Raw genomic sequence first — 108,139 nt, 5'->3', positions numbered from 1 at the left:
AGCAGGTTGCGCAGGATGTCCCACAGAGAAAAATCGACCATGGTGCAAGGGCCTCGCGTTCAGCGGCCGAAGAGGAAGCGCGGCCCCGCCCACTGGAGCAGGCGGCGCAGCGCCACGGCCAGCGCCAGGTAGATGAGCGTGGCGACGATGAAGGATTCGAAGGCGCGGAAGTTGCGACTCTGGATCAGGTTGGCCGCATAGCTCAGCTCCTCGGTCGAGATCTGCCCGCACACCGCCGAGCCCAGCATCACGATGACGATCTGGCTCACCATCGCGGGCCACACCTTCTTGAGCGCCGGCGGCAGCACCACGCGCAGGAACACTTGCGCCTTGCTGAGCGCCAGGCTCACGGCGGCTTCGATCTGCCCCTTGGGCGTGGCCTCGATGCCAGCGCGGATGATCTCGGTGGAATACGCGCCCAGGTTCATCACCATCGCGATCACCGACGCCACCTCGGGCGAGAGCTTCACGCCCGCGGCCGGCAGTCCGAAGAAGATGAAGAACAGCTGCACGATGAAGGGCGTGTTGCGGATCAGCTCCACGTACGCGCCCACGAGCGCGCGCAGCCACGCCGGCCCGCCCGAGCGGGCCCACGCGCACAGCGTGCCCACGGCCAGCCCGAGCACGGTGCCCACGGCCGTGAGGCCCAGCGTCCATGCCACGCCGCGCAGCAGCAGCGGCCATTCGGCGAGCACCGCGCCGAAGTCGAATTCAATGCCCATGGCCGCGCCCTTCGCTCAGACCGGCAGGTCGCCGGCGGCCTTGCCGAGCCACTTCTTGGACATCGCGTCGAGCGTGCCGTCCTTCTTGGCGGCGGCAATGATCTCGTTGACCCGGGTCTTCAATGCGGTCTCGCCCTTGGCGATGCCGATGAAGCAGGGGCTGTCTTTCAGCAGCAGCTTGTACTCGGCACTCACCTTCGGGTTCTTCGCGAGCATGTCGCCGGCCACCGCCGCGCTGGTGGCGAGGGTCTGCGTCTGGCCGGCCACGAAGGCGGCGATCGTCGCGTTGTTGTCCTCGAAGCGGCGGTAGTCGACGTTCGGCGGCGCCACCTTGTTCAGTTCCTGGTCTTCCATGGCGCCGCGCGTCACGGCGACGGTCTTGCCGGCCATGTCGGCGAAGCTGGTGAGCTTCATGCTCTTGGCCGCATACACGGCCTGGAAGAAGGGCGCGTAGGCCGCGCTGAAGTCGATCACCTTCTCGCGCTCGACGTTCTTGCCGAGCGTGGAGATCACGAGGTCGGCCTTGCGCGTCTGCAGGTAGGGGATGCGGTTGGCGCTGGTCACCGGCACCAGCTCGACCTTCACGCCGAGCTTGGCGGCGACGAGCTGCGCCATCTCGACGTCCAGGCCCTGCGGCTGCATGTTGCGGTCGACCGAGCCGTAGGGCGGGTAGTCGGTGGGCACGGCGATCTTGATGGTCTTGGCCTTGAGCACGTTGTCGAGCGCGTTCTGCGCCTGGGCGGCGCCGGTGGCGGCCAGCAGGGCGACGCTGGCCAGCGCGAGGGCAAAACGGCGGGAGGCGAAAGAGGTCATAGCAGGGCTCCTAGGTAGGTCGATGAATCGGTGGTGGCGTCGTCGGCGGGCGCGGCCTTGCGGCGGCGTTTCGGCGTGGGCGTGGGGGTGTTGTTCAGCGGTGCCAGCGCATCGCGCAGCTGCGCGAGCGGGTCGGCGGGGGCCTGCACGCGCAGCGCCGACTGCACCGTGCCGATGTGTTCGGCCATCAGCGCCTCGGCGGCGGCGTGGTCGCCGCGCTCCAGCGCCGCGACGATCTGCACGTGGTCTTCGCACGACTGCACCGCGTCGTGCGTGCTCTGGTAGAGCATGGCGATCAGCGTGGTGCGCGCGGTGAAGTCGCGCAGCGTGTCGGCCAGCAGCGTGTTGCCCAGGCACTCGGCCAGGCACACATGGAAGTCGCCCAACAGGAAGCTGCGGTGGCCGACGTCGCTCTCTTTCAGTGCGGCTTTTTCACGCTGCAGGTGCGCCTTCAGCTGGCGCAGGGCGGCCTTGTCGATCTTGTCGGTACTGCGGATGAGCCCGAGCTCGATCACGCGCCGCGCCTCGAAGGCCTCGCGCGCCTCGTCCTGCGAGGGCTCGATGACGAACCAGCCGCGCCGCGCGCTCACCGTGACGATGCCGCGCGCGGCCAGCCGTGTGAGCGCCTCGCGCACGATGGTGCGGCTGCAGTCGAACAGCATCGCCAGCGGCTGCTCGCCCAGGCGCGCGCCGGGCGCGAGCTTCTGCGCCATCACCGCTTCGACGATGCGTGCACTGATTTCGGATGCGGAGATGGCCATAGGCCTGCATATCAGCAGCTTCCGTGCCAACTGGTATGCAAGCCGTGTGCACCGAAATGGGCCGGCCGCGGTGCGCCGGCGGTGCGCGCTAGCGCTGGCCGAGTGCGCTGCGGGGCAGGGCCAGCAGCATGAGCAGCGCCGACAGCACCAGCGCGCCGCTCAGTACATACAGGCTGGCCGTGAAACCGCCCGTGAGCGTCTTGAGCGCGCCCACCATCATCGGCGCCACCAGCCCCGCGCTGCCGCCGATGGTGCTGATGAGCGCAATGCCCGCCGCCGCGGCGCTCCTGGACATGAAGCTGCCGGGAATCGCCCACAGCACGGTGAAAGCGCTCGAGATGCCCATCGACGCCAGCGCCAGGCACAGCACGGCGGCCACGGGGCTGTGCATGAAGAGCGTGGTCAGCGCCAGGCCGGCCGCGCCCGCGAGCGCGCCCAGCGCGAAGTGCCAGCGGCGCTCCTGGTGCCGGTCGGAGTGGCGCCCCACGACGATGTTGGCCGCGATGCCGGCGACGGCCGGAATCACCGAATAGAAGCCGATCTGCAGCACGCTGAGCCCCATCGACTTCAGGATCGTCGGCTGCCAGAACGACAGCGCATAGATGCCCAGGATGATCAGGAAGGACATGAAGCCGATCAGCCACACGCGTCCGTCGCGCATCGCCGCGCCGAAAGTGTGGCGCCCGGCGGCGCCGTGCGCGGCCTGGTCCTCGGCCAGCAGGTGCGCCACGCGCTGCTTCTCGGCCGCCGAGAGCCACGGCGCCTGCGCCGGGCTGTTCGACAGCGTGCGAAAGGCGATCACGCCCAGCAGCACGCTCGGCAGCCCTTCGAGCAGGAACAGCCACTGCCAGCCGCGCAGCGCCAGCACGCCGTCCAGGTAGGTCATCGTGAGCCCGGCGATCGGCCCCGCGACGATGGGCGCCGCGCCGAAGGCCATGAAGAAGAGCGCGGTCGCCTGCGCGCGGCGGCGCGAGGGGAACCACAGCGTCAGGTAGAACAGCACGCCGGGCGCGAAGCCGGCCTCGAACACGCCGATGAGGAAGCGCAGCACGTAGAACTGCGTGGGCGTGGTGGCGAACATCATCGCCGCCGAGGCCAGGCCCCACAGGCCCATGATGCGCAGCAGCGTGGCGCGCACGCCGATCTTCGCGAGCATCAGGTTGCTCGGGATCTCGAACACCGCATAGCCCAGAAAGAAGATGCCGGCGCCCAGGCCGAACACCGCGTCGCTGAAGCCCAGCTGGTCCTTCATCTGCAGCTGCGCGTAGCCGACGTTGGTGCGGTCCAGGTAGTTCAGCACGTAGCAGGCGCACAGCAGCGGCATCAGCCGCCAGGTGATCTTGCGAAAGAGCGCGGCGTCGTCGCGCGCATCGGCCGAGGCCGGTGTGTGCGCGCCGGCGGCGGCGTCGAGGGTGGCGGTGTTCATCGGTGTGTCTCCTTCTCTTTTTTGTGCGCGTGTTGGCAGGTCAGGCCTGCACGAGCGCGCCGAAGCTGGTTTCGCCCCACAGGTGGCTGGTGGGCGCGCCGGGAAACAGCCAGTGCGGCGAGCACTCGGCCGACGGCACGACGTTGCTGAAGCCATGCAGCGCCGAGGTGCCCGCGAGCGTCTTCTCGAGCACCATCGACAGGTACTGGTCGTTGCTGCTCTCCTGCGTGTTGCCGTTGAGGATCACCTCGGCGCCCGTGGCCTGCGCATAGCGGCGGATGCCGTTGTGGCGCGACTGCAGCGGCGCCCAGCTGTCGGCCGAAACGCCGTTCTCGCTGCTCACGCGCAGGCCGTCGCCCGTGCGGTACACCAGCGAGTGGTTGCCTTCGGTGTGCCCCGGCGTGTGCACCAGCGCGACGCCGGGGCCGAGCTGCAGGCTGCCGTCGAAGGCGGCGATGCGTTCGGCTGGCACCCCGTCCAGGCCGTGCGGGCAGTACCACTCGGCCTGCACCGGCAGCAGGCCCTGCACGTTCGCGAGTTCCTGGCGGTGCGCCAGCAGCTTCGCGTTCGGCAGCAGGCCAGGCGCGTTGGTGCTGCCGAGCCAGCGGCGCACGTCCTGCGTGTGCAGGTGGTCGTAGGTGATGTGGTCGATCTGTTCGGGCGCCACGCCGCAGCCGGCGAGCGCCTGCAGCACGGTCTGGTAGACCGGCGCGATCGCCTTGTGCAGGAACTTGGGCGTCTGGTCGCTCAGGCGCTTGAAGTAGGGCGTTGCGTTGCCGGCTTCGAAGTCGGCCGGCGTGAAGAGCAGCGTGCGCAGCCGGCCTTCGAAGTCGTCGTACTGGACGAGCACGGTGCGCGCCAGCAGGTGCACCATGTGCGGCTTGAGCAGCTGCTGCGAGTACACGCCGGTGAAGGCGAACCACGCGGGGTACGGAATGCGCAGCAGGTTGAAGCTGCGCGCGAAGTGCACGGGCGGCGCATCGAGCAGCCGCTCGCGCAGGGCTTCGGTGCCGCGGCGGATGGCGCGCAGGCGGTCTTGCGGCATGGCAGCGTGGCGCGTGCCGTCGAGCTCGGTGATCTGCGCGAAGCCGGTGGGGTCGGGGTCTCGGGTCATGGGGGTCTCCTGTGTCTGGATGCGTGGGCTGCCTGGTTCGTCGCTCAGTACATCGAGCGCCCTCCGGAGATATCGAACACCGCCCCGGTGCTGAACGAGCACTCGTCCGACGCCAGCCACGCCGCCATCGCCGCCACCTCGTCGACGTCGACAAAGCGCCCCATCGGCACGCGCGAGAGCAGGGCGGTGCGCAGTTGTTCGCGGTGCTCGGCGGGCACGTCCGCGAAGACGGCGGTGTCGGCCGCCGACGGCGTGATGCAGTTCACCAGCACGCCCGACGAGGCCAGTTCCTTGCCGAGCGACTTGGTCAGCGCGATGAGCCCGGCCTTCGAGGCCGAGTAGGCGGCGTTGAAGCCATTGCCTTCCTTGCCCGCGACCGAGGCGATGTTGACGATGCGCCCGCGCCGCTGCGCCAGCATCAGCGGCGCGACGGCGCGGCAGCACAGCCAGGCGCCCGTGAGGTTGATGTCGAGCACGTGACGCCATTGCGCAGGCGTGTGCTCCCACGCGGGCACCGTCGGCCCCAGCACGCCCGCGTTGTTGACGAGCACGTCGACGCGGCCGAAACGCTCCTGCGACTGCGAAGCCGCACGGGCGATCTGGTCTTCGTCGCGCACATCCACCCGTGCAGTGACCACGGTGCCCAGCGGCGCCAGTTGCTGTTCCGCCTCCGCCAGCGTCGCGGCCTCGACATCCCACAGCGCGACGCTCGCGCCGTTCGCGAGGCAGCGCCGCGCGATGGCCAGACCGATGCCGCGCGCACCGCCGGTCACGATCGCATGGCGCCCTTCGAGTGGCCGGGCGGGCGTGTCGGTCATGCCGTGGCGGCCTCGGCTCGCGGGGCGGTTTGGCCGAGCAGGCCGGCAACCAGCCCGCCCACCATCTCCGGGGGCACGCCCACGAGCAGCTGGCGCAGCATCGTCAGCGTGTCGAAGTACACGCGCTCGCACACCAGCCGGTCGCCCTCGAAGATGAAGAAGGCGTTCATGCGGCAGCGAAAGCTGTTGCCCGTCGGCGGCAGGCCCTTGAGCGGGCCGCGGTGCGTGCCGAGCAGCCAGAACTCCACGATCACCGAATCGTCGGCATGGCGCAGCTGGATGATCTCGTGGCGCTGGTCGGGGAAGGCGCGGCGCGTGTCGGTGTAGTACTGGCGCACGTCGGCGATGCCGTCGTGCACCTCGCCGCTGGGAATCAGCTCGTAGTGCGGATGCGGGAAGGTGCCGAGCACCGCGTCGAAGTCCTGGCGGGTCTCGTCGGCGAAATGGTCGAGCACGAGGCGCTCGCGGCGGGCTTGCAGGTCGGTCAGTGTGGTCATCGGGGTGTGCTCCATGCGACAGGGGTGACAGGGGACATCGGGTTGCCGCGAATGCGTCGACCCGGGTGGCCTGCGTACTATCGACAGCCCCTCGAACCCAGACTGTCCGGTGTTGGCAATCGAGGCCCCGGACAAACCCGCGATGCCACGCTCTTCCTCTTCTTCCAGCGCCAGCCCCGCCGCGCCGGACGCGCAGCCTTCGCCCGTGCACAACAGCGACATGCGGCTGGCCGACGACGTGCAGCAGCGCCTGCTCGCGGTGGCGCACCGGCGCACGCTGGTGCGCGGCGAATCGCTGTTCCACAAGGGCTCGTCGCCCGACGCGCTGTTCGGCGTGGTCAGCGGTTCGTTGCGCGTGAGCGTGGTCGCGCCGGGCGGGCGCGAGGCGGTGATCGCGATGCTCGAGCCGGGCCACTGGTTCGGCGAGGTCTCGCTGCTGGTGGGGCGCGAGCGCGTCTACGACACCTGCGCCGTCGACACCACCGAGATGGCCGTGGTCGCCGCGGCCGACTTCCACCGGCTGGTGGCCGACCATCCCGACGTGCACATGGCCTTCACCCGGCTCGTGTGCCTGCGGCTGCGCCAGGCGCTGGCCTGGATCGACGACGTGATCCTGATGCCGCTGCCCGTGCGGCTGGCGCACCGGCTGCTCACGCTGGACGCGCGCGCGGTGGCGCCTGCGGAGGACGGCGGCGGCACGCTGCTGGGCGTTTCGCAGGAAGACCTGTCGTTCATGCTCGGCGTGTCGCGCCAGAGCGTGAACCGCCAGCTCAAGCTGTGGGAAGAAGACGGCACGCTGCGCGTGCGCTACCGCAGCATCGAACTGCTCGACCGCGCGCAGCTGGAGCGGCACGCGGCCACGCCGCGCTGAACGCCGCCGGTGCTCAGTCCATCCGCGCGCCCGAGGCCTTCACCGCCTTGTCCCAGCGCGGCGTTTCCGTCGCGAGGAAGCGTGCGAAGTCCTCGCTGCCCAGGTAGGCCGGGTCCGCGCCCTGGCTCACCATGCGCTCGCGCACTTCGGGGCTGGTCAGCACCTGCCTGAACGCATCGCTGAGCTTGGCGACCACGTCCTTGGGCGTGTCCTTCGGCGCCAGGAAACCGTAGAAGCCCACCACCTCGAAGCCCTTGACGCCCGACTCGATGACGGTCGGCACGTCGGGCAGCGCGGGGTTGCGCTCGCGGCTGGTCACGGCCAGCGCGCGCACCTTGCCCTGCTTGTGATAGTTGGCGGCCTGCGGAATCGATTCGGCCATGAACTGCACCTGCCCGCCCATCAGGTCGGTGAAGGCCGGCGCGCTGCCGCGGTAGGGGATGTGCACCATGAAGAGGCCGGTCGCGGTCTTGAACATCTCGGGCACGAGGTGGCTGATGCCGCCGTTGCCCGCCGAGCCGTAGTTGACCTGGCCCGGCCGTGCCTTGGCGTAGTCGATGAACTGCTTGATGTTCTGCACCGGCAGCTTGGGCGTGACCAGCAGCGCGAGCGGCTGCATCGCGGTGCGCGCGATCGGCACGAAGTCGCGCTGCGTGTTGTAGGGCAGCTTGCTGTAGAGCGCGCCGTTGATCACCGCCACGCCGGTGTTGGCCAGCACGAGCGTGTAGCCGTCGGCCGGGCTCTTGGAGACGAAATCGGCACCGACCGAGCCGCCCGCGCCGGGCTTGTAGTCGACGATCAGCGGCTGGCCGAGCACGGCCTGCAGCTTGTCGGTCAAAAGGCGCGCGTGCTGGTCGAGCGGGCCGCCGGCCGGAAAGCCGATGACGACCTTGATCGGCTTGTCGGGGTAGGCGGCCAGGGCCGCCGTGGTGCCGAATGCGCCGAACGCGCCGAGGGCGAAAGAAAGGACCGCCGATGCGGTCCGGGTGGGCTTGCTCATGATCCGTCTCCTTTTTTGTGGAGACGATCATAAGCAGCGCGGTCAGCTCGCCAGCGTGGCCTTCAGCGTGATCTCGGGCACGCTCGCCAGCGCCTTCGACAGCGGGCAGCCGGCCTTCGCGGCGGCAGCGATTTCCTGGAACTTCGCTTCGTCGAGGTTCGGCACGGCCGCGTCCAGTTCGAGCTGGATGCGGTCGATCTTGAAACCGGCGCCGTCCTTGGCCAGCCGCACGGCGGCCTTGGTGTCGATGCGCGTCGCGGTCAGGCCCGCCGCCTCCAGCGCAAAAGCAAAGGCCATCGTCAGGCAGGCCGCATGGGCCGCGCCGACGATTTCCTCGGGGTTGGTGCCGCGCCGGTCGTCTTCGAAGCGGCTGGCGAAGCCGTAGGGGTAGTCTTTCAGGGCGCCGGTCTCGGTGCTGACCAGGCCCTTGCCGGTCTTGCCGGCGCCTTCCCAGTGAACGCTTGCGTGCTTGTCTGCTGCCATGGCTATTCCTTCAGTCGGGGTAGGGGTTGCTCGGAGGGAGAACCGCAGGTATCGCTCCGAAATCCGCGCCTGTCTGTAGTCGCAGAGCGCATCGCATCGGGGGCCGACGTCAGCCGCCGTGCACGCCCCAGGTGCTGCGCTTGAGCTGGCCCCGGACCTCGCCGCCCGGCCAGGCCTGGGTCGACACGCTGACATACCAGAGGCCGGCCATCAGGTCAGCCATCTGCGCGGGCGTCAGCCGGCTCGTGCCGGTCCGCTCGTAGCCGGCGCCGGCGCCGTCGTTGCGCGGCTCCCCCTCGCTGGGCAGCGGCAGCTGGATCGCCAGCGGGCCATTGCTGCCCGTGGCGGCGGGGCCGTAGAAGCCGACGACCGTCGCTGGCCCGCTCAGGCGCGCGGCGTTCACGCGCCATTCGAACACCCCGGTGGCCAGCGTCAGCGTGCCGGCCGCCGAGCCGCCGGCCTTGCCCTTGTGCGGCGGGACCACGTCCTCGGTCCCGAGCCAGCAGTCGGCCACGAACCATGTCGGTGGTTCCTTGGACGGCTGCTCCGTCGCCGGGGCCGACATGCCGAACCGGGGGACCCGCGAGCAGCCCGCCGCGGCCAGGGCGGCCAGTGCGGCACCGAAGAGGGCGATGCGTCGGCGCAAGGTGGGGCGGGCGGGATCGGGCATGGCAGGCAGGCACAGGTGAAGCGGAGCCCGCACGATAGCCGATGCGCTGTGCCTACCCGACGTACGACAAATGGGCGTCGCCAAGGTGACGCCCCGGGGGCTTCCCCGATGGGAGCGGCGGCCGGTGCGGCTTAGGCTGGCGCATTGCGCCTTTGTCGCACCGCTTTCCTTCCCCTCTCCTTCCTCCTTCGCCTGTTCACAGACCATGCAACCACGCCCGCATTACAAGTTCTGGCCCAAGCGCCTCCCCCATTCGATCACCGTCCCCGCGACCTCGCTGTGGCACAACCTGGCCACCTCGGCGGCGCGCTACCCCGACAAGGCCGCGCTGGTCTTCTTCGGCCGTGTGCTGAGCTACCGCGACGTGGCCGACCAGGTCGAGCGGCTGGCCGGCACGCTGCATGCGCTGGGCGTGCAGCGCGGCGACCGCGTGGTGCTGAACATGCAGAACTGTCCGCAGCTGGTGATCGCGCATTTCGCGATCCTGCGCGCCAACGCGGTCGTGGTGCCGGTCAACCCGATGAACCGGGCCGAAGAGCTCAAGCACTACATCGTCGACCCCGACGCCAAGGTGGCGATCACCACCGGTGACCTCGCGGCCGAGCTGGCCAAGGCCAGCGATGCACTGCCGCCCGAGCAGCGGCTGTCGCACCTCATCGTGAGCCAGTTCACCGACGCCTTCGATGCGAACGTGACCGGCGACGACGCCCCCGCGCCGGCCTGGGCCGACTGGCTCGGCACGCGCCACCCGCTGCCCGCGCTGGCCGACGGCCAGGTCATGGCGTGGACCGACGCGCTCGCGGCCGGCCACCCGGCGCCCGCGCACGTGGTGGGCGCCAACGACATGGCGCTGCTGCCCTACACCAGCGGCACCACCGGGCTGCCCAAGGGCTGCGTGCACCACCATTCGAGCCTCATGCACAACGCGATGGCCGGCCAGCTCTGGGGCCAGGCCACGTCGGAGGCGGTGGTGCTGGCCGTGGTGCCGATGTTCCACATCACCGGCGTGGTGAGCATGATGCACACCTCGATCCTCGCGGCGGCCACGCTGGTCATCATGCCGCGCTGGGACCGCGACGTGGCGGGCCGGCTCATCTCGCGCTGGAAGGTCACGAGCTGGACCAACATCCCCACCATGGTCATCGACCTCATGGCCAGCCCCAACTTCGCGAGCTACGACCTCACGAGCATGACCCACATCGGCGGCGGCGGCGCCGCCATGCCGCAGGCCGTGGCGCAGCGCCTGTTCGAGCAGTACGGCCTGAAGTACCAGGAAGGCTACGGCCTCACCGAGACCGCCGCGCCCTCGCACACCAACCCCTCTGACCACCCCAAGCAGCAGTGCCTGGGCATTCCGTTCATGAGCACCGACGCGCGCGTGGTCGACCCCGACACGCTGCAGGAAATGCCCATCGGCGAATCGGGCGAGATCATCATCCACGGCCCCGAGGTGTTCCAGGGCTACTGGAAGCGCCCCGACGCCACCAAGTCCGCTTTTGTCGAGTTCGAGGGCAAGCGCTTCTTCCGCTCGGGCGACATGGGCCGCATGGACGAGGAGGGCTACTTCTTCATCACCGACCGCCTCAAACGCATGATCAACGCGAGCGGCTTCAAGGTGTGGCCGGCTGAGGTCGAGCTGCTGATGTTCCGCCACCCCGCGATCCAGGAGGCCTGCGTCATCTCGACCAAGGACGACTACCGCGGCGAATCGGTCAAGGCCGTGGTGGTGCTGCGCGCCACGCACAAGGACACGACCGAGCAGCAGATCATCGACTGGTGCCGCGAGAACATGGCGGTCTACAAGATTCCGCGCAAGGTGGAGTTCGTCGATGCGCTGCCCAAGAGCGGCAGCGGCAAGGTGATGTGGCGCCTGCTGCAGGAGAAGGAAGGCACGGCGGCCTGATCGCCGCCTTTGTCTTTGCTAGGGCTGGCGCGCGTAGCGCCCCGGCGCCTGGCCCACATGGCGGCTGAACGCCGTGCTGAAGGTGCTGGCCGAGCTGTAGCCGACGCGCGCGGCCACCTCAGCCGGCGCGCAGCCGCCGCGGCGCAGCAGGTCCTTGGCGAGCGCCATGCGCCACGCCAGCAGGTATTCCATCGGCGGCAGGCCCACGGCGCGCGAGAAGCGCTCGAAGAAGGCCGAGCGCGAGAGCGCGGCCTTGCCGGCGAGCTCTTGCACCGTCCATGAACGCGCGGGGTCCGCGTGCATGTGCCGCACGGCGGCGGCCAGCCGGCTGTCCGCCAGCGCGCGCAGCAGCCCCGGCGGCGCGCCTTCGCCGGGCGCCGAGCGCAGCGCCTCGATCAGCAGCACCTCGACCAGCCGCCCGAGCACGAGGTCGCGCCCCGGCCGCTGCGCCATCGACTCTTCGCGCACGAGCTGCACCAGCAGCGACAGCCGCGCGACGCCGCGCATGTGCAGCACCGAAGGCAGCAGCGACACCATCAGGGCCGCGTCGGGCGAATCGAAGGCGAAGTAACCGCCGAGCATGCGCACCTCGGGCGGGCCGTTCCGGTCGCCGTGGCGGACTTCGTTGTGTGCGTCCTCGCGCGCCGCCTGTTCATGCGAATCGAGAAACACCGGCGGCGCCGGCGTGCGCCCCGACAGCGTGAAGCCGGGCGTGGCCGGCATGAGCAGGAAGTCGCCGGCGGCCAGCGCCAGCGGCGGCTGCCCGTCGACCGCCAGGATGCACTCGCCCTCGAGCATGGTGCAGAAGCTGGGCTGGCCGAAGGCCGTGTAGCGCACGGCCCAGGCGCCGGCGCCCGCGATCACCTTGGAATACACGGCGCGCGGGCGAAGCAGCGCGATGACCTCGGCCAGGGGATCGGCCATGGCTGGACTCCTGCAAAAGAAATGGCGACGTTCGATGGTAGCAAGTCCGGTCGGTCGTCCCTATCGTTGGGGCTCTTCATCACCCACCACCAAGGAACCCCATTGAAAACCGCACTCATCACCGGCTGCTCCTCCGGCTACGGCCTGGCCATCGCGCGCCACTTCCACGCCCAGGGCTGGCGCGTCGTCGCCACCATGCGCACGCCGCGCGACGACCTCTTTCCCGATGCGCCGAACCTGCGCGTGCTGCCGCTCGACGTGACGCAGCCCGACAGCATCGCCACCGCCATCGAGAACGCGGGCCCGATCGACGTGCTCGTGAACAACGCCGGCGTCGGTCTCTTCGGCGCCTTCGAGGCCACGCCCATGGCCACCGTGCGCGAGGTGTTCGAGACCAACACCTTCGGCATGATGGCCATGGCGCAGGCCGTGCTGCCGCAGTTCCGGGCGCGGCGCTCGGGGGTGCTGGTCAACGTCACGTCGACTGTGACGCTCGCGCCGATGCCGCTGGTGGCCGCGTACACCGCGAGCAAGACGGCGATCGAGGGCTTCACCGCCTCGCTCGCGTTCGAGCTGGCGGCGTTCGACGTGCGCGTGAAGCTGGTCGAGCCGGGCTACGGGCCCGGCACGCGTTTCACCGAGAACGGGGCGCAGCGCATGCAGGGCCTGATCCCGCCGGACTACGCACCGCTCGCGCAGGGCGTCTTCGCGGCGCTGGGCAACCCCACGGCCGTGACCACGGCGGCCGACGTGGCCGAGGCCGTCTGGCGCGCCGCGAACGACACGGGGGCAACGCTGCGCTATCCGGCGGGCGCGGACGCGGTGGCGCTCGCGGCGGCCCGGCCGGCCTGAGCCACGCTGTCCGCAGTGCGGACAGGACGGGCAGGGCGGCACTGCGGCCTTTTTGCTTAAAATGAGAATAATTCTTATTTGTAGGCGGAGCTCCCCGCCGCCGTGCCGCCCGCCATGTCCGCTGCCGAAGCCGCCTTCCAGCAAGTCCACACCCTCTACAGCGACCACCACGGCTGGCTGCAGTCGTGGCTGCGCAAGAAGCTCGGCAATTCGTGCGACGCGGCCGACCTGGCGCAGGACACCTTCGCGCGGCTGCTGACGGCGCGCAACCCCGAGGTCATCGTGCAGCCGCGCGCCTACCTCACGAGCGTGGCCAAGAACATCCTCGTGAACTGGTACCAGCGCCAGGCGCTGGAGCGGGCCTACCTGGAGGCGCTGGCCGTGATGCCCGAGCCCGAGGCGCCGTCGCCCGAGCAGCGGCTGGTGATCCTGCAGACGCTGCACGAGATCGACGCCATGCTCGACGCCCTCAAGCCGCTCGCGCGCCGGGCCTTCCTGCTGTCGCAGCTCGACGGCATGAAGTACGAGGACATCGCACGCGAGCTGGGCGTGTCGCTGGTCACGGTCAAGCGCTACATGCAGCAGGGCTTCCGGGGCTGCCTGGCGGTGATGGCATGAGCGCCGCGCCGGGCCGCCCCAAGCAAGCGCGCGCCGAAGTGCGAAGCACGAAGGCATTCTGATGAGCGCGATGAATTTCGAAACGTCAGCACTTGCGCCTCGCGTGCTCGACGAGGCCGCCGAATGGCTGATGCGGCTGCACGACAGCGCCGTCACCGACGAAGACCGCCGCGCCTGCGAGCGCTGGCGCCAGAGCCACCCCGACCACGCCCGCGCCTGGGCACGCGCCGAGCAGCTGATGAACAAGCTCGGCGGCCTGCCGCCGGCGCTGGCGATGTCTTCGCTCGCGCGGCCCGCGCGCGGCAACGCGAACAACCGCCGCGCCACCCTCGGCCGGCTGGCCGCGCTGCTGGCGGCCGTGCCCGCCGGCTGGCTCGGCTGGCAGGCGGTCGAGATGGCGGACGAACGCGGCTGGATGGCCGGGCACCGCACCGCCACCGGCGAGCGCCGCGAACTGCGGCTGGCCGACGGCAGCCGCCTCACGCTCAACACCGCCAGCGCGGTCGATGTGCACTTCGACGGCACGCAGCGCCGCGTGGTGCTGCAGGCGGGCGAGGTCTTCATCGCCACCGCGCCCGACCCCGCCGCCGCGCACCGCCCGTTCCGCGTGGCCAGCGCCGGCGGCACGCTGGAGGCCCTGGGCACGCGCTTCAGCGTGCGCAAGGAGGCCGGCGGCGCCACCCACATCGCCGTGCTCGAAGGCGCGGTGCGCATCACGCCCGAGCGCGCCGCCGCGCGCGTGCTGCCGGCGGGGCAGCAGGCCCGCTTCACGGCCGACGGCATCGACGACTTCCGCCCGGCGGACGCCTCGGTGCTGGCGTGGACCCAAGGCATGCTGCTCGCCGACGGCATGCGGCTGGCCGACTTCGCCGCCGAGCTGTCGCGCTACCGCCCCGGCCTGCTGCAGTGCGACGCGGCGGTGGCCGAGCTGCGTGTCTCGGGCGCCTTTCCGCTGGCCGACACCGACGGCGTGCTGCGCATGCTGGTGTCGACGTATCCGGTGGACGCGGCCACGCGCCTGCGCGGCTACTGGGTCACGCTGGTGCCGCGTGCGGCATCTGAAGAAGGCGCGGCGGGCACTTCGAAAAATATTTCGATCCGGGGGTGAGACTTTTTTTCGTTTCGGCTGGCAAGGAGGGTGAAGAACCCACCGTTGCCCAACCGAAAGGCCCGTTTCCATGTCTGCACCCCGCCCGTCCGCCTTGCGCCCGTTCGCAGAGCGCCGCCTGAACACCGTCCTTCGCCATGCTCTGGTAGCGCTTGCCCTCGGCGGCCTGGCCGCCGCGGGAGGGCCCGCCTTCGCGCAGGCGTCGTCGTCCTCGCTCGACGCCGCCGCGTCCCGTGCCTACGACATTCCCGCCGGCCCGCTGGGCCGCACGCTCGCCGCCTTCGCGGCCGGCAACGGCATCGCGCTGTCGTTCGACCCCGCGCTGACGCAGGGTCGCAGCAGCCCTGCGGTGGCCGGCCGCTACACCGCGCGCGAAGCGATCGAGCGCCTGCTCGCGGGCAGCGGCCTGCAGGTGGTGGCGCGCACCGACGGCAGCTACACGCTGCACCGTCGCGAGGCCGGCGCACCTGTTGCGGGGCAGGGCGGCATCGACACGCTCGCGCCCGTCACCGTCACGGCCGAGGCCGACCGCAGCGGCACCACCGAAGGCACCGGCGCCTACACCACGCGCGCCACGGCGGCGGCCACCGGGCTGGCGCTGTCGCCGCGCGAGACGCCGCAGTCGGTCACCGTCATCACGCGCCAGCAGATCGACGACCAGAACCTGCTGTCGCTCGGCCAGGCCATGCAGAGCGTGCCCGGCGTGTTCTCGGTGAGCTCCGACAGCGACCGCACCGACCTGTACGCGCGCGGCTTCTACATCGACAACTACCAGTACGACGGCGTGCCGACCACGGTCACCACCGACTTCTTCGGCGCCTCCACCAACGACCCGGTGCTGTACGACCGCATCGAGGTCGTGCGCGGCTCGACGGGGCTGCTCACCGGCGCGGGCAACCCCTCGGCCTCTGTGAACCTGGTGCGCAAGCACGCCGACAGCAAGGTGTTCGCCGGCAACGCATCGCTCGCGCTGGGCTCGTGGAACCTGCGCCGCGGCACCGTCGACCTGCAGACGCCGGTGACGAAAGACGGCCGCGTGCGCGCCCGCCTCATCGGCATGACGGAAGACCGCGACTACTTCATCGACATGTACCACGGCCGCAAGCACGTGCTGTACGGCGTGGTCGATGCCGACCTCACGCCCAGCACCACGCTGAGCGTGGGCATCGAGTCGCAGGCCACGCGGCCCACCTCGTCGACCTGGGGCGGGCTGCCGCTGACCTTCAGCGACGGCACAGCCACGCGCTGGGACCGCTCCAAGACCGTCGGCACGCCGTGGACCCACTGGGACACGACCACCACCACCGCCTTCGCGAACCTCACGCACCAGTTCGACAACGGCTGGAAGCTCAAGGCCAACGGCTCGCACCGGCAGAGCAAGCAGAACGCCAAGCTGCTGTACCTGTACGGCGACCTCGACCGCCTCACCGGCACCGGCCTGGGCTCGCTGCCCGGCTACTTCGAGCACCAGTTCCGCCAGAACAGCCTCGACCTGCAGGCCACCGGGCCCTTCACGCTGCTGGGGCGCACGCACGAACTCGTGGTGGGCGTCAGCAACAGCCAGTCGCGCTACGTGGAGGCGAGCCATCCGCGCACCAGCCCCTTGCCCGACACCGGCAACTTCTACGACTGGAACGCCGCGTCGTACCCCGAGCCGGGCTGGGACCCGCTGAAGGTCTCGGCCATCACCAAGACGCGCCAGACCGGCACCTACGGCGCCGCGCGCCTGTCGCTGGCCGATTCGCTCAAGCTCATCGTGGGCGGGCGCCAGAACAGCTGGCGCTCCACGCGCCTGACCGCCGACGCCCCGGCCACGCGCAAGCACGAGGTGTTCACGCCCTACGCGGGCCTGGTGTACGACCTGAGCGAGAACTACTCGGTGTACGCGAGCTACACCGACATCTTCCAGCCGCAGAACTACCGCGACGCCAGCGGCGCGTACCTCGACCCGGTGACCGGCAAGAGCTACGAAATCGGCCTCAAGGGCGAGCACCTGAACGGCAAGCTCAACACCTCCATCGCCGTCTTCCGCGCCGAGCAGGAGAACGTGGCGCAGCGCGACGGCACCAAGCTCGTGCCCAACTCGAGCGAAGGCGCCTATTACGGCGCGCGTGGCGTGACCAGCAAGGGCATCGAGCTGCAGGTGTCGGGCGAACTGGCCCCCGGCTGGCAGCTGAACGCGGGCATTGCGCGCACGCTGGGCCGCGAGGGCAACGGCAACCGCATCAACACCGCCATGCCGACCACGCAGGCCACGCTGTTCACCACCTACCGGCTGCCCGGCGCGTGGCACCGGCTCACGCTGGGCGGCGGCGTCAACTGGCAGAACCGCACCTACTACGCGTACAGCGTGGGCGATGTCGACCTGCGCTACCAGCAGGGCTCGCGCGCGGTCGTGAGCCTGATGGCGCGCTACGCCTTCACGCCCAAGCTGGCGCTGCAGCTGAACATCGAGAACCTGTTCGACAAGAAGTACTACAGCAACATCGACGGGCAGGCCTACTTCGGCACGCCGCGCAACGCGGTGGCGACGCTGAGCTACGCGTTCTGAACGGGAAAGAGCGGGGGGCATGACCCTTTTTTCGTTCTCGTTTGTCATGTAGGGGAGGGGCGCATGTCCGCGCCCCGTTTTCCGGTCCCCGATGAACACCCGCACCTCCTCCTTTTCTCCCGCCCTGCGGCTGCTGTCCCGCGTCGCGGCCGCCGTGTTCGGCGGCTACGCGCTGGCCTCGGCCGCCGCCGTCTTCCTGGCCGCCGTGCTGCCGGCCGGCCCCGCCGAGGCCGCGCTCGGGGGCATGCAGTTCAGCTTCGCGGTCTACACCGTCGCCGTGATCTGGGCCTTTGCGCCCGTGTCGCTGCCGCGCGCCTGGGCCGGCCTGCTGCTGCCCGCCGTGGTGCTGGCCGGGCTCGGCCTGGCCTTGCGCGGCGCGGGAGGCGGCGCATGAGCACGAAGAAAGCCAAGGCGCCGTCGCAAGGGGGCTTTCGCCAGGCCCAGGCCTGGCTGCACACCTGGTGCGGCCTGTGGTTCTCGTGGCTGCTGTTCGCGGTGTTCCTCACCGGCACGCTGGCGGTGTTCGACGAGCCCATCACCCACTGGATGACGCCGGAGCACCACGCCGAGGAAGCCGCCGCCGCAGCCAAGAAGGAGAAGGGCGAGCCCACGGCCGACCGCGCGCAGCGCCTGGCCTGGGGCATGGCCTACATGGCCGAGCACCACCCGGGCGCCTCGATGTGGGAACTGTGGCCTTCGGATGCGCAAGGCGGCGGCGAGCTGCGCGTGTTCTGGTTCGACGCCAACCGCCAGTACGCGGGCGTTGCGCTCGACCCCGCCACCGGCAAGCCGTTGAAGGAAGACGGCGGCCACGCGGCGCGCGCCACGCTGGGTGGGCACCACTTCGTCGACTTTCACTACGAGCTGCACGCCGGCACCGTCGGCCTGTGGATCGTCGGCATCGCCGCGATGGCGATGCTGGTGGCGCTGGTGTCGGGCGTCATCACGCACAAGCGCATCTTCAAGGACTTCTTCACCTTCCGCCCCAAGAAAGGCCAGCGCAGCTGGCTCGACGCGCACAACGCCGTGGCGGTGCTGACCTTGCCCTTCCAGTTCATGATCGCCTACACCGGCCTCGTGATCTCGGGCACCAGCTTCATGCCGGCCCCCAAGGTCTTGCACTACGGCACCGGCCCGCAGGCGCAGGTGCGTTTCGTCTCCGAGCTGGGCGACAGCGACAAGCCCGCCGCCACCGGCCGCGCGATGCCCGTGCCCGTGCTCGAACCCTTCGCGGCACGTGGCCAGGAGCGCATGGGCCAGCCGGTGCGCGCGGTCGTCATCGACCACCCGGGCGACGCGGCTGCGCGCATCGGCGTGTACGGATGGAACGGCGACGACGAATCCGCGCGCCGGCTCAGCGCCACCACCGGCATGGTGCAGTTCTCGGCCGCCAGCGGCGAGGTGCAGCGTGTGCGCCTGCCGGGCGCCGCGGACGGAGGGGCCGCCATGCTCGCGCAGTCGGCCATGGGCGGGCTGCACATGGTCACCTTCGGCGGCTGGCCGATGAAGTGGCTCTACTTCCTGTGCGGGCTCGCGGGCACCGCGATGATGGGTTCGGGCGCCGTGCTGTTCATCGTCAAGCGCCGGCAGAAGCATCTGGGCGAGTTCGGCGGCGCGACGGCGCGGGTCTACCGGCTGGTCGAAGCACTGAACGTCGCGGCCATCGCCGGGCTGGCCATCGCCTGCGTGGGCTACCTGTGGGCCAACCGGCTGGTGCCGGTCGGCATCGGGCACCGCGCGGACCGCGAACTGCAGGTCTTCTTCGCGCTGTGGGCGCTGGCGCTGGTGCATGCCTTCGTGCGCCAGCCGGCGCGCGCGTGGCGCGAGCAGCTCGGTGCGCTGGCTGCGCTGTGCCTGCTGCTGCCGGTGCTCAACTTCGTGACCACGGGCGATCACTTGTTGGCGCAGCTGTCGCGCAGTGATTGGGAAAGCCTCGGCGTCGAACTGGGCGTGGTGGCCTTCGGCCTTGCAGCGCTGGGCGCGTTGCGCCATCTGCTGCGGAAGGCGGCGCGATGACGACGGCATGGGCTTCGTTGCTTGGCCTTGCGCTGGCGTATGCGGGCATGGCGTGCCTGAGCTTTGCCATGGACCGGCACCATGAGCAGCTGACGCGCGGACGCGAAGTGCCCGCGCGCCGGCGCACGGGCTTGCGCGTGATCGGCATGGTGCTGTTGGCCGCGGCCATCGTGCCCTGCGTGATGGCGTGGGGCCCCACGGTCGGGACGGTCGCGTGGCTGGGCTTCCTGTCGGCGGGTGCGTTGCCGGTGGCCTTGCTGTTGCCGTACCGCCCGCGCGCCGTGGCGTGGGGCGCCGGTGCTGCCGCCGTGGCCGGTGGTGCGGGGCTTGCGCCGGTGCTGGCGGCGCTGCTGCGCTGAGGTCAGTCCACCTTGATGGCCGCGGCCTTGACCACCTGCTGCGCCTTCGCGGTCTCGTCGGCAATGAACTTGTTGAACTGCGCGGAGGGCATGGTGAAGGGCTCGGCGCCGAGCTTCTCCAGCCGCTCCTTCAGTTCCGGCGACACCATGATCTTCGCGACCTCGGCCTGCAGCCGCTCCACCACGGGCTGCGGCGTTTTGGCGGGCGCGAACAGGCCGACCCAGAACAGGTAGGCCGAGCCCGGCACGCCCGCCTCCACGGTGGTGGGCGCGTCGGGCAGGGCGGACGAGCGGCCGGCGGTGCCCACGGCCAGTGCCTTGAGCTTGCCGCTCTTGATCAGCGGCAGTGCCGACACCATCGGCGCGAAGAACCAGTCGACGCGCCCGGCCATCACCTCGGTCATGGCTTCGGGCGTGCCGCGAAAGGGCACGTGCTGCGCGTCGACGCCGGCCGCGAGGCGGAACACCTCGGCATTCATGTGCGTGGCCGAGCCGTTGCCCGCGGAGCCGTAGTTCAGCCCGCCGGGCTTGGCCTTCGCCTTGGCCACGAGGTCTTTCACGTCGGTGAAGTGCGAAGGCGAGGTCACCAGCACGTTGGGCAGGCTGGCCATCGGCGTCACGCCCGTGAAGTCCTTCAGCGTGTCGTACGACAGGCCCTTGTAGATCCACGGGTTCACGAGGTGGCCGGCCGAATGCACCAGCAGCGTGTAGCCGTCGGCCGGCGCCTTGGCGGCGATGGCCGCACCCAGCGTGCCGCCCGCGCCGGGGCGGTTGTCCACGATCACGCTGGTGCCCAGCGCAGGCCCCAGCTTTTCGGCGACCAGACGCGCGACGATGTCGGTGCCGCTGCCTGCCGTGAAGGGCACGACCAGCTTGATGGGCTGCGTGCCCGGCCACGCGCCTTGTGCATGGGCGCCGCCGAGCGTGCAGGCCGCGAGTGCCGCAGCGATCGTGAGTGCCTGTCGGCGGCTCCAGGGGAATGTCTTCTTCATGCGTCTTGTCTCCGTTGATTTGTTGGTGCGAGCGATGAATGACTGACTGGGGAAGGGGCGCGTCAGGCGGGCGGTGCGTTCGCCATCACCAGCGCCACCAGCACCGGGCGGTTGCTGCGGTTCTCGAGCTGGCGCTTCTCGCCGGGCGCGAAGCGGCAGCTGTCGTAGGGCAGGAGCACGTCTTCCTGGTGCGCGCCGTCGAGTTCGCCGACGACGTGCAGCTCGCCCTCGAGCACGAGGTAGAGCTTCTCCATCGGCGAGCCGTCCAGCCCGGTGCGACCGCCGGGCAGGATCTGGCTCATGCCCATCCACATCTGCGTCGAGGGGCCGGCCTCCTTGCCCTGCAGGCGCAGGCAGCGCATGTCGAAGTGGTTGGGCGCCTCGTAGTGCGGCGCCTCGCTGAAACGGGTCACATGCATGGTGGGTGTCCTCGGGGGGTCAGGGGCGCAGCACGACGCGGTCGGTGCTGCCCGACAGCACCAGCCGGTAGGCGTCGATCGCTTCGTCGAGCGCGAAGTGGCGTGCCACGGGAAAGGGCTTCAGCGTGCCGCGCTCGAAGCCCTCGCGCATCGCGTCGAGTTGCGCGGTGGAGGCCACGCAGTCCATCGCCAGCGAGTCGATGCCCACGTAGGTGTGCATGCCTCGGTAGAACGCGAAGATGTCGAAGGGCACCGCGCGGTCGTGCGTGGCGATGAAGATCTGCGTGGCCCCCTTGGCCATCGCCTTGTTGGCGGCCTCGAAGTAGGCGCTGCCCACGGTGTTGTAGACGATGTGCGCGCCGCGTCCGTCGGTGAGCTCGCGCACCTGCGCGCCCACGTCGGCGTGGTGGCGCGCATCGACCACGTCGACCGGCGCGCTCGCGAACCCCGCGAAGGGCCCGGGCCCGCGCTGCACCGCGATCACGCGCGCGCCGGCCTGCGCGGCCAGCTGCACCGCCGCCTGCCCGACCTTGCCGTTGGCGCCTAGCACCAGCACCGTCTGGCCCGCCTGCGGCATGCCGCTGCGCCGAAAGCCCTCGTAGGCCGTGACGAAGGGCACGCCCACCGCGCCGGCCTCGTCCATCGAGATGCCCTGGGGCTTGGCGCGCAGGGCCGCTTCGGGCAGCACGAGGTAGCGCGCATGCGAGCCGTCGCGCGTGATGCCGACGTCGCCGCCCGAGCCGTAGACCTCGCGGCCGATCCATGCGGCCGGGCCGCTCACCACGGTGCCCGCGAAGTCGCGCCCCGGCGTGCGCGGCCAGGCGGCCTGCGGCATGAGGCCCAGCGCGGCCTTCACGTCGCTCGGGTTCACGGCGGCGGCGGCCACGCGCACCACGGCATGGCCGGGCGGCGCCACGGGCTCGGGCTGCGGCGCGGCCTCCAGGTGCAGCGCCTCGAGGTTGGCGGCCTTGCCGTTCACGCGCAGGGCGCGGGGCTCTTGAGTGACGGCGCTCATCGTGCGGCTCCCTGAACGGCGCGGGCGTCGGCCAGCCCCAGCATCGCGCGGGCCTCGCGCGGGTTGGCGACGTCGCCGCCCAGGCTGCGCAGGATGTCGCGCGCCTTCGCCACGAGCTGCGCGTTGCTCTGCGCCAGCACGCCTTTCTCGAGGTAGATGTTGTCTTCCATGCCCACGCGCACGTGGCCGCCCAGCAGCCACGACTGCGCGACGATCGGGAACTCCGTGCGGCCGATGCCGAAGGCGCTCCAGAAGGCGCCGCGCGGCAGCAGGTTGCGCGCATAGAGCAGCGTCTCGGGCGTGGGCGCGAAGCCGTACTTCACGCCGAGCACGAAGGTCCACATGGCGGGCCCGTCGAGCGTGCCGTCGGCGATGAGGTCCAACGCCAGGTGGATGTCGCCCGAGTCGAAGATCTCCAGCTCGGGCTTCACGCCGGCCTCGCGCATCACCTTAGCCATGCGGCGCACGTTCCTCGGCGTGTTGATCACCACGTCGGGGCCGGAGTTCATGGTGTTGAGGTCGAGCGAGCACACGTCGGGCCGGATCAGCGCGATGTGTTCCACGCGCTTCTCGGGCGGCAGCAGCGTGGTGCCGGGCGCGGCGATCTTCGGGTCGTCCTCGCTCGGAATGAAGCGCCCGCCGGGCCCGGTCGTGAGGTTCACGATCAGCTCGCGGTTCTCGCGGCGGATGCGGTCGACCACCTCGCGGTACAGCTCGACTTCCATCGAGGGCTTGCCCGTCTCGGGGTGGCGCACGTGGATGTGCACCTGCGCCGCGCCGGCTTCGGCGGCGGCCAGGCATTCGTCGGCGATCTGCACCGGCGTGATCGGCAGGTGCGGCGTCTGCTCGGGCTTCACGAGGTTGCCCGTGACGGCGCAGGTGATGAGCGTCTTCGCGTTGTTCACAGGTGGCGCCCTCCGTCGACCACGATGCGCGTGCCGGTGACGAAGCGCAGCGTGGTGGCCAGCGCCTCGACGGTGGCCGCCACGTCGTCGGGCTTGCCGATGCGTCCCAGCGGCGTGGTGCTGGCCATCTTGTCGGCGAACTCGGCGCCGCGCCCGGGCACGAACCCCGACTCGACCGCGCCCGGCGACACCGACACCACGCGCACCGCCGGCGCCAGCGCCTTGGCGAGCGCGTCGCCCACCACGTCGAGCCCGGCCTTGGCCGCGACGTACGCGAGGTTGCTGCCCACGCCCGTGAAGCCGGCGATGGACGAGATGTTGACCACCAGCCCGTCGCCGGTGGCCTTGAGCATCGGCGCGAAGGCGCGGATGGTGGCGAACACGCCGCGGAAGTTGGCGCGCAGCAGGTCGTCGATGAGTTCGTCGGTCAGCGCGTCGAGGTCGCCGGCCGGCACGGGCTGCGTGTGGCCCGCGCTGTTGACCAGGATGTCGCAGCGCCCGTGCGCGGCCTTCACCTCGGCGGCGGCGGCCTGCAGGCTCGGCGTGTCGACGATGTCGGCGCGGATCGCGCCGTGGCGCTGGCCGCTGTCCGAGGGCAGGGCGGCGGCGCGCGCGGCGGCGTTGTTGTTGTTGTCGCCACCGCGGTGCAGCAGCACGCAGGTGGCGCCCAGCGCGGCCAGCCGCGTGGCCGTGGCGTAGCCGATGGCGCCGAGGCCGCCGGTGATGACGGCGATCTTGCCGTGGAGTCGGGATTGGGGATCGAAGCTCATGGGATGAAGGGAAGTTGCGGAATCAGGGGATCGGTGGGCGGGGGAACTTCATCTCGCCGGGTTCGAGCTGGAAGTCGTACTGCAGCGTGGCGCTGCGGCCGTCGGGCGCGAGCGCGAAGCGGCCGATGAGTTGCCGCGTCACGCCGAAGGTCGGGTCGCTCTCCAGGTTCTCGTCGTCGTCGGCGAACACCTGCGTGACCAGCACCTTGTGGCCCGGCTTGCTCAGCATGAAGTGCAGGTGCGCGGGCCGGTTCGGGTGGCGCTGCTGCGCGCGCAGCAGCACGCCGCACGGCCCGTCGGTGGGCACCGGGTAGCCGGCGGGGCGCACGCTGCGGAAATGAAAGCGGCCTTGCGCGTCGGTGGTGAAGCACCCGCGCAGGTTCATGTCGTCCTGTTCCGGGTCCTGGTTCTCGTAGAGCCCGACCGGCGAGGCTTGCCACACGTCGACCGTGACGCCGGCCATCGGCTTCCCGCTCACATCGCGCACCGTGCCCGTCACCGCCAGCGGCGTGCCCGGCGTGCCCGAGCGCGCAATGCTCTCGCCCGCCGCGCAGGCCGGCGAGTTGGCGCGCCAGAAGGGGCCCAGCAAGGCGGCCGGCGATTCGCCGTGCGGGTCCTGGTTGTTCTGCAGCGCCACCACCGTGGACACGCCCAGGATGTCGGCCGCCAGCACCACCTCGTTCTTGGTCTCGCCCGTGGCATGGCCGATGGCGACGATGAATTCGAGCGCCTGCTCGAACTCTTCCTCGGTCAGCTTCACCTCCTGGACGAAGGCATGCAGGTGGCGCGTGAGCGCGTCCATCACGGTGCGCAGGCGCGGATCGGGGGTGCGTTGCATGGCGTCGAGCGCAAAGCCGAGCACCGAATCGGGGGAGGTGGCGATGTTCATCTGCAATCCTTGCAATCGTTTGCATTATCTTAAGGCAGATTCCGGAAAAGTAAAATGGTGGGTATCCGAGATGCCAGAATGGGAATTCGCCAACCATGGCGCACCGGATGACCAACAATCGTTTGCATCAATGAGCACCCATCCCCCCTCCAGCCCCGTCACCATCCGCGACGTCGCCCGTGCCGCCGGGGTGCATGTGTCGACCGTGTCGCGCGCGCTCAGCCCCGAGAAGCGCTCGCTGATCAGCGACGAGGTGCTGCGCGTGGTCGAGGAGGCCGCGCAGCGCCTGGGCTACCGGCCCAACCGCGCGGCCTCGGCGCTGCGCACGGGCCGCACCCACACCATCGGCGTGCTGGTGCCCGACATCACCAACGCGGTGTTCCCGCCGATCCTGCAGGGCATCGAGGCCAGCGCGGCCGCGCGCGGCTACTTCGTGTTCGTCACCAACGTGGTCGATCCGGCGCTCGCACGGCCGGTGCTCGAGCGCATGCTGGCGCAGCGCGTGGACGGCGTGATCCTGGCCACCGCCACGCGCGACGACCCGCTGGTCGACTTCGTCGCCAAGGCCGGCATGACCGCAGTGCTGGTCAACCGCGCCGACGAGACCGGCCGCCTGCCCGCCGTGGTGAGCGATGACCGGCTGGCGATGAAGCTCGCGGTCGATCACCTCGTGGGCCTGGGCCACAAGCGCATCGCGCACCTCGCGGGGCCGCAGACCATCCCCACCGGCGTGGGCCGCCTGCTGGGCGTGGAGCAGGCGCTGCGCGACCACCGCATGAAGCCGGCGCGCATCGTCGAGTGCGCGAGCTACAGCCGCGAGGCGGGCGCGGCCGCGATGAAGCAGATGCTCGCGGCCGGCGCCGCGCCGCAGGCCGTGGTGTGTTGCAACGACCTCGTGGCGCTGGGCGCCTACGACGCACTGCGCGAGGCCGGCCTGCGCGTGCCGAAAGACATCTCCATCACCGGCCACAACGACATGCCGCTGGTCGACATGGTCGATCCGCCGCTCACCACCATCCGGCTGCCGCACCGCGAACTCGGCTGGCGCGCGGCCGAGATGCTGTTCGAGGAGATCGACGGGCAGGCGCTCTCGGCCTCCACCGTGGTGCTGCGCCCGGAGCTGGTGGTGCGCAAGTCGACGGGCGCGCCGGCCGCGCGCTGAGCGAAGACGAAAACAAATGCATCCGCAGGGCGGAGCGCGCACTTCGCGCCGAGAATCGTCGGCCATTCCCGGCCCCGTGTTCCGCTTCCTTCTTGCATGCGCTTTCGTCCCGTCTTCCTGCTTCTTTCCCTCCCGCTGCTGACCCACGCCGCGTCGCCGCGCACCTGCCTCGTCGTCGGCGTGAGCGACGGCGACACGCTCACCGCGCGCTGCGGCCGCAGCGGTGCCTATGAACAGGTCAAGGTGCGCATTGCCGCCATCGACGCACCCGAGAAAGCGCAGCCCTACGGCCAGCGCAGCCGCCAGGCGCTGAGCCGCCTGTGCTACGCCGAGAAGGCCGTCATCACCGAACGCGACACCGACCGCTACGGCCGCACTGTGGCCGACGTGCGCTGCAACGGCGAAGACGCCGGCCGCCGCCTGGTGGCCGAAGGCTGGGCCTGGGTGTACGACTACCACGGCATCGCGAAAAAGCGCGGCGGCGACCTGTTCCGCCTCGAGGCCGCGGCGCGTGCGCAGCACCTGGGCCTGTGGGCCGACACCGCGCCGACGCCGCCCTGGGACTGGCGCCGCGAACGCCGGGAGCAGCCACGCGGCAACAACAACCACGGCGGCTCGCAGCCCTGGGGCGACGTGCGCTTCGAACCCCTGTCATGACGGCTTCATGGGCGCGCGGGAGCATCGCAGGCTCCCACGATTCCCACGGACCCCCAGGACATGGCCAAAGACTTCGCGCGCATGGAGGACTCGAACCCCTCCGGCAACCCCACCATCCACGACGTGTCCGATCCGCAGCGGCGGGTCTTCGTGCGCGGCGGCCTGGCGGCGGCCGTGGCGGGCCTGTTCGGGCCGCTGGCCGGCTGTGCCAGCACGGGCAGCGGCAGTAGCAGCAGCGCCGTGAGCGGCCTGGGCCGCGCCATCGGTTTCAAGAGCGTGCCCATGGCGGCGGTCGACCAGGTCGTCGTGCCCGAGGGCTACCGCACGCAGGTGCTGTACCGCTGGGGCGACCCCACGGGCATCGCGGGCCGCATGCCCGCCTTCAAGACCGACGCTTCCGACACCGCCGGCGACCAGGCGCTGCAGGCCGGCATGCACCACGACGGCATGGCCTTCTTCCCGCTCGATGGATCGAACCGCGGCCTGCTGGTGCTGAACCACGAGTACGTGGACGACGGCCTGCTGCACACCGACGGCATGAAGACCTGGAGCGCCGCGAAGGTGCGCAAGTCGATGCACGCGCACGGCGTGTCGGTGATCGAGCTGCAGCGCGACGGCGCGGCCTGGCAGCAGGTGCTGCCTTCGCGTTTCGCGCGCCGCATCACCGCGCTCACGCCGATGACGCCCACCGGCCCCGCGGCCGGCCACCCGATGCTGCGCACCGCGGGCGACCCCTCGGGCACGCAGGTGCTCGGCACCTTCAACAACTGCGCCAACGGCCAGACGCCGTGGGGCACCTACCTGACCTGCGAGGAAAACTTCGCCGACTACTTCGAGGGCACCGCCACGCCCGACGCGCACCAGAAGCGCTGGGGCCTCAAGAAGGGCAACGGCGCCAAGTACCGCTGGCACGAGCACGAAGAGCGCTTCGACGTGGCCAAGCACCCGAACGAATCGAACCGCTACGGCTGGGTGGTCGAGATCGATCCGCAAGACCCGACTTCCACGCCGCGCAAGCGCACCGCACTGGGCCGCGCCGCGCACGAAGGCGCCGCCGTGGCGCTCACCGACGACGGCCGCGCCGTGGTCTACATGGGCGAAGACTCGCGCTTCGAGTACATCTACAAGTTCGTGAGCCGCGACAAGGTGCGCCCCGGCGGCGCCGCCGCCAACCGCGACCTGCTCGACCACGGCACGCTCTACGTGGGCCGCTTCGACGTCGACGGCACGGGCGAATGGCTGCCGCTGGTGCAGGGCAAGAACGGGCTGGTGGCCGACAAGGGCTTCGCCACGCAGGGCGACGTGCTCATCAAGTCGCGCCAGGCCAGCGACATCCTCGGCGCCACCAAGATGGACCGCCCCGAGTGGACCACCGTCGATCCGCTGACGAAGGAGGTCTACTGCACGCTCACCAACAACAGCAACCGCGGCGCCCCGGGCCAGCCCTTCATGGACGCGGCCAACCCGCGTTCGAACAACACGATGGGCCAGATCATCCGCTGGAAGGAAAGCGGCGACCTCGACGCCACGAAGTTCGCGTGGAACCACCTGGTTCTCGCGGGCGACCCGAAGCAGACGCGCTACGAGGCGCAGGGCAACGTCAAGGGCGACGCCTTCGGCAGCCCCGACGGCCTGATGGTCGATGCGCGCGGCGTGCTGTGGATCCAGACCGACGTGTCGACCTCCACGCTCGGCAAGGGCGACTACACGAACCTGCCCAACAACCAGATGCTGGCCTGCGACCCGACCAAGGGCGAGATCCGCCGCTTTCTGCTCGGCCCGGCCGGCTGCGAGATCACCGGCCTCACGGCCACGCCCGACCTGCGCACGCTGTTCATCAACATCCAGCACCCGGGCGAGCCGGCCAACGAGCGCAGCGACCCCGAGCGCCCGCTCGCGGTGTCGAAGTGGCCCGACGGCGCAGGCCGGCCGCGCTCGGCGACCGTGGTCATCACGAAGATCGACGGCGGGGTGATCGGTACCTGACGCGGCCAGGGGGCGCCTCGCGGGGGCGCCCTCGGGGCTTCAGCAGTGGCCCGAGTACCAGCAGCGCATCTCGGGCATGAGCAGGCCCCAGACGAAGCTGATCGCGCACACGACCAGCATCAGCAGCGCGAACATGCGCAGGCCTTCGGCGCCCCAGCGTGGCGCGAAGATGCTCACGAGAAAGCCCGAGAGGAATGTGCCTTCGAGCCAGGCCGCGCCGCCCCAGCGCAGGATCCAGAGCCAGAACAGCGCATCGAGCGCATGAAAGACGACCCACCAGAGTAACGTCATCGCGCGGCGTGGGGCGTGCCTACGACTCGCTGCGGCCCTGCACGTCGGCCACCACGCGCGCGTTGCGCTGGAAGCTCCAGTAGGCGCTGGCCCAGTCCCACATCACGACGACGCGGTTGCGGAAACCGATGAGGAAGTACGCGTGCGCGAACAGCCAGAACAGCCACGCGGGCCGGCCGCTGAAGCGCAGCGGGCCGAAGGGCGTGCCCAGGTCGACGACGGCCGAGTTGCGCCCGATGGTGGCCAGGTTGCCGTAGTCGGCGTAGCGGAACGGCACCGTGGGCTGGCCCGCCAGGCGGCGCAGGATGTTCGCCGCCGCCGCGCGGCCCGCCTGCTTGGCGCCGGGCGACACGCCGGGCACCGGCTTGGGCGGTTTGCCGGGCGCGTGGCTCATGGCGGCGGCCAGGTCGCCCACCACGCTGATCTCGGGGTGGCCCGCCAGGCTCAGGTCGGGCTCGACCTTGATGCGGCCCGCGCGGTCGCACTCGACGCCCGTGGCGCTGCCGAGCAGCCGGCCCAGCGGCGAGGCCGCGACACCGGCCGCCCACACCACGCAGCTGCTGGGAATGCGGTAGCTCTGCAGCGGCGTGCCGTCGGGGCCGCCGCCGGTCTGCACTTCGAGGCCGGCGTTGTCGATGGCGGTGACGCGCGCGTTCAGCCGCACTTCCACGCCGAGCCGTTCCAGTTGTTCGAGCGCCTTCTGGCTCAGGCTTTCGGGCATGGCCTGCAGCACGCGCGGGCCGCCCTCGACCAGCAGCACCTGCGCGCTGCCGGGGTCGATGCGGCGGAACTCGCCCGCGAGCGTGTGCTTGGCGATCTCGGCCAGCGTGCCGGCCATCTCGACGCCGGTCGGCCCGGCGCCGATCACCACGAAGGTGAGCAGCGCGCGGCGGCGCTCGGGGTCGGCGGTGGTCTCGGCCGTCTCGAAGGACATCAGCACGCGGCGGCGGATCTCGAAGGCATCGGCCAGCGTCTTCAGGCCCGGCGCGGCGGGCGCCCACTCGTCGTGCCCGAAATAGCTGTGCGTGGCACCGGCCGCCACGATCAGGTGGTCGTAGGCCACCTGGCTGCCATCGGCCAGCTGCACCGTGCGCGCGGCCGGGTCGATGCCCGTCACCTCGGCCAGCAGCGTGGTCACGTTGGCCTGCTTGCGGAACAGGGCGCGCACCGGCGCCGCGATCGACGGCGCCGCGAGCCCGGCGGTCGCCACCTGGTACAGCAGGGGCTGGAACAGGTGGTGGTTGGTCTTGTCGATCACCGTCACATCGACGTCGGCCCGCTGCAGCTTGCGCGCTGCCTCGAGTCCGCCGAAACCGCAGCCGATGATGACAACGTGGGGCCTGGCCGAAGGAGAGGGGGTTTGCATCGCCCGGATCATACGCAGCGGGCCGAGGCGTTCCGGGGCCGCTTGCGCGCAGGACGGGCTCCCGCGGCGGCGCGGCGGCGGCGTCTTGTCCTACGTGCTTTTGTCGCCGGTATGGGCTAAAACTTCTGGCTCACCCGACTGGAGACACCATGACGTTTTCCCGGCCGATCGCCCCCGTGGCGAGCGCCTTGCGCGAGCAATTCCGCACGGTGCGCGCCGCCAGCGTGGCGCTGTCCGCGCCGCTGTCCGCCGAGGACCAGTGCATCCAGTCGATGCCCGACGCCAGTCCGACCAAGTGGCACCTGGCGCACACGACGTGGTTCTTCGAGACCGTGCTGCTGCAGCCGCATGCGGCGGGGTACCGACCCTTCGATGCGCGTTTTCATTACCTCTTCAACTCCTACTACGAAGCGCTTGGCCCGCGCCACCCGCGGCCGCAGCGCGGGCTGCTCACGCGGCCCTCGCTCGACGAAGTGCACGCCTACCGCCGCCATGTCGACGAGGCGGTGCTCGCGCTGCTGGCGGCGCCGGAGGCGCTCGACTGGGCGGCCATCGAGGCCATCGTCGCGCTCGGGCTGAACCACGAGCAGCAGCACCAGGAGCTGCTGCTCACCGACATCCTGCATGCGCTGTCGTGCAACCCGCTGCTGCCGGCGTACAAGCCCGCGAGCGGCCCCGCGCGGCGCCTGGCCGCCGTGCCGGCCGAGGTGCGCTGGCTGGAACAGCCGGGCGGCACGGTCGAGGTCGGGCATGCGGGCGAAGGCTTTTGCTTCGACAACGAGACGCCGCGCCACACCGCCTTGCTGCGCCCCTACGCCATCGCCGACCGGCTGGTGAACTGCGGCGACTACGCGCAGTTCATCGCCGACGGCGGCTACCGCCGGCCCGAGCTGTGGCTGTCCGACGGCTGGGCCACGGTGCAGGCGCAGGGTTGGCGCCACCCGGCCTACTGGCTCGAAGCCGACGACCCGCGCATCGCCACGCTCGGCGCGGGCGGCGGTCCTGCCGCGCCCGCCGGCTGGCAGGTGTTCGGCTTGCACGGCGTGCGGCCGATGGAGGCCGACGCACCCGTGTCCCAGCTGAGCTTCTACGAGGCCGCCGCGTATGCCGAATGGGCCGGCGCGCGGCTGCCCACCGAATTCGAATGGGAGGCCGCCTTCGACGCGCCCGGCATCGCGCAGATGAGCGGCCATGTCTGGCAATGGACGCGCTCCTCGTACGACCCGTACCCGGGCTTTCGTCCGCTGCCCGGCATCGCGGCCGAATACAACGGCAAGTTCATGGTGGGCCAGCTGGTGCTGCGCGGCGGCAGCGTGGCCACGCCGGCCGGCCACACGCGGCCAAGCTACCGCAATTTCTTTCCGCCGGCGGCACGCTGGCAGTTCTCGGGGCTGCGGCTCGCGAAAGACCTTTGACCGACACCTCGATGGAGCCGAGCACCATGCGCAATCCGACCGCCCCGTTCGCCCTCGCCAGCCACCTGCAGCGACAGGAAGCAGCGACCCCGCCCGACACCGCCCCGTGGTCCGAGTTCGGCCGCGCCATGCAGGCCGGCCTGGCGCGCACGCCGCGCCACATCTCGCCCAAGTTCTTCTACGACGTGGCCGGCTCGCAGCTGTTCGACCGCATCTGCGAGTTGCCCGAGTACTACCCCACGCGCACCGAGCTGGGCATCCTGGGGGCCTGCGCTGGCGAGATCGCCGCGCAGATCGGGCCGAACGCCGAGATCGTCGAGTTCGGCGCGGGCTCGCTCACCAAGGTGCGGCTGCTGCTCGACGCGCTCGAATCACCCAAGCGCTACCTGCCGATCGACATCTCGGGCGAGCACCTCGAAGCCGCGGCGGCGCGCCTGAAGGCCGACTACCCGGCGCTCGCGGTGCAGCCCATTGCGGCCGACTACACCATGCCGCTCGTGCTGCCCGCGCCCCTGGCCGGGGCGGGCCGGCGCGTGGGCTTCTTCCCCGGCTCGACCATCGGCAACTTCGAGCCCGACGAGGCGCTGGCGTTCCTGCAGCTCGCGGCGCGCATGCTGCGCGGCGGCGGCCTGCTCATCGGCGTCGACCTGGTGAAAGACCCCGGCCGGCTGCACGCGGCCTACAACGACGCGCAGGGCGTGACGGCGGCGTTCAACCTCAACCTGCTGCGGCGCGCGAACGCGGAGCTGTCGGCCGACTTCGACCTCGACGGCTTCTCGCATGCGGCCTTCTACAACGCGCCGATGCGCCGCATCGAGATGCACCTCGTGAGCCGGCGCGCGCAGAGCGTGCAGCTGCGCGGCGAGCGCTTCTCGTTCGAGGAAGGCGAGACCCTGCACACCGAGTACTCGCACAAGTTCACCGTCGAGGGCCTGCAGGCCCTGGCGGTGCGCGCGGGCTTCCGCGTCGGGGCGGTGTGGACCGACCCCGAGCGGCTGTTCAGCGTGCACTGGCTCCTAAGCTGAGCCTCAGGACAGGTCCGCGCCGTTCACGAGCCGGACCGGCACGCTGGCCAGGTCCACGCCTTCAAGACAGCGCGCATTGATGGCCCATCCCGTGAACGGCAGCTTGCCTTCGGCTGCCTCCTGCGCGGTCGGCGCGCTGGGAATCCGGAACGGCATGATTCCGCAGGTGGGGCAGAAGTAGTCGCGTGCGGTCCGTGAGTGCCACTGATAGACCGTGAGGTCTTCCAGCGGCGTGAGCAGGCGAAGCGCCGATGCGGGCACGCGGTGAATCAGCGCGCCGCGGCGCCGGCACACGGAGCAGTTGCAGCTGCGGACATGGTCGAGGTCGGTGTCGACTTCGAAGCGGCACGCGCCGCAGTGGCAGGCGCCTTGATACGTTGTCACGGGCAGCGCGTTCCTAGCTGTCCAGCCCCGCCAGGCACACGTACTTCACTTCGAGGAAGTCGTCGAGCCCGTACTTCGAGCCTTCGCGCCCCAGCCCCGATTGCTTGACGCCGCCGAACGGCGCCTCGGCCGTCGACACCAGCCCGGTGTTCACGCCCACGATGCCCGATTCAAGTGCCTCGGCCACGCGCATGATGCGGCCGATGTCGCGGCTGTAGAAGTACGCGGCCAGGCCGAACTCGGTGTCGTTGGCCGCGGCGATGGCTTCGGCCTCGGTGTCGAACGCGAAGATCGGCGCCAGCGGGCCGAAGGTTTCCTCGCGCGCGAACAGCATGTCGGGCGTGGCGCCGCCGATCACGGTCGGTTCGTAGAACAGGCCCCCCAGCGCGTGGCGCTTGCCGCCCGCGAGCACGGTGCCGCCCTTGGCGACGGCGTCGGCCACGTGTTCCTCGATCTTCTCGACCGCCTTGGCGTCGATCAACGGACCCTGGTTCACGCCGGCCTCGGTGCCGTTGCCGACCTTCAGCGCGTTGACCTTGGCCACCAGCTTCTGCGTGAAGGCCTCGAGCACGCCGCGCTGCACGTAGAGGCGGTTCGCGCACACGCAGGTCTGGCCGGTGTTGCGGTACTTGGAGACCATCGCGCCTTCGGCGGCGGCATCCACATCGGCATCGTCGAACACGATGAAGGGCGCGTTGCCGCCGAGTTCGAGCGACAGCTTCTTGATCGTGTCGGCCGACTGCTTCATGAGCGTGCGGCCCACCTCGGTCGAGCCGGTGAAGGTGAGCTTGCGCACGATGGGGCTGCGCGTCATCTCGCCGCCGATCTGGCTGGCCGAGCCGGTGAGCACCGACAGCAGGCCCTTGGGCACGCCCGCGCGTTCGGCCAGCACGGCAAAGGCCAGCGCCGAGAACGGCGTCTGCGTGGCCGGCTTCACGACCATGGCGCAACCGGCTGCGAGCGCGGGCCCGGCCTTGCGCGTGAGCATGGCGGTGGGGAAGTTCCAGGGCGTGATGGCGGCGGTGACGCCCACGGGCTGCTTGAGCGCCAGGATGCGGCGGTCGGCCTGCGGCGCGGGAATGGTGTCGCCGTACACGCGGCGCGCTTCCTCGGCGAACCACTCGATGAACGAGGCGGCGTAGGCGATCTCGCCGCGGCTCTCGGCCAGGGGCTTGCCCTGCTCGGTGGTCATGATCAGCGCGAGGTCGTCCACGTTCGCGAGCATCAGGTCGTTGAGCTTGCGCAGGATGGCCGAGCGTTCCTTGGCGGGCACCTTGGCCCAGGCCTTCTGCGCCTTTTCGGCGGCGGCGATGGCGCGCACGGTTTCCTCGGTGCCGCACATGGGCACGGTGCCGATGTGCTCGCCGGTGGCGGGGTTGGTGACGGCGACGGTGGTGCCGTTGTCGGCATTCACCCAGGCGCCGGCGATGCAGGCCTGCTGGCGCAGCAGGGTCGGGTCTTGGAGTTTCAGTGGCATGGGTGGTTTGTCTCAGGCTTGCAATGCAGCGGCGAGGATGTCGAGGCCTTCGCCGAGCACCGCGTCTTCGATGGTCAGGGGGAACAGGAAGCGGACCACATTGGCGTGCACGCCGCAAGTCAGCAGCAGCAAACCCGCGTCGCGCGCTCGGGTTTGCACCTGCTTCGTGAACTCGGGGTCGGGCGCGCCGTCGGCGCCGGCGAACTCGACCGCCACCATCGCGCCCAGGCCGCGCACGTCCGCGATCTGCGGCACCTTCGCGCGCAGCCCTTCGAGGCGCGCCTTGAGCCGGTCGCCCAGTATTTGCGCGCGCTCGCACAGCCGTTCGTCCTCGATCACGTCGAGCACCGCATGCGCCGCCGCGATGGCCAGCGCGTTCGCGGCGTAGGTGCCGCCGAGGCCGCCGGGCGCGGGCGCGTCCATGATCTCGGCGCGACCGCACACGGCCGACAGCGGCGTGCCGCCGGCCAGGCTCTTGGCCATCGTCATGAGGTCGGGCACCACGTCGTGATGGTCCATGGCGAACCACTTGCCGGTGCGCGCGAAGCCGGTCTGGATCTCGTCGGCGATCAGCAGGATGCCGTGGCGGTCGCAGATCTCGCGCAGCGCGCGCATGAAGGCCGGCGGTGCGGCGTAGAAACCGCCTTCGCCCTGCACGGGCTCGAGGATGATGGCTGCCACCTGCTCGGGCTCGATGTCGGCCTTGAACAGCTTGTCGATGGCGCGCAGCGAATCGTCCACCGACACGCCGTGCAGCGCGATCGGCGCGGGCACGTGGAAGATGCTGCCGGGAAAGGGCCCGAAGCCGGTCTTGTACGGCACCACCTTGCCCGTGAGTGCCATGCCCATGAAGGTGCGGCCATGAAAGCCGCCGCCCAGCGCGATCACGCCGGGCCGGCGCGTGGCGGCGCGCGCGATCTTGATGGCGTTCTCGACCGCCTCGGCGCCCGTCGTGAAGAAGGCGGTCTTCTTGGCGTGCGTGCCGGGCGTGAGGCGGTTCAGGCGCTCGGCCAGCGACACCACGCTTTCGTACGGCACCACCTGGTAGGCCGTGTGGGTGAAGCGCTCGAGCTGCGAGCGAATGGCCTCCACCACGCGCGGGTGCCGGTGGCCGGTGTTGAGCACCGCGATGCCCGAGCCGAAGTCGATGTAGCGCCGGCCTTCGACGTCCCACAGCTCGGCGTTGAGCGCGCGCTCTGCGTAGATGGGAAAGCCGATGCCGACGCCGCGCGGCGTGGCGGCGATGCGGCGCGCGTCGATGGCGGCGTTGGTCTTGGTTGTCATGAGAGATTCCTTTGTTGCTTGTATTGGGGGGCGCTCAATGGCTGCCCGGTGCCACCATGCGATGGCGGATCTGGTCGGCGACCACGGCCACGATCAGCAGCGCGCCCAGCACCACCATCTGCAGGTACGAGCCCACGCTGGCCAGGTTCATGCCGTTCTGCACCAGGCCGATGAAGATCGCGCCCATCACCACGTTGGGCACGCGGCCGATGCCGCCGCGCAGGCTCACGCCGGCGATCACGCAGGCGGCAATCGATTCGAGCGCTACGGTGCCGCCGAGGTTGGCCTCGCCGGTTTCCACGCGCGCCGTGAGCAGCAGGCCGCTCACCGCCGCCAGGCCCGCGCACAGCAGGTAGGCCATGAGCAGCACGCGACGCGTGTCGATGCCCGACAGCGCCGCAGCCTTGGCGTTGCCGCCCACCGCGAGCAGGTGCGTGCCGGTCGGCAGGCGGCCCATGAGCAGGCCCATGCCGGCCACGCACACGGCCGTCACCAGGATCGGCACCGGCACGCCGAGCACGGTGCCGAAACCGAACAGCTCGCTGAACTGCGCCGGCATGCCCGACACCGGCACGCCGCCCGTGAGGAACAGCGCGAAGCCGAAGCCGATCGACTGCACGCCCAGCGTCACGATGAAGGGCGACACGCCGATCACCGCTACGCCGAAGCCGTTGACCAGGCCCACCACCAGCCCGGCGAGCATCCCGCAGGCGCAGCCCACGAGCACCACCATCCAGGCCGCGTCGGGAAAGGCCGCACCCAGCGCCTGCATGGCGAGTGCGGAGACCACCGAGGTGATCGCCATCACCGTGCCCACCGACAGGTCGAAGCCGCCGGTGACCAGCGCCAGCATCTGGCCCAGCGACACGAGGATCAGGTAGACCGACTGGCGCAGCAGGTTCACCAGGTTCTGCACCGTGAGGAACTGGTCGGACAGCGTGGCGAACACCACGCAGGCGATCACCAGCATGAAGGGCAGCACGCCCAGGCGCAAAAAGAGGCTGCGCAGCAGGCCGAGGGCGCGACCGGCCAGGCCGGGCGTGGGGGCCGCCGGGGCGGCGGTGAGGGAAGGCGAAGTCATGAGGAGGGGTTCTCGCTGGGGCCGAAAAACAGGTTGAGCACGGCGGTTTCCTGGATGGCGTCACCGTGCAGCTCGCCGGCGATCTCGCCGCGGCACATCACGTACACGCGGTGGCTCAGGTGCAGCACCTCGGGCAGGTCGGACGAGATCACGACCACCGCCGCGCCGCCTTCGCAGAGCTTGCGGATCACCTCGTACAGCGCGCTGCGGGTGCCGACGTCGACGCCGACCGTGGGCTCGTCGAACACGTAGAGCGCGGCGTCGCGCGTCATGCCCTTGCCGAACAGCACCTTCTGCTGGTTGCCGCCCGAGAGCAGGCCCACGGGCCGTTCGAGGTTGCGCGGCGCGAGCTCGACGCGCTCGGCGGCCGTCGTCGAAAGCCGGCGCCCGAGGCGCTTGCGCAGCCAGCCGCCGCGCCCGCGCAGCGGCCCGTGCACGAGGGGCAGGGTGATGTTGGCGCGCGAGGTGAAGCCGAGCACCAGCCCTTCGCCCTTGCGGTCGGGCGGCAGGTAGAACAGGCCCTCATCGAGCAGCTGGCGCACCGTCGCGCCGGTGCGCGGGCGGCCCTTGAACAGCACGCGGCCTTCGCTCACGGGGTCGAGCCCGTAGATCGCGCGGAACAGCTCCGACTTGCCGCAGCCCACGAGGCCCGCGAGCCCGACCACTTCGCCGCGCCGCACCGTGAGGCTGGCGTGGCGCACGCCGTTGGGCGAGGCCAGCCCCTCGACCTGCAGCACCACCTCGCCGGGACTGGCCGTGATGCGCGGGTAGATGTTGTCGATGGCGCGCCCGCTCATCAGCTCGATGAGCCGGTCGGCGCTGGTCGCATGCGCGTCCACCGTCGTGACCTTGCGGCCGTCGCGCAGCACCGTGATGCGGTCGGCGATCTGCGCGATCTCCTGCATGCGGTGCGAGATGTAGACGATGCCCACGCCGCGCGCCTTCAGCCGCGCCACCAGTTCGAACAGGCGCTGCGTCTCGGTGTCGGTGAGCGAGGCGGTGGGCTCGTCGAGGATCAGCACCGACACCTCGCCGCGCAGGCCCTTGGCGATTTCCACCATCTGCTGCTGCGCGCGCGTGAGACCCGCCACGGGCGCGTCGACGTCGATCTCGAAGCCCAGGTCGGCCAGCATCGTGCGGGCGCGTTCGCGCACCGCCGCGCGGTCGAGCAGGCCGCGCTGGCACGGCTCTTCGCCCAGGCTCAGGTTCTGCGCCACCGACAGCGTGGGGATCAGCGAGAACTCCTGGAACACCGCGCTGATGCCGTGGTGCCGCGCGTCGTGCACGTTGGCGAACTTCACCGGCGCGCCGTGCATGCGGATCTCGCCCGCCGTCGGCACGTTGGCGCCGGCCAGCAGCGAGATCAGCGTCGACTTGCCGGCGCCGTTCTCGCCGAACAGCACGTGCACCTCGCCGGCGCGCAGCTCGAAGTCCATTGCATCGAGCGCGAGCACGCCAGGGTAGCGTTTGCCCAGGCCGAGGGTCTGCAGCAGCACGGAAGCCATGGCCGGCTTACTTGACCTCGAACACCGGCTTGAAGCCGGTCGGCGGCAGGATGTCGGCCTGCTTCACGGTCTTGATGTTGCCGCTGTCGACCACGAAGATCTTCGGGCCGACGTGCTTCACCACGTCCTTGTTCTCGAGCAGGCGCACGGCCTGGTCGACCGCGATGCGGCCCTGGATCACCATCGAGTCGGCGGGTGCGGCCACGATGCGGCCCTTCTGGATGCCTTCGTACACGCCCGGCGTCATGTAGAACGAGAGCACCTGCACCTTCTTGTCGAGGTTGCGCGCGCGCAGGATGCCGGTGGCGGCCTCGGCGGTCACTGCCGTGCCGGCCACGTAGGCGAGGTCGGGGTTGCCCTGCAGCACGTCCTCGACCAGCTTGGCCTGCGCCTCCTTGCCGGTGTCGCCGTACTTGGGGTCGAGCACCGTCACGGCGCTGCTCTTGATCGCCTCCATGAAGCCCTTGTGCGCGGCCTCGACCCAGCCCGCGCCGGCCGGGCCCGGGAACCAGCCGACCTTCACCGGCGGCGAACCGGCCGGATGCTTCTTGGCGAGGTACTCGCCGGTCGACTGGCCCATCGTGTAGAACGACACCAGCGACTTGGCCGACAGGTCGGGCGAGCTGATGCCGTTCACGAGGTCGATCACCGGCACCTTCTTGGCGGCCGTGGCCTTGATGACGTTGTTGAGGCCGTCGCCCGAGATCGCGCCGATGACCACGGCGTTGGCGCCGCGCGCCACGCAGTCCTCGATCTGCGAGACCTGCTTGCTCAGGTTGGTGTAGCCGCCCGCGTCGACCACCTGCAGCTTCACGCCCAGGCGGCGGGCCTCTTCGATCACGCCGTAGTCCACGCCAAGCCAGTAGGCGTCCTTCATGTGCGGGAACGACACGCAGATGTCCCACTTCTTCGATGCCTTGGCCAGCGGCGTGTAGTCGATGGATTTCTTCGTGCCCTCGGCCGAGAAGGCGGGTTCGGTGGCCTCGGCCTTGTAGGGAAACCAGTCGGCGGCCGAGGCCGGGGCGTGCCACGCCAGGGCGGTGGCGAGCGAAGCGGCGATCAATGAAACGCGCAGGGGCGAGCTGTTCATGAAGAACTCCTTGGGTGACAGCGGTGAAGAAAAAGGGAGAGGGCGCGCGTCAGGCCGCGAGCGCGGCCCGCAGGCGGTCGAGCCGTCGTCGGCGTTCGGCGCGGGCTTCGAGCGCCTGCGCCATGTCGACCTCGACGAAGCGCGCCTTGTGGTTGGGCTGCATCTGGGCGATGAGGTCCATGTCGGCGCTGATGACGGTGCCGACCATGGCGTAGCCGCCGCCCGACACCGCATCGCGGTGCAGGATGATCGGCTCGCGTCCGCCCGGCACCTGGATGGAGCCGTAGGGGTAGCCCGCATCGACGATGTTCGACGGGTCGTCGCCCGCGCCGAAGGGCGGCGTGCGGTCCTGGAACTTCAGCGGCGTGCCGTGCTTGTAGCGGTAGCCGATGCGGTCGGCCTCGGAGCCGACGGTCCAGGTGTCGGCGAAGAAGCTTTGCACCGACACCTCCTGCAGGCGGTGGAAGTAGATGCCCGGCAGCACGCGCAGGGCCACTTCCTTCTCGAGCACCGGCAGCAGCGCCGCATCGACCGTGCGGCCCGCGCGGGCGCTGGCCGAAGGCGTGCCCACGGGGAGCTTGTCGCCGGCCAGCAGCTTGCGGCCGTTGAAGCCGCCGAACGCGCCCAGGCCGTAGGTCGAGCGGCTGCCCAGCACCACCGGCACGTCGATGCCGCCGGCCACGGCGATGCACATGCGCGCGCCGAGTTTCATGAAATCGAAGCTCAGCTTGTCGCCGGCCTGCACCGTGAAGGATTCATTGCGCGGCGCTTCGTTGCCGTTGAGCTTGACCTTCGCGTCGGCGCCGGTCACGGCCACCAGCGCGGGCGCGTCGAACTGCAGCTCGGGCCCGAGCAGCGTGCTTTCGATGACGGCCGCGCCTTCGTCGTTGCCCACCAGCAGGTTCGCGAGCACCAGGCTTTGCTGGTCGAGCGCGCCCGACAGCGGAATGCCCAGGTGGTAGTAGCCGGGGCGGCCGGCGTCCTGCACGCTGGTCGCGAGGCCGGGCTTGAGCACGTCAATCGCCATGGAGCACCTTCAGCAGTTGTTGGTTGTAGCCGTCGGGGTCGGCCAGGAAATCGTTGAGCGAGAACGACACGGGCGCGATGCGCAGCGCGTAGGTGCCGGCCTCGACCTGCGCGACCTGGCGGTCGTACTCGGCGCGGTCGATGGGTTTCCACTTGACGATGTCGCCGGGCTGGAAGAACACCATCAGGTCCTTGAGGTACGACAGCCGCTGGGCGGGGTCGAAGATCGGCGCGGGCGTGACGCCGAACATCTGGTAGCCGCCGGCGCCGCGCACCGAGTAGATGCAGCTGAAGCAGCCGCCGTGGCCCAGCGTGAGCTTGGGCGTGTCGGTGCGCGGGCTCAGGTACTTGGGCACCTGGATCTGGCGCTGGCGCTCGACCATCTGGAACAGGAAGGGCAGGCCGGCCACGAAGCCGACCATCGACACGAACCACGGCGCCGACGAGTGCGCCTCGATGAAGGCCTCGACCGAGGCGTGGCCGTTGATGCGCGCCGCGTACTCGATGTCGGTGCTCGACGGGTCCTGGTGGCGCTCGCGAAAACGCATCAGCGTCTCGTGCGTCCACGGGTCGTTGTAGAGCACCGGAATCTCGACGATGCGTGTCTGCATCTGCAGGTCGGCATCGCCCAGGCCCGCCTCGATCTCCTTCAGCGTGGCGAGCAGTGCGTCGGGTGCGATCGTGTCGGGGTCGAAGCGCACGAGGTAGGCGGCGTTGGCCGGGCAGATCTCGGTCACGCCGGGCAGCGCGCGACGGCGCAGCTCGTTGCAGATCGCCATGCCCTTGAAGAAGGCGGGCAGCGACATCTCTTCGCTGATCTCGACGAACAGGTGCTCGTCGCCGCCGAAGCTGTAGCGGGCTTGCGGGGGGAGGGTGCTTGCAGCGGTCATGCGGCCACCTTCAACAAGGGAGGCGCATCGGCGAGTGGATTCGCCGCGAGCCAGGTTTCGAGAAAGCCGGTATGGAACTCGGCCTTGGCGACATCCGCGTCCTCGCACAGCGCGCGGTGCAGTGGGATCGTCGTATGGATGCCGTCCACCTGCAACTCGTCGAGCGCACGGCGCATGCGGGCCAGCGCACTGGCGCGGTCGGTGTCGTGCACGATGAGCTTGCCGAGCAGCGAGTCGTAGTAGGCCGGCACGGTGTAGCCAGGGAACAGGAAGGTGTCGAAGCGCACGCCGGGGCCGCCGGGCACCACGAGCTGCGACACGAGGCCGGGGCTCGGCATGAAGTTCTTCGCCGCGTTCTCGGCGTTGATGCGCACCTCGATGGCCGCGCCGTTCAGGCGGATGTCGTCCTGCTGCAGGCGCAGCGGCTGGCCGAGCGCGATGCGCAGCATTTCCTTCACGAGGTCGACGCCGGTGACCATCTCGGTGATCGGGTGCTCGACCTGGATGCGCGTGTTCATCTCGATGAAGAAGAACTCGCGCGTGTCGTCGTCGTACAGGTATTCGAGCGTGCCCGCGCCGCGGTAGGCCACGGCGCTTGCGAGCCGCAGTGCCGATTCGCACAGCGCGGCGCGCGTGGCCTCGCTGATGGCGGCCGAGGGCGCTTCTTCCCAGACCTTCTGGCGGCGCCGCTGCAGCGAGCATTCGCGCTCGAAGCAGTGCACCACGCGCTGGCCGTCGCCCAGGATCTGCACTTCGATGTGGCGCGCCTGGCGGATGAAGCGTTCGAGGTACACCTCGCCGTTGCCGAAGGCGGCCTGCGCTTCGGCGGTGGCGGTGGCGAACTGCTGGCGCAGCTCGGCTTCGTCGTGCGCTACGCGGATGCCGCGCCCGCCGCCGCCGGCCGAGGCCTTGATCATGATCGGGTAGCCGATGTCTTTCGCCACTTCGACGGCGGTGTCGGGGTCGGTCACCACGCCCGCGCTGCCGGGCACGGTGGGCACGCCGGCGCGCAGGGCGGCGGCACGTGCCGCGGCCTTGTCGCCCATGGTGCGGATCGCGTGCGGCGTCGGGCCCACGAACACCAGGCCCGCGGCCTCGACGCGCTCGGCGAAGGCCGCGTTCTCCGAAAGAAAACCGTAGCCCGGATGCACCGCGCCGGCACCACTGTCGGCGGCGGCCTGCAGGATCGCGTCGATGCTCAGGTAGCTCTTGGTGGCGTGCGCCGGGCCGATGCGCACGGCCTGGTCAGCCATGCGCACGGCCAGGCTCTGCGCGTCGGCGTCGCTGTAGACGGCGACGGTCTTGAGCCCCAGCTCCTTGGCGGCGCGGATGATGCGCACCGCGATCTCGCCCCGGTTGGCGACCAGCAGTGTGTCGAATGCGGCGGTCATGGGCAGCTGCCTCAGTCCGTTTCGATGACGGCCAGCAGCTGGCCCGGATCGACCGGCTCGCCGTTCTCGACGGCGAAGCGCGCCAGGCGCCCGGCCGCGTCGGCCGTGACTTCGCTGAACTGCTTCATCACCTCGACGAGGCCGAGCACGTCGCCCACGGCCACGGTGTCGCCTTCGGCCTTGAACGGCGGCGCGTCGGGCGCCGAGCGGCGGTAGAAGGTGCCCGGCAGCGGGCTCAGGACTTCATGGGTAGCGGGCATCGATGCACTCCTGGAACAAGATCGAGAAAACGAGAAAAAACTCAGACGGGCTTGGCAAGGCCTGCAACTTCGATGCCGTTGTCGGCAAGGGCGCGGCGCGTGGCCTGCACCAGCGCGAGCGCGCCGGGCGTGTCGCTGTGGATGCAGACCGAGTCGAAGCCGATCGCAATGTCTTCTCCTTCGACCGTGCGCACCACGCCCTCGGTGCAGGCGCGCAGCACCTTGGCGGCCACGGCCTCGGGGTCGAGCGCGCCGACGCGGCGCGTGAAGACGATGGAGCCGCTCAGGTCGTAGTCGCGGTCGGCATAGAACTCGCGCACCACCGGCTGGCCCAGCTCGCGCGCCACCTGGAAGGTGACGGACGATTCCATGCAGAACAGGCGCAGCGTGGGTTCGATCTGCTGCAGCGCGGTGACGAGGGCGCGCGACAGCGCCTCGTCGCGCGCCGCATGCATGTAGAGCGCGCCGTGCGGCTTGATGTGCTGCAGCGTCATGCCGGCCAGGCGCGCGAACTCGCGCAGCGCGCCGAGCTGGTAGACCATGTCGTTCACCAGCTCGTCGGCCGGCGCCGTGATGTGGCGGCGCCCGAAGCCCACGAGGTCGCGAAAGCCCGGGTGCGCGCCGATGCCCACGCCGTGTTCGCGGGCCAGCAGCACCATCCTGCGCATGATGTTCGGGTCGCCGGCATGAAAGCCGGTCGCGATGTTGGCCGAGCTGATCAGCGGCATGAGCTGCTCGTCCACGCCGTCGCCGATGGTCCAGGGGCCGAAGCCTTCGCCCATGTCGGAATTCAGATCGATCCGCGTTGTCTTCGTCACGTCGTCCCGCCTTTGTGTGGTGCGCATCGCCAAGGGGGCGGTGCAGGTTGGCGCGAAGGTTAGCCAGCAGTCGAAAGGCCGAAAAGCATTGTTTTCAGGCGGCCCGATATCTGAAAAACAGATGCTGCAAGCCGCCGGATTGGGCGCTACGCTGGAGGGAAGCGATCGCGCGGTATCGGGTTTTCGCCCGAGGCGGGCAGCGCGTATCCGTAAATACCCTAGGAAGACGGCGCCATGTCCCTGACCCTTCGCCAGCTCAAGTACTTCTCTGCGGTGGCCGAGGTGGGGCGCATCTCGCACGCGGCTCTGCAGCTGAACATCTCGCAGTCGGCCGTCACCACCGCCATCCGCGAGCTCGAGGAGCTGATGGGGCAGCAGCTCTTCGAGCGGCACCCGCATGGCGTGGAACTCACCAAGGCCGGGCGCCGCTTTCTCAGCCACGCCTACGCGGTGCTGTCGGCGGCCGACGAGGCGGTGCGCATGCCGCACGAGGGCGAGAACGTCGAGGGCTCGCTCACCATCGCGGCCAGCTACACGGTGCTGGGCTACTTCCTGCCGCACCACCTGCAGCGCTTCGAGCAGCTGCACCCGCAGGTGACGGTGAAGGTGCACGAGGTGGCGCGCGAGGCCATCGAAGAAGGCCTGATCACGCAGCGCTACGACATCGGCGTGGTGCTCACCTCGAACGTGGTGCTGCGCGAGCTGTCGCTCGAAACCTTCTTCGGCTCGCAGCGCCGGCTGTGGGTGCCGGCCAAGCACCCGTTGCTGGACAAGGCCGAGGTGACGCTGGCCGACGTGGCGGCCGAGCCCTACATCATGCTCACGGTGGACGAGGCCGCGGCCACCGCGCTCAAGTACTGGAGCAAGACGCCGCACCAGCCGCAGATCCGGCTGCGCACGAGTTCGGTGGAGGCGGTGCGCAGCACGGTGGCCAACGGGCTGGGCGTGACGGTGCTGTCGGACATGGTCTACCGCCCGTGGTCGCTGGAGGGCAAGCGCATCGAGACCATCAACCTGCGCGACGCGGTGCCGACCATGAACATCGGGCTGGGGTGGAAACAGGGCGTCGAGTTTTCGCCGGCGATGACCGCGTTCCGCAACTATTTCCGGCAGCTGTTTCTCGAGCCGGCATCGGGGCGCACGGGGCGCGGCCGCGGCTGACGCTGCAGGGGAAACCCTGCCGGCATCGGGCCGGGATGACCCGGCGCAAGGAAAGCACGTCGCGCCAGCGTCACAATAGCCGCTGTCCCGAGCGCGCAATGCGGCATCGGCACCTTGCACCTCCCCGGAGATCGATCCCATGAAAGCAACCTGGAACGGCGTCACCATCGCCGAAAGCGACGACACCGTGCTCGTCGAAGGCAACCACTACTTCCCGATGAGTTCGCTCAACCGCGACGTGGTCACCTTCAGCAACCACAAGACCACCTGCCCGTGGAAGGGCTCGGCGAACTACTACTCGCTGCTGGTCAACGGCGAGCTGCATGCCGACGCCGCCTGGTACTACCCCGACCCGAAGCCCGAAGCCGAGGAAATCCGTGACCGCGTCGCGTTCTGGAAGGACGTGAAGGTCAGCGCCCAGTGAGCACCGCCGCCTTCGCTCCCCCGTTCACGCCGCCGGCCGAACTGGCCGGGGCACTGCGCGAACACGGCTACGCGGTGCTCAGCCCGCAGGGTGTGTGCGACTGGCTCGGCGTGCCGCTGGCGCAGCTCGAGGCGCTGCACGCCGACTGGAACGACCTGCCGCCCGACGAGTACCTGAAGGACGGCGGGCGCTACCGCACGCGCCGCCACGCCTGCTTCACGGTCGAGGCCGACGCCACGCTGGCGCCGGTGCCGCACCGCGCGCACTGGCAGCCGGTTGAATACAACGCGCTGCACGGCGGCATGCAGCGCTGGTTCGCGCCGATGCTCGAGGCCACGGTGGCGCAGCCCGTGTGGCAGCGGCTGATGCAGCAGCTGGGCCAGGTGAGTAGCGACATGCGCGGCGCACCGCAGCGCTGGTTCGTGGAAGCGCACCAGTTCCGCATCGACACCGCCGGCGGCATCGGCCGCCCGACGCCCGAAGGCGCGCACCGCGACGGTGTCGACCTGGTGGCGGTGGTGCTGATCGGGCGCCAGGGCATCAAGGGCGGCGAGACGCGCGTGTTCGAGGCCAACGGCCGGCGCGGCGAGCGCTTCACCATGACCGAACCGTGGACGCTGCTGCTGCTGGACGACGCGCGCGTGATCCACGAATCGACGCCGATCCAGCCGCTGGAAGAGGGCGGCGATGGCTGGCGCGACACGCTCGTCGTCACCTGCCGGTCCGAGGGTTTCCAGGGGGATTGAGACGCCTGCGGGCTTCGCTGGTCGGAGTCCTACAGGGCGGGTTCTGCATAGCGGTTAAATTCGGGGCCCGACCCGGTGCGAACCGGGTCCGTCAGTCTGTCTGTCTGCGAACGCTAAGCGAGGTCCCGCCATGTTCAATCACATCCTGGTCCCCATCGACGGCTCCGAAACTTCCATGCTCGCGGTCAGCAAGGCCAGCGGTCTCGCCCTGGCCTTCGGCAGCCGCATCACGCTGATCCACGTGATCGACAACTACCCCTTCATCGGCGTGGGCGCGGACTATGCGCTCGGCCAGAACGAATACCTCGCGGCGGCCACCGCCAGCGCCAACGCGGCGCTCGCACGCGGCGTGGCCGCCCTGGCGGCCGAAGGCCTGCACAGCGACCAGCGCGTGATCGACGGCCACGTGGTGCACGAAGGCATCGTGGACACCGCCATCGCCATCGCGGCCGACCTGATCGTGATGGGCTCGCACGGGCGCAGCGGCATCGAGAAACTGCTGCTGGGCAGCGTGACGCAGCGCGTGCTGCAGGACGCCACCATGCCGGTGCTCGTCGTCAAGGGCCGCTGAGCACGAACCCCGCCGCACGTTCGAAGTGCAACGGCTCCCGCGTCGCGGGATGCACGAACCCCAACTCCCTGGCATGCAGCAGCAGGCGCGGCGCGCGTGCCTGCAGCGCGGCATCGCCGTACAGCGCATCGCCCAGGATCGGGTGCCCGATGGACAGCAGGTGAACGCGCAGCTGGTGTGAGCGGCCGGTGAGCGGCTCCAGCAGCACGTGCGTGGCCGCAGGGCCGCCGGGCGGCGACACGCTGCTCAGCGCGCGCCAGCGCGTGAGGCTGGGCTTGCCGGCTGGGTCGATCTTCTGCAGCGGCCGGCGCGGCCAGTCGGCCATCAGCGGCGCGTCGATGAGCGACCAGTCATCGCGCTGCGGCATCACGCCGTCGACCACGGCTTCGTAGCGCTTGTGCACCTCGCGGTCGGCGAAGGCCGCGCTCAGGGCGCGCTGCATCTCCAGGCCGCGCGCCATCACCACGAGGCCGCTGGTGCCCATGTCGAGCCGGTGCACGATGAGCGCGTCGGGCCACTGGCGCTGGGCGCGCGCGCTCAGGCAGTCCTGCTTGTCCTCGCCGCGCCCGGGCACGCACAGCAGGCCGGCAGGCTTGTCGAGCACCAGCAGGTGGGCGTCTTCGTGAACGGGGAGCAGGTCGGGCGGCGAAGCGGTCATGGGGACAGCGAGTGTAGAGAGGCTCAGAAAGCCGGAAGAAGGCTGGGCTATCCTCGACCGATATGCCCGGCGCTGCTCCTCCCTTGTCTCCCACGTTCACCGACCTGAGGCGCGAGCGCCCCTTCATGCAGCTGTGGGTGGCACGCCTGTTCGGCACTGCCGCCTCGCAGATGATGCTCGTGGCCATCGGCTGGCACATGTACGAGCTGACGGGCAGCGCGTGGGACCTGGGCTTGGTCGGGCTGTACCAGTTCGTGCCGGCGCTGCTGCTGGCGCTGCTGGCCGGCCATGTGGTGGACCGGCATCACCGCGCCCGCATCGTGGCGGTGTGCTTCGCGGTGCAGGGCACCGTGGCGCTGGCGCTGCTGTTCGCGGTGCTGCACAAGAACGACACGCGCGGGCTGCTGCTCGGGCTGTCGCTGGTGCTGGGTGCGGTGCGCGCCTTCCAGATGCCGGCGCAACAGGCGCTCACGCCGCTGCTGGTGCCGCCGCTGCTGCTGTCGCGCGCGATGGCGTTCAGCTCGGCCGGCATGCAGGGCGCGATCATCGGCGGCCCCGCGCTCGGCGGGCTGCTGTTCGTGGCGGGCATGGCGGTGGTGTACGGCGCGAGCGTGCTGTGCTTCGCGGTGGCCTGCGTGCTGGTGCTGCGGCTGCGCTACGACCACGCGCCTGCCGCGCGCGAGCCGGTCACCTTGGCCACGGTGTTCGCGGGCGTCAATTTCATCTGGCAGCGCAAGCCGGTGCTGGGCGCGGTGTCGCTCGACCTGTTCGCGGTGCTGCTGGGCGGCGCGGTGGCGCTGCTGCCGATCTATGCCAAGGACATCCTGCACACCGGCCCCTGGGGCCTGGGCCTGCTCCGCAGCGCACCGGCGGTGGGCGCGCTGGTGATGTCGATCGCGCTCACACGCCGGCCGGTCGAGCGCAACGTGGGACGCACGCTGCTGCTGGCCGTGGGGGCGTTCGGGCTGTGCATGGTGGTGTTCGGGCTGTCGAAGAGCTTTCTCGTCTCGCTCATCGCGCTCGCGGTGTCGGGCGGGGCCGACATGGTCAACGTCGTGATCCGACAGACGCTGGTGCAGCTGGAAACGCCCGACGCCATGCGCGGGCGGGTGAGCGCGGTCAACTCGATCTTCATCGGTGCGAGCAACCAGCTCGGCGAGTTCGAGTCGGGCGCCACGGCGGCGCTGCTGGGGCCGGTCGGCTCGGTGGTGCTCGGCGGCGTGGGGACGATGCTGGTGGCGCTGACGTGGTTCCGCCTGTTCCCGTCGCTGGCGCAGCGCGACCGGCTGGTGGTGGCTGCACCGGCGTCGGCGCGGTCCTGATCGTCAGTCGAAGAGGGCGCGCGCCTGCGGCACGTCGAGCGTGAGGTCGCTCAGCGCCACGGCCACGCAGGGAAGAATCCAGCCGTCGATCTTTTCGTCGAAGCTCAGGCCCGGCCATTCGATGAGGTGGCGGCTCTCGCCCGAGAGCCGCTGGCAGATGCAGGTGCGGCAGGTGCCGTTGCGGCACGAACTGGGCAGCTCGATGCCGGCCGCCTCCGCTGCGTGCAGCAGCGTGACGCCCGCCTCGGCCTCGAATTCGAGGCCCGACGGTTCGAGGCGGACCTTCATCGCGCGGGAGGTTCTTGCTGTTGCTGCTGTTCGCGGCGTTGCTCGCGCAGCATGAAGAGGTACAGGCTCTCGACCTTGTCGCGCGCCCAGGGCGTCTTGCGCAGGAACTTGAGGCTGGAACCCACGCTGGGCTCGCTGATGAAGCAGCGGATCGGCACCAGGTGCCCCAGCTGCTCCCAGCCGTAGTAATCGGCCAGCGCGGTCACGATGGCCTCCAGCGTGAGGCCGTGCAACGGGTTGCGCGGCTGCGCCGGCTTGGGGGCGGGCGCGGGGACGTCGGTCACTCGGTCACTTGTTCTTGAGCTTGCCGCGCGGAATCACCGCCGTGGTGACGGTGCGCACGGGCTCGATGCCGCCGGTGGGGGCCTTCGGCGGCGAGGTGTCCTTCTTCGGTTTCTTCGCTTCCTTGTTGGTGCGTTGCTGACCCTTGGCCATGTGCTTTCTCCAGTTGATACGTGCGGATGCCGGAGGAGTTTAGCGGTGCGGCGACAATAGCCGGTTCCACACGTTTTTCCGCTTTCATGTCCGATTACGAAGTTCGCCCCGCCACGATGCGCGACGCCAAGGCCGTCGCCGAAGTCCATGCCCTCTCTGCCAAGGCTGCCTACGAAGGCATCCTGTCCGAAGACGACCTGCGCGTGCTGGCCCCCGCCTCGCGCGAGGCCAAGTGGCGCGAGGCCATCGAATTCAGCGAACCCCAGGTCCATGTGGTGACGCACGGCAGCGAGATCGTCGGCTTCGTGGGCTTCGACCGCTCGCGCGACCCCAAGACGCCGCCCACCACGGGCGAGATCTGGGCCATCTACGTCAAGCCCGAGCACTGGGGCAAGGGCGCCGGCGTGGCCCTGTGGGACGCCGCCCGCGAAGGCCTGGCCGAAGAAGGCTGCACCACGGTCACCATCTGGGTGCCGCTGCGCAACGACCGCGCCATGCGCTTCCACGAACTCGCCGGCTTCAAGCGCGAGATGAAGACCGCCAAGACCACCGCCCTGGGCACGGTCCGCGTCGAAGAAATCCGCCTGAAGCGGGCGGTGGACTGATCCACCCCCGGATGCCGCGTACGGTCTTCACCGGCGCGGCCATCGGCTGCGGATAAGCTCGCCGCTTCTTCCACAGCCTGACTTTCGCCCATGGCCACCAGCCTGCTCCTGCTGCTCGACGACATCGCCACCGTGCTCGATGACGTCTCTGTCCTCACCAAAGTTGCTGCCAAGAAGACCGCCGGGGTGCTCGGCGACGACCTTGCGCTGAACGCGCAGCAGGTCACCGGCGTGCGCACCGAGCGCGAGCTGCCGGTGGTGTGGGCCGTGTGCAAGGGCTCCCTCGTCAACAAGGCCATCCTGGTGCCGGCCGCACTGGCCATCGGCACCTGGCTGCCCTGGCTGGTGACGCCGCTGCTCATGGTGGGCGGCGCGTTCCTGTGCTTCGAGGGCGCCGAGAAGCTGGTCCACAAGTTCCTGCACAAAAAGGAGCACGAGGCCGACACCGCGCGCCACCAGAAGGCCGTGGCCGACACCACGGTCGACGTGGTCGCGGTCGAGAAGGACAAGATCAAGGGCGCGGTGCGCACCGACTTCATCCTCTCGGCCGAAATCATCGCCATCACGCTGGGCACCGTGCAGGGCCAGCCGTTCACGACGCAGCTCAGCGTGCTGGTCGGCATCGCGCTGATCATGACGGTGGGCGTCTACGGCCTCGTGGCCGGCATCGTGAAGCTGGACGACGCGGGCCTGTACCTGAGCCAGCGCAGCAGCGCGGCGGCGCGCGCCCTGGGCCGCGGCATCCTGGCGGCGGCGCCCTGGCTCATGAAAGGCCTGTCGGTGGCCGGCACGGCCGCCATGTTCCTCGTGGGCGGCGGCATCCTGGTGCACGGCGTGCCGGCGTTCGGCCATGCGGTCGAAGACTGGGCCAAGGCCACGGGTGGCGTGTTCGGCACGCTGGGCTCGATGGGCGTCAACGCCGTCGTCGGCATCGTGGCCGGCGCCATCGTGCTGGCCGTGGTGGAACTCGTCGGCAAGCTGCGCGGCAAGAAGGCGGCGGCGCACTGAGCGCCTGTTGACCTTGCGGCCGGGCCTCAGCGGTCCGGCTTGCCGCGCTGGAACAGGCCGACGCCGACCAGCGCCACCCCCAGCGCGAGCGCGAACCAGCCGACGAGGTACGCGCCGGCCACCATCTCGAACCAGCGCGTGCCCTGCAGGAAGCGCGGCCCCAGCAGCACGGCGACGCCGATCAGGAGGCAGAGGATGCCGCGCTCGATGGTGCGCAGCTGTCGTTGGGGGCGTCGGGCCATGGGGGTCTTTGCAAGGGAAAACGGAAGCGGCCATTGTCCCGCGCCGCGCGGGCGGGCCGGTGGCCACCGCAAAACGTCGCGTGCGCGCATCGCTCGGTGCGCAAAAATGCTTCCAAACGTTGCAGAATCGCAGGCCATGCCATACCGCCACCTGCCCACCGGTTCCGCCTTCTTCCTTCCCTTGCGACGCGCCTGCGTGGGCGCCTCGCTGGCCCTGGTGGCCGCCACGGCCTTCGCGCAGCCGCAGCCCGACCCCGCCGGTTTTCCGATGGACTCGGTCGGCTACCTCAACGAGGAGCTGCCGCGCATGGAAGCGGCCATTGCCGCGAAGGACCGCAGCTTCTTCCTCGGCGCGATGACGCGCATGGTGCAGTTCTCCGAGCGCTGGGGCTTCAAGGCCAAGGCCAACCCCGAGCTGGCCGCCTACCCGATGTGCACGGCGGCCGTCATGGACTATGCGGTGGTCGGCATGTGCAGGCTGAACCCCGCCGACGACGCCTGCGAGCCGGGCCTGGCGCCGCGTTTCGATGCGAACGTGAAGCGCTGCCGCGAGCTGGCCGCGCAAAAATAGGCCTCCGGCCTTTCGTCTTTTCCTCTCACCGAACGAAGTCCCCGCGCCATGGCCGTGCGTGCGGGGCGGAGACACACGCATGGACTACTCCCGCTACCAGACCCTCGCCCTCACGCGCCGCGGCGCGAACGGCGCGGTGCTCGACATCCAGATGCGCGCCACCAACGGCAAGCTGCCCACGGCCGGCCATGACGGCCACCGCGAGCTGGCCGAGATCTGGCGCGACGTGGCGGCCGACGACACGGTGCGCTGCGCCGTGCTGCGCGGCGAGGGCATGGGCTTCTCGGGCGGCGGCGACCTGGGCATGGTGCAGGACATGACCACCGACGACACCGTGCGCCAGCGCGTGTGGAAGGAAGCGCGCGACCTGGTCTACAACCTTATCAATTGCGACAAGCCCATCGTGAGCGCCATGCACGGCCCGGCCGTGGGCGCGGGGCTGGTGGCGGGGCTGCTGGCCGACATTTCCATTGCGAGCAAGAACGCGAAGATCGTCGATGGTCACACCCGCCTGGGCGTGGCGGCGGGCGACCATGCGGCCATCGTGTGGCCGCTGTTGTGCGGCATGGCCAAGGCCAAGTACCACCTGCTGCTGTGCGAGCCGGTGAGCGGCGAGGAGGCCGAGCGCATCGGCCTGGTATCGCTGGCGGTGGACGAGGCCGACCTGCTGCCGCGCGCCTACGAGATCGCCGACCGCCTCGCGGCCGGCAGCCAGAGCGCGATCCGCTTCACCAAGTACGCGCTGAACAACTGGCTGCGCCAGGCGGGGCCGACCTTCGACGCCTCGTTGGCACTCGAGTTCATGGGCTTCGCGGGCGCCGACGTGCGCGAGGGCGTGGCCTCGCTGCGCGAGAAGCGCGCGCCGAACTTCGGCTGAGCTGACCTCTGCCGGATCAGGCCTTGCTCAGCCCTTGCAAGGTTTGCAGGAGCACGACGCGGGTCTGCCCCAGCACCATGCCCTTCCACTCGTCGTTGTCGCAGTAGAACGCGTCGCGCAGGCGGCGGCGGATCTCGCGCTTCTGCGATTCGGGCGCCTCGGGATGGCGGCGCAGCCAGGTGTCGGCGCGCAGGCGGTCGAGCACTTCCAGGTCGGGCAGCGTGCCGAACTCCAGGCCCATGGGCGCGACGCGCGCATTCGGGCATTCGTCGTAGGCCGTCGAGATCACCGGGCCCGACACGTCGGCCGAGGCCGAGTCGCCCGCGAAGGGCGCGAACACGTCGGCGCCCCACCAGGCATGGGCCAGCGCGAGGTCTTCGGGCGTGTTGCGGCCCGGGTAGATCTTTTCGCCGTGGCCGTAGGGGCCCAGGCCCGTGTGCACGTCGATCCAGCCCAGGTGCGTGGCCGAGGCCGCATAGCCGCGCAGGATGGCGCGGATGGTGCGGTTGCTCCACGACGGCGCGGTGCCGCCGTAGAAGAGGCCGTCGGGCGAGGTGTATTGCCCGCGCGTGACGGCCGCGCGGAAGGCGGTCATGCCGTGCGTGGCGATGTAGGCGGCCACGGCCGCGTCGTCGGCCGGCGTCGGCGGCCAGCTGGCGGGCAGCACCAGCGGCTCCACGTCGGCGTACTCGGCGTTCACCGGCAGCGGCGCGCTGAAGTCGATGTGGTTGCGGTTCAGGTCGATGTTGTCTTCGTTGGTGCGGTGCAGGTGCGAGAAGCCGTGCGGGTTCACCGCATGCACCAGCAGCAGCGCGACGCCCGCGCGTTCGAGGCGCGCGAGCAGGTCGGCGTCGTTCAGCGTGGCCACCTGCGCGCCCGAGCCGCAGAAGCCCTCGGGGCCGTGCGTGCCCGAGGTGACGAGCAGCACCTTCTTGGCGTCAGCCGCGCCGAGCAGCGCGACGTCGGTGGCGAGTTCTTCGCCGAGCGCGCCGCGGTGCGTGGGGTGCACGAACGACTCGAGGGTGGCGCCGCGCGCCGCGGCGGCCTCGAGGAACTTGGCGCGGGCTTCGACGTACGTGCCCGAGAAATGGCGGGTGGCGGCGGTGGCAGGCTGGGACATGGCGGGAAGATTCCTGTGCATGAAGGCGGGAAGGAGGAAGACGGTATCAGGCCGGCGCGTGGGCGTGGGCCGCATCGATGTCGCGGCCCGTGTGGTCGCGCAGCCAGAGCAGGCCCAGCAGCGACACCAGCGTCATCGCCACGAGGTACCAGGCCGGCGCGAGCTTGCTGCCGGTGGTGTTCACCAGCCAGGTGCTGATGAAGGGCGCGAAGCCGCCGAACAGCGCCACGCCGACGCTGTAGACCAGCGACATGCCGCTGGCGCGCACGCGCTTGGGAAACATCTCCGGCAGCATCGTGATGCCCGGCACCGTCTGCACCACCAGGCCGATGCTCAGCACGCCGAGCACGGTGAACAGCACCACGGGCGTGGGCGAGGCGTTGAGCCAAAGAAAACCCGGGTAGATCAGGATCGCCATCACGATGCGGCTCCACAGGATGAGCGTCTTGCGGCCCACGATGTCCGACCACTTGCCCACGAAGGGCGCGAGCGCGAACGACAGCAGGCCCGTGAGCGCCGCGCCGAACAGCGCCACCGAGGGCGTGAGGCCGAGTTCGCGCACGGCGTAGGTCGGCATGTAGAAGGTGACCACGTAGGCCGCCGTGGTGCCGCCCACCAGCGCGAGGATGGCGGCCAGCACCGTCCTGCCGTGCTGCGTGCAGACGATCTTCAGGCTGCTCTCGCGCGGCGCCTTCGCGTCTTCGGGCGCGATGTGCAGCGATTCCTCGAGGTGGCGGCGGATGTACATGCCCACCGGCGCGATCAGCATGCCGAGCACGAAGGGCACGCGCCAGCCCCAGCTCTGCATCGCCTCGGGCGTGAGCGAGAAGGTGAGCGCGCCCACCACCACGGCGCCGAGCATCACGCCCAGGCCCTGGCTCGCGAACTGCCAGCTCGCCATGTAGCCGCGGTTGGCCGGCGTGGCGTGCTCCACCAGCAGCGTGGTGGATGCGCCCACCTCGCCGCCGGCCGAGAAGCCCTGGATCAGGCGCGCCAGCACGATCACGATCGGCGCCGCGACGCCGATGCTCGCGTAGGTCGGCGTGAAGGCGATCAGCGCGCAGCCCAGCGCCATCAAAAAGATCGTGAGCGTCATGGCCTTCTTGCGGCCCGCGCGGTCGGCGTACGCGCCGATCACGATGCCGCCCAGCGGCCGCATGATGAAACCGACGCCGAAGCTCGCCACCGTCAGCAGCAGCTGGCCGTAGGAGCTGAAGGTGGGGAAGAACAGCTTGCCGATCACCAGCGCGAGAAAGCCGTAGACCGTGAAGTCGAAGAATTCCAGTCCGTTGCCGATGGTGGTGGCCACGATGGTCTGGCGCCGGCGGGCCGGCGAGGAAGGCGAGGGCTGGGAAGCGGGGGTGTTCATGTGTCTCCTGTGTGTATCGGGGGCGCAGGCCGCGTGGGCCCGAACCGCGGCGGATGCTAGAGACTCGCCGCTGTCATGAAAAGACAATAATTGGGCGTCAACGATAACTTTTGGTTGTCACTCCAAAGATGAAACCCAATCAGTTGCATGCCTTCGTGGCCGTGGTCGAGCAGCTCAGCATCCGCGCTGCCGCGCGCGTGCTCGGCATTTCGCAGCCGGCCGTGACCAAGATCGTGCGCGAGCTGGAGCGCGAGGTCGGCGCGCCGCTGGTGGAGCGCAGTGTGAAAGGCGTGCGGCTCACGCAGTTCGGCCTGGCCTTCGCGCCGCGCGCGCGGCTGCTGCTGGCCGACATGGAACGCGCCCGCGACGAAATTGCGCAGATCCGCGACGGCGCCACCGGCTCCGTCTCGCTGGCCGTGAGCGCCTCGTTCGCGCTCACCGTGCTGCCTGCTGCCTTCAAGGACTTCCACACCCGCCTGCCGGCGGTCGACGTGCAGTTCAGCGAGGCCGTGCTGCCGTGGATGCTCGCGCGGCTGCGCGACGGGTATCTCGACTTCGCGGTGGCGCACATCGTGCCCGGCACGCTCGATCCGCAGTTCGAGGCGCTGGAGCTGTTCCCGGTGCAGCTGGTGGTCGGCCTGCGCGAGCGCCATCCGCTGCGCAATGCGCGCTCGCTGAACGACCTTCATGCCGCCGAATGGGTCCTGCCGGGCGACGACCACGGCGGAACCAACGCCGTGGCGCCGCTGTTCACCCCGCTCGGGCTGTCGCCGCCCACGCGCGTGCTGCAGGGCCACTCGGTCACCGTGGCGCTCGCGCTGGTGGGCCACATGGATTTGATCGGCCTCTTCGTCGAGCCGCTGGCCGGGCTCAGCTTCAAGCGCCACGGCATCCGCCGCGTCGACGTGCGCGAGACGCTGCCGATGCTGAACGTGTGCGTGGTGCGCCGGCGCGGGCAGCCGTCGACGCCGGCGGCGCAGCACTTCATCGAGTGCATTCAGCGGGCGTCGGCGGCGGCGATGAAGGGGTAGCGGAGACGGGGCGGCTCAAAGCCCGAACAGCAGTACCACAAGGGCAACGGTGGCGCCGAGGACCACGTAGCCGATGCCGGCCAGCAGCAGCGCGAAGCCGACGAGATAGATCACGCGCCGTCCCCAGTTCGGCGCGCTCGGTACGCAGCGCCAATAGACCAGCGCGGCCGCGAGGATCAGCATGCCCTCGATTGCATGGGCGATGATGCGCGTGGCCCCGGCAGAGTGAAAGACCGACCGGTCCAGCCACATGCCGATAACTCCCGCGAGCGGGATCAAGGCGGCCCAGGCGAGCACGCCGAACGCGAGCCGCCCCGCCGCCTTCATCGGATGGCCTCGCCCTTGAAGAAGTGAAGAGGCATCGGGCTTTCCCAGCCGGGCGCCTGATAACCGGACACCCCGAGATCGGGGACAGAGCCCATCACGCTGCGCAGCAGTGCGGCGAGGTACGAACTGCTGTTGTATTCGCCGGGGTTCATCCTGTCGCCTCGCAGGCGCGCGGGGAAGCTGTAGGGGGACACGTAGCTTGAAAAATCCGTGGCGCGCCTCATCAGCGTGCGCGCGAACGCCTCGGGGCTCATGCCACCGGGCGGCGCCAGCGGAATCTTGACGACGACTTCGGTGGGCAGCGTGTTGGCATAGATGTTGGTTCGGATCCGCAACACGTTGTGTAATCCCGCTTCGCCCATCGTCGGTTGACCATCGATCACCGTGAGGCCCGAATAGGCGTCATCGATGACCAGCGAGATGTGCAGGCTGGGATAAGGGGTCCCCACAAGCCCGGCAGGACCGGCCGCCACCCGGCCGTACAGCGTGAACGTCGGTGTCGAGTGCTGCGCACGCCCCACCGAGTTTTCATTGGTGTTCATGAATTTCCTCCCTGATTGGCGTTTCGAAATGGAACGCTCTGGAGGCGATGCTAGGGGCGCGAGCGCCAAAACACTGTTGTCAAATGAGGCTTCCGCTCATCCGGGATCCCTGCCGCTTCCGCGCACCGTAAGTGCCACCGGGCCAAGTCTCCATGGCCCCAGCTCAAGGCCAAAACAACACCAGCGCCACGAAAAGCAGTTTGACGCCGAAGGCCACGAGGGCGCTGGCGACCACCATCAGCACCACGAAGGCGACGAAGTAGGCCAGGCGTCGGCCCCAGTGCGGCGCGCTCGGCACGGCATACCAGTAGAGCAGCGCGGCCGCGCCGAGGTTGATGGCCTGGACCGCATACATGGTGACGCGCGAGGCTTCGGGCGAGTCAAGGATCGACGGGCCCAGCCACATGCACAGAAGTCCCAGCATCGGGACCACGGTGACCCAGGCGAGCACGCCGAGCGCCAGGCGTCCGGCCGTCTTCATCGCAGGGCGTCCCGTCTGGTCGATGTTTCACCGGCAGTCATGAATTCCTCCTTGATGGCGTTTCGACATGGAACGCTCTGGCGTCCGATCCTATCGGCAGGGTCCGGCAACTGTTGTCAAATGAGAACTCCTCTCATCCATAATCCCTCCCGCTTCCGACGCCGGAAGCGTCACCAGGCCGCCGGGAGGCGCGCCGCCAGAACATCCAAGGGATCTGAATGAAGAGAGTTTGTGTGGGCCTCGCGCTCGCCGCCGTACAGGCAGCGCTGGCGCAATCCGTGCCTGCGTCCGCTGCCCCCGAATCGCGGGCAAGCGAGCTGAGCACCGTCAACGTCGAGGCCTCGCGCGCCAACGGCTTCCTGGCCGAGACGGTCGAGGCGGGCACGTTCCGGGGCGCGTCCGTGATGGACGTGCCGGCCACGGTCAACACCGTGACGCGCGAGGTGATCGAGCTGCAGGGCGCCACGGGCGTGTACGACGTGCTGCGCAACACGGCCGGCGTGACGCGCCAGCAGAACGGCGGCGACACCTTCGACCAGCTCGTCATCCGCGGCATCGCCGTGGAGAACCGCACCAACTACCGCCTCAACGGCGCGCTCGCGATCCCCAACGTGTCGGAAATTCCGATGGAGAACAAGGAGCGCGTCGAGGTGCTCAAGGGCGCGTCGGCGCTGTACTACGGCTTCACCACGCCGGCCGGGGTGATCAACTTCGTCACCAAGCGCGCGGGGCGCACGCCCGTCACCTCGCTCGGGATGAGCGTCGACAACCAGGGCGGGCTGCAGGGGCAGGTCGACATCGGCCGCCAGTTCGGCGAGAGCGACCAGTTCGGGCTGCGGCTGAACGCGGCGGGCGGCCAGTTGGGCTCGACCATCGACGGCGTGGATGGTGACCGCAAGTTCATCTCGGCCGCGCTCGACTGGCGCGTGAACCGGCGGCTCACGCTGAAGGCCGACATCGAGCACTACCGCAAGCGCATCACCGAGCAGGCCGGCATCGCGCGGCTCGCGGCCGTCAACGGCGTCATCGCGCTGCCGGCGCTGCCCGATCCGCACAAGCTGATCGCGCCGCCCTGGGCCGTGTTCGAGGCCGAGGTCACCAACACGCAACTGCGCGCCGACTACGCCTTGAGCGACAACTGGGCGCTCAGCGTGGAAGCCGGCCATTCCGAGGCCGAGCGCGACCGGCGCCTGGCGCAGTTCGGCACCTACAACGTGCACACCGGCTTGGGCCGCCTCACGGGCAACGTGCAGCACCTCGAGCAACGCTCCGACCTGCTGCGCGCCGAGCTGTTCGGCGCCTTCGCCACCGGCGCGCTGCAGCACGAGCTGACGCTCGGCGCGGCGCGCAGCGACAAGACGCAGGCGCCCGTGTTCCAGCGCAACTACGGCGGTGCGACCACGCTGCAGAACCTCTACAACCCGGTGCCCATTGGCGCGCTGGCGCTGAGCGCGATGCCGTCGCGGCCCACCTCGGGCGCGCAGGACAGCGAGGAACTGGGGCTGTACGCGCTCGACCGCATCACCTTCTCGCCGCAGTGGCAGCTGGTGGCCGGCCTGCGCCACACGCGCTACCAGAGCTGGCAGGGCGCGAGCGCCACGCTGCCGGCCCTCGACTACAGCGTGCGCAAGACCACGCCGCTGGCGGCGCTGAGCTACAAGTTCACGCCCGAGCTCATGGGCTATGTGTCGTATTCGCAGGGCGTGGAAGAGGGCGAGGTCGCGCCGGCCGGCACCGCCAACCAGAACACGCGCATGCCGCCGGGCGTGAGCCGGCAGAAGGAAATCGGCCTGCGCTGGCTGACCGGCGGCGGCACGCTGCTGTCGGGCGCGCTGTTCGACATCGAACGGCCCGGCGCCTACACCGACAGCGCCAACACCTTCGTGGCCAGCGGGCGCCAGCGCTACCGCGGCCTCGAGGTGTCGGCGCAGGGGCGGCTCACGCCCGCGCTGGCGTGGCAGCTCTCGGGCCAATGGCTGGACGCCGAGTTCCGCCGCATCAACGCGCAGTACGACGGCAAGCGGCCCGAGAACACGGCGCGCACCACGGCGAGCGCCTTCCTCTCGTACGACATCGCGGCGGTGCCGGGGCTGTCGGTCAACGGTGGGGCGTACTTCACGGGGCGCCGTCCTGTCGACGACCTGAACCAGGGCTTCATCGGCGGCACCACCGTCTTCGGCCTGGGCGCGCGCTACGTGGCGCAGCTCATGGGCAGGCGCACCACCTTCCAGCTGAACGTCGACAACGTGGGCGACAAGCGCTACTGGTCGGCGGCCGGCACGCGGCTGGCGGTCGGCACGCCGCGTACGATCAAGGCCCTGGTCAAGATCGATCTTTGAACCCGCGCGCCCCGCCTTGGCGGGGCTTCCTGTTTCCCGTTTTCTTCTGTTTTTCATGGCTTTGCTGCGTCGCGTCTGGTTCCAGATCCATTGGTTCATCGGCATCACGGCGGGCAGCGTGCTGGTCGTCATCGGCCTGAGCGGGGCGACGCTGTCGTTCCGCGCCGAGATCACCGACCTGCTGAACCCGATCCCCGCGGCCTCGGCCGCACCCGCATTGGCACCGCCCGCGCTCGTCGCGCGCGTGCAGGCCGAGATGCCCGGGCGGCGCATCGCCACTGTCGCCGTCTCCACCGAGCCCGGGCGCGCCGCGCGCGTCGGGTTCGCGCCGCCACCCGGTGAGCGGCGCGGCGAGACGCGCTTCGCCGATCCCGCCACCGGCGCGCTGCTGCCCGATCCGGTGGGCGAGCACTTCTTCGAGTTCGTCGAGGAGCTGCACCGCTGGCTGCTGCTGCCGCGCGACGACGGCAAGCCCATCACCGGCTCGCTGGCCGGCCTGTTGCTGGTGCTCGCGCTGTCGGGCCTGTACCTGCGCTGGCCGCGCCGGCCCTTCGCGTGGCGCCAGTGGCTGCGCATCGACTTCGCGCTGCGCGGTCGCGCCTTCCTGTGGAACCTGCACGCGGTGGTCGGCACCGTCGCGCTGCTGGCCTACGTGGTGTCGACCACCACCGGCATGTACTGGGCCTTCGACAGCTTGCGCAAGGCGGTCGACGGCGCGGTCGGCGAAGGCCGCGTGGTGCGCGCCGAACGCGCGCCGGCCGATGCCCCGGTGACGCTCGACCTGGCGCGCGTCTGGCAGGCCTTCGTCGACACCACGGGGGGCGACTGGTCCCTGGTCACGCTGCGGCTGCCGGCGCGCAACGGGGCGCAGGTCGAGGCCAACTACCTGCGCACGCACCCCGAGCACGAGCGCGCGCGCAACCGCCTGTACCTGCACGCCGCGACCGGCGAGACGCTGCGCCACGAACGCTATGCCGACAAGCCGCTCGCGGGCCGCCTCGTGAACAGCATCTACCCGCTGCACATGGGCACCTACTGGGGCCTGCCGGGGCGCATCGTGATGATGCTCACGAGCCTGGGGCTCGCGCTCTTCGCGATCAGCGGCTGGATGATGTACCTCGGCCGCCGCCGCACCGCGAAGGCCGTGCGCGCCGAGCGTGCGCGGCTCGATGCGGTCGCCGTGCCCGCCACGGCGGGCGATGCGGGCCAGGTGCTGGTCGCCTTCGCGAGCCAGACCGGCCATGCCGAGCGCCTCGCGCTGCAGACGGCCGGCGCGTTGCAGGCCGCCGGTGTCGCGGCGGTGGTGCGGCCTGTGTCGGCACTGAGCGCCGATGCGCTGCTGCATTTCCGGCAGGTGCTGTGGGTGGCGAGCAGCTTCGGCGAGGGCGAACCGCCCGACAGCGCGCGTGCCTTCGCCCGTGCGTTCGCGCGGCAGGGCGGTCCGGGCTTGCGCCACCTGCGCTACGGCCTGCTCGCGCTGGGCGACCGCCACTACGCGACCTTCTGCGGCTTCGGCCGCAAGCTCGACCACGACCTGCACAACCAGGGCGCGCAGCCGCTGTTCCCCATGATCGAGGTGGACGGCGAAGACCCGGCAGCGCTCGCGCGTTGGCACGATGCGCTGCGCGAGACCTTCGGGGTGCGCGATGCCGCGTGGCCTGTGTCGGCTGCAACGCCCGCACCGGCCTTCGAGGCCTGGCGGCTCGATGGCCGGCGCCTGCTCAATGCGGGCAGCCAGGGCGATCCGCTGTTCGAGATCGAGCTGCGACGCGTCAGTGGCGGCGCGATGGACTGGACACCCGGCGCACTGGTCGAGATCGTGCCGCGCCAGATGCACGACGACGGCGCCCCGGCGCCCGCGCCGCGCAGCTACTCGGTCGCGTCGATTCCTTCTGATGGCGCCGTCCAGCTGCTGGTGCGGCAGGCACGGCACGACAACGGCCTGGGCGTGGCCTCGGGCTGGCTCACGGTCGGCGCGCCCATGGGCACGGAACTCGCGCTGCGCCTCGTCGCCAACCCGGGCTTCGCACTGCCCGACGATGCGCGGCCCTGCATCTTCATCGGCAACGGTTCGGGCTTTGCGGGCTTGCGTGCGTTGCTGCGCGAGCGTGCACGCCGCGGGCACGGGCGCAACTGGCTGGTGTTCGGCGAGCGGCAGGCGGCGCACGACGGCTTCGGTGCGGACGAGGTCGCGGCATGGCAGGCCGGTGGTCTGGTCGCGCGCGCCGACTTCGTCTACTCGCGCGACCAGGCGCAGCGCGTGTACGTGCAGGACCGCCTGCGCGAGGCTGGCGAGGTGCTGAAGCAGTGGGTGGACGAAGAGGGCGCGATCGTCTTCGTGTGCGGCAGCCTCGAAGGCATGGCGCCGGGCGTGGACGCGGCGCTCACCGAGGTGCTGGGCGAGAGCGGCATGGACGCGCTCATCGCCGAAGGGCGCTACCGCCGCGACGTGTACTGATCAGGCGGGCGGAAAGCTCACGCCCGGTTCGCCGGCCTGCCAGGGCGCGTACTTGGTCATGATGCGCGCGAACATGTCCGACGCGGTCCAGTCCGACAGCCAGGCCTGCAGGCGCGGCCACGGCTGCGTGTCGAACCAGGCCGCGTCGACCATCGCGAACTGGCGAACGAAAGGCATCAGCGCCGCGTCGGCCAGCGTGGCGTGCGCGCCGGCCAGCTGCGCCGACATTGCGAGCCGGTCTTCGAGCCCTTGCAGGAAGCGCGCGCCCTCGTCGCGCGCCGAGCCTTCCGACGCGGGATAACGCGCCGGGTATTTGTAGCGGTCGAGCAGCGGCTTGAAATCGTTGTCGCAGGCCGCCACCAGCGCGAGCAACTCGTCGAGCGTGCCGCGCTCCGGAGCCAGCCAGCGCAGCGGATCGTGGCGGCGCAGCGCCCACAGCATCACGTCCAGGCTCTGTTCCAGCACCGCCGCGCCGCCGTCGAGCACCAGCACGGGCACCGTGCCCTTGGGCGAGGCCGCGAGCATCTCGGCGGGCTTGCGCTTCAGCTCGACCTCGCGCAGTTCGCAGCGCTGCTCGCTCGCCAGCAGCGCGAGCCGGGCCCGCATCGCATAGGGGCAACGGCGGAACGAATAGAGCACGGGGGGGGCGGAATCGGGCATGCGAACCAAAGGTGGACAGCGGGAGCTGGCCGATTGTCGGCCCGTGCCCGCCGGGTCGCGCGGCGGCGGGTTTTTCCTCACAATCGACCGCCATGGGCGAACGCCTCTTCCTCCGGCTCCACGACGACCTGCTGCACGGGCCGGAGTCGGGCGTGCCCGACGGCACGCTGCAGGTGCTGCCGATCGCACCGGCGCTGCGGTCGCATGTCTCGCACCTGCTGATGTACCGCGAGACCTTCGCGCCCGGCCACGAGGTGCGCGAGCGCGTGCTGCCCGACGGCGCGATCCGGCTGGTCTTCAACTTCGGCGATGCGCCCTCGGCCGACGATGCGCCGGGGCAGGCGGTCGAAGCCATCGGCGCCTTCGCCGCGCCCGCTGTGGTGCGGATGCGTGACACGGTGGAAGGCCTGTCGGTGGCGCTGCGCCCCGGCGCGGCGGCGGCGCTGCTGGGCGTGCCGGCCGGTGAGATCGCGGGCCGCGCGGTGCACCTGGACGAACTCTGGGGCGGCGAGGGCACGACGCTGCTCGCACGCATGGCCGAAGCGCGCGGCGATGTCGCACGCGCGCAACTGCTGCAGCAGGCCCTGATGAAGCGCCTGCAGAAAGCCGGCGACGGCACGCCGCCGGCCGCCGCGATGCACGCCGCGCGGCTCATCGCCGCCGCCGACGGGCGCCAGGCGTTGCGCGAGGTGGCGCAGGCCGTCGGCGTGGGCGAGCGCCGGTTGCAGCAGCTCTTTCATGCGCACGTCGGGCTGTCGCCGCGCGCCTGGGGCCGGCTCGCGCGGCTGCATGCCTGCCTGCGCGCGCTGCGCCTGCACAGCGCGCCAGCCTGGGCCGACATGGCGCTGGACCACGGGTTCTACGACCAGTCGCACCTCGTCAACGAGTTCCGCGCCCTGTGCGGCGTGACGCCCACCGAGTTCCTCGGGCGCCGGGTTTCGGTTTCTTCCAAGACGGCGCGCTGAGGCCGGCCTATCGTGGCGGCCTGTCCTGCCAAAGGACCCTCACCGAACGAAGGAGCAACGACACATGACAGCAGCCCTCTCCACCCCTGATGCCGCGCACCGTCCGCTGGCGGGCCGCGTGGCCGTGGTGACCGGCGCCAGCCGCGGCGCGGGCCGCGGCATTGCGCAGGAACTGGGCGCGGCCGGCGCCACCGTGTACGTGACCGGGCGCAGCACCCGCGCGCGGCCGGCCGACAGCTACGGGCAGCTGCTCGCCCTGTCCGAACTGGCCGCCTTGCCCGGCACCATCGACGACACCGCCGACGAGGTCACGCAACTCGGCGGGCACGGCATTGCCGTGGCCTGCGACCACACGAAGGAAGACGAGGTGGCGGCGCTGTTCGCGCGCGTCGAGCGCGAGCAGGGCCGGCTCGACCTGCTCGTGAACAACGCCTGGGGCGGCCACGAGAGCTTCACCGGTGTCTTCGAGGCGCCGTTCTGGGAACACCCGCTCGCCAACTGGGATTCGATGTTCGACCGCGGCGTGCGCAACCACCTCGTGGCCAGCCGCTGCGCTGCACCGGGCATGGTGGCGCGCAAGCAGGGCCTGATCGTCACCACCACCTTCTGGGACCGCGGCCACTACCTGCGCGGCAACCTGTTCTACGACCTCGCCAAGGCGTCGATGACGCGGCTGGCCTTCGGCATCGCGCAGGAACTGCAGCCGCACGGCGTGGCTTCGGTGGCGGTGTCGCCGGGCTGGATGCGCACCGAGTTCGTGCTCGCGGGCCACAAGACCGACGAAGCGCACTGGCAGGAGCGCCCCGCGCTGGCGCGCACCGAGTCGCCGCGCTACCTGGGTCGCGCCGTGGCCGCGCTGGCAGCCGATGCGCAGGTGCTCGACAAGACCGGCCAGGTGCTGCGCGTGGCCGACCTGGCGCGTGCCTACGGCTTCACCGACATCGACGGGCGGCAGGTCGAGGCGTTCGAGCTGTAGGGCACGTCAGCGCAGGTCGTGCACGTCGATGCGAAAGCGCAGCTCGGGCGCGCCGCCGAGCCCGGGCTCGGTGATGAACTCCTCGACCAGCACGCCGCCGTTGGCGCGGATCACGCGCTGCGAGGCGAGGTTGTCGGGGCTGGTCGTGATCTCGACATGGTCCAGGCCGATGGCGCGCGCATCGGGCAGCAGCGCGCGCAGCGCGGCGGTGGCATAGCCCCGGCCGCCTTTCCACGGCACCACGCCGTAGCCGATGTGGCCCAGGCAGTACGAAGGCAGGGCGTTGGTGCCCGGCTGCCAGCGCAGCTGGATGCTGCCGCAGAACTCGCCGTCCCACAGCCAGCGCCGGTAGCCTGGCAGCCGCGGCACGGTGCCACCGGTGGGCAGCGCGATGGGCGGGCCCTTGGCCTCGCGGTCGACGAGGCCGGCGAGAAAGCCGTCGGGGTCGGCGCGGATCAGCGCCAGTTCTTCCAGGCCGGCTTCGGCCCGCAGGTTGTTGGGCGACCAGCCGCGTTCCAGTGCGGCGATGTAGCCGGGCAAATGTTCAGGCGACGGCCAGACGAGTTGCAGTGCGGAAAGGGACATGGGAAACGGTCCTTGTTGCTTTGATCAGTACGAGCGCAGGGCGATGCCCCAGCGCCCCTCGGCCTGTACGACGATCCAGAGGTTGGCGTGCGTGCTGAGCACCGCGCCGGCCGCATCGCGCCGCGTGTAGTGCACGACGAAGTGCACCTTGTCGTGGCTCACGAGCACGGGTTCCTTCTTCTCGTACTGTGTGGAGGCCCAGCCGCCGGCCTTGAGCGTGTCGAAGAAATCCACGGGGTGCTGGCCGGGCGCGGGCCAGTCGAGCCGCTGCGCGCCCGAAAGCATCGTGTGCGGAAAGTGCAGCTCGGCGTCCATGCCGCGCGTGTCCGAGGCGTTGAACGCGGCCGTGAAGCGGTCGAGGCAGGCCGACGCGGCGGCGACGACGGCCGCGTGCGGCGCGTCGGAGGGCGGCGGGGCGACGAAGGCAGAGAAATCGGTCATGTGCCGGATGGTAGGCGAGCGTGCGCCTGTCGGTCACGTTCTCATGAAATGCAACTGAGTTGCGTCAATCCATATAATGCAATCCTGTTGCAACTACGGAGCCTGCCCTCATGGCCGATCGCCTTCCCGTCACCGTGCTGTCCGGCTTCCTGGGCGCCGGCAAGACCACGCTGCTCAACCACATCCTGCACAACCGCGAGGGCCGCCGCGTGGCGGTGATCGTCAACGACATGAGCGAGGTCAACATCGACGCGGCGCTGGTGCGCGAAGGCGGCGCCGCGCTGTCGCGCACCGACGAGAAGCTGGTCGAGATGAGCAACGGCTGCATCTGCTGCACGCTGCGCGAAGACCTGCTGATCGAGGTGAAGCGGCTCGCCAAGGAAGGGCGCTTCGACCAGCTCGTGATCGAGTCGACCGGCATCTCCGAGCCGCTACCCGTGGCCGAGACCTTCACCTTCGCGGGCGAGGACGGCCAGAGCCTGGCCGACGTGGCGCGGCTGGACACCATGGTCACGGTGGTCGATGCCTTCAACTTCCTGCGCGACTACGGCTCGCCCGACAGCCTGGGCCAGCGCGGCCAGTCGCTGGGCGACGAAGACACGCGCACGGTGGTCGACCTGCTGATCGAGCAGATCGAGTTCTGCGACGTGCTCGTGGTCAACAAGACCGACCTCGTGACGGCCGAGGAACGCGAGCGGCTGATGGCCATCTTGCGCAGCCTCAACCCGCGTGCGCGCATCGAGGAATCGGAATTCGGCCGCGTCGCGCTCGACCGCGTGCTCGACACGGGCCTGTTCGACTTCGAGCAGGCCGAGCAGGCGCCCGGCTGGCTGGCCGAGCTGCGCGGCGAGCATGTGCCCGAGAGCGAGGCCTACGGCATCCGCAGCTTCGTCTACCGGTCGCGCCTGCCGTTCCATCCGCAGCGCTTCTGGGACCTGGTGCAGAGTGAGTGGGAAGGCGTGGTGCGCTCCAAGGGCTTCTTCTGGCTCGCGAGCCGGCCGACCCGCGCGGGTGCGTGGTCGCAGGCCGGCGGTGCCTGCCGCTACGGCGTGGCGGGCCTGTGGTGGGCGGCCGTGCCGCGCGAACACTGGCCGACCGACCCCGACGGGCTCGAACTCATCCGCAAGAACTGGGACGACGCCACCGGCGACGCGCGCCAGGAGCTGGTGCTGATCGGCATCGGCATGGACGAGGCCGCGCTGCGCGCGCGGCTCGATGCCTGCCTGCTCACGCCCAACGAGATGCGCTTCGGCCCCTCGTGGTGGCAGAACCTGCCCGATCCGTTTCCGTCGTGGAACGTGTGAGCGCGCGGGCGGTTCAGTCGCCGGCGCTGCCGGGCTGCATCGCCTGTTGCACCAGCCGGGCCATGGCCGACGCGTTCTCGCTGCCGACGGCGGCCAGGCCCTGCACCGTGCCTTGACGGTCCTGCAGGGCTTCGTCCTGGCTGGCCTTGAGCTTGCCTTCGAGGCGGTCGATGGGGATCTCGATGCCCACCACGGCGCGCGCCAGCTTGCGGATGAAGGTCTCGGGCGCGTCCGTGGTCTGCCAGGGCACGGGCTGGCCGGCCTCGTTCGCCGCGGTCAGCCGCGCGAGCAGGTCGAGCAGCCAGGCTTCGTCGTCGATGGCGCGCGCGATGCCGTGCGCATGGGCGACGGCGTAGTTCCAGGTCGGCACCACCTGGCCGTGCTCGGCCTTGCCGGGGTACCAGCCGGGCGTGATGTAGGCCTGCGGCCCCTGGAACATCACGACCGAAGCAGCCGGGGCATCGAGCTGACGCCACACGGGATTGGCGCGCGACACGTGGCCGAGCAGCGTGCCGAACGGGCCGCGCGAGCGGTCGAGCAGAAAGGGCAGGTGGTTGGCGACCAGTCCGTCGGCGCCTGGCACGACCCAGGCGCCCAGCGGGTGCGCGTCGATCAGCGCGTGGCTCGCGCCGAGGTCGGGCTGGCGGTGGTGCCGGGAGACGTACACGTGCAGCGCGATGAAACTATCGAGCGCAGTCGCCGCACATGCCGTGCAGCGTGAGCGCCGTGTGCCGCGTGTCGATGCCCTGCTTGCGCAGCGCCTTGCCGAGCCGGCCCATCACCTTGGGCAGTTCGGGGTCGGAAGGCAGGGCCAGCACCTTGTGGCACTGGTCGCATTCGAAGGTGTTGCCCGAGGCGGTGTCGACGTGCCGCGCGAAGCGGTTGACCCGGTCGGCGCCCACGCGGCGGTCGCACAGGCCGGCCTCGACCAGCCGGTCGAGCACGCGGTAGAGCGTGACGCGGTCGGGCGGCTCGCCCGTGGCGGCGGTGTAGGCGGCGGCCACTTCCTCGTGGGTCAGCGGCTGCGAGCCGTGTTCGAGCAGCTCGAGCACGGTCTGGGCGGCGCGCGTCACGCGCAGCCCGCTGCCGCGCAGCAGCGCCTCGCTGTCGAAGGCGGGGCGGGACGACGAGGTTTTCAGGGGCGGGGTGGGGGTCTTCATGCGAAACGCCATTGTGTTGCATCCGGCGCTCCCTTGTGCCGGCAAGGGCGCCGGGGCGGCCCGAAGGCGCGGATGTTGCGAGGTGCAAGTCAGCCAACCGGCCGTTTCGCCGCGGCCCGGGTCGCCCGAATGCGCTAAGGTCCGGGCATTCGCATTCCTGAATACCTTCGTTGACCATGTCCCGTCCCCCCATCGAAATCGAAACCGCCCCGAACCCCACCGCCTCGGTGATCCTGATGCACGGCCTGGGTGCCGACGGCAACGACTTCGTGCCGATCGCCGGCGAGCTCGACCTGTCGGCCGTGGGCCCGGTGCGCTTCGTGTTCCCCAATGCACCCGTCATTCCCGTGACCATCAACGGCGGCTACGAGATGCCCGCCTGGTACGACATCGCGGTGGCCGACCTGGTGGCGCGCGAGGACGAGGCCGGCCTGCGCCGCTCGCAGGCCAGCATCGAGGCCCTCATCGCGAACGAAAAGGCGCGCGGCATCCCCGCCCACCGCATCGTGGTGGCCGGCTTCTCGCAAGGCTGCGCGATGGCGCTGATGACCGGGCTGCGTCACGGCGAGCGGCTGGCCGGCATCGTCGGCCTTTCGGGCTACCTGCCGATTGCCGCGACCACGGCGGCCGAGCGCCACGGCGCCAACCACGACACGCCCGTGTTCCTCGCGCACGGCCGGCAGGACCCGGTGGTGCCGCTGGCGCGCGCCGAACAGTCGCGCGACGCGCTGGTGGCGCTGGGCCACCCCGTCGAATGGCACGAATACCCCATGGCGCACTCGGTCTGCATGGAAGAGATCGCCGACCTCAACCGCTTTTTGCTGCGCGTGTTCGGCTGAAGGCCCGCCACGCCGGGCCGCGCGCGCATCCATCCTGATCCTGTCACCCCGCAAGAACGCACAGAAGGAGACCCCCATGATCCTGGTCATCGGACACGCGCTGGCAAAGGCCGACACCCTGCAGGCGATGCTGGCCATCAGCGTGGAACACGTGCTGCGCTCGCGCGCCGAGCCCGGCTGCATCTCGCATGACGTCACGACCGACGTGCAAGACCCGCTGCAGCTCACCTTCGTGGAGCGCTGGAGCGACATGGCGGCGCTGCAGGCGCACTTTCGCGTCGATGCGTCGCGCGCTTTCGGCAAGGCGCTCGCGGCCATGGCCGACGGCGTGCCGTCGATCCATGTCTACCAGTCGGAAGAGATCGACCTCGCGGCGGGCCGCGCCAAGGCCTGAATTTCGAACCCCCGCTGCGCGCCGCAAGGCCGGTGGTATTTGAGAGGGTAGCTATGAAAAAGGTAGCAAAAAACAGCATAGCCGGATGCGGGATTCCCTGCTTCAGCAGTGCCTGTCCGCCCGTGCTACCTTCCAGCCCCACAGAAGATTGATGGGTCATAAGAACATGAGCAACAGATTGCAGGAGAGGCTGGGTGCACTCCCGGCCGCGCGATTGAAGGGAATGCGTCGCGGCATCGAGAAGGAAAGCCTGCGCGCGCTGCCCGACGGCAAGCTGGCCCTCACGCCGCATCCGCTGGCGCTGGGCTCGGCGCTCACGCATCCGCACATCACGACCGACTTCAGCGAATCGCAGCTCGAACTCATCACGGGCGTGCACGCGGGCGTGGAGTCGGCGCTCGAAGAGCTCACGCGGGTGCACCAGTTCACCTACCGCGTGCTCGACCAGCTCGGCGACGAGCGCCTGTGGGTGTCGAGCATGCCCTGCGGCCTGCCGACCGACGAGACCATTCCGATCGGCCGCTACGGCTCGTCGAACGTGGGCCGCGCCAAGAGCGTGTACCGCATGGGCCTGAGCCACCGCTATGGCCGGCGCATGCAGACCATTTCGGGCATCCACTACAACTGGTCGCTGCCGGAGGTGTCGAGCGAAGAGTACTTTGCGCTCATCCGCAACTTCCGCCGCCAGGCCTTTTTGCTGCTGTACCTGTTCGGCGCCTCGCCGGCCCTGTGTTCGAGCTTCGTCGCGGGCCGCCCGCACGAGCTGCAGCCGCTGGGCGACGGCAGCATGTACATGCCGCACGGCACCTCGCTGCGCATGGGCCGCCTGGGCTACCAGAGCGAGGCGCAGGCCTCGCTGGCCGTGAGCTACAACAGCCTGGAGGGCTACGGCGCCTCGCTGCAGGACGCGCTCACGCGCCCGTGGCCGGCCTACGAGGCCATCGGCATCCGCAACCTGGGCGGCGACTACAACCAGCTGGGCACCAGCCTGCTGCAGATCGAGAACGAGTTCTACGGCACCATCCGCCCCAAGCGCGTCATCCACTCCGGCGAGCGCCCGCTGCATGCGCTGCGCGAGCGCGGCGTGGAGTACGTCGAGGTGCGCCTGATGGACCTCGACCCCTTCGAGACCGTCGGCATCAATGCGCAGACCATGCGCTTCATCGACGTGTTCCTGCTGCACTGCCTGCTGAACGACAGCCCCGACGACACGCCGCAAGAAATCGCCGACCTGGCGCAGAACCAGCACCTCACGGCCGCGCGCGGCCGCGAGCCGGGCCTGAAGCTGCGCCGCGACGGGCGCGAGGTCGGGCTCACCGACTGGGGCCTGGAGCTGGTCGAGCAGTGCCTGCCGATTGCCGCCGCGCTCGACGCGGCGCAGGGCGGCACGCAGCACGTCGATGCGGTGCGCGCCGCCAAGGCCGGCCTCGAGAACCCCGACAGCCTGCCCTCGGCCCGCGTGCTCGCGGCCATCGAGCAGCAGCACGGCAACTCCTTCGTCGGCTTCGTGCGCGCCCAGTCGGAGCAGACCCGCGCCGCGCTGCTGGCGCTGCCGTTCTCGGCCGCGCAGCAGGCCGGTTTCGAGCAGATGACGGCCGAGTCGATCCAGGCGCAAAAGCGCATCGAGGCGGCCGACACCATGCCCTTCGAGATCTACCGCGAGCAGTACGTCTCGCCGGCGCGCCTGGGCATGGCCCCCGGCCGCCTGCCGGTCGCGGCCTGAGAAGGTGTGAACGAACCCGCCATGTCCGCTCATCCCACCCAGGCGCGCCCCCTCGGCGTTGCAAATGCTCGCCATAGCCCAAGCTATGGCTGCGCTTTGCGCCTTGAGGGGACGCGCCTGGGCGGGCTGCTCGGCCACGCCGGATTCATTCACACCTTCTGAAGCATCCTCACGGCGGCGCCACGGCGGCGCCGGCCGGCGCATGCCGACAGCGCCGCTGGCCGATGGCCTACAGCCATTGACCTGTCCGGCTCACCGCGGCGCGGCGGCCAGCCCCGAAGATGGCGTCATGCGCTGCCCAGTTCCGGACCCGAGACTCCCACCATGACGCTCCATGCCTACCTGGTCGAGGACAGTCCGGTGATCCGCGAGAACCTGGTCGACTTTCTCGAGGACGTGATCGATGCGCACGTGATCGCCTCGGCCAGCACCGCCGACGAAGCGCTCGAATGGCTGCGCGATCACAAGAGCGATTGGGACCTGGCCATCGTCGACCTGTTCCTGCAGCGCGGCAACGGCTTGGCCGTGCTGAACGCCTGCCGCCAGCGCTCGCCGCACCAGAAGGTGGTGGTGCTCAGCAACTACGCCACCGCCGACATGCGCCTGCGCTCGCAGCAGCTGGGTGCCGACGCCTTCTTCGACAAATCGGCCGAACTCGACCAGCTGGTGGCGTACTGCGCCACGGTCCAGCCGTCGCATGGGTGACTCCCACCGGGGGCGCCCGGCGGCGAACGGGGCGGGGAACTGAGGTAAAACGTTGGGTTGTTGTCAATTGGCAACCCTCACCAACACCGACCCACACAGTTCAGACAGCGAGCAGAGACCTCATGAGCAACAGCACCTCCATCGACTTCCAGGGCCGCGTGGCCATCGTGACCGGCGCGGGCGGCGGCCTGGGCCGCCAGCATGCGCTGGCCTTGGCGGCGCGCGGCGCCAAGGTGGTGGTCAACGACCTGGGCGGCGCGCGCGACGGCTCGGGCGGCTCGGTCAGCGCCGCGCAGGCGGTGGTCGACGAGATCAAGGCGGCCGGCGGCGAAGCCATTGCCAACGGCGCCTCGGTGACCGACTTCGAGGCCGTGCAGGCCATGGTCAAGCAGGCGGTCGACGCCTGGGGCCGCGTCGACATCCTGGTGAACAACGCCGGCATCCTGCGCGACAAGAGCTTCGCCAAGATGGAACTGGACGACTTCAAGCTGGTGGTCGACGTGCACCTGATGGGCGCCGTGAACTGCACCAAGGCCGTCTGGGCGCTCATGAACGAGCAGAAGTACGGCCGCATCGTGATGACCACCTCGTCGTCGGGCCTGTACGGCAACTTCGGCCAGAGCAACTACGGCGCCGCCAAGCTGGCGCTGGTGGGCCTCATGCAAACGCTGAGCATCGAAGGCGCCAAGAACGACATCCGCGTGAACTGCCTGGCGCCCACCGCCGCCACGCGCATGACGGAAGACCTGTTCCCCAAGGACATGCTCGAGGCCTTCCGCCCCGAGGCCGTGGTGCCCGCGATGCTGGTGCTGGCCGCGCAGGACGCGCCCAACCGCACCATCCTCTGTGCCGGCGCCGGCACCTTCGAGGCCGCGCACATCACGCTGACGCAGGGCGCCTGGCTGGGCATTGCCGCCGACACGCCCGAGCAGCTGGCCGCGCGCCTGTCGGAAGTGACCGCGCGCGAAGGCGAGGCCGTGCCGCAAAGCGGCGCCGCCCAGGGTGCGAACGAAGTCGCCAAGGGCCAGGCGAACGCCGGCCGAAGCTGAGCCTTCGTCGCGCGGTGCATGGCGCTTGACTTCGAGCGCACTCGAGCATTTCCAATGAATTCACCGGATGTCCGGTGTCTTCATTCATCCAAGGAAATCACGCCATGCACACGATCGACAACAAGGCCCTGGTCCAGCGCATCCACGCGGAGCTGGACAAGGGCAACGGCCAGGCCTTCATCGACAGCCTGGCCGACGACGCCAGCTGGACGCTGGAAGGCAGCACGCCCTGGTCGCGCACCTACCAGGGCAAGCAGGCGATCCGCGAAGAGCTGATCAAGCCGCTGTTCGGGCAGTTCGCCGGGCCCTATGTGAGCAAGACCGAATGCATCATTGCGGAAGGCGACCGCGTGGTGGTGCTGTTCAGCGGCGACGTGCCCACCAAGGCCGGCAAGCGCTACAACAACCACTATTGCTACGTCTACCGACTCGAAGGAGGCCAGGTGAAAACATTGACCGAGTACTTCGACACCGCGCTGGTCGAGCGGGCGCTCGACGCGCCGACCGCCCATGCCGGCTGAACCCGCCGCCACCACGCCGTCGTTCCACATCGGCGAGCTGGCCGCGCGCACGGGCCGCACGGTGCACGCCATCCGCTGGTACGAATCGCAGGGCCTGGTGCCCGGCGTGGCGCGCGATGCGGGCGGGCGGCGCGTGTACGGCGAACTGCACGTGGGCTGGCTCGACCTGATGGACCGGCTGCGCCGCACCGGCATGTCGATTGCCGAGATGCGCGACTACACGGCGCTCGCATTGCAGGGCAAGGCCACGCTGCGCCAGCGGCGCGACCTGCTCGAGGCGCACCGCGCGCGCGTGCACCAGACCATTGCCGACTGGCAGCAGGCGCTGTCGCTGGTCGATCGCAAGATCGATTTCTACGACGCCTGGATGGCCGACGGGCGGCGCCCGCCGCTCATTCCGGTGGAAACGCCGCAGCGCCTGCCCGCGCCGAAGCGCAAGCCGGCGCGCTGAGCGCTATTCGGCGACGAAGCCCTCGCCGTCGCGGCGGATCGAATCGCGGGCGCGGTGGTTGTTGAGGCGGCCCAGCGTGTTGTCGAGCAGGCGCTTGAGCTTGTCGGCCGCGCCGCGGAAGGCCTCGTCGAGGCTGGTGGCGTGCTGTGTCACCGCGAGCGGCTGGTGGTGCGCCAGGCGCGCTTCCATCACGCAGCACTTGTCGCCGCCGCCGGCCTTGTCGTGGTTCTCGTCGCTCAGGTGCACCTCGACGCGCGTCACGTCTTCGACGAAACGGCTCAGGTGCTGCTTGATCTCGGTGTCTGCCCAGCGCTCCAGCGTGTCCTTGTTGGTGATGCCATTGCTCGTGTTGACCTGGATCTGCATTGCGTATGTCCCTGCTGGATGGTGAACGAGCCTTCACTGTGCACCCGAAAGAGTGCCCCTGTGCGTAGGTGTGTTGCCCCTCTTTTCCGGGGGCATCGCAGCGCGCTCAGCTCTGGATGTAACTGGTCAGCTGCGTGATGGTCTGCTCGTGCTCGGAAATGATGTCGTCCATCAGGTCTTGAATCGAGATCATGCCGACCACCTTGTCGCCGTCGACCACGGGCAGGTGGCGGAACTTGCGCTGGCTCATGAGCGCCATGCAGGCGTGGGTCTGGGTCTGCGGGGTGACGGTCATCACGTCGGGCGTCATGATCTCGGAGACTTTCATCTCTTTCGAATTCTTGCCCTGCAGCGCCACCTTGCGGGTGTAGTCGCGCTCGGACAAAAAGCCCACGAGCTTCTCGCCGTCCATCACCATGAGCGCGCCCACTTCGAAATGCGCCAGCGTGGCCAGCGCGTCGAACACGCTGGTGTCGGGCGAGGTGCGCCAGGCGGCGGAATCGTGGCGCTTGAGCAGTTCGGAGACGGGTTTCATCGCAGGCACTCCATTCAGGGGTTTCGATCCGGCCGACGCACGTGGCGGCGCCGTGCTTCGGACAAATCATAGGGGCGGAATCGCCCTTCGCGATGCAAAACCCTCCCGGGTGTTGCGCGTGTCATGCCGCGCACACGAACCCGGGGATGATCAAGGGTGCTCAGGGCGTGGCGGCGAGCACGCGGCTCAGCGCCACGGCATTGCCCGCGACGTCCTTCACGAGGCCCTGCGCGTCGAAGTTCACCTGGAACTCCGACCAGCTGTCGCGCCAGTAGCGCCACACCGGCGCGTCCAGGCTCGGGTTCTCGCTGGCCACCGGGTAGCCCAGCGCCATCAGCACCTGTTCGCGCGTCATGCCCGGCATCACCTTGCCCGCGAGGATGGCGGCGCCCACCGCGGGCGGAAAGCTGGCGATCTTGCGCTTGGGGTCTTCGGTGACCACGTAGCGCTTGGCGAAGTCGATCAGCGTGATGTTGCGGCTGTAGTCGTTCTTGATGCGCTGGGGCTTGCCCGCGAGGTCGAGGTTGAAGAAGCGGAAGTCGTAGGCCGTGATGCGCGCCGGCGTGCCCACGGGGACGATGCTCGTGCCCTGTTCGTCGTAGTTGATGTCGCTGATCGAGTCGCCGTAGGTGCGCATGTTGCAGCACAGGAAACCGTCGGTCAGCGGGCCGGGTGGCGGCGACGGGCGCTGGGCATGCGCCACGGTGGCGGACAGGATGGTGGTGGCCGCGAGCAGGGCGGCGGCGGCAAGGCGCTGGACCATGAAAAGGATCTCCCTCGGTGTGACTTTTTGAAACGGCTGCGGGCGCAGCGCGCGGATTCTAGGGGTGATCTGGCGGCCAACAAGCCAGTGAATACGCCAGTTGGTGCTATCAAAAGCGCAGCATCGAGGAATCGGTCCGTTTCCCGGTTCACAATGCGCACCCGGCCTGCGAGGCCGGTCCCCTTCCAGACAGCGCGAAAGAAAGAGCATCCATCGATGGCGATCCAGTGGTTCCCCGGTCACATGTATTCGACCCAGAAGGCCATCACCGAACGGGTGAAGGACATCGACGTGGTGATCGAACTGCTCGACGCGCGCCTGCCCGGCTCCAGCGCCAACCCGATGCTGGCCGAACTCACGGCCGGGCGGCCTACGCTGAAGGTGCTCAACAAGCAGGACCTGGCCGACCCCGTGCGCACCGAGGCCTGGCTGGCGCACTACAACGCGCTGCCCGACACCCGCGCCATTGCGCTCGACGCCAGCCTGACCATGCCCGCGCAGCGCATCGTGCGCGCCTGCCACGAGCTGTCGCCCAACCGCGGCGGCATGGCCAAGCCGATGCGCGTGCTGATCTGCGGCATTCCCAACGTGGGCAAGTCGACCCTCATCAACACGCTCACCGGCGGGCGCAAGGCCAAGACCGGCGACGAGGCCGGCATCACCAAGCTGGAGCAGCGCATCACGCTGGCCGACGACTTCTACCTGTGGGACACGCCCGGCATGCTGTGGCCGCGCATCATCGTGCCCAAGAGCGGCTACAACCTCGCGGCCAGCGGCGCGGTCGGGCGCAACGCTTTCGATGAAGAAGAAGTGGCGCTGGAGCTGCTGGACTACCTCAAGGCGAACTACGCCGAGGGCATCGTCGCGCGCTTCAAGCTCGTCGAGCTCGACCCCGCCACTCTGGGCGGCATGAAGGACGAAGACGTCCTCGACACCATCGGTCGCAAGCGCGGCGCGCTGCTGGGCAAGGGCAAGGTCAACCTGCAGAAGGCCGCCGAGATCGTGATGCACGAGTTCCGCGCCGGCAACCTGGGGCGCATCACGCTCGAGACGCCCGAGGAGTTCGCGCAGTGGCTGGCCGCCGGCCAGCGCGCCGACGCCGAGCGCGCCGCGAAGAAGGCGGCGCGCGGCAAGAAGGGCAAGCAAAAGCCCGAAGCGCCCGAGACAGACGGCGGCTCAGCGGCCGACGCGTGAAGGTCTTGCGCGCGGCTCGCTGAAGGCCGCGCGGGCCGCCCCTATCATCGAGACATGCAACGTCTCACGCGCCAGCGCAACGCCGTTTTCTCCGCCTTCAGCGACGCCGGCCGCGTTCTGACCGCCCCCGAAATCCTCGAACACGCACGGGCCATCGTGCCCGAGATCAGCCTGTCGACGGTGTACCGCCAGGTCTCTCTGCTGCTGGCCGACGGCGAGATCGCCAAGGTCGAGCTGCCGGGCGAGCCGGCGCGCTACGAAGTGGCCTGCAAGGCTGATCCGCACGACCACGCTTCGCACGCCGCCGGTGGCGATGCAGGGCACCACCACCATCACTACTTCCATTGCTCGCACTGTGGCCAGGTGTTCCTGCTGCACGCGTGCCCGGGGCCGATGCACGACCTCGCACCCAAGGGCTTCCAGGTGACGCACCACGAGGTCACGCTGCATGGCCTGTGCGCGGCCTGCGTCGACGCCGGCGCGAAAGCGCCGAAGGCGCACCCGCCGCACTGACGACGGCGGGGCCCCGTATGCTGGGGAAGGGTTAATAAAGTTATTGAGAATGAATTCGCAATAACGTATATTCGCGTGTCCGAACGAACTCCCCGGCCACGTCCATGCAAGTCCTGTCCTCGCTCAAGGAAGCCAAGAAGCGTCACCGCGATTGCCAGGTGGTGACGCGGCGCGGCCGTACCTACGTCATCTGCAAGTCCAACCCGCGCTTCAAGGCGCGGCAGGGCGGCGCGAAAAACAAGAACAAGCGCTGACGCGCGGCGGCACCGCTGCCGCCTTCATTCCCCCTCGATGACCGCATCGGCGTGCCCACGCCGGGGCGTGCCTGCGCGCGTCTTTCCTTTCCTTCTTCCTTCCATCGGAATCCCTCCGCCATGCTCCGAGCCTCCGGCCTCACCAAACGCTACGGCGCGCACACCGCGCTCGACCGCCTCGACCTCGACATCCGCGGCGGCGACATCTACTGCCTGCTGGGTGCCAACGGCGCGGGCAAGACGACGACCATCAACCTGTTCCTGAACTTCATCGCGCCGACCGACGGCACGGTGCAGATCAACGGCACTGACGTCACGCGCCACCCGGTCGCGACCAAGCAGGACGTGGCGTACATCCCCGAGCAGGTCACGCTGTACGGCACGCTCTCGGGCCTGGAAAACCTGCGCTTCTTCGCCGGCCTGGCGCTGGGCCACGAGCTGCCGCGCGAACGCCTGCTCGCGCTGATGACCGAAGTGGGGCTCGACCACGCGGCCGCCGACAAGCGCGTCAGCATGTATTCGAAGGGCATGCGCCAGAAGGTGTGGATCGCGGTGGCGCTGGCCAAAGAGGCCAAGGCGCTGCTGCTCGACGAGCCCACCTCGGGGCTCGACCCGCATGCCGCGGCCGAGTTCTCCGACCTGCTGCGCCGCGCGGCCGACCGCGGCGTGGCCGTGCTCACCACCACGCACGACCTGTTCCATGCGCAGCAGACCGCCACGCGCGTCGGGATCATGAAGCGCGGCCGGCTGGTCGAAAGCCTCGACGGCGCGCAGATCGGCCAGACCGACCTGCAGTCCCTCTACCTGCAACACATGAGGGCCTGACCCGATGACGATGCGCTGGATCGCCCGACGCGAATTCACCGAACGCCTGCGCGACGGCCGCCTGTACTGGGCCGGCGGACTCGTGGCCGTGCTGCTCTTCACCGCGCTGGCCGTCGGCTGGGCGCACCAGCGCGGCGCGCATGCCGAGCAGGTGGCCGCGCAGGCCATGGACTACCGCGACTGGCTGCACCAGGACAAGCGCCATCCGCACGACGCCGCGCACCAGGGCATGCACGCCTTCAAGCCCGAGCCGCCGCTGTCGATGGTCGATGCGGGCATCAACCCCTACATCGGCAGCACCGTGTGGCTGCAGGCGCACCGCCAGAGCGAAGTCAAGTTCAATGCCGCGCAGGACGCGACCGGCCTGCAGCGCTTCGGCAACCTGTCGGTGGGCTGGATCCTGCAGGTGCTCGGCCCGCTGCTGGTGATCGTGCTGGGCTTCAACGCCTTCGCGGGCGAGCGCGAGCAGGGCATCCTGCGCCAGACGCTGAGCCTGGGCGTGGCGCCGCTGCGGCTGCTGGCCGGCAAGGCGCTCGCGCTGTCGGCGCTGCTCGCGGTGCTGCTGGTGCCGGCGGCGCTCGTGGCGGCCGTGGCCGTGGCGGTGGGCGCGGAGCCGGGCGGGCGCGTCGATGCGCTGCTGCGGCTGGGCGCGTGGTCGCTGGGCTACGCGGTCTACCTCGGCATCTTCGTGTGCCTGGTGCTGGGCGTGTCGGCGCTGTCGTCCACCTCGCGCATGGCGATCACCGTGCTGCTCGCGCTGTGGATCGGGCAGGCCGTGATGGCGCCGCGCGTGCTCTCCGAACTCTCGCGCACCTGGTATCCGAGCCCGACGCGGCTCGAGTTCAACCAGGCGCTGGGCGCGGAACTCAAGGCCGTGTCGAACCAGGTCTGGCAGCAGAACTTCGGCACCACCGAGCGCTGGGGGCGCGACGTGCCGCTGAGCAAGTGGGGCATTGCGCTGCGCCTGGACGACCAGGCCTCGTACCCCGTGTACGACCGCCACTACGGCCGCCTGTGGGACACCTGGGAACAGCAGCAGAAAGTGCAGGAGTGGAGCGGCCTGCTGCTGCCGCTGCTCGCGGTGCGCAGCTTCTCGATGGGCATGGCGGGCACCGACTTCTCGCACCACCGGCGCTTCACCACGGCCGCCGAACTGCACCGCCGCAACATCCAGGACCTGATGAGCAAGGACCTCGTGGCGCATGCCGATCCGCTCGGCGACCGCCACTTCTCCTACCAGGCCACGCCCGAGCTCTGGGCCACCGTGCCGCCCTTCGACTACCACCCGCCGGGGGCCGGGTGGGCGCTGCGGCACCAGGCGCGCAGCTTCCTCGTGCTGTGCGCCGGCCTGCTGCTCGCGGCGGCGTTCGCGGCCTTCGCCACCTTGCGCCAGCGCGCGCTCTGAGAGGGGATGCCAACCATGTCCATCCATCCTCCCCAAGGCCGCCGCCTGCTGGCCGTGATGCGCCAGGAAGTCCGTTTGATGCTTGCCGAGCGCGGCCTCTGGGTCGTCGGCGCGTTGTTCCTGCTGCTCGTGGCCTATGCACTGGGCAACGGCCTGCTGCAGACCGCCCAGCGCGACCGTGCGCAGGCGGCCGTGGCGCAGGCCGACCGCGACACCCGCACCGCGCAACGCACGCTGCTCGAAGCCATCCTGGCCGGCACCGCGCAGCCCACGCCCTTCGAGAACCCGGCCGACCCCTCGCGCATGGCCAGCGGCTACGGCGGCCAGCACGTGCTGCTGCCGACCGCGCCGCTGGGCCCGGTCGCGCTGGGGCAGAGCGACCTGTTCCCGAGCCAGTACCAGGTCACGAACCAGAGCCGCGTCGTGTTCATGAACCCGAGCGACATCGAAAACCCGTGGCACTTGCTGAGCGGGCATTTCGACCTGGCCTTCGTCATCGTCTACCTGCTGCCGCTGCTCATCTTCGCGCTCAGCTACAACCTGTTGTCGGCCGAGCGCGAGAACGGCACCCTGCGCCTGCTGCTGTCGCAACCGCTGCGGCTGCGCACGCTGCTCGCGGGCAAGCTCACCGTGCGCGCTGCGGTGCTGCTGGGGCCCGCTGTGCTGCTGCCGGTGGCGGTGCTGTGGATCGCGCGCCATGCGGGGCTCACGGCGGGCGGCGCGGGCAGCGCCACGCTGTGGTGGGCGCTGCTGGTGGGCGCCTACGCGCTGTTCTGGTTCGCGCTGGTGGTGGCGGTCAATGCCTTCGGCGCTTCGTCGGCGACGAATGCGATGGTGCTCGTCATCGCCTGGGTGCTGCTGGTGCTCGTGGCGCCGGTGCTGCTGAACCTGGCCGTTACGCAGGCCGCGCCCGCGCCGTCGCGCACCGAGCTGGCCACGCGCCAGCGCGTGGTCACGGCCGAGGCGATGAAGCGCTACCAGGACCTGCTGGGCACCGAGTACCAGCACGTGGGGCAGGGCGCCATCCTCGTGCCGCGCGACGGCAAGATCGAGATCGCCGGCCGCTCGCTGGCCAACTACCGCATCCAGCGCGAGGTCGATGAAGCGATCCGCCCCGCGCTCGCGCGCTTCGACGCGCAGCAGGCGGCACAGCAGGCGCTGGTGGGCCGCTTCGGCGCCGTGTCGCCGGCGGCCGTGGCCTACGAAGGCATGACCGCGCTGGCCGGCAACGGCGCGCGCCGCCATGCGCGCTTCGACGCCCAGACCGTGGCGCACCACGAAGCCTGGAAGGCCTTCTTCTTCCCGCGCATCGATGCACGCGATGCCCTCGTGCCGGCCGAATTCGACCGCATGCCCACCTTCGCCTGGCACGAGGAGCCCGCCGAGCTCGTGCGCGGGCAGGCCGCGCTCGCCGTTCTGCAACTGCTGGTGCCGAGCCTGCTGCTGTTCGGCCTCGCGGCCTGGCGGCTGCGGCGCTTCTCGGTGGCCTGACACCTTCTTACTTTCTTCATCGCACCGTTCCATGACCCCGTTCACCCGCACCACCGTCGCGCTGGCCGCGTTCACCGCCTTGCAAGTCGCCTCTGCACAAGACAGCAGCAACAACGCCGAACTCGGCACCGTCACCATCGAAGGCAGCCGCGACGCGAACAGCTTGCACCTCAATGATTCGAGCGGCACGGCTTCGCGCCTGGGTCTGTCGGTGCGCGAGACGCCGGCCTCGGTCGAGATCCTGTCGCAGGACGCGATCCAGCAGCGCGGCGCGCGCACTTTCAGCGAGGCGCTGCGCGGCATGGCGGGGCTCTCGGGCGGCGGCCCGCCGTCGTCGCCGACCACGCTGTCGCTGCGCGGCTTCACCAGCCTCATGTACCTGTACGACGGCGTGCGCAGCTCGGGCGCGGGCGTCACCAACCGCGTGCAGGACACCTGGAACTACGAGCGCATCGAAGTGCTCAAGGGCCCGGCCTCGGTGCTCGACGGCGAGGGCGCCATCGGCGGCATCGTCAACTTCGTGACCAAGCGGCCCGACCGCAGCAACCCGCACAAGGAAGCGCTGCTGTCGTACGGCAGCTACGGCTCCACGCGCGCGGCCTTCGGCTTCGGCGGTGCGCTGGGCGAGGCCAGCGCCTACCGGCTCGACTACAGCCGCAACGACACCAAGGTGGGCACCATCGACCGCAACGGCGAGCGCATCGACCACTTCACGAGCGGCCTCTTGGTGGACCTGGGCGGCTCGGTCAAGCTCGACCTGTCGTTCGACTACCTGCGCGACGACAACGACGCCTACTGGGGCACGCCGCTCGTGCCGCGCAGCTTCGCCACGCAGCCGACCAACGTGGTCAGCACGCCCGACGGCCGCGTGGTCGACCGGCGCATGGCGCGCACCAACTACAACGTGCGCGACGACGAGAACTCTTCAGAAACCTACTGGCTGCGCGCGCGCCTCACGGGGCAACTGGACGGCGGCTGGTCGTGGCGCAACGAGTTCTCGGCCAACCAGTCGAAGCGCATGTTCCGCAACTCCGAAAGCGCCACCTTCGTGCCGCCCGCCAGCATCGCGCGCGACCAGACGCTCATCACGCACGACCAGGATTTCTGGCTCGACCGCTTCGACGCCACGCACAAGGGAAAGATCGCCGGCCTGGACAACCGCTTCGTCGTCGGCGGCGAATACAGCGAGACGCGCTTCGGCAGCCAACGCCGTTTCTCGAACAGCAGCCCCGCCACCGCCGCGCAACTGCGCGTGCCGGTGTTCGACCCGTACACCGGCTACTTCGACGACAACCCCGCGCTGACCACTGGCGCGGGCAATCGGGCCGACACCTTCTCGCGCGTGAAGGTCGCCTCGGTCTTCGTGGAAGACGCGCTCAAGCCGATGCGCGACCTCACGCTCGTCGGTGGCCTGCGCCACGACCGCACCGAGGTCGACCGCCGCATCTGGGACCTGAACGCGGGCAGCGTCACACGCTTCGGCGCGAGCTACCGCGCCACCTCGGGGCGCCTCGGCGCGGTGTACGACCTGTCGCCGCAGTCGAGCCTGTACGCGCAATACACCAACGCCACGCTGCCGGTCGGGTCGCTCTTCTTGCTGTCGGCCTCGAATGCCGCATTCCCGATGTCGCGTGGCAAGCAGGCCGAGGTGGGCTTCAAGCAGAGCCTGCCTGCAGCCAACCTGGAGTGGACCGCGGCGCTGTACAAGATCGAACTCGACAACGTGCTCTCGCGCGACCCGAACAATGCGGCCACCACCGTGAACAACGGCCGGCAGTCGTCACGCGGCCTCGAGCTGTCGGCCGTGTGGAAGCCCACGCGCGAATGGACGCTGGCGGGCAACCTGGCGGCGCTCGATGCGCGCTTCGACACGCTGGTCGAAGCCGGCAACGTCTCGCGCGTGGGCAAGACCCCGCCGAACGTGCCCGAGCGCATGGCCAATGTCTTCGCCACCTACCGGCCCGACGGCTCGAAGTTCGAATACTTCGCGTCGCTGAACCACACGGGGCCGATGTACACCGACAACGCCAACCAGATCCGCATCAACGGCTTCACGACGGTCGATGCGGCCGTGAGCTACCGCCTGAAGAATGCGCTGCTGAGTTTTCGCGTGCGCAACCTGACGGACCGGCTCTACGCGACCTGGACCGGCCGCGCCGCGAGCCAGGTGCTGCTGGCGCCGCGGCGGACTTTCGAGGTGTCGGCGAAGTTTGACTTCTGAACCCCGTGTGCTGGGGAGATCCAGCAGCGTGCCCTGTGCACGCACCCCGAACACACACCCTCAGCGCATCTGCAACCGCGCATCCTTCGGATACCCGATCGTGTAGTCCGCCGACACGCGCGCCGTCTGCCCCGCGTCCAGGTCGAAGCGCCACATCGCCAACCCCGGCTGCTTGTTCCACGCCTGATCAGCGGGCTGCGGCGCAAAGCGCGTGGTCACGCGCACCTGCTCGTCGACCGACACCGGCGCGGCCTCCAGCACCTGCACCGCGATCGGCGTGCGGTGGCGGTTTTCGACCACGTAGGCGCGCTGTACCTGGCGCTCGGCGCGCGAGCCGACGAAGCCGCCCGAGCCCTGGTTGTCGCGCTCGGGCTCGACCTGCACGCGCACCAGCTCGTCGCGGCCGAACGAGAGCGTGAGCTTGGCGTCGCTCGGCGCGTTCCAGCGGCCCTGGCCGACGAAGTTGCCGTCGCGGTACAGCTGCATCGGGCCGGCCGGCCACACGCCCGAGGGCTGCGCCATCTCGGCGACCAGGAAGGCGCTCGGGTCCACGCGCGGGCTGGTGCGTGCGGCGAGCTGCGCCGTGTCCTCATGCTGGCCCAGCGCCAGGGTCACGCGCTGGCCGTTGGAAGGCACGTCGATGCTCTGCGGCACGGAGAATTCGGTGGCGAAGCTGTTGTCGAACACGCTCACGTCGAACAGCGGCTCGCGCACGCGCTCCATGGCCATCTTGCGGTCGGCGGCAATGGGCGAGGGGGCTGCGGCCATCGGCGCGGCCATGTACGCCGACTCGGCATTCGCGCGCGGCGGCGGCTCGATGCCGATGCGCCACGCGCTCGGCGTGCGCCCCGTGGTCTCGCGGCGCGGCTGGCCGGTGGACAGCACCAGCTTCACGCCGCGCCAATCCTCGCCCGTGGCCTGCGCCACCAGCGCCTGGCGCTCGATGCGCACCTTGCGCGTCGTGGTGTCGAGCAGCGCGCGGTAGCTGGGCGTCCAGCCGGGGCCGTTGACCTGGTAGCTGAGCTTCACGTCGGCATCGGCACTGGCGGCCAGCGTGACGGTGACGGCCGTCACCTGCGCGCCCTGGCCCTGCGTGCGGCCGCGCTCGGCCAGCAGCGGCTTGAGCTGGCGGTCGAGGTCGGTCTGCTGGCGCTGGATCTGGTGCTGCTTGAGCAGCGCGTCCTGGCCCGAGCGGCGCATCGCTTCGGTCATGGCCGCGAGGTTGCGCGCGTCCATCGGCGCACGCGCGCCAGGGCCCGACTCGCCGCCCGACAGCCCCTTGAGATAACCCGTGACCATGCCCAGCGCATCGGTCTCGGCCTGCAGCGCGGCCTTGCGGTCTTCGAGCTCGCGGATGCGGCCGTCGAGCGCGCTGGTGGCGCAGTTCGCCGAGAGCTCGCGCGCCTCGCTGAGCACCGAGGTCTCGCCCACGCGCACCGCCGCGCCGGCCGACACTTGCAGGCTCTGCACATCGAGCCCGGCCGGCAGGCAGGCGAAGGTGACCGAGCGGCTGCCCGCCGCGACGCGCGCCACGCGCTCCACCGTGGCGCTGCCGGGGTAGACCTTGACCTGGGTGATGCGCGAGGCATCGGCCTGCAGCTGCGCGTGGGCGCCGGCGCCCGCGGCCAGCCAGAGGGCAGCGACGGCGGTGGCGCGCAGGAGGGGACGGGCGGAGAACGGTGTGTGCATGGAAAGCCTTCCGGAAGAAAGTCGGTGACGAATCTCCGCTTCTACGGACGGGGCGGGCGAACGGGGTTAAGGCGTCGCGAAGTTTTTTTCATGACGCCGGTGTGACGCGGGCGCGTTGCTGTCGCGCAGGCATCTGCCGGCGGCGAACCGGTCACCCAAGAGACGGTGCGCGGCGGCTCCGCTTCCTAGAGTGGGTCTCGCCTTCCCTCCATTGATTCACCCTGAAAGGACACCCCCATGCTCGACACGATCCAGGCCATCAACCGGTCGGCCGCCTTCAACCGCTGGGCCGGCTTCGACGTCACCCAGGCCGCCGACGGGCAGGCCGAACTGCGCATGAAATGGCGCGAGGAAGACATGGGCCAGTACACCGGCTTCTTGCACGCGGGCATGATCGCCGCGCTGCTCGACACCGTGAGCGGCTTCGCGGCCGCCACCGTGGCGGGCCGCGTGCTGGCCTCGCACTTTTCCATCAACTGCATCTCGCCCGCCATCGGCGAGGCCTTCGTGGCGCGCGGTCGCGTGGTGAAGGCGGGGCGCAAGCAGGTCTTCGTCGGGGCCGAGCTGTTTGCGCAACCTGAAGGTCAAGGCGAAGACAAGCTCAAGCTCGTGGCGACGGCGAACGCCATCCTGGTGCCGGTGGACGAGGCATCGACGACGCCGAAGCCGAAGCAGGCGGCGTAAGCACCACGACAGGCTCGGCTTCGGGCTTGCGCTTCAGCCCGAACAGCGGGCGCAGCCAGCCGATGCGGCGGATCAGCCCGTCGGTCAGCAGCCAGCAGCCGGCAATGGTCACGGCGACCAGCGCCACGGGCTCCCACACCGGGCCCAGCGCCAGCGGCACCAGCAGCGCCACGCCCGCGACGATCAGCGTCTGGTGCAGCATGTACCAGGGGTAGACCGATTCGTTGGCCCAGCGCAGCCACGGCCAGGGGCGGTTCAGATGGCGGTGGCCGTGGCCCAGGATCGTGGCGACCGCGAGCCACAGGTAGGCCGTGCGCAGCACGTCCATCAACAGGCCCTTGGGCGCAACGACGGCCCCGACGCGCAGCGCGATGAACGCGCCGATCGTCGCAACCGCCAGCAGCAGCGACACGCGGCGCAGCCGTTCGAGTTCGCGCCAGATGCCCGTGTCCACGCCCATCCAGTAGCCGTAGAGGAAGACGGTGAAGTAGATGCTGTGCAGGTGGAAGTCCCACACCAGGTTGTGCGTGGCCGGAAAGTGCCGCGCCAGCAGCACCGTCCAGGCCAGCAGCGGCAGCGCCGGCAGCACCAGCAGCTGCCAGCCGCGCAGCCCGTTGAAGCGCCGCCGCACCCACTGGCCGGCCGCCGAGCGCCACAGCGGCAGCGTCAGCGCGACCAGCGCCGTGTAGAGGAACAGGTAGGGCAGGTACCAGAGGTGGTTCCAGGTGATACCGAACTCCGCCCCCGCGAACGCCCCCTTGGGCCAGGGCGCGCCCATCGACAGGTAGCGCAGCAGGAAGGTGCCGAAGCCCGGCGCCACCAGCCCGCGCGCCACGCCTTCGGCATAGGCCTGGTAGGGCACGACCACCGCCATGCCGAAGGCCAGCGGCAGCATCAGCCGCAGGCCCCGGCTGCGCAGCAGGCCCCAGGTGCCCTGGCCCCGGCTCAGGAAACCGAGCGACACGCCCGAGATCAGGAAGACCAGGTCCATGCGCCACAGGTTCAGCACCCGCATCGGCCACGGCAGCCACTCGGCCGCGTGCGGGCTCTTCAGGTGCCAGGGCCAGTCGGTCACGTAGTACATGCCCACGTGATAGAGGATGACGAGCAGGAAGGCGAGGGCGCGCAGGGCGTCGATGTCGTGGCGGCGCTGCGGCGCGAGGGCTGAAGCGGAATCGGAGGGCATGGCGGGCTCCTGGAACGAAGAAACGGCGGCCATCGTGGCCCCCGCGCCCGTCCCCGGGGCCATCGCCGGGACGGATCGGCCCGGATTTGTGACGAACGGTGGCCCTCAGGGACGAAATCCGGCCCCCGGTTCGCGAGAATCCCCGCATGAGCGAGCCGCACAAGAACCTGTACGAGCGCTATGAGCCGATCCGACGGTACGTCGAGGTCGGCTTCTGGATCGTGCTGATGACGGTGCATGCCGCGATCAGCACCGTGGTCGCGCTCATCGACGCCCGCAGCCGCGCCGTGCCGCGTGCGAGCTGGGAGGTCATTACCTGGGAGGTGTCGAGCCACATCGCGCTGCTGGCACTGGTGCCGGTGCTGGTGGCCGTGGAGCGTCGGCTGTCGCCGCTGGCGCGCGACCACTGGGTGCGCTTTCTTGCAGGGCACCTGGTGGCCAGCGTGCTCCTGAGCCTGGCGCACGTGGCGGCAATGTTCGGGCTGCGCGCCGCGGTGTACGCGGCCGCCGGCGAGCCCTACGACTTCGGCGGCGCCATGGGGCGATGGGGCTACGAGTACCTGAAGGACGTGCGCGTCTACGCCACGATGGTCTTCGGCGTGTGGGCCTACCGGCTCTTCATGCTGCGGCTGCAGGGCGAGGCGCGCGTGCTCGATCCGCCGGAAGAGGGCGTGGCGCCGGTGCCCGAGACTCCGGCGGAACCGGAGGGAGTCCAACCCTCGATGCAGGAGTTGCCCCCACCCGTTGCACCGCCGTCGGCCCGCCCCGAACGCTTCCTCGTGCGCAAGCTGCGCCGCGAATTCCTCATTGCCGCCACCGACATCGACTGGCTGCAGGCCGAGGGCAACTACGTCGGCCTGCACGTCAACGGCCACGACTACCTGCTGCGCGCCACGCTCACCGACTTCCTGACCCAGCTCGACCCCGCCACCTTCGTGCGCGTGCACCGCAGCCACGCCGTGAACCTGGGCCGCATCAAGGAGATCGAGCCGCTCGACGGCGGTGACGCCCGGCTGCACATGGACGACGGCACGACTGTGCCCTGCAGCCGGCGGTATCGCGACGCGCTGCGCGGCGGCGCCAGCTGAGCGTTTCGGCGCGTTCCGATCCGGTGCGCGCCCCGCGAAATCGGCCCACTCTTGGGTCGTTTCGCACCATCAAAGAGCTTTCAGGCACCATTTTTGCTTTCTTGCGCCGGCGCCCCGAGCCGTTCGGGTGCGACGCACCAAATCAAACCAAAAACCTGCAAGAAGCTCTCATGGACGCACTCAAACAGGGCGCAGATGCGCTGTTCATCCTTCTCGGCGCCATCATGGTCCTGGCCATGCATGCCGGCTTTGCCTTCCTGGAACTGGGCACCGTGCGCAAGAAGAACCAGGTCAATGCGCTGGTCAAGATCCTGGTCGACTTCTCGGTGTCGACCATCGTGTACTTCCTGGTGGGCTACGGCGTGGCCTACGGCACGCATTTCTTCGTCAGCGCCACCGAACTGTCGGCAAGAAGCGGCTACGAGCTGGTGAAGTTCTTCTTCCTGCTGACCTTCGCGGCGGCCATCCCGGCCATCATCTCGGGCGGCATCGCCGAGCGCGCCAAGTTCTGGCCGCAACTGATCGCCACCGCGGTGATCGTCGGTTTCGTCTACCCGCTGTACGAGGGCATCGCCTGGAACAAGGCCTTCGGCATCCAGGACTGGATCGCCTCGGTCACCGGCCACGAGTTCCATGACTTCGCCGGCTCGGTCGTCGTGCACGCCGTGGGCGGCTGGCTTGCGCTGCCGGCCGTGCTGCTGCTGGGCGCGCGCCGCAACCGCTACCGCGGCGACGGCTCGCTCAGCGCACACCCGCCGTCGAACATCCCCTTCCTGGCGCTCGGCGCGTGGGTGCTGTGCGTGGGCTGGTTCGGCTTCAACGTGATGAGCGCGCAGAGCATCGACAAGATTTCGGGCCTCGTCGCCGTCAACTCGCTGATGGCCATGGTCGGCGGCACGCTGGTGGCGCTGGCCATGGGCAAGAACGACCCCGGCTTTGTCTACAACGGCCCGCTCGCCGGCCTCGTGGCCGTGTGCGCCGGCTCCGACCTCATGCACCCGCTGGGCGCGCTCGTGGCGGGCGGCGTGGCCGGCGCCATCTTCGTCTTCATGTTCACCCGCACCCAGAACAAATGGAAGATCGACGACGTGCTCGGCGTGTGGCCGCTGCACGGCCTGTGCGGCACCTGGGGCGGCATCGCGGCCGGCATCTTCGGCACCCAGGCGCTGGGCGGCATCGGCGGCGTGAACCTGTGGGCGCAGCTGATCGGCACCTTGCTCGGCGTGGTCTGGGCGCTGATCGGCGGCGCCGTGGTGTACGGCGTGCTCAAGGCGACCATGGGGCTGCGGCTGTCACAGGAGGAGGAGTACGACGGGGCGGACCTGTCGATCCACCACATTTCGGCGACGCCGGAGCGGGAAGTGAATTGGTGAGGGCGATGCGGCTCAGGACATGAGCCGCAACGGGGGATTTGCGGCGCACGGCACGAATTTGCCAGCTGTAGCAAACTTGCCGGCGGCCTCCGATCCCACCTGTTCACCACCCCATGACCCAATCTCCCCCCGCCCTCGAAGTCCTCCCCCGCGACCTGTCCGCCTACCGCGAGGGCAACGTCGGCATCGACTACGTGCACCGTTTCGAATCCGGCAAGCCCGGCCCGCACGTGCTGATCAATGCCCTGACGCACGGCAACGAGATCTGCGGCATGACCGCCGCCACGCACCTGCTCGACACCGGCGTGCGCCCGAAGATCGGCACGCTCACCGTCAGCTTCGCCAACGTGGCGGCCTACGAGTCCTTCAACGAGGCGCTGCCCTTCGACAGCCGCCAGCTGGTGCACAACCTCAACCGCGTGTGGTCGCCCGAATGGCTCGACGGCGGCGAGGACAGCCCCGAGCTGCGCCGCGCCCGCGAACTGCGCCCGGTGGTGAGCGCGGCCGACCACATCCTCGACATCCATTCCACGAGCCAGCCCGTGATTCCGTTCTGGGTGTACCCGGCCTTCGACCGCAACGCCGAGGCCGCCATGGCCATCGGCCGCCCGTCGGTGCACCTGGTGATGCCCGACGGCCTGGGCTCGGGCACGCCGCTGATCCAGCACGGCCAGCATGGCCGGGCCGACGGCAAGGGCGTGGCGCTGGTGGCCGAGTGCGGCCAGCATTTCCTGCGCTCGGCTTCCGAACTGGCCACCGCCATCTCGCTCGACTTCCTGGCGCACTTCGGCCTCATCGACAAGGACCCGGCCGTGCCCGCGCCCGGCGAGCAGCGTCGTTTCGAGCTGCTGCAGACGCACGTCATCAAGTCGGAAGACTTCGCCTTCGTGCGCCCGCTGATCGGCTTCGAGACCTTCGCCAAGGGCGAGCTGATCGCCACCAACGGCCCGGACGAAATCCGCGCGCCGTGCGACGACTGCACGATCTTCATGCCCGCGCAGCGCACGATCGTCGGGCGCGAGGCGGTGTACCTGACCAGGCCGCTCTGAGGCCGGCGTTCTTCTCTTCAGCAGATCAGCAGGTGCCGCGGTTTGTCCGCGGTGCTGTAGTCGGCATGCCAGTAGTGCGGGTCGTCGCAGAGGCTGAAAGCGGCTTCCTTGCCGGCGTGCCGGGCCGTGAAGTGCCGTTGCAGCGTGACGTGCACCGAACCCTCGTCGGGCCAGTCGATGCCGACATCGACGACGCGGTTGCCCGCGGTAACCTCGGCCGCGACGATCCGCTGCAGGGCGGGGTGCAAGAGGGTGTTGAGGCGGGCGAGGGCTTCGCGGCGTTCGGTGGGGGCGAACGAGGAGGCGAGGCAGGCTTCGGTGAAGAAGGTCGGCGCTTTGTCACGCATGACGGCGTTCCGGCTGGGTGCCTCAACCCGCAACGAACAACGCCGGGTCCACCATCGTCCGGTTCAGCATCACCCCCCAATGCAGGTGCGGCCCGGTCACCCGTCCCGTCGCGCCTACCGCGGCCAACGGGTCACCGGCCTTGACCACGTCGCCCACCTTCACGTCCCAGCGGCTCAGGTGGCAGTACATCGTCAGCAGGCCGCCGCCGTGGTCGACCCAGACGGTGCCACCGTTGAAGAAGTAGTCGCCGGTGTCGATCACCTTGCCGGCCAGCGGCGCGCGCACGGGCGTGCCGGTGCCGGCTGCGATGTCCATGCCGCTGTGCGGATTGCGCGATTGGCCGTTGAACACGCGACGCAGGCCGAACGAGCTGGAGCGGCGGCCCGGCACGGGCACGCGCATCTGCAGCGCGGCATCGGGGCGCAGGTCGGTGAGCGTGGCCATCACGCCGGCCAGGTGATCGCGCTCCTTGGTGTAGCGAGCCTCGTCCTCGGGCGACAGGTCGACCGTGCGCGGCGCCACCGTCAGGCGTTGTTCGCGGTACTGCTTCGGGGCGATGGTGTAGGCGATCTGGCGCTCGGGCTTGTTGCCCTCGGCGCGCACGCTGATGCTGGCTTCGCCGGGTGGGGTGGCGAGCGGAATGCCGACCAGCGCGGTCCATTCGATCGGATCGCCCAGCACCAGCAGCGGCACATCGCCGGCGAAGGCCTTGGGGCGCGTGGCCGCGGGGCCGAGCGACAGGCGGGCAACGCCGCCCGGCACCAGCAAGGCGCGCGGCCAGACATCAGGCGCCTGCGGCTTGTTGTTTTTCTTGGCTGGGGCCGCGGCACTGGCAGGCAGCGCCAGCAAGCCGAGGGCGCCGAGCACGGCGCTGCGGCGGTTCAACGCAGCGGAAGGGAGATCGGAGAGAGGAAGGGTCATGTGCATGGACAGGATTCGAATGAGGAGTTGAGGGTGCGGCGGTTCAGTCGCCGCTCTGTTCCCGCCAGGTTCCGGGCGCGAGCCCGTCGAGTGTGTAGGGCCCGATGGCGGCGCGGATGAGGCGCAGCGTCGGCAGCCCCACGGCCGCCGTCATGCGCCGCACCTGGCGGTTGCGGCCTTCGCTGATCGCCAGCTCCAGCCACGCGGTGGGAATGAGCTTGCGCTCGCGGATCGGGGGCTCGCGGTGCCACACCTCGGGCGGCGGATCGAGCCGGCGCGCCCGTGCGGGGCGCGTGGGGCCGTCGTTGAGCTGCACGCCGTTGCGCAGCGCCGCCAGCGCTTCATCGGTCGGCACGCCCTCGACCTGCACCCAGTAGGTCTTCTCCATCTTGAAGCGCGGATCGGCGATGCGCGCCTGGAGCTTGCCGTCGTCGGTGAGCAGCAACAGGCCCTCGCTGTCGGCATCGAGCCGTCCGGCGACGTAGACACCGGGCAGGTCGATGAAGTCCTTCAGCCCGCGCCAGCGGCCCTCGGGCGTGAACTGGCTGAGGACGCCGTAGGGTTTGTTGAAGCGGATCAGGCGAGAAGAAGGGCTCGTAGCGTTCATGAACCGACAGGATAGCCGGGGTCTGTCGACGCTCGGCGCAAGAAAAAAGCCGGAGCCCTGACGGCCCCGGCTTTGCGGGAGAGAGATAGACCGGGCTTACTTGGCCCAGCTGTCCCGCATCCCCGCCGCGCGGTTGAACACCACCTGTCCGCCGGCGGCGGCGCCCTTCGTGTCGCGCACGAAGTAGCCATGCCGTTCGAACTGGATGCCCACGCCGGGTTCGGCCTTCGCCAGCGACGGCTCGACGAAGGCCGTGCACACCTCCAGGCTGTGCTTGTTCAGTTCGTCCAGCAGCTCGCCGCTGCCCGGGTTGGCTTCGGCGAACAGACGCTCGTACAGCCGCACCTCGGCCTGCACGGCATCGGCTGCGGCCACCCAGGTGATGTTGCCCTTGACCTTGATCGCGTCCGCGCCGGGCGTGCCGCTCTTGGTGTCGGGCACCAGCGTGGCCTGAACTTCGAGGAGCTTGCCGTCGGCGTCGCGCGTGGCGCCGGTGCATTCGATGACGTGGCCGTACTTCAGGCGCACCTTGTTGCCGGGGAACAGGCGGAAGAAGCCCTTGGGCTGCACGTCTTCGTAGTCGGTGCGCTCGATCCAGACCTCGCGGCCGAGCTTGAATTCGCGCTTGCCCATCTCGGGGTGGTGCGGGTGCACGGGGGCGGAGCAGTCGTCGAGCGTGTCGTCGCTGCCCATCAGCTCACCCCAGTTGGTGATGACGAGCTTCACCGGGTCGAGCACGGCCATGGCGCGCGGCGCGATGGGGTCGAGGGTGTCGCGCAGCGCGGCTTCGAGGCTGGCGTACTCGATCCAGCCGCCCGACTTGGTGGTGCCGCTGCGTTCGCAGAACAGCTGCAGCGCGGCGGGCGTGTAGCCGCGGCGGCGCAGGCCGGCGATGGTGGGCATGCGGGGGTCGTCCCAGCCGTCGACGTGCTTTTCCTCGACCAGCTGGCGCAGCTTGCGCTTGCTGGTCATCACGTGGGTCACGTTCAGGCGGGCGAACTCGTACTGGCGCGGATGCGGGCTGGCGACGAGGCCGCCTTCGGCGAGGCGGTCGAGCAGCCAGTCGTAGAAGGGGCGCTGGTCTTCGAATTCGAGCGTGCAGATGGAGTGGGTGATCTGCTCCAGCGCGTCTTCGATCGGGTGCGCGTAGGTGTACATCGGGTAGATGCACCACTTGTCGCCCGTGTTGTGGTGGGTGGCCCGGCGGATGCGGTACAGCGCGGGGTCGCGCATGTTGATGTTGGGGCTCGCCATGTCGATCTTGGCGCGCAGGATGGCGGCGCCGTCGGCGAGCTTGCCGTCGCGCATCTCGCGAAAGCGCGCCAGGTTTTCGTCGGGCGTGCGGCTGCGAAAGCGGCTGTCGGTGCCGGGCGTGTTGAAGTCGCCGCGGTTGGCGCGCATCTCGTCGGGCGTCTGCTCGTCGACATAGGCCAGGCCGGCGCCGATCAGGTACTCGGCGGCTTCGTACATGAAGTCGAAGTAGTTGCTGGCGAAGTACTCGTGCTCCTGAATCGTGCCGGGCGTGCTGGGGCGGTCGGCCAGGTAGGTTTCGTAGCCGAGCCACTTCACGGCGTCGCGGATGGAATCGACGTACTCCTGCTCTTCCTTCTCGGGGTTGGTGTCGTCGAAGCGCAGGTGGCACACGCCGCCGTATTCCTTGGCCAGCTCGAAATTCAGCCAGATGCTCTTGGCGTGGCCGATGTGCAGGTAGCCGTTGGGCTCGGGCGGAAAGCGCATGCGCACCTTGGCGGGGTCGGGCATGCCCTGGGCGTGGTGGGCGGCGTCGCCCGGGGAACCGCCCCAGGTGCGGCCTGCGTAGGCACCCTGTGCGAGGTCGTTCTCGATCACATGGCGCAGGAAATTGCTCGGTGCAGCGGTCGTTTTGGTGCCGCTTTTGTCGGTCGGGGAGGTCATCGCGTCATTCTAGAGGGGGGCCTGTCGGGGTTACTTTTGGCAACGCTCTTCACAATGCAGCGTCCACCCGCTTTGCAATTGCAGCGTTCAATACGGACATGGGGCGCACAACGCCCCCCAACAAGGAGTCCCACATCATGAGCGTCACACGTTCTACCCTCTTCAAATGGGCCGCCGCCGGTGCGGTGGCCTTCGGTGCGCTGTTTGCCGCCACCTCGGCCAGCGCCCGCGGCGACGTGAGCTGGTCGATCGGCGTCGGCGTGCCCGGCGTGGCGGTCGGCGTGGGCGGTCCCGCCTACTACCCGGCCCCGGTCTATGCGCCGCCGGCCCCGGTGTATTACGCACCGCCGCCCCCGGTCTACTACCGCCCGCCGCCGCCGGTGTACTACCGCCCGGCACCGGTGTACTACGCACCGCCGCCGGCCTATTACGGCCCGCGCTACTACGGTCGTGGTTATCACCGCGGTCATGGCCACGGACACGGCCACTGGCGCTGATTTACAACGCCATTCGTGACTGAATGAAAAAAGCCGGCCCCGAAAAGGCCGGCTTTTTGCTGCGCGCCCGCAGCGTAGATTTCACATGGCGCGAAATAGATGGGCGTAGAGCCGACTGACCGGGATCTTCTCGGCCCGCCCGCGCAGCGCGAGGTGCAGCTTGCCGGCCTCGTCGCGGTGCACCGCCTCGATGGCGGCGCTGCGCACCACCACTGCCCGGTGCACCTGCCAGAAGGTGTCGGGGTCCAGCTGGGGCAGCAGTTGCTTGAGGGGCGTGCGGATCAGGTATTCCTGCGTGGCGGTGAGCACGCGCAGGTACTTGTCGGCGGCCTCGAAATACAGCACCTCGTCGATCGGCACCATGCGCACGGTGGCGCCGCCCGCATCGCTGGCGGCGATCATGCGCAGCGGCGCTGCTGACGTCGACGAAGCCGACGGCGCACCGCCGGCGGCGCCCAGCACCTGGCGCCACTGGGCGAGGGTGCGCTCCAGCGCCTCGTCAGGCGGGACGGGCGGCGTCATCGACGGCGCGGTCGCCGCCAGCGCCTGCCGCAGCCGCGCCACGGTCTTGCGCAGGCGCTCGGGCTGCACGGGCTTGAGCACGTAGTCGATGGCCTCGGCCTCGAAGGCGCGCGCGGCGTACTCGTCGTAGGCGGTCACGAACACCAGCTGCGGCATCGGCGCCTCGTCGGTGGGCCAGCTGTCGGCCAGTTCGGCGGCGGCGCCCAGGCCGTCCAGGCCGGGCATGCGGATGTCGAAGAACAGCACCTGCGGCAGCAGCCTTAACGCCTCGCGCACGGCGCTGCGGCCGTCGCGGGCGGTGGCGACCACGCGCAGCTCGGGCCAGGCGGCGGCCAGTTCGGCCTGCAGGGCCTGGGCCAGCAGGGGTTCGTCTTCGGCGATGAGGGCGGTGAGGGCGGTGAGGGGCATCGTCTTCTTGTCGTCGTGGGGCCTGTTCAGGCGGGCAGGGGAAGGTTCAGGGTGACGCACGTGCCGCCGCCCGCGGGCGCGGGGCGCAGGCTCAGCCGGCCTTGCTCGCCGTACACGGTGGCCAGCCGCTCGCGCACCTGTTCGAGCCCGAAGCCGCTGCCTTCCGAGGTCTGCGGCCGGGTCGCATCGAGCCCGACGCCGGTGTCGCTCACTTCGATCACCAGTTCGCCCGCCTCGCGGCGTGCGCGCACGGCGATCTCGCCGCCTTCGACCTGGGGCTCGAGGCCGTGGCGGATGCTGTTCTCGACCAGCGGCTGCAGCAGCAGCGGCGGCACCGGCGTGTCGCGCAACTCGTCGGGCAGGTCGAGCGTGTAGCGCAGGCGCTCGCCCATGCGCACCGACATCAGTTCGAGGTAGTCGCCCAGCCGGTCGAACTCGGCCGACAGCGGATGCGACAGCGCGCGCGAGCCGCTGAGCGTCATGCGCAGGTAACTGTTGAGCCGGTCGAGCATGGCCACGGCGCGCGGCGGGTCGACGGTGATCAGCACGCGCAGGTTGGCCAGCGTGTTGAAGAGCATGTGCGGCTCGAGCTGGGTTTCGAGCAGCTTGAGGCGCGCGTCGGTGGCGTCTCGCTGTGCCAGGTCTAGCTGGCGCTGCATGTGCTTGCTGCGCCCGAGGCTGTAGAAGAAGTAGCACATGCCGATGGTGGCCGCCAGCGTGATGACGATGGTGGAGACCATCCGGTGCCGGGCGAAGCCGGTGAAGTCGAACAGCGGCCGGCCGACCCAGGCGTCTCCGATGGCGCCGCCGCCGAGGAAGCCCAGCGTGACGCCGAAGGCCACCAGCACGAAGCCCCAGGGGCCGTGCGGCCAGAGCACGTTCTGGTGGCCGCTGATGAACAGGCGCCCGGTGTCGATGACCAGCCAGCTGATCGTTCCGATCGACAGCGAATACACCATCTGCGAACTCCAGCTGCCCATGCCCGAGACGGTCAGCGCCGCGGCGATGACGCAGCAGAAGGCGGCCGTGATCAGGCCGTGCCGCAGGATGTCTCGCAGGTTCTCGGCGCGAAAGCGCGACGGGCGTGGCGTGTCGTCCGCCGCGGCCGTCACCGGCGGTCCCCGCCACCTAGCGCGCGGCGCTCACGTTCCAGCAGCTGGTCGTACAGGCCGCCGCCGGGCGCGATGAGCCAGACCACGGCGCCGTGGATCAGCAAGCCCAGGCCCCAGCCCATGAGCGGGTACACGGCCCAGTTGTGGCCGCGCGAGGCGGCGAGCGCAACCAGCCCGACATTGACGACCACGTAGACGAAGGCATGGATGAACCAGCCCATCTTGGCGCCGGCGCGGCGGCGGGCGCGCCGTTCGATGTCGGCGGACGAAGAAGAGGAGGAGGAAGAAGAGGAAGGGGACATGGGGGTCATGACAGCTCCTTGAGAGAGGCAGGTGAAAGGGGAACGAAGTCGCTGGCGGCCGATGCCGGCATCGACGGTGAAGGTGGCAGTGCCGCGCGCTGGCGCAGCTCCTCGGTGGTCTCGCCCGGCCCGTCCGCCCGCCAGCCCGGCGGCTTCACGAGGTAGCCGACGAAGGCGCGCAGCGAGCGCGCCAAGCGCAGGTCGCGCCACAGGTCGCGCCACTGGCTGAACTCGATCTCAAGCAGGTTGTACGAGGTGATCGGCTTCACCAGTCCGTAGCGGCAGGGCAGGTCGGCGCGCTCGGGGATGTAGGTGCCGAACAGGCGGTCGAACACGATCAGCACGCCGCCGTAGTTGCCGTCCAGGTACTCCAGGTTCGAGGCGTGGTGCACGCGGTGGGCCGAGGGCGTGTTCAGCACCCATTCGAGCGGGCCGAGCTTCGGAATCCAGGTCGCGTGGATCCAGAACTGGTAGAGCAGGTTCAGCGTGAGCATCAGCAGGATGATCCGCGGCGGCATGCCCAGGAGCGGCGCCAGCAGGAAGAAGGCCAGCGTGCCGGTGAGCCGGCCGGTCCAGCCGAAGCGGTAGGCGGCCGACAGGTTCAGCTGGTTCGGCGAATGGTGCACGGCGTGGGTGCACCAGAACCAGCGCACGCGGTGCGCGGCGCGGTGGTACCAGTAGTAGCAGAACTCCTGGCCGACGAAGCAGGCGAGCCAGCCGGTCCAGTGGTCCATCGGCAGCGTGAAGAGCCGGTGGGCGTAGAGCCAGTCCATGGCGCCGACCCAGAAGGCCAGCGGCAGCAGCCAGCGCAGCGGGTATTCGCGCACCAGGAAGTCGAACACCGAGATGCCCGCCGCCTTCCAGTCGTAGCTGCGCCAGCCGTTGCGCCATGACAGCACCAGCGCTTCGGCCAGCGAGGCAAGCAGCACCACCGAGATGGAAATCTTGAGGATCAACACGAGCACGGTCATGGCGGTTCCTGGCGGCGAAGGGCGGGCGGGGCGTCGGAATCTTAGGCCGCGCGGGCGCCGCTGACCATCGCGCCCGACGCGGCGGCCAGGCGCCACAGGCGTGCGGCGCGGGCCGCGAAGACACCGCTGAAGGCGCCGTACAGCGCCGGCACGCCCAGGGCGAAGGCGGCCTGGTGGCGCAGCTCGGGATGCAGGGCCAGCGACACGCCCACCACGTACTTGGTGAGGAAGATGCCCATCATGAGCATCAGCGGCACGGCGGTGCCCGCCACCTCGAACTGGCGCGCCGCCGCGTCGTAGCGCGTGGTCGCCGGCAGCGGGCGGCGCAGCACCAGCGCCACGAGCAGCAGCGCGGCCACGGCCCAGCCGATCAGGGCGCCGGCCGACTCGCCGGACACCGACACCACGCCCCAGAACGACAGGCCGGCCATGGCGACCGGCATCACCAGAACGCGGTTCAGGCCGATGCGGTTGGCCACGAGCTGCCGGCCACCGAGCCAGGCCAGCAGGACGAACACGGCGAACACCCACTTCGGGGTGTGAAGAAGGATTTGCATCAGCATGGGAGGCTCCGTTGGGTGGAAGGAAATGAGGGCAGGGAGGGAATCGATGGAGCGGACTGTGCCGATGCCGCCCGGCCCCCGCCACGGCCATGCGACGAAATGCGGGTGGGCGGCGTGAAGTGCCGGCCACCGGCGCGAATGGCGAGCGCGGGATGGCAGGGGCGCCGCGCAAACGGAAGCTTTACCGTCGCTTTACGGCACGGAAAACTGCGGGAGTGATATTTCGCGCTGTACTCTAGGCCGCCTCCCTTCAGGCCGCCTTTTCGCACCCCTTCGCACGCACCGCCCATGGATTCCCAAACGCCTCCCGAACCCCTGCCACCCGTCGTGTCGCCGACCCATCCTCCGGCGCGCCGGCGTCGCTGGGTCGGGAGCCTGCTGGCCCTGCTTCTGTTGGTGGCCCTCGGGGGCGGCGCCTGGTACCTGGTGCAGCGTTCCAAGTCGCCGGCACCGGGCGCGGGCGGACCGGGTGCAGGCGCAGGCCGCCCAGGCGGCGGCGGGCCGGGCGGTCGGGCAGGCGGCGGAGGCCCGGCCTCCAGCACCGTCGGCACCGCCGTCGCGCGGCAGGCCGACATCCCTGTGCAGCTCGAGGCGCTGGGCACGGTCACGCCGCTGGCCAACGTGACGGTGCAGCCGCAGGTGTCGGGCGTGCTCACGGCCGTGCTGTTCAAGGAAGGCCAGATGGTCAAGAAGGGCGACGTGCTGGCCACCATCGACCCGCAGCCCTTCGAGAACGCGCTGGCGCAGGCCGCCGGTGCCCGTCAGCGCGACGAGGCGCAGCTGGCCGCGGCGCGCGTCACGCTGCAGCGCTACCAGACGCTGCTCGGCCAGGACTCCATCGCCCGCCAGGACGTCGACACCCAGGCCGCATTGGTCAAGCAGCTCGAAGGCACCGTGGCCATCGACCGCGCCAACGAGAACACCGCCAAGCTCAACCTGGCCTGGAGCCGCATCACGGCGCCGGTGAGCGGGCGCATCGGCCTGCGGCCGGTGGATGCGGGCAACTACATCTCGACCGGCAGCACCGGCGGCGTGGCCACCATCACGCAGATCGCGCCCATCGACGTCGAGTTCGCCATTCCGCAGGACCGCGTGCCCGAGGTGCAGGAGCGGCTGGGCCAGGGCGCGACGCTCGCCACCACCGCCTTCGACCGCACGCGCACGCGCCGGCTGGCCGACGGCAGCTTCTCCACGCTCGACAACATGGTCGACACGCAGACCGGCACCGTGAAGGCCAAGGCGCGCTTCACCAACGCCGACGGCGCGCTGTTCCCGAACCAGTTCGTCAACCTGCGGCTGCTGCTGCGCACCGTGAGCAGCGCGGTGGTGGTGCCGGTCACGGCGCTGCGCCACGGCCCGAACGGCGACTACGTGTACGTGGTGACGGCCGAGAACACGGCCTCGCAGCGGCCGGTGACGCGCGGCGAATCGAGCGTCGATTTCGCTTCCATCACCAAGGGCCTGCAGCCCGGCGAAACCGTGGTCACTGAAGGCGGCGACCGCCTGAAGGACGGCGCGCGCGTGCAGACCACGGTCGACCGGCCGGCCGGTGCGGCCTCCGGGGCAGCAGCGCCGGGTGGACGGCGTGGAGGACGTCGGCAGGAGGGCGCCGGTGGTGCGCAAGGCGGCGGAGCCCGCCCGGCTGAAGCGGCGGCGCCGGCTTCGCCCTCGCAGGCCCCGGCCGCACCCACTGCGGGAACAGCGGCACCGGCCGCAGCGCCGGCGGCCACGACGCCCGCACCCGCAGCCACGCCCGCCAAGCTCCCCACCGCCGAGCAGCGCCAGCGCATGCTCGACGCGGCCAAGGACGACCCCGAACAACTCGAACGTCGCAAGCGTTTCCTCGAAGCGCTCGACCGCGGCGAGCCCGCCGCGCTGGAGCGCTGGCAGCGCATGGCCGAGCGCGGTGGCGCCGGTGGCGGTGGCGAACGCGGCGGTGAGGGACGGCGCAGCCCATGAGCCCCTCGCGCCCGTTCATCCTGCGGCCGGTCGCCACCTCGCTGCTGATGCTGGCCATCGTGCTGGCCGGCCTGGTGGCGTTCCGTTTTCTGCCGCTGGCGGCGCTGCCGCAGGTCGACTACCCGACCATCCAGGTCCAGACGCTCTACCCCGGGGCCAGCCCCGAGGTCATGAGCAACACGGTCACCGCACCGCTGGAGCGCCAGTTCGGCCAGATGTCGGGCCTGGACCGCATGAGCTCGACCAGCGCGGCGGGCGTGTCGATCATCACGCTGCAGTTCTCGCTGGGCCAGACGCTGGACGTCGCCGAGCAGGAAGTGCAGGCCGCCATCAACGCCGGCGGCTCGCTGCTGCCGGCCGACCTGCCCGCGCCGCCGGTGTACGCCAAGGTCAACCCGGCCGACGCGCCGGTGCTCACGCTGGCCATCACCTCCGACACGCTGCCGCTCACCGAGGTGCAGAACCTCGTGAACACCCGGCTCGCGCAGAAGATCAGCCAGGTCTCGGGCGTGGGCCTCGTGTCGCTCAGCGGCGGGCAGCGCCCGGCCGTGCGCATCCAGGCCAACACGCAGGCGCTGGCGGCCAACGGCATCGGACTGGATTCGCTGCGCACCGCCATCAGCGCGGCCAACTCCAACGGCGCCAAGGGCAGTTTCGACGGCCCCAAGCGCGCCTACACCATCAACTCGAACGACCAGCTGCTCACGGTCGACGACTACAAGAACCTCATCGTCAGCTACAAGAACGGCGCGCCGATCCGCATGGTCGACGTGGCGCGCGTGGTCAACAGCGCCGAGAACACGCAGCTCGGTGCCTGGGCCGGGCGCAAGGTCGACGGGCAGGTGCAGCTCACGCCGGCCATCATCCTGAACGTGCAGCGCCAGCCCGGCGCCAACGTGATCGCCACCGTCAACGCCATCAAGAAGCAGCTGCCCGAGCTGCAGGCCGGCATGCCCGCGGGCCTGCAGGTCGAGGTGCTGAGCGACCGCACCGCCGGCATCCGCTCGTCGGTGCAGCACGTCGAGATGGAACTGGTGCTGGCCGTGGTGCTCGTGGTGCTGGTGATCTTCGCCTTCCTGGGCAGCCTGCGCGCCACCGTCATCGCCAGCATCGCCGTGCCGATCTCGCTCATCGGCAGCTTCGGCCTGATGTACCTGCTGGGCTACAGCCTGAACAACCTGAGCCTGATGGCGCTGACCATCGCCACCGGCTTCGTGGTCGACGACGCGATCGTCATGATCGAGAACATCGCGCGCTACATCGAGGAGGGCGAGAAGCCATTGCAGGCCGCGTTCAAGGGCGCTGCGCAGATCGGCTTCACGATCATCTCGCTGACCGTGTCGCTCATCGCCGTGCTCATTCCGCTGCTCTTCATGGGCGACGTGGTGGGCCGCCTGTTCCGCGAGTTCGCGGTGACGCTGGCGATCACCATCCTGATCTCGGGCGTGGTGTCGCTCACGCTGGTGCCGATGATGTCGGCGCGCTGGCTCAAGCACGAGCCGAAGAAGGACGCATCGGGCACCGGCTTCGGCGCGCGCGCCCAGCGTTTCTTCGACGGCGTGATGGTGCGCTACGACCGCTCGCTGCACTGGGTGATCGCGCACCAGCCGCTCACGCTGCTGGTGGCGTTGCTCACGCTGGTGCTGACCGTGGTGCTGTACCTCACGATCCCGAAGGGCCTTTTTCCCACGCAGGACACCGGCCAGCTGCAGGCCCGCGTGCAGGCCGCGCAAGACGTGTCCTTCGACCGCATGGCGCAGCTGCAGCAGCAGGCCGCACGCGCCATTCTTGAAGACCATGACGTCGAGAACCTCAGCTCCTTCGTCGGCGTGGACGCGGCCAACAACACGATGCTGCACACCGGCAGCATGCTCATCAACCTGACCCGCAGCCACGACAACCAGCAGGAGGTGATGGAGCGCCTGCGCGAGCGCGTGCGGCAGGTGGCCGGCCTCACGCTGTACCTGCAGCCCACGCAGGACCTGACCATCGACGCCGAGACCGGGCCGACCGAGTACCGCGTGTCGCTGGAAGGCGTGAACAGTGCGCTGGTCACCGAGTGGATGCAGAAGCTGGTGGCGAAGCTGCAGGAGTCGGACAAGGTGCGCAACGTGAGCAGCGATGCCGGTGCGCAGGGGCTGGCGGCGTATGTGAACGTGAACCGCGATACGGCGTCGCGGCTGTCGATCACTGCGAGTTCGGTGGATGACGCGCTGTACAGCGCCTTCGGGCAGCGCATCGTGTCGACCATCTTTACCGAGACGAATCAGTACCGCGTGATCCTCGAGGCGCAGCCCGGCATGGTGAATACGCCGCAGACGCTGGGGCAGCTGAACCTCATTGCGGGGTCTGGCACGGCGACGCCGCTGTCGGCCTTTGCGGAGATCAGCGAGCGGCAGGCGCCGTTGCAGATCACGCACGTGGCGCAGTACCCGGCGAGCACGTTGAACTTCGATACGGCGCCGGGGGTGTCGCTCGGTGGATCGGTTGCCGCGATTCGCGCGGCTGCTAAAGAGATCGGGCTGCCGAGCAGTGTGACGATGACTTTTCTGGGGGCTTCTGGGGCTTATGAGAAGTCGTTGTCGAATCAGCTGTGGTTGATTTTGGCGGCGGTGGTTTGTGTGTACATCGTGCTGGGGGTGCTGTACGAGAGCTATGTGCATCCGTTGACGATCTTGTCTACGTTGCCTTCTGCTGGGGTTGGGGCTTTGTTGGCCTTGATGATTACTGGCAATGACCTGGGGGTGATCGGGATCATCGGGATCATTCTGCTGATCGGGATCGTGAAGAAGAACGCGATCATGATGATCGACTTTGCTATCGATGCGGAGCGGACGCAGGGGAAGTCGGCTCGGGAAGCGATTCATCAAGCTGCTCTGTTGCGGTTTCGGCCGATCTTGATGACTACGTTGGCTGCGCTGTTTGCTGCTGTGCCGCTGATGTTCAGTTTTGGGGACGGGGCTGAATTGCGACGTCCTCTCGGGTTGGCGATCTTTGGCGGGTTGATCGTTAGTCAGCTGCTGACTTTGTTCACTACGCCTGTTATTTATCTGGCGTTTGATCGGTTGGGTGGGGGGAGTGCTCGGGCTTCTTCTTCGGAGCTTGAGGAGGAGGCGGCTTGATCTGTGTGTACTCCTGCTGCTTGTTTGCTTCCCGGGGCCGGGAGTTCCGCCCGGCGGCGGACTCACTTTCTTTTGCTTCGCCAAAAGAAAGTAAGCAAAGAAAAGGCGACCCCACTGTCTGCGACCCCTGCGCTTCGCTACGGGGCAACCTGCGGTGCTCACGTTTCGCGGGGTCTCGCAGAACTCGCTTCGCTCAAACAGCTGCGAGCCCTGATCCGCGAAACGCTCCGCTCCTCGGCGCAGCCAGAGGGGAGGGGAGCTTCGGGCCGTCGCTTCGCTCGGCCATGCAATACCAACAGCCGAATTCAATGCCCGTGCGCGGGGCTTCGCCTGCGCGCGGCTCCTTGCCAACAGCAAAGGCAGCGCAAACGCCAACGGCAACACAAGCGCCAGCGCTCGCGCACCAACCAATCCCAGCCGCAGCAGGCGCAAAGCGCCTGCTGCGGCCCACTGGCCGAGCGAAGCGATGGCCCGTTGGTATCCCAATCCCTTCTGTATGCGCCGAGGAGCGCAGCGTTTCGCGGATCAGGGCTCGCCCTTGTTTGAGCGAAGCGAGTTTGGGCGAGACCCCGCGAAACGCGAGCACCGCAGGTTGCCCGAAGCGAAGCGTAGGGACGCAGACAGCAGGGTCGCCTTTCTTTTGCCTACGTTTCTTTGGCGAAGCAAAGAAAAGTAGGTCGCCTGCCGGGGCGAGACCCGGCCTCCGTCCTTCGCCGGGAGCGCAGCGGTGAATTTGTCGCGCCCCTTCGTCCGCCGCCCCATAGGCACAGTCCTCCTGACCATAGGCATCGCCCTGGCAGGAATTGCAGCGTTCTTCGTCCTCCCAGTCTCCCCCCTCCCTCAGGTCGACTACCCAGTCATCTCAGTAAGAGCCTCCATCCCAGGAGCCAGCCCAGAGACGATGGCAACCAGCGTCGCGACCCCGCTGGAAAGACACCTGGGAACAATCGCAGGCGTCAACGAAATGACGTCCACCAGCTCCGTAGGCTCCTCCCGAGTCACGCTGCAATTCGACCTCAGCCGCAACATCGACGGCGCCGCAAGAGAAGTCCAAGCAGCCATCAACGCCAGCCGCGTAGATCTGCCAGCGACATTAAGAAGCAACCCGACCTACCGCAAAGCCAACCCAGCCGCCTCCCCAGTCATCATCCTGGCCCTCACGTCCAAAACAAAGACCCCAGGCCAGATCTACGACGCCGTCTCCAACATCGTCAGCCAGCGCCTGTCGCAAGTAGACGGCGTAGGTGACGTAGAGATCGGCGGCGGCTCGCTCCCCGCGGTACGCATCGAACTGCTCCCCTTCGCCCTCAACCGCTACGGCATCAGCACCGAAGACGTGCGCGCCGCGATTCAAGCGTCCAACGCCAACCGCCCCAAGGGCATGGTGCAAGGCGAAGGCCGCAAGCTGCAGATCTACACCCAGACCCCGGCGCTGCGCGCGAGCGACTACGCCTCGATGGTCGTGGCCTGGCGCAATGGCGCGGCGGTGCGGCTGCGCGAGGTGGCCGACGTGATCGACGGCGTGGAAGACACGCGCACGCTGGGCCTGTTCAACGGCGAGCCGGCGATCATCGTGCTGATCACGCGCCAGCCCTCGGCCAACATCATCGAGACCGTCGACAACGTGCGCGCGCTGCTGCCCGAGCTGCAGGCGCAGCTGCCGCCGGACGTGACGCTGCAGGTCGCCTCGGACAGCACCAACTCCATCCGCAGTTCGCTGCGCGAGGTGGAGATGACGCTGGTCATCGCGGTGCTTCTCGTCGTGCTGGTGGTCAGCCTCTTCCTGCGCAGCGTGCGCGCGACGGTGGTGCCGGCGGTGGCCACGGTGGTGGCGCTGCTGGGCACGTTCGGGGTCATGCACCTGCTGGGCTTCAGCCTCAACAACCTGAGCCTGATGGCGCTCACCGTGGCCACGGGCTTCGTGGTGGACGACGCCATCGTGGTGCTGGAGAACACCAGCCGCCACATCGAATCGGGCATGTCGCGCATGAAGGCGGCGCTGCTCGGCGCGCAGGAAGTGGGCTTCACGGTGTTGTCGATCAGCGTGTCGCTGGTGGCGGTGTTCATTCCGCTGCTGTTCATGGGCGGGCAGGTGGGGCGGCTGTTCCGCGAGTTCGCGGTCACGCTGTCGGCGGCGGTGCTGATCTCGTTGGTCATCTCGCTCACCACCACGCCGATGATGTGCGCGTGGATGCTCAAGCCCGGCGGCGAGCACGAAAAGAACAAGCCGCAAGGCCGCTTCGGTCGCGCGGCGGCGCGCAGCTACGACTGGATGCTCAAGCGCTACGAGAGCGCACTCGACTGGGCGCTGGACAGCAAGGCGATCGTCATGGTCGTGCTGCTGGCGGTGGTGGGGCTCAATGTCTACCTGTTCAGCGCGGCGCCCAAGGGCTTCTTCCCGCAGCAGGACAGCGGCCAGCTCAACGGCGGCCTGCGCGCCGACCAGAGCATTTCGTCGCAGGCCATGGGCGCCAAGCTGCGCGAGGTGGTCGACATCATCCGCAAGGACGAAGCGGTCGACACCGTGGTGGGCTTCACGGGCGGCGGGCGCGCGGGCGGCGGCTTCATGTTCGTCAACCTGAAGCCGGCCAGCCAGCGCAAGGACAGCGGCCTGGCGGTGATCGCGCGGCTGCGCCCGCAGCTGGCGCAGGTGACGGGGCTGCGCGTGTTCCTCGGCCCGGTGCAGGACGTGCGCTCGGGCGGACGCTCCAGCAACTCCACCTACCAGTACACGCTCAAGAGCGACAGCCTGTCCGACCTGCGCGCCTGGGCCGTGAAGCTGGCCGACGAGATGAAGCAGCAGCCCACGCTGACCGACATCGACACCGACCAGGACCAGAACGGCGTGGAGACGGTGGCCAAGGTCGACCGCGACAGCGCGCGGCGGCTGGGGCTGACCTCCACCGCCATCGACAACGCGCTGTACAACGCCTTCGGCCAGCGGCAGGTGGCCACCATCTACACCGAGCTCAACCAGTACCACGTGGTGATGGAATGGGCGCCGGGCTACACGCGCAGCCCGAACGCGCTGCGCGACGTGTACGTGCCGGCCACGAAGACCTCGGTGGTCGCGGGGCAGGCGGTGACCACGCAGGTGGCGGCCACGACGTCCACGGGCGGCACGACGACGTCTGCCAGCGCCGCCGCCGCGACGGTGCCGGTGTCGGCCAACGCCGGCTCGCGCAACGCCTCGACCGGCAACGTGCTGAGCAACACGGCCACCGCGCTGGTGCCGCTGTCGGCGGTGGCGAAGTTCGAGGAGCAGTCGGTGGCCACGTCGGTGAGCCATGAGGACGGCGAGCTCGCCACCACCATCTCGTTCAACCTGGCCGAGGGCGCCAACCTCGGCGACGCGCGCGAGGCCATCGCCAAGGCCGAGGCCAACATCGCCATGCCGACCAACGTGCGCGGCGCCTTCGCCGGCACCGCGCTGAGCGCGCAGCAGTCGCAGGGCCAGCAGGCGATGCTGATCGTGGCGGCGCTGGTGGTGATCTACATCGTGCTGGGCATCCTGTACGAGAGCCTGGTGCATCCGGTGACGGTGCTCTCGACGCTGCCTTCGGCCGGCGTGGGCGCGGTGCTGGCGCTCTTGATGTTCCGCATGGAGTTTTCCATCATCGCGCTGATCGGCGTGTTCCTGCTGATCGGCATCGTGAAGAAGAACGCCATCCTGATCATCGACTTCGCGCTGGAGGCCGAGCGCTCGCGCGGCCTGAGCCCGCTCGAGGCGGTGCGCGAGGCCTGCCTGCTGCGCTTCCGCCCGATCCTGATGACCACGCTGGCCGCCGCGCTCGGCGCGCTGCCGCTGGCCATCGGCTTCGGCGAGGGCGCCGAGCTGCGCCGGCCGCTGGGCGTGGCGATCATCGGCGGGCTCATCGCGAGCCAGCTGCTGACGCTGCTCACCACGCCGGTGGTGTACCTGCTGCTGGACAAGCTGCGCCGCCGCGGCAAGAACGAACACGCGCTGAGCCGAGCGCCGGCCGTCTGAGACCCATGACCATGAATGCCTCCATTTCTTCCTTCGGCCCTTCACGCCGTTTCTTCGCGCTGAGCACGCTCGCGCTGGCCGCCGTGCTCGCCGGCTGCGCCGTGGGCCCGGCCTACAAGGTGCCCGAGTCGGCGGCATCGGCCGGCTGGAAGGAACAGCCCGCCGCCGACGGCTGGCTGCCCGCCGCGCCGGCCGACGCGCTCGACCGCGGCGAGTGGTGGAAGCTCTTCGGCGACGCCACACTCGACGAGCTCGCGGCGCGCGTGCAGGTGTCGAACCAGAACATCGCCGCCGCCGTCGCCAGCTACACGCAGGCG

General features: G+C 69.7%; 112 protein-coding genes (2 of these 112 cut by a window edge). 52 read left to right on the top strand and 60 right to left on the bottom strand.

What is annotated here, in order from left to right; translation table 11 throughout:
* The 8 genes from AC07OX_RS26730 to AC07OX_RS26695 all read right to left on the bottom strand — a co-directional run.
* Positions 1-41, bottom strand: the 5' end (the start) of a protein-coding gene (locus AC07OX_RS26730) for an amino acid ABC transporter permease (protein WP_095746234.1). 613 nt of this gene lie to the left of the window's left edge; the window shows 41 of its 654 coding nt (coding positions 1-41); its start codon is at positions 39-41; the stop codon falls past the left edge of the window.
* An 18-nt stretch (positions 42-59) separates the two neighbouring features.
* Positions 60-722, bottom strand: a complete 663-nt coding sequence (locus AC07OX_RS26725) for an amino acid ABC transporter permease (RefSeq protein ID WP_495260385.1) — start codon at positions 720-722, stop codon at positions 60-62.
* 15 nt (positions 723-737) lie between these two features.
* A complete protein-coding gene (locus tag AC07OX_RS26720; protein WP_492696478.1) occupies positions 738-1,535 on the bottom strand; it encodes a transporter substrate-binding domain-containing protein in 798 nt (265 codons plus the stop codon).
* The gene (locus AC07OX_RS26715) at positions 1,532-2,296 is read right to left on the bottom strand and encodes a GntR family transcriptional regulator (RefSeq protein WP_495260384.1); all 765 of its coding nucleotides are present in this window, start codon (positions 2,294-2,296) and stop codon (positions 1,532-1,534) included. The genes AC07OX_RS26720 and AC07OX_RS26715 overlap by 4 nt, the downstream gene beginning before the upstream one ends.
* Before the next feature lie 88 nt (positions 2,297-2,384).
* A complete protein-coding gene (locus AC07OX_RS26710) occupies positions 2,385-3,722 on the bottom strand; it encodes an MFS transporter (protein ID WP_495260383.1) in 1,338 nt (445 codons plus the stop codon).
* 40 nt (positions 3,723-3,762) lie between these two features.
* Positions 3,763-4,836, bottom strand: a complete 1,074-nt coding sequence (locus tag AC07OX_RS26705; protein WP_495260382.1) for an MBL fold metallo-hydrolase — start codon at positions 4,834-4,836, stop codon at positions 3,763-3,765.
* Positions 4,837-4,880: 44 nt separating this feature from the next.
* Positions 4,881-5,654: an SDR family NAD(P)-dependent oxidoreductase gene (locus tag AC07OX_RS26700; RefSeq protein ID WP_495260381.1), complete on the bottom strand. Its 774-nt coding sequence runs from the start codon at positions 5,652-5,654 to the stop codon at positions 4,881-4,883.
* Positions 5,651-6,151, bottom strand: a complete 501-nt coding sequence (locus tag AC07OX_RS26695; RefSeq protein ID WP_223301409.1) for an ester cyclase — start codon at positions 6,149-6,151, stop codon at positions 5,651-5,653. The genes AC07OX_RS26700 and AC07OX_RS26695 overlap by 4 nt, the downstream gene beginning before the upstream one ends.
* Before the next feature lie 142 nt (positions 6,152-6,293).
* On the opposite strand from AC07OX_RS26695, the gene AC07OX_RS26690 reads away from it, so the two are divergent.
* A complete protein-coding gene (locus AC07OX_RS26690; protein ID WP_495260380.1) occupies positions 6,294-7,022 on the top strand; it encodes a Crp/Fnr family transcriptional regulator in 729 nt (242 codons plus the stop codon).
* A 13-nt stretch (positions 7,023-7,035) separates the two neighbouring features.
* On the opposite strand, the gene AC07OX_RS26685 is transcribed toward AC07OX_RS26690, so the two are convergent.
* The 3 genes from AC07OX_RS26685 to AC07OX_RS26675 all read right to left on the bottom strand — a co-directional run bounded on the left by AC07OX_RS26685 (position 7,036) and on the right by AC07OX_RS26675 (position 9,151).
* Positions 7,036-8,022 (bottom strand): Bug family tripartite tricarboxylate transporter substrate binding protein, encoded by a 987-nt coding sequence (locus AC07OX_RS26685; RefSeq protein WP_495260379.1) that lies wholly within the window; start codon positions 8,020-8,022, stop codon positions 7,036-7,038.
* Between the two features lie 42 nt (positions 8,023-8,064).
* Complete coding sequence (locus AC07OX_RS26680; RefSeq protein WP_062475918.1) at positions 8,065-8,505, bottom strand: OsmC family protein; 441 nt, start codon at positions 8,503-8,505, stop codon at positions 8,065-8,067.
* A gap of 109 nt (positions 8,506-8,614) precedes the next feature.
* On the bottom strand, positions 8,615-9,151 hold the full coding sequence (locus tag AC07OX_RS26675) for a CHRD domain-containing protein (protein WP_495260378.1): 537 nt from the start codon (positions 9,149-9,151) through the stop codon (positions 8,615-8,617).
* A gap of 229 nt (positions 9,152-9,380) precedes the next feature.
* On the opposite strand from AC07OX_RS26675, the gene AC07OX_RS26670 reads away from it, so the two are divergent.
* Positions 9,381-11,078: a long-chain fatty acid--CoA ligase gene (locus AC07OX_RS26670; protein ID WP_307696100.1), complete on the top strand. Its 1,698-nt coding sequence runs from the start codon at positions 9,381-9,383 to the stop codon at positions 11,076-11,078.
* An 18-nt stretch (positions 11,079-11,096) separates the two neighbouring features.
* Here the strand turns inward: AC07OX_RS26670 and AC07OX_RS26665 are convergent, their stop codons facing one another.
* Positions 11,097-12,002: an AraC family transcriptional regulator gene (locus AC07OX_RS26665; protein ID WP_495260377.1), complete on the bottom strand. Its 906-nt coding sequence runs from the start codon at positions 12,000-12,002 to the stop codon at positions 11,097-11,099.
* A 102-nt stretch (positions 12,003-12,104) separates the two neighbouring features.
* Here AC07OX_RS26665 and AC07OX_RS26660 point away from each other — a divergent pair, with 102 nt between their 5' ends.
* From AC07OX_RS26660 to AC07OX_RS26630, 7 genes are all read left to right on the top strand, one after another.
* Entirely contained in the window at positions 12,105-12,854 is a 750-nt protein-coding gene (locus AC07OX_RS26660; RefSeq protein ID WP_495260376.1) for an SDR family oxidoreductase, read from the top strand.
* A 114-nt stretch (positions 12,855-12,968) separates the two neighbouring features.
* The gene (locus AC07OX_RS26655; RefSeq protein ID WP_070062515.1) at positions 12,969-13,472 is read left to right on the top strand and encodes a sigma-70 family RNA polymerase sigma factor; all 504 of its coding nucleotides are present in this window, start codon (positions 12,969-12,971) and stop codon (positions 13,470-13,472) included.
* A gap of 61 nt (positions 13,473-13,533) precedes the next feature.
* Positions 13,534-14,580, top strand: a complete 1,047-nt coding sequence (locus AC07OX_RS26650; protein ID WP_495260375.1) for a FecR domain-containing protein — start codon at positions 13,534-13,536, stop codon at positions 14,578-14,580.
* Positions 14,581-14,650: 70 nt separating this feature from the next.
* Positions 14,651-17,131, top strand: a complete 2,481-nt coding sequence (gene fhuE, locus AC07OX_RS26645) for a ferric-rhodotorulic acid/ferric-coprogen receptor FhuE (protein ID WP_495260374.1) — start codon at positions 14,651-14,653, stop codon at positions 17,129-17,131.
* Between the two features lie 91 nt (positions 17,132-17,222).
* A complete protein-coding gene (locus tag AC07OX_RS26640) occupies positions 17,223-17,525 on the top strand; it encodes a DUF3649 domain-containing protein (RefSeq protein ID WP_095948980.1) in 303 nt (100 codons plus the stop codon).
* Complete coding sequence (locus AC07OX_RS26635; protein ID WP_495260373.1) at positions 17,522-19,147, top strand: PepSY-associated TM helix domain-containing protein; 1,626 nt, start codon at positions 17,522-17,524, stop codon at positions 19,145-19,147. Before AC07OX_RS26640 ends, AC07OX_RS26635 begins: the two co-directional genes overlap by 4 nt.
* Positions 19,144-19,506, top strand: coding sequence for a DUF3325 domain-containing protein (locus AC07OX_RS26630; protein ID WP_307696108.1), 363 nt, complete (start codon positions 19,144-19,146; stop codon positions 19,504-19,506). Before AC07OX_RS26635 ends, AC07OX_RS26630 begins: the two co-directional genes overlap by 4 nt.
* A 2-nt stretch (positions 19,507-19,508) precedes the next feature.
* Here AC07OX_RS26630 and AC07OX_RS26625 read toward each other — a convergent pair whose 3' ends face one another.
* The 6 genes from AC07OX_RS26625 to AC07OX_RS26600 form a co-directional block, all read right to left on the bottom strand.
* Positions 19,509-20,498 carry a Bug family tripartite tricarboxylate transporter substrate binding protein gene (locus AC07OX_RS26625; RefSeq protein ID WP_492736599.1) on the bottom strand — a complete coding sequence of 330 codons (990 nt, stop codon included), beginning with the start codon at positions 20,496-20,498 and terminating at the stop codon, positions 19,509-19,511.
* Positions 20,499-20,560: 62 nt separating this feature from the next.
* Positions 20,561-20,917 carry a cupin domain-containing protein gene (locus AC07OX_RS26620; protein ID WP_070062522.1) on the bottom strand — a complete coding sequence of 119 codons (357 nt, stop codon included), beginning with the start codon at positions 20,915-20,917 and terminating at the stop codon, positions 20,561-20,563.
* 19 nt (positions 20,918-20,936) lie between these two features.
* Positions 20,937-21,932 carry a quinone oxidoreductase family protein gene (locus AC07OX_RS26615; RefSeq protein ID WP_495260372.1) on the bottom strand — a complete coding sequence of 332 codons (996 nt, stop codon included), beginning with the start codon at positions 21,930-21,932 and terminating at the stop codon, positions 20,937-20,939.
* Complete coding sequence (locus tag AC07OX_RS26610) at positions 21,929-22,837, bottom strand: beta-keto acid cleavage family enzyme (RefSeq protein WP_495260371.1); 909 nt, start codon at positions 22,835-22,837, stop codon at positions 21,929-21,931. Before AC07OX_RS26610 ends, AC07OX_RS26615 begins: the two co-directional genes overlap by 4 nt.
* Positions 22,834-23,607 (bottom strand): SDR family NAD(P)-dependent oxidoreductase, encoded by a 774-nt coding sequence (locus AC07OX_RS26605; protein WP_495260370.1) that lies wholly within the window; start codon positions 23,605-23,607, stop codon positions 22,834-22,836. The genes AC07OX_RS26610 and AC07OX_RS26605 overlap by 4 nt, the downstream gene beginning before the upstream one ends.
* 22 nt (positions 23,608-23,629) lie before the next feature.
* Positions 23,630-24,496, bottom strand: a complete 867-nt coding sequence (locus AC07OX_RS26600; RefSeq protein ID WP_495260369.1) for a dioxygenase family protein — start codon at positions 24,494-24,496, stop codon at positions 23,630-23,632.
* A 130-nt stretch (positions 24,497-24,626) separates the two neighbouring features.
* Between AC07OX_RS26600 and AC07OX_RS26595 the strand changes: the two genes are divergently transcribed.
* The 3 genes from AC07OX_RS26595 to AC07OX_RS26585 all read left to right on the top strand — a co-directional run bounded on the left by AC07OX_RS26595 (position 24,627) and on the right by AC07OX_RS26585 (position 28,301).
* A complete protein-coding gene (locus tag AC07OX_RS26595) occupies positions 24,627-25,658 on the top strand; it encodes a LacI family DNA-binding transcriptional regulator (RefSeq protein ID WP_159275952.1) in 1,032 nt (343 codons plus the stop codon).
* Positions 25,659-25,754: 96 nt separating this feature from the next.
* A complete protein-coding gene (locus tag AC07OX_RS26590; protein ID WP_495260368.1) occupies positions 25,755-26,315 on the top strand; it encodes a thermonuclease family protein in 561 nt (186 codons plus the stop codon).
* A gap of 60 nt (positions 26,316-26,375) precedes the next feature.
* Positions 26,376-28,301 (top strand): PhoX family protein, encoded by a 1,926-nt coding sequence (locus tag AC07OX_RS26585; protein ID WP_495260367.1) that lies wholly within the window; start codon positions 26,376-26,378, stop codon positions 28,299-28,301.
* A gap of 39 nt (positions 28,302-28,340) precedes the next feature.
* Here AC07OX_RS26585 and AC07OX_RS26580 read toward each other — a convergent pair whose 3' ends face one another.
* Both AC07OX_RS26580 and AC07OX_RS26575 read right to left on the bottom strand, forming a co-directional pair.
* Positions 28,341-28,592 (bottom strand): hypothetical protein, encoded by a 252-nt coding sequence (locus tag AC07OX_RS26580; RefSeq protein ID WP_070062528.1) that lies wholly within the window; start codon positions 28,590-28,592, stop codon positions 28,341-28,343.
* A gap of 19 nt (positions 28,593-28,611) precedes the next feature.
* Entirely contained in the window at positions 28,612-29,958 is a 1,347-nt protein-coding gene (locus tag AC07OX_RS26575) for an NAD(P)/FAD-dependent oxidoreductase (protein WP_495260366.1), read from the bottom strand.
* Between the two features lie 149 nt (positions 29,959-30,107).
* Here AC07OX_RS26575 and egtB point away from each other — a divergent pair, with 149 nt between their 5' ends.
* A complete protein-coding gene (gene egtB, locus AC07OX_RS26570) occupies positions 30,108-31,373 on the top strand; it encodes an ergothioneine biosynthesis protein EgtB (protein WP_495260365.1) in 1,266 nt (421 codons plus the stop codon).
* 26 nt (positions 31,374-31,399) lie between these two features.
* On the top strand, positions 31,400-32,398 hold the full coding sequence (gene egtD / locus AC07OX_RS26565; protein WP_495260364.1) for an L-histidine N(alpha)-methyltransferase: 999 nt from the start codon (positions 31,400-31,402) through the stop codon (positions 32,396-32,398).
* 3 nt (positions 32,399-32,401) lie between these two features.
* Here egtD and AC07OX_RS26560 read toward each other — a convergent pair whose 3' ends face one another.
* The 11 genes from AC07OX_RS26560 to AC07OX_RS26510 are packed head-to-tail and all read right to left on the bottom strand — an operon-like array spanning position 32,402 to position 43,604.
* Positions 32,402-32,782 (bottom strand): GFA family protein, encoded by a 381-nt coding sequence (locus AC07OX_RS26560; RefSeq protein ID WP_495260363.1) that lies wholly within the window; start codon positions 32,780-32,782, stop codon positions 32,402-32,404.
* A gap of 13 nt (positions 32,783-32,795) precedes the next feature.
* Entirely contained in the window at positions 32,796-34,259 is a 1,464-nt protein-coding gene (locus AC07OX_RS26555) for an NAD-dependent succinate-semialdehyde dehydrogenase (RefSeq protein ID WP_495260362.1), read from the bottom strand.
* A gap of 12 nt (positions 34,260-34,271) precedes the next feature.
* On the bottom strand, positions 34,272-35,543 hold the full coding sequence (gene gabT / locus AC07OX_RS26550) for a 4-aminobutyrate--2-oxoglutarate transaminase (protein WP_495260361.1): 1,272 nt from the start codon (positions 35,541-35,543) through the stop codon (positions 34,272-34,274).
* Between the two features lie 34 nt (positions 35,544-35,577).
* Positions 35,578-36,624 carry an ABC transporter permease gene (locus AC07OX_RS26545; RefSeq protein WP_139705676.1) on the bottom strand — a complete coding sequence of 349 codons (1,047 nt, stop codon included), beginning with the start codon at positions 36,622-36,624 and terminating at the stop codon, positions 35,578-35,580.
* A complete protein-coding gene (locus AC07OX_RS26540; RefSeq protein WP_495260360.1) occupies positions 36,621-38,129 on the bottom strand; it encodes a sugar ABC transporter ATP-binding protein in 1,509 nt (502 codons plus the stop codon). Before AC07OX_RS26540 ends, AC07OX_RS26545 begins: the two co-directional genes overlap by 4 nt.
* 7 nt (positions 38,130-38,136) lie before the next feature.
* On the bottom strand, positions 38,137-39,219 hold the full coding sequence (gene torT / locus AC07OX_RS26535; protein ID WP_495260359.1) for a TMAO reductase system periplasmic protein TorT: 1,083 nt from the start codon (positions 39,217-39,219) through the stop codon (positions 38,137-38,139).
* A 49-nt stretch (positions 39,220-39,268) separates the two neighbouring features.
* Positions 39,269-40,246 (bottom strand): 5-oxoprolinase subunit C family protein, encoded by a 978-nt coding sequence (locus AC07OX_RS26530; RefSeq protein ID WP_495260358.1) that lies wholly within the window; start codon positions 40,244-40,246, stop codon positions 39,269-39,271.
* Positions 40,236-41,135 (bottom strand): 5-oxoprolinase subunit B family protein, encoded by a 900-nt coding sequence (locus AC07OX_RS26525; RefSeq protein WP_495260357.1) that lies wholly within the window; start codon positions 41,133-41,135, stop codon positions 40,236-40,238. Before AC07OX_RS26525 ends, AC07OX_RS26530 begins: the two co-directional genes overlap by 11 nt.
* Complete coding sequence (locus tag AC07OX_RS26520; RefSeq protein ID WP_495260356.1) at positions 41,132-42,526, bottom strand: acetyl-CoA carboxylase biotin carboxylase subunit; 1,395 nt, start codon at positions 42,524-42,526, stop codon at positions 41,132-41,134. The genes AC07OX_RS26525 and AC07OX_RS26520 overlap by 4 nt, the downstream gene beginning before the upstream one ends.
* 11 nt (positions 42,527-42,537) lie before the next feature.
* Positions 42,538-42,786: an acetyl-CoA carboxylase gene (locus AC07OX_RS26515; protein WP_495260355.1), complete on the bottom strand. Its 249-nt coding sequence runs from the start codon at positions 42,784-42,786 to the stop codon at positions 42,538-42,540.
* A gap of 41 nt (positions 42,787-42,827) precedes the next feature.
* Positions 42,828-43,604: a 5-oxoprolinase subunit PxpA gene (locus AC07OX_RS26510; RefSeq protein WP_495260354.1), complete on the bottom strand. Its 777-nt coding sequence runs from the start codon at positions 43,602-43,604 to the stop codon at positions 42,828-42,830.
* Between the two features lie 234 nt (positions 43,605-43,838).
* Here AC07OX_RS26510 and AC07OX_RS26505 point away from each other — a divergent pair, with 234 nt between their 5' ends.
* The 4 genes from AC07OX_RS26505 to AC07OX_RS26490 all read left to right on the top strand — a co-directional run bounded on the left by AC07OX_RS26505 (position 43,839) and on the right by AC07OX_RS26490 (position 46,506).
* Entirely contained in the window at positions 43,839-44,765 is a 927-nt protein-coding gene (locus AC07OX_RS26505; RefSeq protein ID WP_070062541.1) for a LysR family transcriptional regulator, read from the top strand.
* A gap of 139 nt (positions 44,766-44,904) precedes the next feature.
* Positions 44,905-45,189 carry a DUF427 domain-containing protein gene (locus tag AC07OX_RS26500; protein WP_056579293.1) on the top strand — a complete coding sequence of 95 codons (285 nt, stop codon included), beginning with the start codon at positions 44,905-44,907 and terminating at the stop codon, positions 45,187-45,189.
* Positions 45,186-45,935 carry a 2OG-Fe dioxygenase family protein gene (locus AC07OX_RS26495; protein WP_495260353.1) on the top strand — a complete coding sequence of 250 codons (750 nt, stop codon included), beginning with the start codon at positions 45,186-45,188 and terminating at the stop codon, positions 45,933-45,935. Before AC07OX_RS26500 ends, AC07OX_RS26495 begins: the two co-directional genes overlap by 4 nt.
* Before the next feature lie 130 nt (positions 45,936-46,065).
* On the top strand, positions 46,066-46,506 hold the full coding sequence (locus AC07OX_RS26490; RefSeq protein WP_056579296.1) for a universal stress protein: 441 nt from the start codon (positions 46,066-46,068) through the stop codon (positions 46,504-46,506).
* Here AC07OX_RS26490 and AC07OX_RS26485 read toward each other — a convergent pair.
* Entirely contained in the window at positions 46,493-47,164 is a 672-nt protein-coding gene (locus AC07OX_RS26485; RefSeq protein ID WP_070062543.1) for an RluA family pseudouridine synthase, read from the bottom strand. The genes AC07OX_RS26490 and AC07OX_RS26485 overlap by 14 nt on opposite strands.
* A 125-nt stretch (positions 47,165-47,289) precedes the next feature.
* Here AC07OX_RS26485 and AC07OX_RS26480 point away from each other — a divergent pair, with 125 nt between their 5' ends.
* On the top strand, positions 47,290-48,486 hold the full coding sequence (locus AC07OX_RS26480) for an MFS transporter (protein WP_070062544.1): 1,197 nt from the start codon (positions 47,290-47,292) through the stop codon (positions 48,484-48,486).
* A 3-nt stretch (positions 48,487-48,489) separates the two neighbouring features.
* Here AC07OX_RS26480 and AC07OX_RS26475 read toward each other — a convergent pair whose 3' ends face one another.
* The 3 genes from AC07OX_RS26475 to AC07OX_RS26465 are packed head-to-tail and all read right to left on the bottom strand — an operon-like array spanning position 48,490 to position 49,209.
* The gene (locus tag AC07OX_RS26475; RefSeq protein WP_070062545.1) at positions 48,490-48,774 is read right to left on the bottom strand and encodes a 2Fe-2S iron-sulfur cluster-binding protein; all 285 of its coding nucleotides are present in this window, start codon (positions 48,772-48,774) and stop codon (positions 48,490-48,492) included.
* A complete protein-coding gene (locus AC07OX_RS26470; protein WP_070062546.1) occupies positions 48,771-49,058 on the bottom strand; it encodes a VF530 family protein in 288 nt (95 codons plus the stop codon). The genes AC07OX_RS26475 and AC07OX_RS26470 overlap by 4 nt, the downstream gene beginning before the upstream one ends.
* A gap of 4 nt (positions 49,059-49,062) precedes the next feature.
* Positions 49,063-49,209, bottom strand: coding sequence for a hypothetical protein (locus tag AC07OX_RS26465; RefSeq protein ID WP_167395057.1), 147 nt, complete (start codon positions 49,207-49,209; stop codon positions 49,063-49,065).
* A gap of 86 nt (positions 49,210-49,295) precedes the next feature.
* Between AC07OX_RS26465 and AC07OX_RS26460 the strand changes: the two genes are divergently transcribed.
* Both AC07OX_RS26460 and AC07OX_RS26455 read left to right on the top strand, forming a co-directional pair.
* Complete coding sequence (locus AC07OX_RS26460) at positions 49,296-49,814, top strand: GNAT family N-acetyltransferase (protein WP_062477596.1); 519 nt, start codon at positions 49,296-49,298, stop codon at positions 49,812-49,814.
* 90 nt (positions 49,815-49,904) lie between these two features.
* Positions 49,905-50,822, top strand: a complete 918-nt coding sequence (locus AC07OX_RS26455) for a DUF808 domain-containing protein (protein ID WP_495260352.1) — start codon at positions 49,905-49,907, stop codon at positions 50,820-50,822.
* A gap of 26 nt (positions 50,823-50,848) precedes the next feature.
* On the opposite strand, the gene AC07OX_RS26450 is transcribed toward AC07OX_RS26455, so the two are convergent.
* On the bottom strand, positions 50,849-51,064 hold the full coding sequence (locus AC07OX_RS26450) for a hypothetical protein (protein WP_062477590.1): 216 nt from the start codon (positions 51,062-51,064) through the stop codon (positions 50,849-50,851).
* Between the two features lie 136 nt (positions 51,065-51,200).
* On the opposite strand from AC07OX_RS26450, the gene AC07OX_RS26445 reads away from it, so the two are divergent.
* Positions 51,201-51,635, top strand: coding sequence for a hypothetical protein (locus tag AC07OX_RS26445; protein ID WP_495260351.1), 435 nt, complete (start codon positions 51,201-51,203; stop codon positions 51,633-51,635).
* 79 nt (positions 51,636-51,714) lie between these two features.
* Complete coding sequence (locus AC07OX_RS26440; RefSeq protein ID WP_307696132.1) at positions 51,715-52,512, top strand: enoyl-CoA hydratase/isomerase family protein; 798 nt, start codon at positions 51,715-51,717, stop codon at positions 52,510-52,512.
* Between the two features lie 16 nt (positions 52,513-52,528).
* Here AC07OX_RS26440 and AC07OX_RS26435 read toward each other — a convergent pair whose 3' ends face one another.
* A complete protein-coding gene (locus tag AC07OX_RS26435) occupies positions 52,529-53,632 on the bottom strand; it encodes a M14 family metallopeptidase (RefSeq protein ID WP_495260350.1) in 1,104 nt (367 codons plus the stop codon).
* A 46-nt stretch (positions 53,633-53,678) separates the two neighbouring features.
* Positions 53,679-55,001, bottom strand: coding sequence for an MFS transporter (locus tag AC07OX_RS26430; RefSeq protein WP_495260349.1), 1,323 nt, complete (start codon positions 54,999-55,001; stop codon positions 53,679-53,681).
* Positions 55,002-55,129: 128 nt separating this feature from the next.
* On the opposite strand from AC07OX_RS26430, the gene AC07OX_RS26425 reads away from it, so the two are divergent.
* On the top strand, positions 55,130-56,032 hold the full coding sequence (locus tag AC07OX_RS26425; protein ID WP_495260348.1) for a LysR substrate-binding domain-containing protein: 903 nt from the start codon (positions 55,130-55,132) through the stop codon (positions 56,030-56,032).
* 15 nt (positions 56,033-56,047) lie between these two features.
* On the opposite strand, the gene AC07OX_RS26420 is transcribed toward AC07OX_RS26425, so the two are convergent.
* The 3 genes from AC07OX_RS26420 to AC07OX_RS26410 form a co-directional block, all read right to left on the bottom strand.
* Positions 56,048-56,359 carry a hypothetical protein gene (locus tag AC07OX_RS26420; RefSeq protein WP_495260347.1) on the bottom strand — a complete coding sequence of 104 codons (312 nt, stop codon included), beginning with the start codon at positions 56,357-56,359 and terminating at the stop codon, positions 56,048-56,050.
* Positions 56,356-56,901, bottom strand: coding sequence for a hypothetical protein (locus AC07OX_RS26415; RefSeq protein ID WP_354343669.1), 546 nt, complete (start codon positions 56,899-56,901; stop codon positions 56,356-56,358). The genes AC07OX_RS26420 and AC07OX_RS26415 overlap by 4 nt, the downstream gene beginning before the upstream one ends.
* A gap of 163 nt (positions 56,902-57,064) precedes the next feature.
* Complete coding sequence (locus AC07OX_RS26410) at positions 57,065-57,382, bottom strand: hypothetical protein (RefSeq protein WP_495260346.1); 318 nt, start codon at positions 57,380-57,382, stop codon at positions 57,065-57,067.
* A 218-nt stretch (positions 57,383-57,600) separates the two neighbouring features.
* On the opposite strand from AC07OX_RS26410, the gene AC07OX_RS26405 reads away from it, so the two are divergent.
* Together AC07OX_RS26405 and AC07OX_RS26400 are read left to right on the top strand one after the other, a co-directional pair.
* The gene (locus tag AC07OX_RS26405; protein WP_495260345.1) at positions 57,601-59,721 is read left to right on the top strand and encodes a TonB-dependent siderophore receptor; all 2,121 of its coding nucleotides are present in this window, start codon (positions 57,601-57,603) and stop codon (positions 59,719-59,721) included.
* A 55-nt stretch (positions 59,722-59,776) separates the two neighbouring features.
* On the top strand, positions 59,777-62,179 hold the full coding sequence (locus AC07OX_RS26400; RefSeq protein ID WP_495260344.1) for a PepSY domain-containing protein: 2,403 nt from the start codon (positions 59,777-59,779) through the stop codon (positions 62,177-62,179).
* Here AC07OX_RS26400 and AC07OX_RS26395 read toward each other — a convergent pair whose 3' ends face one another.
* Positions 62,180-62,839: a glutathione S-transferase gene (locus tag AC07OX_RS26395; RefSeq protein ID WP_495260343.1), complete on the bottom strand. Its 660-nt coding sequence runs from the start codon at positions 62,837-62,839 to the stop codon at positions 62,180-62,182.
* Between the two features lie 92 nt (positions 62,840-62,931).
* On the opposite strand from AC07OX_RS26395, the gene AC07OX_RS26390 reads away from it, so the two are divergent.
* The gene (locus AC07OX_RS26390; protein WP_390342513.1) at positions 62,932-63,804 is read left to right on the top strand and encodes a helix-turn-helix domain-containing protein; all 873 of its coding nucleotides are present in this window, start codon (positions 62,932-62,934) and stop codon (positions 63,802-63,804) included.
* A gap of 64 nt (positions 63,805-63,868) precedes the next feature.
* Positions 63,869-64,780 carry an SDR family oxidoreductase gene (locus tag AC07OX_RS26385; RefSeq protein WP_495260342.1) on the top strand — a complete coding sequence of 304 codons (912 nt, stop codon included), beginning with the start codon at positions 63,869-63,871 and terminating at the stop codon, positions 64,778-64,780.
* Positions 64,781-64,786: 6 nt separating this feature from the next.
* On the opposite strand, the gene AC07OX_RS26380 is transcribed toward AC07OX_RS26385, so the two are convergent.
* Complete coding sequence (locus AC07OX_RS26380) at positions 64,787-65,365, bottom strand: GNAT family N-acetyltransferase (RefSeq protein WP_495260341.1); 579 nt, start codon at positions 65,363-65,365, stop codon at positions 64,787-64,789.
* Positions 65,366-65,389: 24 nt separating this feature from the next.
* Positions 65,390-65,806 (bottom strand): hypothetical protein, encoded by a 417-nt coding sequence (locus tag AC07OX_RS26375; RefSeq protein ID WP_495260340.1) that lies wholly within the window; start codon positions 65,804-65,806, stop codon positions 65,390-65,392.
* A 110-nt stretch (positions 65,807-65,916) separates the two neighbouring features.
* Between AC07OX_RS26375 and zigA the strand changes: the two genes are divergently transcribed.
* A complete protein-coding gene (gene zigA / locus AC07OX_RS26370) occupies positions 65,917-67,110 on the top strand; it encodes a zinc metallochaperone GTPase ZigA (RefSeq protein ID WP_062477011.1) in 1,194 nt (397 codons plus the stop codon).
* A gap of 13 nt (positions 67,111-67,123) precedes the next feature.
* Here the strand turns inward: zigA and AC07OX_RS26365 are convergent, their stop codons facing one another.
* Positions 67,124-67,777: an FMN-binding negative transcriptional regulator gene (locus AC07OX_RS26365; protein ID WP_369646325.1), complete on the bottom strand. Its 654-nt coding sequence runs from the start codon at positions 67,775-67,777 to the stop codon at positions 67,124-67,126.
* Positions 67,778-67,793: 16 nt separating this feature from the next.
* A complete protein-coding gene (locus tag AC07OX_RS26360; RefSeq protein WP_495260339.1) occupies positions 67,794-68,270 on the bottom strand; it encodes a Fur family transcriptional regulator in 477 nt (158 codons plus the stop codon).
* A 176-nt stretch (positions 68,271-68,446) separates the two neighbouring features.
* Here AC07OX_RS26360 and AC07OX_RS26355 point away from each other — a divergent pair, with 176 nt between their 5' ends.
* The 7 genes from AC07OX_RS26355 (at position 68,447) to AC07OX_RS26325 (ending at position 73,952) form a co-directional block, all read left to right on the top strand.
* Positions 68,447-69,109 (top strand): alpha/beta hydrolase, encoded by a 663-nt coding sequence (locus AC07OX_RS26355; RefSeq protein ID WP_062477023.1) that lies wholly within the window; start codon positions 68,447-68,449, stop codon positions 69,107-69,109.
* A gap of 76 nt (positions 69,110-69,185) precedes the next feature.
* Positions 69,186-69,503, top strand: a complete 318-nt coding sequence (locus tag AC07OX_RS26350) for a putative quinol monooxygenase (protein ID WP_062477003.1) — start codon at positions 69,186-69,188, stop codon at positions 69,501-69,503.
* Positions 69,504-69,669: 166 nt separating this feature from the next.
* Positions 69,670-71,226: a glutamate--cysteine ligase gene (gene gshA, locus AC07OX_RS26345; RefSeq protein ID WP_062477001.1), complete on the top strand. Its 1,557-nt coding sequence runs from the start codon at positions 69,670-69,672 to the stop codon at positions 71,224-71,226.
* Between the two features lie 324 nt (positions 71,227-71,550).
* Positions 71,551-71,931 carry a response regulator transcription factor gene (locus tag AC07OX_RS26340; protein WP_487848285.1) on the top strand — a complete coding sequence of 127 codons (381 nt, stop codon included), beginning with the start codon at positions 71,551-71,553 and terminating at the stop codon, positions 71,929-71,931.
* A gap of 122 nt (positions 71,932-72,053) precedes the next feature.
* Positions 72,054-72,980, top strand: coding sequence for an SDR family NAD(P)-dependent oxidoreductase (locus AC07OX_RS26335; protein ID WP_159270918.1), 927 nt, complete (start codon positions 72,054-72,056; stop codon positions 72,978-72,980).
* Positions 72,981-73,084: 104 nt separating this feature from the next.
* Positions 73,085-73,501, top strand: a complete 417-nt coding sequence (locus AC07OX_RS26330) for a nuclear transport factor 2 family protein (RefSeq protein WP_495260338.1) — start codon at positions 73,085-73,087, stop codon at positions 73,499-73,501.
* Positions 73,491-73,952 (top strand): MerR family transcriptional regulator, encoded by a 462-nt coding sequence (locus tag AC07OX_RS26325; RefSeq protein ID WP_495260337.1) that lies wholly within the window; start codon positions 73,491-73,493, stop codon positions 73,950-73,952. The genes AC07OX_RS26330 and AC07OX_RS26325 overlap by 11 nt, the downstream gene beginning before the upstream one ends.
* Before the next feature lie 3 nt (positions 73,953-73,955).
* Here the strand turns inward: AC07OX_RS26325 and AC07OX_RS26320 are convergent, their stop codons facing one another.
* From AC07OX_RS26320 to bamE, 3 genes are all read right to left on the bottom strand, one after another.
* Complete coding sequence (locus tag AC07OX_RS26320; protein WP_062476985.1) at positions 73,956-74,318, bottom strand: HPF/RaiA family ribosome-associated protein; 363 nt, start codon at positions 74,316-74,318, stop codon at positions 73,956-73,958.
* A gap of 106 nt (positions 74,319-74,424) precedes the next feature.
* Entirely contained in the window at positions 74,425-74,853 is a 429-nt protein-coding gene (locus AC07OX_RS26315; protein ID WP_307587549.1) for a CBS domain-containing protein, read from the bottom strand.
* Between the two features lie 160 nt (positions 74,854-75,013).
* A complete protein-coding gene (gene bamE / locus AC07OX_RS26310; protein ID WP_495260336.1) occupies positions 75,014-75,616 on the bottom strand; it encodes an outer membrane protein assembly factor BamE domain-containing protein in 603 nt (200 codons plus the stop codon).
* 216 nt (positions 75,617-75,832) lie between these two features.
* Between bamE and ylqF the strand changes: the two genes are divergently transcribed.
* The 7 genes from ylqF to AC07OX_RS26275 all read left to right on the top strand — a co-directional run bounded on the left by ylqF (position 75,833) and on the right by AC07OX_RS26275 (position 83,519).
* Positions 75,833-76,810 carry a ribosome biogenesis GTPase YlqF gene (ylqF, locus tag AC07OX_RS26305; protein ID WP_495260335.1) on the top strand — a complete coding sequence of 326 codons (978 nt, stop codon included), beginning with the start codon at positions 75,833-75,835 and terminating at the stop codon, positions 76,808-76,810.
* Between the two features lie 54 nt (positions 76,811-76,864).
* Positions 76,865-77,323, top strand: coding sequence for a Fur family transcriptional regulator (locus tag AC07OX_RS26300; RefSeq protein WP_495260334.1), 459 nt, complete (start codon positions 76,865-76,867; stop codon positions 77,321-77,323).
* Between the two features lie 104 nt (positions 77,324-77,427).
* Positions 77,428-77,577 (top strand): type B 50S ribosomal protein L36, encoded by a 150-nt coding sequence (gene ykgO, locus AC07OX_RS26295; RefSeq protein ID WP_013542562.1) that lies wholly within the window; start codon positions 77,428-77,430, stop codon positions 77,575-77,577.
* Between the two features lie 120 nt (positions 77,578-77,697).
* Complete coding sequence (locus tag AC07OX_RS26290; RefSeq protein WP_062476970.1) at positions 77,698-78,402, top strand: ABC transporter ATP-binding protein; 705 nt, start codon at positions 77,698-77,700, stop codon at positions 78,400-78,402.
* A gap of 4 nt (positions 78,403-78,406) precedes the next feature.
* The gene (locus tag AC07OX_RS26285; RefSeq protein WP_495260333.1) at positions 78,407-79,807 is read left to right on the top strand and encodes an ABC transporter permease subunit; all 1,401 of its coding nucleotides are present in this window, start codon (positions 78,407-78,409) and stop codon (positions 79,805-79,807) included.
* 15 nt (positions 79,808-79,822) lie between these two features.
* The gene (locus AC07OX_RS26280; RefSeq protein WP_495260332.1) at positions 79,823-81,298 is read left to right on the top strand and encodes an ABC transporter permease subunit; all 1,476 of its coding nucleotides are present in this window, start codon (positions 79,823-79,825) and stop codon (positions 81,296-81,298) included.
* Between the two features lie 31 nt (positions 81,299-81,329).
* Positions 81,330-83,519 carry a TonB-dependent receptor gene (locus AC07OX_RS26275; RefSeq protein WP_495260331.1) on the top strand — a complete coding sequence of 730 codons (2,190 nt, stop codon included), beginning with the start codon at positions 81,330-81,332 and terminating at the stop codon, positions 83,517-83,519.
* Positions 83,520-83,579: 60 nt separating this feature from the next.
* On the opposite strand, the gene AC07OX_RS26270 is transcribed toward AC07OX_RS26275, so the two are convergent.
* On the bottom strand, positions 83,580-85,208 hold the full coding sequence (locus AC07OX_RS26270) for a DUF4139 domain-containing protein (RefSeq protein ID WP_495260330.1): 1,629 nt from the start codon (positions 85,206-85,208) through the stop codon (positions 83,580-83,582).
* Between the two features lie 237 nt (positions 85,209-85,445).
* Between AC07OX_RS26270 and AC07OX_RS26265 the strand changes: the two genes are divergently transcribed.
* Positions 85,446-85,892, top strand: coding sequence for a PaaI family thioesterase (locus AC07OX_RS26265; protein WP_062476955.1), 447 nt, complete (start codon positions 85,446-85,448; stop codon positions 85,890-85,892).
* Here AC07OX_RS26265 and AC07OX_RS26260 read toward each other — a convergent pair.
* Complete coding sequence (locus AC07OX_RS26260) at positions 85,810-87,078, bottom strand: acyltransferase family protein (protein WP_495260329.1); 1,269 nt, start codon at positions 87,076-87,078, stop codon at positions 85,810-85,812. The two genes, AC07OX_RS26265 and AC07OX_RS26260, sit on opposite strands and share 83 nt — an antisense overlap.
* A 146-nt stretch (positions 87,079-87,224) precedes the next feature.
* Between AC07OX_RS26260 and AC07OX_RS26255 the strand changes: the two genes are divergently transcribed.
* From AC07OX_RS26255 to AC07OX_RS26245, 3 genes are all read left to right on the top strand, one after another.
* A complete protein-coding gene (locus tag AC07OX_RS26255; protein WP_495260328.1) occupies positions 87,225-88,166 on the top strand; it encodes a LytTR family DNA-binding domain-containing protein in 942 nt (313 codons plus the stop codon).
* 170 nt (positions 88,167-88,336) lie between these two features.
* Positions 88,337-89,539 (top strand): ammonium transporter, encoded by a 1,203-nt coding sequence (locus AC07OX_RS26250; RefSeq protein WP_495260327.1) that lies wholly within the window; start codon positions 88,337-88,339, stop codon positions 89,537-89,539.
* A 113-nt stretch (positions 89,540-89,652) separates the two neighbouring features.
* Positions 89,653-90,588 (top strand): M14 family metallopeptidase, encoded by a 936-nt coding sequence (locus AC07OX_RS26245; protein WP_495260326.1) that lies wholly within the window; start codon positions 89,653-89,655, stop codon positions 90,586-90,588.
* Positions 90,589-90,605: 17 nt separating this feature from the next.
* Here the strand turns inward: AC07OX_RS26245 and AC07OX_RS26240 are convergent, their stop codons facing one another.
* The 4 genes from AC07OX_RS26240 to AC07OX_RS26225 all read right to left on the bottom strand — a co-directional run bounded on the left by AC07OX_RS26240 (position 90,606) and on the right by AC07OX_RS26225 (position 94,378).
* Positions 90,606-90,935, bottom strand: coding sequence for a hypothetical protein (locus tag AC07OX_RS26240; RefSeq protein ID WP_495260325.1), 330 nt, complete (start codon positions 90,933-90,935; stop codon positions 90,606-90,608).
* A 22-nt stretch (positions 90,936-90,957) separates the two neighbouring features.
* Positions 90,958-91,857, bottom strand: coding sequence for a peptidoglycan DD-metalloendopeptidase family protein (locus tag AC07OX_RS26235; protein ID WP_495260324.1), 900 nt, complete (start codon positions 91,855-91,857; stop codon positions 90,958-90,960).
* Positions 91,858-91,900: 43 nt separating this feature from the next.
* A complete protein-coding gene (locus AC07OX_RS26230; RefSeq protein ID WP_495260323.1) occupies positions 91,901-92,464 on the bottom strand; it encodes a pseudouridine synthase in 564 nt (187 codons plus the stop codon).
* Between the two features lie 96 nt (positions 92,465-92,560).
* Entirely contained in the window at positions 92,561-94,378 is a 1,818-nt protein-coding gene (locus AC07OX_RS26225) for a glutamine--tRNA ligase/YqeY domain fusion protein (RefSeq protein ID WP_495260322.1), read from the bottom strand.
* Between the two features lie 137 nt (positions 94,379-94,515).
* Between AC07OX_RS26225 and AC07OX_RS26220 the strand changes: the two genes are divergently transcribed.
* The gene (locus AC07OX_RS26220; RefSeq protein WP_070062581.1) at positions 94,516-94,875 is read left to right on the top strand and encodes a hypothetical protein; all 360 of its coding nucleotides are present in this window, start codon (positions 94,516-94,518) and stop codon (positions 94,873-94,875) included.
* 81 nt (positions 94,876-94,956) lie between these two features.
* Here AC07OX_RS26220 and AC07OX_RS26215 read toward each other — a convergent pair whose 3' ends face one another.
* The 5 genes from AC07OX_RS26215 to AC07OX_RS26195 are packed head-to-tail and all read right to left on the bottom strand — an operon-like array spanning position 94,957 to position 98,780.
* Entirely contained in the window at positions 94,957-95,805 is an 849-nt protein-coding gene (locus AC07OX_RS26215) for a LytR/AlgR family response regulator transcription factor (RefSeq protein ID WP_495260321.1), read from the bottom strand.
* Between the two features lie 26 nt (positions 95,806-95,831).
* Positions 95,832-96,917 (bottom strand): sensor histidine kinase, encoded by a 1,086-nt coding sequence (locus AC07OX_RS26210; protein ID WP_495260320.1) that lies wholly within the window; start codon positions 96,915-96,917, stop codon positions 95,832-95,834.
* On the bottom strand, positions 96,914-97,228 hold the full coding sequence (locus AC07OX_RS26205; RefSeq protein ID WP_370870079.1) for a 2TM domain-containing protein: 315 nt from the start codon (positions 97,226-97,228) through the stop codon (positions 96,914-96,916). Before AC07OX_RS26205 ends, AC07OX_RS26210 begins: the two co-directional genes overlap by 4 nt.
* Positions 97,225-98,190 (bottom strand): sterol desaturase family protein, encoded by a 966-nt coding sequence (locus AC07OX_RS26200; RefSeq protein ID WP_495260319.1) that lies wholly within the window; start codon positions 98,188-98,190, stop codon positions 97,225-97,227. Before AC07OX_RS26200 ends, AC07OX_RS26205 begins: the two co-directional genes overlap by 4 nt.
* Positions 98,191-98,231: 41 nt before the next feature.
* Complete coding sequence (locus AC07OX_RS26195) at positions 98,232-98,780, bottom strand: DUF6622 family protein (RefSeq protein ID WP_495260410.1); 549 nt, start codon at positions 98,778-98,780, stop codon at positions 98,232-98,234.
* 261 nt (positions 98,781-99,041) lie between these two features.
* On the opposite strand from AC07OX_RS26195, the gene AC07OX_RS26190 reads away from it, so the two are divergent.
* From AC07OX_RS26190 to AC07OX_RS26175, 4 genes are all read left to right on the top strand, one after another.
* Complete coding sequence (locus AC07OX_RS26190) at positions 99,042-100,712, top strand: efflux RND transporter periplasmic adaptor subunit (RefSeq protein ID WP_495260318.1); 1,671 nt, start codon at positions 99,042-99,044, stop codon at positions 100,710-100,712.
* The gene (locus tag AC07OX_RS26185; RefSeq protein ID WP_495260317.1) at positions 100,709-103,834 is read left to right on the top strand and encodes an efflux RND transporter permease subunit; all 3,126 of its coding nucleotides are present in this window, start codon (positions 100,709-100,711) and stop codon (positions 103,832-103,834) included. The genes AC07OX_RS26190 and AC07OX_RS26185 overlap by 4 nt, the downstream gene beginning before the upstream one ends.
* Before the next feature lie 727 nt (positions 103,835-104,561).
* Positions 104,562-107,822: an efflux RND transporter permease subunit gene (locus tag AC07OX_RS26180; RefSeq protein WP_495260316.1), complete on the top strand. Its 3,261-nt coding sequence runs from the start codon at positions 104,562-104,564 to the stop codon at positions 107,820-107,822.
* 11 nt (positions 107,823-107,833) lie between these two features.
* A protein-coding gene (locus AC07OX_RS26175) for an efflux transporter outer membrane subunit (RefSeq protein ID WP_495260315.1) crosses the window boundary here: on the top strand, positions 107,834-108,139 show its 5' end (the start). It continues 1,194 nt past the right edge of the window; only the first 306 of its 1,500 coding nucleotides appear in the window; it begins with the start codon at positions 107,834-107,836; its stop codon lies beyond the right edge, outside the window.

It is taken from the genome of Variovorax sp. GW821-FHT09D07 (assembly GCF_059416345.1).
This window is presented reverse-complemented; position numbering and strand designations above follow the sequence as displayed.

Excerpts from the sequence above, each read along its gene's own strand:
- AC07OX_RS26725 (WP_495260385.1), bottom strand. The coding sequence starts at position 722 with ATGGGCATTGAATTCGACTTCGGCGCGGTGCTCGCCGAATGGCCGCTG.
- AC07OX_RS26720 (WP_492696478.1), bottom strand. The coding sequence starts at position 1,535 with ATGACCTCTTTCGCCTCCCGCCGTTTTGCCCTCGCGCTGGCCAGCGTC.
- AC07OX_RS26715 (WP_495260384.1), bottom strand. The coding sequence starts at position 2,296 with ATGGCCATCTCCGCATCCGAAATCAGTGCACGCATCGTCGAAGCGGTG.
- AC07OX_RS26710 (WP_495260383.1), bottom strand. The coding sequence starts at position 3,722 with ATGAACACCGCCACCCTCGACGCCGCCGCCGGCGCGCACACACCGGCC.
- AC07OX_RS26705 (WP_495260382.1), bottom strand. The coding sequence starts at position 4,836 with ATGACCCGAGACCCCGACCCCACCGGCTTCGCGCAGATCACCGAGCTC.
- AC07OX_RS26700 (WP_495260381.1), bottom strand. The coding sequence starts at position 5,654 with ATGACCGACACGCCCGCCCGGCCACTCGAAGGGCGCCATGCGATCGTG.
- AC07OX_RS26695 (WP_223301409.1), bottom strand. The coding sequence starts at position 6,151 with ATGACCACACTGACCGACCTGCAAGCCCGCCGCGAGCGCCTCGTGCTC.
- AC07OX_RS26690 (WP_495260380.1), top strand. The coding sequence starts at position 6,294 with ATGCCACGCTCTTCCTCTTCTTCCAGCGCCAGCCCCGCCGCGCCGGAC.
- AC07OX_RS26685 (WP_495260379.1), bottom strand. The coding sequence starts at position 8,022 with ATGAGCAAGCCCACCCGGACCGCATCGGCGGTCCTTTCTTTCGCCCTC.
- AC07OX_RS26680 (WP_062475918.1), bottom strand. The coding sequence starts at position 8,505 with ATGGCAGCAGACAAGCACGCAAGCGTTCACTGGGAAGGCGCCGGCAAG.
- AC07OX_RS26670 (WP_307696100.1), top strand. The coding sequence starts at position 9,381 with ATGCAACCACGCCCGCATTACAAGTTCTGGCCCAAGCGCCTCCCCCAT.
- AC07OX_RS26665 (WP_495260377.1), bottom strand. The coding sequence starts at position 12,002 with ATGGCCGATCCCCTGGCCGAGGTCATCGCGCTGCTTCGCCCGCGCGCC.
- AC07OX_RS26655 (WP_070062515.1), top strand. The coding sequence starts at position 12,969 with ATGTCCGCTGCCGAAGCCGCCTTCCAGCAAGTCCACACCCTCTACAGC.
- AC07OX_RS26650 (WP_495260375.1), top strand. The coding sequence starts at position 13,534 with ATGAGCGCGATGAATTTCGAAACGTCAGCACTTGCGCCTCGCGTGCTC.
- fhuE (WP_495260374.1), top strand. The coding sequence starts at position 14,651 with ATGTCTGCACCCCGCCCGTCCGCCTTGCGCCCGTTCGCAGAGCGCCGC.
- AC07OX_RS26640 (WP_095948980.1), top strand. The coding sequence starts at position 17,223 with ATGAACACCCGCACCTCCTCCTTTTCTCCCGCCCTGCGGCTGCTGTCC.
- AC07OX_RS26635 (WP_495260373.1), top strand. The coding sequence starts at position 17,522 with ATGAGCACGAAGAAAGCCAAGGCGCCGTCGCAAGGGGGCTTTCGCCAG.
- AC07OX_RS26630 (WP_307696108.1), top strand. The coding sequence starts at position 19,144 with ATGACGACGGCATGGGCTTCGTTGCTTGGCCTTGCGCTGGCGTATGCG.
- AC07OX_RS26625 (WP_492736599.1), bottom strand. The coding sequence starts at position 20,498 with ATGAAGAAGACATTCCCCTGGAGCCGCCGACAGGCACTCACGATCGCT.
- AC07OX_RS26620 (WP_070062522.1), bottom strand. The coding sequence starts at position 20,917 with ATGCATGTGACCCGTTTCAGCGAGGCGCCGCACTACGAGGCGCCCAAC.
- AC07OX_RS26615 (WP_495260372.1), bottom strand. The coding sequence starts at position 21,932 with ATGAGCGCCGTCACTCAAGAGCCCCGCGCCCTGCGCGTGAACGGCAAG.
- AC07OX_RS26605 (WP_495260370.1), bottom strand. The coding sequence starts at position 23,607 with ATGAGCTTCGATCCCCAATCCCGACTCCACGGCAAGATCGCCGTCATC.
- AC07OX_RS26600 (WP_495260369.1), bottom strand. The coding sequence starts at position 24,496 with ATGAACATCGCCACCTCCCCCGATTCGGTGCTCGGCTTTGCGCTCGAC.
- AC07OX_RS26595 (WP_159275952.1), top strand. The coding sequence starts at position 24,627 with ATGAGCACCCATCCCCCCTCCAGCCCCGTCACCATCCGCGACGTCGCC.
- AC07OX_RS26590 (WP_495260368.1), top strand. The coding sequence starts at position 25,755 with ATGCGCTTTCGTCCCGTCTTCCTGCTTCTTTCCCTCCCGCTGCTGACC.
- AC07OX_RS26585 (WP_495260367.1), top strand. The coding sequence starts at position 26,376 with ATGGCCAAAGACTTCGCGCGCATGGAGGACTCGAACCCCTCCGGCAAC.
- AC07OX_RS26580 (WP_070062528.1), bottom strand. The coding sequence starts at position 28,592 with ATGACGTTACTCTGGTGGGTCGTCTTTCATGCGCTCGATGCGCTGTTC.
- AC07OX_RS26575 (WP_495260366.1), bottom strand. The coding sequence starts at position 29,958 with ATGCAAACCCCCTCTCCTTCGGCCAGGCCCCACGTTGTCATCATCGGC.
- egtB (WP_495260365.1), top strand. The coding sequence starts at position 30,108 with ATGACGTTTTCCCGGCCGATCGCCCCCGTGGCGAGCGCCTTGCGCGAG.
- egtD (WP_495260364.1), top strand. The coding sequence starts at position 31,400 with ATGCGCAATCCGACCGCCCCGTTCGCCCTCGCCAGCCACCTGCAGCGA.
- AC07OX_RS26555 (WP_495260362.1), bottom strand. The coding sequence starts at position 34,259 with ATGCCACTGAAACTCCAAGACCCGACCCTGCTGCGCCAGCAGGCCTGC.
- gabT (WP_495260361.1), bottom strand. The coding sequence starts at position 35,543 with ATGACAACCAAGACCAACGCCGCCATCGACGCGCGCCGCATCGCCGCC.
- AC07OX_RS26545 (WP_139705676.1), bottom strand. The coding sequence starts at position 36,624 with ATGACTTCGCCTTCCCTCACCGCCGCCCCGGCGGCCCCCACGCCCGGC.
- AC07OX_RS26540 (WP_495260360.1), bottom strand. The coding sequence starts at position 38,129 with ATGGCTTCCGTGCTGCTGCAGACCCTCGGCCTGGGCAAACGCTACCCT.
- torT (WP_495260359.1), bottom strand. The coding sequence starts at position 39,219 with ATGAACAGCTCGCCCCTGCGCGTTTCATTGATCGCCGCTTCGCTCGCC.
- AC07OX_RS26530 (WP_495260358.1), bottom strand. The coding sequence starts at position 40,246 with ATGGCGATTGACGTGCTCAAGCCCGGCCTCGCGACCAGCGTGCAGGAC.
- AC07OX_RS26525 (WP_495260357.1), bottom strand. The coding sequence starts at position 41,135 with ATGACCGCTGCAAGCACCCTCCCCCCGCAAGCCCGCTACAGCTTCGGC.
- AC07OX_RS26520 (WP_495260356.1), bottom strand. The coding sequence starts at position 42,526 with ATGACCGCCGCATTCGACACACTGCTGGTCGCCAACCGGGGCGAGATC.
- AC07OX_RS26515 (WP_495260355.1), bottom strand. The coding sequence starts at position 42,786 with ATGCCCGCTACCCATGAAGTCCTGAGCCCGCTGCCGGGCACCTTCTAC.
- AC07OX_RS26505 (WP_070062541.1), top strand. The coding sequence starts at position 43,839 with ATGTCCCTGACCCTTCGCCAGCTCAAGTACTTCTCTGCGGTGGCCGAG.
- AC07OX_RS26500 (WP_056579293.1), top strand. The coding sequence starts at position 44,905 with ATGAAAGCAACCTGGAACGGCGTCACCATCGCCGAAAGCGACGACACC.
- AC07OX_RS26490 (WP_056579296.1), top strand. The coding sequence starts at position 46,066 with ATGTTCAATCACATCCTGGTCCCCATCGACGGCTCCGAAACTTCCATG.
- AC07OX_RS26485 (WP_070062543.1), bottom strand. The coding sequence starts at position 47,164 with ATGACCGCTTCGCCGCCCGACCTGCTCCCCGTTCACGAAGACGCCCAC.
- AC07OX_RS26480 (WP_070062544.1), top strand. The coding sequence starts at position 47,290 with ATGCAGCTGTGGGTGGCACGCCTGTTCGGCACTGCCGCCTCGCAGATG.
- AC07OX_RS26475 (WP_070062545.1), bottom strand. The coding sequence starts at position 48,774 with ATGAAGGTCCGCCTCGAACCGTCGGGCCTCGAATTCGAGGCCGAGGCG.
- AC07OX_RS26465 (WP_167395057.1), bottom strand. The coding sequence starts at position 49,209 with ATGGCCAAGGGTCAGCAACGCACCAACAAGGAAGCGAAGAAACCGAAG.
- AC07OX_RS26460 (WP_062477596.1), top strand. The coding sequence starts at position 49,296 with ATGTCCGATTACGAAGTTCGCCCCGCCACGATGCGCGACGCCAAGGCC.
- AC07OX_RS26455 (WP_495260352.1), top strand. The coding sequence starts at position 49,905 with ATGGCCACCAGCCTGCTCCTGCTGCTCGACGACATCGCCACCGTGCTC.
- AC07OX_RS26450 (WP_062477590.1), bottom strand. The coding sequence starts at position 51,064 with ATGGCCCGACGCCCCCAACGACAGCTGCGCACCATCGAGCGCGGCATC.
- AC07OX_RS26445 (WP_495260351.1), top strand. The coding sequence starts at position 51,201 with ATGCCATACCGCCACCTGCCCACCGGTTCCGCCTTCTTCCTTCCCTTG.
- AC07OX_RS26440 (WP_307696132.1), top strand. The coding sequence starts at position 51,715 with ATGGACTACTCCCGCTACCAGACCCTCGCCCTCACGCGCCGCGGCGCG.
- AC07OX_RS26435 (WP_495260350.1), bottom strand. The coding sequence starts at position 53,632 with ATGTCCCAGCCTGCCACCGCCGCCACCCGCCATTTCTCGGGCACGTAC.
- AC07OX_RS26430 (WP_495260349.1), bottom strand. The coding sequence starts at position 55,001 with ATGAACACCCCCGCTTCCCAGCCCTCGCCTTCCTCGCCGGCCCGCCGG.
- AC07OX_RS26425 (WP_495260348.1), top strand. The coding sequence starts at position 55,130 with ATGAAACCCAATCAGTTGCATGCCTTCGTGGCCGTGGTCGAGCAGCTC.
- AC07OX_RS26420 (WP_495260347.1), bottom strand. The coding sequence starts at position 56,359 with ATGAAGGCGGCGGGGCGGCTCGCGTTCGGCGTGCTCGCCTGGGCCGCC.
- AC07OX_RS26415 (WP_354343669.1), bottom strand. The coding sequence starts at position 56,901 with ATGAACACCAATGAAAACTCGGTGGGGCGTGCGCAGCACTCGACACCG.
- AC07OX_RS26410 (WP_495260346.1), bottom strand. The coding sequence starts at position 57,382 with ATGAAGACGGCCGGACGCCTGGCGCTCGGCGTGCTCGCCTGGGTCACC.
- AC07OX_RS26405 (WP_495260345.1), top strand. The coding sequence starts at position 57,601 with ATGAAGAGAGTTTGTGTGGGCCTCGCGCTCGCCGCCGTACAGGCAGCG.
- AC07OX_RS26400 (WP_495260344.1), top strand. The coding sequence starts at position 59,777 with ATGGCTTTGCTGCGTCGCGTCTGGTTCCAGATCCATTGGTTCATCGGC.
- AC07OX_RS26395 (WP_495260343.1), bottom strand. The coding sequence starts at position 62,839 with ATGCCCGATTCCGCCCCCCCCGTGCTCTATTCGTTCCGCCGTTGCCCC.
- AC07OX_RS26390 (WP_390342513.1), top strand. The coding sequence starts at position 62,932 with ATGGGCGAACGCCTCTTCCTCCGGCTCCACGACGACCTGCTGCACGGG.
- AC07OX_RS26385 (WP_495260342.1), top strand. The coding sequence starts at position 63,869 with ATGACAGCAGCCCTCTCCACCCCTGATGCCGCGCACCGTCCGCTGGCG.
- AC07OX_RS26380 (WP_495260341.1), bottom strand. The coding sequence starts at position 65,365 with ATGTCCCTTTCCGCACTGCAACTCGTCTGGCCGTCGCCTGAACATTTG.
- AC07OX_RS26375 (WP_495260340.1), bottom strand. The coding sequence starts at position 65,806 with ATGACCGATTTCTCTGCCTTCGTCGCCCCGCCGCCCTCCGACGCGCCG.
- zigA (WP_062477011.1), top strand. The coding sequence starts at position 65,917 with ATGGCCGATCGCCTTCCCGTCACCGTGCTGTCCGGCTTCCTGGGCGCC.
- AC07OX_RS26360 (WP_495260339.1), bottom strand. The coding sequence starts at position 68,270 with ATGAAGACCCCCACCCCGCCCCTGAAAACCTCGTCGTCCCGCCCCGCC.
- AC07OX_RS26355 (WP_062477023.1), top strand. The coding sequence starts at position 68,447 with ATGTCCCGTCCCCCCATCGAAATCGAAACCGCCCCGAACCCCACCGCC.
- AC07OX_RS26350 (WP_062477003.1), top strand. The coding sequence starts at position 69,186 with ATGATCCTGGTCATCGGACACGCGCTGGCAAAGGCCGACACCCTGCAG.
- gshA (WP_062477001.1), top strand. The coding sequence starts at position 69,670 with ATGAGCAACAGATTGCAGGAGAGGCTGGGTGCACTCCCGGCCGCGCGA.
- AC07OX_RS26340 (WP_487848285.1), top strand. The coding sequence starts at position 71,551 with ATGACGCTCCATGCCTACCTGGTCGAGGACAGTCCGGTGATCCGCGAG.
- AC07OX_RS26335 (WP_159270918.1), top strand. The coding sequence starts at position 72,054 with ATGAGCAACAGCACCTCCATCGACTTCCAGGGCCGCGTGGCCATCGTG.
- AC07OX_RS26330 (WP_495260338.1), top strand. The coding sequence starts at position 73,085 with ATGCACACGATCGACAACAAGGCCCTGGTCCAGCGCATCCACGCGGAG.
- AC07OX_RS26325 (WP_495260337.1), top strand. The coding sequence starts at position 73,491 with ATGCCGGCTGAACCCGCCGCCACCACGCCGTCGTTCCACATCGGCGAG.
- AC07OX_RS26320 (WP_062476985.1), bottom strand. The coding sequence starts at position 74,318 with ATGCAGATCCAGGTCAACACGAGCAATGGCATCACCAACAAGGACACG.
- AC07OX_RS26315 (WP_307587549.1), bottom strand. The coding sequence starts at position 74,853 with ATGAAACCCGTCTCCGAACTGCTCAAGCGCCACGATTCCGCCGCCTGG.
- bamE (WP_495260336.1), bottom strand. The coding sequence starts at position 75,616 with ATGGTCCAGCGCCTTGCCGCCGCCGCCCTGCTCGCGGCCACCACCATC.
- ylqF (WP_495260335.1), top strand. The coding sequence starts at position 75,833 with ATGGCGATCCAGTGGTTCCCCGGTCACATGTATTCGACCCAGAAGGCC.
- AC07OX_RS26300 (WP_495260334.1), top strand. The coding sequence starts at position 76,865 with ATGCAACGTCTCACGCGCCAGCGCAACGCCGTTTTCTCCGCCTTCAGC.
- ykgO (WP_013542562.1), top strand. The coding sequence starts at position 77,428 with ATGCAAGTCCTGTCCTCGCTCAAGGAAGCCAAGAAGCGTCACCGCGAT.
- AC07OX_RS26290 (WP_062476970.1), top strand. The coding sequence starts at position 77,698 with ATGCTCCGAGCCTCCGGCCTCACCAAACGCTACGGCGCGCACACCGCG.
- AC07OX_RS26285 (WP_495260333.1), top strand. The coding sequence starts at position 78,407 with ATGACGATGCGCTGGATCGCCCGACGCGAATTCACCGAACGCCTGCGC.
- AC07OX_RS26280 (WP_495260332.1), top strand. The coding sequence starts at position 79,823 with ATGTCCATCCATCCTCCCCAAGGCCGCCGCCTGCTGGCCGTGATGCGC.
- AC07OX_RS26275 (WP_495260331.1), top strand. The coding sequence starts at position 81,330 with ATGACCCCGTTCACCCGCACCACCGTCGCGCTGGCCGCGTTCACCGCC.
- AC07OX_RS26270 (WP_495260330.1), bottom strand. The coding sequence starts at position 85,208 with ATGCACACACCGTTCTCCGCCCGTCCCCTCCTGCGCGCCACCGCCGTC.
- AC07OX_RS26265 (WP_062476955.1), top strand. The coding sequence starts at position 85,446 with ATGCTCGACACGATCCAGGCCATCAACCGGTCGGCCGCCTTCAACCGC.
- AC07OX_RS26260 (WP_495260329.1), bottom strand. The coding sequence starts at position 87,078 with ATGCCCTCCGATTCCGCTTCAGCCCTCGCGCCGCAGCGCCGCCACGAC.
- AC07OX_RS26255 (WP_495260328.1), top strand. The coding sequence starts at position 87,225 with ATGAGCGAGCCGCACAAGAACCTGTACGAGCGCTATGAGCCGATCCGA.
- AC07OX_RS26250 (WP_495260327.1), top strand. The coding sequence starts at position 88,337 with ATGGACGCACTCAAACAGGGCGCAGATGCGCTGTTCATCCTTCTCGGC.
- AC07OX_RS26245 (WP_495260326.1), top strand. The coding sequence starts at position 89,653 with ATGACCCAATCTCCCCCCGCCCTCGAAGTCCTCCCCCGCGACCTGTCC.
- AC07OX_RS26240 (WP_495260325.1), bottom strand. The coding sequence starts at position 90,935 with ATGCGTGACAAAGCGCCGACCTTCTTCACCGAAGCCTGCCTCGCCTCC.
- AC07OX_RS26235 (WP_495260324.1), bottom strand. The coding sequence starts at position 91,857 with ATGACCCTTCCTCTCTCCGATCTCCCTTCCGCTGCGTTGAACCGCCGC.
- AC07OX_RS26230 (WP_495260323.1), bottom strand. The coding sequence starts at position 92,464 with ATGAACGCTACGAGCCCTTCTTCTCGCCTGATCCGCTTCAACAAACCC.
- AC07OX_RS26225 (WP_495260322.1), bottom strand. The coding sequence starts at position 94,378 with ATGACCTCCCCGACCGACAAAAGCGGCACCAAAACGACCGCTGCACCG.
- AC07OX_RS26220 (WP_070062581.1), top strand. The coding sequence starts at position 94,516 with ATGAGCGTCACACGTTCTACCCTCTTCAAATGGGCCGCCGCCGGTGCG.
- AC07OX_RS26215 (WP_495260321.1), bottom strand. The coding sequence starts at position 95,805 with ATGCCCCTCACCGCCCTCACCGCCCTCATCGCCGAAGACGAACCCCTG.
- AC07OX_RS26205 (WP_370870079.1), bottom strand. The coding sequence starts at position 97,228 with ATGACCCCCATGTCCCCTTCCTCTTCTTCCTCCTCCTCTTCTTCGTCC.
- AC07OX_RS26200 (WP_495260319.1), bottom strand. The coding sequence starts at position 98,190 with ATGACCGTGCTCGTGTTGATCCTCAAGATTTCCATCTCGGTGGTGCTG.
- AC07OX_RS26190 (WP_495260318.1), top strand. The coding sequence starts at position 99,042 with ATGGATTCCCAAACGCCTCCCGAACCCCTGCCACCCGTCGTGTCGCCG.
- AC07OX_RS26185 (WP_495260317.1), top strand. The coding sequence starts at position 100,709 with ATGAGCCCCTCGCGCCCGTTCATCCTGCGGCCGGTCGCCACCTCGCTG.